The sequence below is a fragment of the Actinoplanes xinjiangensis genome (genome assembly GCF_003148685.1).
In the GTDB taxonomy this organism is placed as follows: Bacteria; Actinomycetota; Actinomycetes; order Mycobacteriales; family Micromonosporaceae; genus Actinoplanes; species Actinoplanes xinjiangensis.
In genome coordinates, this window is the sequence record NZ_QGGR01000002.1 from 633,716 (window position 1) to 749,058 (window position 115,343).

Annotated in this window: 98 protein-coding genes, 6 tRNA genes and 1 pseudogene (2 of these 105 running past the window's edge); 44 read left to right on the plus strand and 61 right to left on the minus strand. The window is 71.0% G+C overall.

Annotation, left to right across the window (positions count from 1 at the left end):
* The 5 genes from BC793_RS06240 to BC793_RS06260 form a co-directional block, all read right to left on the minus strand.
* On the minus strand, positions 1–589 hold the 5' portion of the coding sequence (locus tag BC793_RS06240; RefSeq protein WP_239169664.1) for a hypothetical protein. It extends 1,322 nt beyond the left edge of the window; 589 of the gene's 1,911 nt are visible here — the first part of the coding sequence; it begins with the start codon at positions 587–589; its stop codon lies off the left edge, out of view.
* 43 nt (positions 590–632) lie between these two features.
* Positions 633–1,727, minus strand: a complete 1,095-nt coding sequence (locus BC793_RS06245; protein ID WP_109590067.1) for a glycosyltransferase family 4 protein — start codon at positions 1,725–1,727, stop codon at positions 633–635.
* Positions 1,724–2,593 carry a glycosyltransferase family 2 protein gene (locus BC793_RS06250; RefSeq protein WP_109590069.1) on the minus strand — a complete coding sequence of 290 codons (870 nt, stop codon included), beginning with the start codon at positions 2,591–2,593 and terminating at the stop codon, positions 1,724–1,726. Before BC793_RS06250 ends, BC793_RS06245 begins: the two co-directional genes overlap by 4 nt.
* Positions 2,594–2,684: 91 nt before the next feature.
* Entirely contained in the window at positions 2,685–3,362 is a 678-nt protein-coding gene (locus BC793_RS06255; protein WP_239169665.1) for an L-type lectin-domain containing protein, read from the minus strand.
* Between the two features lie 356 nt (positions 3,363–3,718).
* Positions 3,719–6,037 (minus strand): GcvT family protein, encoded by a 2,319-nt coding sequence (locus tag BC793_RS06260; protein ID WP_109590071.1) that lies wholly within the window; start codon positions 6,035–6,037, stop codon positions 3,719–3,721.
* Positions 6,038–6,111: 74 nt separating this feature from the next.
* Here BC793_RS06260 and BC793_RS06265 point away from each other — a divergent pair, with 74 nt between their 5' ends.
* From BC793_RS06265 to BC793_RS06285, 5 genes are all read left to right on the plus strand, one after another.
* The gene (locus BC793_RS06265) at positions 6,112–6,879 is read left to right on the plus strand and encodes a glycerophosphodiester phosphodiesterase family protein (protein ID WP_109590073.1); all 768 of its coding nucleotides are present in this window, start codon (positions 6,112–6,114) and stop codon (positions 6,877–6,879) included.
* A 258-nt stretch (positions 6,880–7,137) separates the two neighbouring features.
* Positions 7,138–8,613: a hypothetical protein gene (locus tag BC793_RS52755; RefSeq protein ID WP_170167202.1), complete on the plus strand. Its 1,476-nt coding sequence runs from the start codon at positions 7,138–7,140 to the stop codon at positions 8,611–8,613.
* Positions 8,614–8,913: 300 nt separating this feature from the next.
* On the plus strand, positions 8,914–9,741 hold the full coding sequence (locus BC793_RS06275) for a siderophore-interacting protein (protein WP_109590075.1): 828 nt from the start codon (positions 8,914–8,916) through the stop codon (positions 9,739–9,741).
* Between the two features lie 47 nt (positions 9,742–9,788).
* Positions 9,789–10,970, plus strand: a complete 1,182-nt coding sequence (locus BC793_RS06280) for a CynX/NimT family MFS transporter (protein WP_109590078.1) — start codon at positions 9,789–9,791, stop codon at positions 10,968–10,970.
* Positions 10,971–11,314: 344 nt separating this feature from the next.
* Positions 11,315–12,775 carry a glycosyltransferase family 39 protein gene (locus BC793_RS06285; protein WP_109590080.1) on the plus strand — a complete coding sequence of 487 codons (1,461 nt, stop codon included), beginning with the start codon at positions 11,315–11,317 and terminating at the stop codon, positions 12,773–12,775.
* Here the strand turns inward: BC793_RS06285 and BC793_RS06290 are convergent.
* Positions 12,766–13,422: a 4'-phosphopantetheinyl transferase family protein gene (locus tag BC793_RS06290; RefSeq protein ID WP_109590410.1), complete on the minus strand. Its 657-nt coding sequence runs from the start codon at positions 13,420–13,422 to the stop codon at positions 12,766–12,768. The two genes, BC793_RS06285 and BC793_RS06290, sit on opposite strands and share 10 nt — an antisense overlap.
* Positions 13,423–13,545: 123 nt before the next feature.
* Between BC793_RS06290 and BC793_RS06295 the strand changes: the two genes are divergently transcribed.
* From BC793_RS06295 to BC793_RS06315, 5 genes are all read left to right on the plus strand, one after another.
* Positions 13,546–14,016 (plus strand): SRPBCC family protein, encoded by a 471-nt coding sequence (locus tag BC793_RS06295; RefSeq protein WP_109590082.1) that lies wholly within the window; start codon positions 13,546–13,548, stop codon positions 14,014–14,016.
* 57 nt (positions 14,017–14,073) lie between these two features.
* Positions 14,074–16,512: a glycogen/starch/alpha-glucan phosphorylase gene (locus BC793_RS06300; protein WP_109590084.1), complete on the plus strand. Its 2,439-nt coding sequence runs from the start codon at positions 14,074–14,076 to the stop codon at positions 16,510–16,512.
* Positions 16,513–16,607: 95 nt separating this feature from the next.
* Positions 16,608–17,231, plus strand: a complete 624-nt coding sequence (locus tag BC793_RS06305; protein WP_346265285.1) for an AAA family ATPase — start codon at positions 16,608–16,610, stop codon at positions 17,229–17,231.
* 114 nt (positions 17,232–17,345) lie between these two features.
* A complete protein-coding gene (locus BC793_RS06310; protein WP_109590088.1) occupies positions 17,346–17,846 on the plus strand; it encodes a SigE family RNA polymerase sigma factor in 501 nt (166 codons plus the stop codon).
* Entirely contained in the window at positions 17,843–18,673 is an 831-nt protein-coding gene (locus BC793_RS06315) for a hypothetical protein (protein WP_109590090.1), read from the plus strand. Before BC793_RS06310 ends, BC793_RS06315 begins: the two co-directional genes overlap by 4 nt.
* Positions 18,674–18,760: 87 nt before the next feature.
* Here BC793_RS06315 and BC793_RS06320 read toward each other — a convergent pair whose 3' ends face one another.
* The 4 genes from BC793_RS06320 to BC793_RS06335 all read right to left on the minus strand — a co-directional run bounded on the left by BC793_RS06320 (position 18,761) and on the right by BC793_RS06335 (position 23,801).
* A complete protein-coding gene (locus tag BC793_RS06320; protein WP_158319203.1) occupies positions 18,761–20,332 on the minus strand; it encodes an RICIN domain-containing protein in 1,572 nt (523 codons plus the stop codon).
* Positions 20,308–20,973 (minus strand): prepilin-type N-terminal cleavage/methylation domain-containing protein, encoded by a 666-nt coding sequence (locus tag BC793_RS06325; RefSeq protein ID WP_109590094.1) that lies wholly within the window; start codon positions 20,971–20,973, stop codon positions 20,308–20,310. Before BC793_RS06325 ends, BC793_RS06320 begins: the two co-directional genes overlap by 25 nt.
* A 17-nt stretch (positions 20,974–20,990) precedes the next feature.
* Positions 20,991–22,727 carry a putative Ig domain-containing protein gene (locus BC793_RS06330; RefSeq protein WP_109590096.1) on the minus strand — a complete coding sequence of 579 codons (1,737 nt, stop codon included), beginning with the start codon at positions 22,725–22,727 and terminating at the stop codon, positions 20,991–20,993.
* Positions 22,728–22,802: 75 nt separating this feature from the next.
* Positions 22,803–23,801 (minus strand): polyprenyl synthetase family protein, encoded by a 999-nt coding sequence (locus BC793_RS06335; RefSeq protein ID WP_109590097.1) that lies wholly within the window; start codon positions 23,799–23,801, stop codon positions 22,803–22,805.
* A 65-nt stretch (positions 23,802–23,866) separates the two neighbouring features.
* Between BC793_RS06335 and BC793_RS06340 the strand changes: the two genes are divergently transcribed.
* The 3 genes from BC793_RS06340 (at position 23,867) to BC793_RS06350 (ending at position 27,098) form a co-directional block, all read left to right on the plus strand.
* Positions 23,867–25,033 carry an acyl-CoA dehydrogenase family protein gene (locus BC793_RS06340; RefSeq protein WP_109590100.1) on the plus strand — a complete coding sequence of 389 codons (1,167 nt, stop codon included), beginning with the start codon at positions 23,867–23,869 and terminating at the stop codon, positions 25,031–25,033.
* Between the two features lie 89 nt (positions 25,034–25,122).
* Positions 25,123–26,367, plus strand: a complete 1,245-nt coding sequence (locus tag BC793_RS06345) for a VWA domain-containing protein (protein WP_109590102.1) — start codon at positions 25,123–25,125, stop codon at positions 26,365–26,367.
* A gap of 2 nt (positions 26,368–26,369) precedes the next feature.
* On the plus strand, positions 26,370–27,098 hold the full coding sequence (locus BC793_RS06350) for a heme exporter protein CcmD (RefSeq protein ID WP_239169666.1): 729 nt from the start codon (positions 26,370–26,372) through the stop codon (positions 27,096–27,098).
* An 83-nt stretch (positions 27,099–27,181) separates the two neighbouring features.
* On the opposite strand, the gene BC793_RS06355 is transcribed toward BC793_RS06350, so the two are convergent.
* From BC793_RS06355 to BC793_RS06370, 4 genes are all read right to left on the minus strand, one after another.
* A complete protein-coding gene (locus BC793_RS06355) occupies positions 27,182–28,003 on the minus strand; it encodes a hypothetical protein (protein WP_109590106.1) in 822 nt (273 codons plus the stop codon).
* Positions 28,003–28,314: a PadR family transcriptional regulator gene (locus tag BC793_RS06360; protein WP_203896015.1), complete on the minus strand. Its 312-nt coding sequence runs from the start codon at positions 28,312–28,314 to the stop codon at positions 28,003–28,005. The genes BC793_RS06355 and BC793_RS06360 overlap by 1 nt, the downstream gene beginning before the upstream one ends.
* A gap of 65 nt (positions 28,315–28,379) precedes the next feature.
* Positions 28,380–29,768, minus strand: coding sequence for an Nramp family divalent metal transporter (locus BC793_RS06365; RefSeq protein WP_146246195.1), 1,389 nt, complete (start codon positions 29,766–29,768; stop codon positions 28,380–28,382).
* Positions 29,743–30,588: a shikimate dehydrogenase gene (locus BC793_RS06370; RefSeq protein WP_109590110.1), complete on the minus strand. Its 846-nt coding sequence runs from the start codon at positions 30,586–30,588 to the stop codon at positions 29,743–29,745. Before BC793_RS06370 ends, BC793_RS06365 begins: the two co-directional genes overlap by 26 nt.
* Positions 30,589–30,694: 106 nt before the next feature.
* Here BC793_RS06370 and BC793_RS06375 point away from each other — a divergent pair, with 106 nt between their 5' ends.
* Positions 30,695–31,330, plus strand: coding sequence for a TetR/AcrR family transcriptional regulator (locus tag BC793_RS06375; RefSeq protein ID WP_239169667.1), 636 nt, complete (start codon positions 30,695–30,697; stop codon positions 31,328–31,330).
* A gap of 6 nt (positions 31,331–31,336) precedes the next feature.
* Complete coding sequence (locus BC793_RS06380) at positions 31,337–33,175, plus strand: bifunctional sugar phosphate isomerase/epimerase/4-hydroxyphenylpyruvate dioxygenase family protein (protein ID WP_109590114.1); 1,839 nt, start codon at positions 31,337–31,339, stop codon at positions 33,173–33,175.
* Positions 33,176–33,523: 348 nt separating this feature from the next.
* Here BC793_RS06380 and BC793_RS06385 read toward each other — a convergent pair whose 3' ends face one another.
* Genes BC793_RS06385 through BC793_RS06405 form a run of 5 tightly spaced genes read right to left on the minus strand, consistent with a single transcriptional unit; the run spans position 33,524 to position 38,356 of the window.
* Positions 33,524–34,609 (minus strand): VWA domain-containing protein, encoded by a 1,086-nt coding sequence (locus BC793_RS06385; RefSeq protein ID WP_109590116.1) that lies wholly within the window; start codon positions 34,607–34,609, stop codon positions 33,524–33,526.
* Positions 34,609–35,580, minus strand: coding sequence for a VWA domain-containing protein (locus BC793_RS06390; protein WP_109590118.1), 972 nt, complete (start codon positions 35,578–35,580; stop codon positions 34,609–34,611). Before BC793_RS06390 ends, BC793_RS06385 begins: the two co-directional genes overlap by 1 nt.
* Positions 35,577–36,461 (minus strand): DUF58 domain-containing protein, encoded by an 885-nt coding sequence (locus tag BC793_RS06395; protein ID WP_109590120.1) that lies wholly within the window; start codon positions 36,459–36,461, stop codon positions 35,577–35,579. Before BC793_RS06395 ends, BC793_RS06390 begins: the two co-directional genes overlap by 4 nt.
* Entirely contained in the window at positions 36,462–37,454 is a 993-nt protein-coding gene (locus BC793_RS06400) for an AAA family ATPase (protein WP_109590122.1), read from the minus strand.
* Between the two features lie 20 nt (positions 37,455–37,474).
* The gene (locus BC793_RS06405; RefSeq protein WP_239169668.1) at positions 37,475–38,356 is read right to left on the minus strand and encodes a S1C family serine protease; all 882 of its coding nucleotides are present in this window, start codon (positions 38,354–38,356) and stop codon (positions 37,475–37,477) included.
* Between the two features lie 169 nt (positions 38,357–38,525).
* Here BC793_RS06405 and BC793_RS06410 point away from each other — a divergent pair, with 169 nt between their 5' ends.
* The gene (locus BC793_RS06410) at positions 38,526–38,897 is read left to right on the plus strand and encodes a hypothetical protein (RefSeq protein ID WP_109590126.1); all 372 of its coding nucleotides are present in this window, start codon (positions 38,526–38,528) and stop codon (positions 38,895–38,897) included.
* 61 nt (positions 38,898–38,958) lie between these two features.
* Here the strand turns inward: BC793_RS06410 and BC793_RS06415 are convergent, their stop codons facing one another.
* Positions 38,959–39,561 carry a carbonic anhydrase gene (locus BC793_RS06415; RefSeq protein ID WP_249037375.1) on the minus strand — a complete coding sequence of 201 codons (603 nt, stop codon included), beginning with the start codon at positions 39,559–39,561 and terminating at the stop codon, positions 38,959–38,961.
* Positions 39,562–39,802: 241 nt separating this feature from the next.
* Between BC793_RS06415 and BC793_RS06420 the strand changes: the two genes are divergently transcribed.
* Positions 39,803–41,671, plus strand: coding sequence for an acyl-CoA dehydrogenase family protein (locus BC793_RS06420; RefSeq protein WP_109590129.1), 1,869 nt, complete (start codon positions 39,803–39,805; stop codon positions 41,669–41,671).
* Between the two features lie 48 nt (positions 41,672–41,719).
* On the opposite strand, the gene BC793_RS06425 is transcribed toward BC793_RS06420, so the two are convergent.
* Complete coding sequence (locus tag BC793_RS06425; RefSeq protein ID WP_109590131.1) at positions 41,720–43,324, minus strand: chitinase; 1,605 nt, start codon at positions 43,322–43,324, stop codon at positions 41,720–41,722.
* Positions 43,325–43,503: 179 nt separating this feature from the next.
* Here BC793_RS06425 and BC793_RS06430 point away from each other — a divergent pair, with 179 nt between their 5' ends.
* Entirely contained in the window at positions 43,504–46,533 is a 3,030-nt protein-coding gene (locus BC793_RS06430; RefSeq protein WP_109590133.1) for an EAL domain-containing protein, read from the plus strand.
* 54 nt (positions 46,534–46,587) lie between these two features.
* Here BC793_RS06430 and BC793_RS06435 read toward each other — a convergent pair whose 3' ends face one another.
* Positions 46,588–47,940, minus strand: coding sequence for an FAD-dependent oxidoreductase (locus tag BC793_RS06435; protein ID WP_203896016.1), 1,353 nt, complete (start codon positions 47,938–47,940; stop codon positions 46,588–46,590).
* 294 nt (positions 47,941–48,234) lie between these two features.
* On the opposite strand from BC793_RS06435, the gene BC793_RS06440 reads away from it, so the two are divergent.
* From BC793_RS06440 to BC793_RS06465, 6 genes are all read left to right on the plus strand, one after another.
* Positions 48,235–48,636: a YbaB/EbfC family nucleoid-associated protein gene (locus BC793_RS06440; RefSeq protein WP_109590135.1), complete on the plus strand. Its 402-nt coding sequence runs from the start codon at positions 48,235–48,237 to the stop codon at positions 48,634–48,636.
* Positions 48,629–48,940: a type VII secretion target gene (locus tag BC793_RS06445; protein ID WP_109590137.1), complete on the plus strand. Its 312-nt coding sequence runs from the start codon at positions 48,629–48,631 to the stop codon at positions 48,938–48,940. The genes BC793_RS06440 and BC793_RS06445 overlap by 8 nt, the downstream gene beginning before the upstream one ends.
* An 11-nt stretch (positions 48,941–48,951) precedes the next feature.
* Positions 48,952–49,644, plus strand: a complete 693-nt coding sequence (locus tag BC793_RS06450; protein ID WP_109590139.1) for a WXG100 family type VII secretion target — start codon at positions 48,952–48,954, stop codon at positions 49,642–49,644.
* A gap of 312 nt (positions 49,645–49,956) precedes the next feature.
* A complete protein-coding gene (locus BC793_RS06455) occupies positions 49,957–50,355 on the plus strand; it encodes a CdiA C-terminal domain-containing protein (RefSeq protein WP_109590416.1) in 399 nt (132 codons plus the stop codon).
* A gap of 3 nt (positions 50,356–50,358) precedes the next feature.
* A complete protein-coding gene (locus BC793_RS06460; RefSeq protein ID WP_109590141.1) occupies positions 50,359–50,808 on the plus strand; it encodes a SitI3 family protein in 450 nt (149 codons plus the stop codon).
* Between the two features lie 173 nt (positions 50,809–50,981).
* A complete protein-coding gene (locus BC793_RS06465) occupies positions 50,982–51,539 on the plus strand; it encodes a phospholipase (protein WP_109590143.1) in 558 nt (185 codons plus the stop codon).
* A 61-nt stretch (positions 51,540–51,600) separates the two neighbouring features.
* Here the strand turns inward: BC793_RS06465 and ppk2 are convergent, their stop codons facing one another.
* From ppk2 to BC793_RS06490, 6 genes are all read right to left on the minus strand, one after another.
* Positions 51,601–52,377, minus strand: coding sequence for a polyphosphate kinase 2 (gene ppk2, locus BC793_RS06470; protein ID WP_239169669.1), 777 nt, complete (start codon positions 52,375–52,377; stop codon positions 51,601–51,603).
* A 164-nt stretch (positions 52,378–52,541) separates the two neighbouring features.
* The gene (locus tag BC793_RS52220) at positions 52,542–52,670 is read right to left on the minus strand and encodes a hypothetical protein (protein ID WP_275416076.1); all 129 of its coding nucleotides are present in this window, start codon (positions 52,668–52,670) and stop codon (positions 52,542–52,544) included.
* 87 nt (positions 52,671–52,757) lie between these two features.
* Positions 52,758–52,832: transfer RNA gene (locus BC793_RS06475), tRNA-Val, on the minus strand.
* Positions 52,833–52,845: 13 nt separating this feature from the next.
* Positions 52,846–52,916, minus strand: a tRNA-Cys gene (locus tag BC793_RS06480).
* A 38-nt stretch (positions 52,917–52,954) separates the two neighbouring features.
* Positions 52,955–53,027, minus strand: a tRNA-Gly gene (locus tag BC793_RS06485).
* Between the two features lie 114 nt (positions 53,028–53,141).
* On the minus strand, positions 53,142–53,330 hold the full coding sequence (locus tag BC793_RS06490; protein WP_109590418.1) for a hypothetical protein: 189 nt from the start codon (positions 53,328–53,330) through the stop codon (positions 53,142–53,144).
* Positions 53,331–53,676: 346 nt separating this feature from the next.
* Here BC793_RS06490 and BC793_RS06495 point away from each other — a divergent pair, with 346 nt between their 5' ends.
* The 3 genes and pseudogenes from BC793_RS06495 to BC793_RS06505 form a co-directional block, all read left to right on the plus strand.
* A complete protein-coding gene (locus tag BC793_RS06495; protein ID WP_146246196.1) occupies positions 53,677–54,240 on the plus strand; it encodes a hypothetical protein in 564 nt (187 codons plus the stop codon).
* A 91-nt stretch (positions 54,241–54,331) separates the two neighbouring features.
* Entirely contained in the window at positions 54,332–56,623 is a 2,292-nt protein-coding gene (locus BC793_RS06500) for a putative bifunctional diguanylate cyclase/phosphodiesterase (RefSeq protein ID WP_109590149.1), read from the plus strand.
* A gap of 48 nt (positions 56,624–56,671) precedes the next feature.
* Positions 56,672–59,557: pseudogene (locus BC793_RS06505) on the plus strand (AfsR/SARP family transcriptional regulator); the annotation flags it as partial.
* Positions 59,558–59,598: 41 nt separating this feature from the next.
* Here the strand turns inward: BC793_RS06505 and BC793_RS51115 are convergent.
* The 12 genes from BC793_RS51115 to BC793_RS06565 form a co-directional block, all read right to left on the minus strand.
* Positions 59,599–60,747, minus strand: coding sequence for a dipeptidase (locus BC793_RS51115; RefSeq protein WP_109590153.1), 1,149 nt, complete (start codon positions 60,745–60,747; stop codon positions 59,599–59,601).
* Between the two features lie 190 nt (positions 60,748–60,937).
* Positions 60,938–62,116 carry an oxygenase MpaB family protein gene (locus BC793_RS06515; RefSeq protein ID WP_109590155.1) on the minus strand — a complete coding sequence of 393 codons (1,179 nt, stop codon included), beginning with the start codon at positions 62,114–62,116 and terminating at the stop codon, positions 60,938–60,940.
* A 94-nt stretch (positions 62,117–62,210) separates the two neighbouring features.
* Positions 62,211–63,941: a hypothetical protein gene (locus BC793_RS06520; protein WP_109590157.1), complete on the minus strand. Its 1,731-nt coding sequence runs from the start codon at positions 63,939–63,941 to the stop codon at positions 62,211–62,213.
* A 24-nt stretch (positions 63,942–63,965) separates the two neighbouring features.
* Entirely contained in the window at positions 63,966–65,603 is a 1,638-nt protein-coding gene (locus BC793_RS06525) for a carbohydrate-binding domain-containing protein (RefSeq protein ID WP_109590159.1), read from the minus strand.
* 60 nt (positions 65,604–65,663) lie between these two features.
* Positions 65,664–66,398, minus strand: a complete 735-nt coding sequence (locus BC793_RS06530; RefSeq protein ID WP_109590161.1) for a polyphosphate polymerase domain-containing protein — start codon at positions 66,396–66,398, stop codon at positions 65,664–65,666.
* Complete coding sequence (locus BC793_RS06535) at positions 66,395–66,931, minus strand: DUF4956 domain-containing protein (protein ID WP_239169670.1); 537 nt, start codon at positions 66,929–66,931, stop codon at positions 66,395–66,397. The genes BC793_RS06530 and BC793_RS06535 overlap by 4 nt, the downstream gene beginning before the upstream one ends.
* Positions 66,932–67,312: 381 nt before the next feature.
* Positions 67,313–67,387, minus strand: a tRNA-Val gene (locus tag BC793_RS06540).
* A gap of 14 nt (positions 67,388–67,401) precedes the next feature.
* A tRNA-Cys gene (locus BC793_RS06545) sits at positions 67,402–67,472 on the minus strand.
* Positions 67,473–67,498: 26 nt separating this feature from the next.
* Positions 67,499–67,571 (minus strand) — tRNA-Gly (locus BC793_RS06550).
* Positions 67,572–67,685: 114 nt separating this feature from the next.
* The gene (locus BC793_RS06555; protein ID WP_109590165.1) at positions 67,686–68,414 is read right to left on the minus strand and encodes an FAD:protein FMN transferase; all 729 of its coding nucleotides are present in this window, start codon (positions 68,412–68,414) and stop codon (positions 67,686–67,688) included.
* A 32-nt stretch (positions 68,415–68,446) separates the two neighbouring features.
* Positions 68,447–68,962 (minus strand): FMN-binding protein, encoded by a 516-nt coding sequence (locus tag BC793_RS06560; protein WP_109590167.1) that lies wholly within the window; start codon positions 68,960–68,962, stop codon positions 68,447–68,449.
* 25 nt (positions 68,963–68,987) lie between these two features.
* The gene (locus tag BC793_RS06565) at positions 68,988–70,598 is read right to left on the minus strand and encodes a ferredoxin reductase family protein (RefSeq protein ID WP_109590169.1); all 1,611 of its coding nucleotides are present in this window, start codon (positions 70,596–70,598) and stop codon (positions 68,988–68,990) included.
* A gap of 155 nt (positions 70,599–70,753) precedes the next feature.
* Between BC793_RS06565 and cbiE the strand changes: the two genes are divergently transcribed.
* The 6 genes from cbiE to BC793_RS06595 all read left to right on the plus strand — a co-directional run bounded on the left by cbiE (position 70,754) and on the right by BC793_RS06595 (position 76,122).
* A complete protein-coding gene (gene cbiE / locus BC793_RS06570) occupies positions 70,754–71,959 on the plus strand; it encodes a precorrin-6y C5,15-methyltransferase (decarboxylating) subunit CbiE (RefSeq protein WP_109590171.1) in 1,206 nt (401 codons plus the stop codon).
* Positions 71,956–72,735 carry a precorrin-4 C(11)-methyltransferase gene (gene cobM / locus BC793_RS06575; RefSeq protein ID WP_109590419.1) on the plus strand — a complete coding sequence of 260 codons (780 nt, stop codon included), beginning with the start codon at positions 71,956–71,958 and terminating at the stop codon, positions 72,733–72,735. The genes cbiE and cobM overlap by 4 nt, the downstream gene beginning before the upstream one ends.
* Before the next feature lie 2 nt (positions 72,736–72,737).
* On the plus strand, positions 72,738–73,478 hold the full coding sequence (locus BC793_RS06580; RefSeq protein ID WP_203896017.1) for a cobalt-precorrin-6A reductase: 741 nt from the start codon (positions 72,738–72,740) through the stop codon (positions 73,476–73,478).
* A gap of 53 nt (positions 73,479–73,531) precedes the next feature.
* Positions 73,532–74,173 (plus strand): hypothetical protein, encoded by a 642-nt coding sequence (locus BC793_RS06585; RefSeq protein ID WP_109590175.1) that lies wholly within the window; start codon positions 73,532–73,534, stop codon positions 74,171–74,173.
* Complete coding sequence (locus tag BC793_RS06590) at positions 74,170–75,066, plus strand: hypothetical protein (protein ID WP_109590177.1); 897 nt, start codon at positions 74,170–74,172, stop codon at positions 75,064–75,066. The genes BC793_RS06585 and BC793_RS06590 overlap by 4 nt, the downstream gene beginning before the upstream one ends.
* A gap of 318 nt (positions 75,067–75,384) precedes the next feature.
* The gene (locus BC793_RS06595) at positions 75,385–76,122 is read left to right on the plus strand and encodes an SDR family oxidoreductase (protein WP_109590179.1); all 738 of its coding nucleotides are present in this window, start codon (positions 75,385–75,387) and stop codon (positions 76,120–76,122) included.
* A gap of 45 nt (positions 76,123–76,167) precedes the next feature.
* On the opposite strand, the gene BC793_RS06600 is transcribed toward BC793_RS06595, so the two are convergent.
* The gene (locus tag BC793_RS06600; protein WP_109590421.1) at positions 76,168–76,812 is read right to left on the minus strand and encodes a SemiSWEET transporter; all 645 of its coding nucleotides are present in this window, start codon (positions 76,810–76,812) and stop codon (positions 76,168–76,170) included.
* 121 nt (positions 76,813–76,933) lie between these two features.
* Between BC793_RS06600 and BC793_RS06605 the strand changes: the two genes are divergently transcribed.
* The gene (locus BC793_RS06605) at positions 76,934–78,088 is read left to right on the plus strand and encodes a hypothetical protein (RefSeq protein WP_109590181.1); all 1,155 of its coding nucleotides are present in this window, start codon (positions 76,934–76,936) and stop codon (positions 78,086–78,088) included.
* Positions 78,089–78,154: 66 nt separating this feature from the next.
* On the opposite strand, the gene BC793_RS06610 is transcribed toward BC793_RS06605, so the two are convergent.
* The 10 genes from BC793_RS06610 to BC793_RS06655 all read right to left on the minus strand — a co-directional run bounded on the left by BC793_RS06610 (position 78,155) and on the right by BC793_RS06655 (position 92,688).
* The gene (locus BC793_RS06610; protein ID WP_109590183.1) at positions 78,155–78,604 is read right to left on the minus strand and encodes a YdeI/OmpD-associated family protein; all 450 of its coding nucleotides are present in this window, start codon (positions 78,602–78,604) and stop codon (positions 78,155–78,157) included.
* Between the two features lie 32 nt (positions 78,605–78,636).
* Complete coding sequence (locus tag BC793_RS06615) at positions 78,637–80,976, minus strand: GNAT family N-acetyltransferase (RefSeq protein WP_109590185.1); 2,340 nt, start codon at positions 80,974–80,976, stop codon at positions 78,637–78,639.
* On the minus strand, positions 80,973–83,174 hold the full coding sequence (locus BC793_RS06620; protein WP_109590187.1) for a GNAT family N-acetyltransferase: 2,202 nt from the start codon (positions 83,172–83,174) through the stop codon (positions 80,973–80,975). Before BC793_RS06620 ends, BC793_RS06615 begins: the two co-directional genes overlap by 4 nt.
* Positions 83,171–84,451, minus strand: coding sequence for a lysine N(6)-hydroxylase/L-ornithine N(5)-oxygenase family protein (locus tag BC793_RS06625; protein ID WP_109590189.1), 1,281 nt, complete (start codon positions 84,449–84,451; stop codon positions 83,171–83,173). The genes BC793_RS06620 and BC793_RS06625 overlap by 4 nt, the downstream gene beginning before the upstream one ends.
* A complete protein-coding gene (locus tag BC793_RS06630) occupies positions 84,451–85,917 on the minus strand; it encodes a pyridoxal phosphate-dependent decarboxylase family protein (protein WP_203896018.1) in 1,467 nt (488 codons plus the stop codon). Before BC793_RS06630 ends, BC793_RS06625 begins: the two co-directional genes overlap by 1 nt.
* Positions 85,918–86,153: 236 nt before the next feature.
* Positions 86,154–87,785 carry a beta-1,3-glucanase family protein gene (locus BC793_RS06635; protein ID WP_109590191.1) on the minus strand — a complete coding sequence of 544 codons (1,632 nt, stop codon included), beginning with the start codon at positions 87,783–87,785 and terminating at the stop codon, positions 86,154–86,156.
* A 259-nt stretch (positions 87,786–88,044) separates the two neighbouring features.
* Entirely contained in the window at positions 88,045–89,568 is a 1,524-nt protein-coding gene (arfA, locus tag BC793_RS06640) for an arabinosylfuranosidase ArfA (RefSeq protein WP_109590193.1), read from the minus strand.
* Between the two features lie 41 nt (positions 89,569–89,609).
* Positions 89,610–90,455, minus strand: a complete 846-nt coding sequence (locus BC793_RS06645) for a carbohydrate ABC transporter permease (protein ID WP_109590195.1) — start codon at positions 90,453–90,455, stop codon at positions 89,610–89,612.
* Complete coding sequence (locus BC793_RS06650) at positions 90,452–91,390, minus strand: carbohydrate ABC transporter permease (RefSeq protein WP_109590196.1); 939 nt, start codon at positions 91,388–91,390, stop codon at positions 90,452–90,454. Before BC793_RS06650 ends, BC793_RS06645 begins: the two co-directional genes overlap by 4 nt.
* Entirely contained in the window at positions 91,390–92,688 is a 1,299-nt protein-coding gene (locus BC793_RS06655) for an ABC transporter substrate-binding protein (protein ID WP_158319205.1), read from the minus strand. Before BC793_RS06655 ends, BC793_RS06650 begins: the two co-directional genes overlap by 1 nt.
* Before the next feature lie 303 nt (positions 92,689–92,991).
* Between BC793_RS06655 and BC793_RS06660 the strand changes: the two genes are divergently transcribed.
* A complete protein-coding gene (locus BC793_RS06660; protein ID WP_109590200.1) occupies positions 92,992–94,026 on the plus strand; it encodes a LacI family DNA-binding transcriptional regulator in 1,035 nt (344 codons plus the stop codon).
* Here BC793_RS06660 and BC793_RS52760 read toward each other — a convergent pair.
* From BC793_RS52760 to BC793_RS06690, 7 genes are read right to left on the minus strand one after another with little or no spacing between them, the layout of a single operon-like run.
* The gene (locus BC793_RS52760; RefSeq protein WP_428839517.1) at positions 94,010–94,102 is read right to left on the minus strand and encodes an MFS transporter small subunit; all 93 of its coding nucleotides are present in this window, start codon (positions 94,100–94,102) and stop codon (positions 94,010–94,012) included. The two genes, BC793_RS06660 and BC793_RS52760, sit on opposite strands and share 17 nt — an antisense overlap.
* Entirely contained in the window at positions 94,099–95,490 is a 1,392-nt protein-coding gene (locus tag BC793_RS06665; protein WP_109590425.1) for an OFA family MFS transporter, read from the minus strand. The genes BC793_RS52760 and BC793_RS06665 overlap by 4 nt, the downstream gene beginning before the upstream one ends.
* A gap of 42 nt (positions 95,491–95,532) precedes the next feature.
* The gene (locus tag BC793_RS06670) at positions 95,533–96,699 is read right to left on the minus strand and encodes a WD40 repeat domain-containing protein (protein WP_146246197.1); all 1,167 of its coding nucleotides are present in this window, start codon (positions 96,697–96,699) and stop codon (positions 95,533–95,535) included.
* Positions 96,700–96,702: 3 nt separating this feature from the next.
* The gene (locus BC793_RS06675) at positions 96,703–97,212 is read right to left on the minus strand and encodes a sigma factor-like helix-turn-helix DNA-binding protein (protein WP_109590204.1); all 510 of its coding nucleotides are present in this window, start codon (positions 97,210–97,212) and stop codon (positions 96,703–96,705) included.
* A 37-nt stretch (positions 97,213–97,249) separates the two neighbouring features.
* Positions 97,250–98,209, minus strand: coding sequence for a non-homologous end-joining DNA ligase (gene ligD / locus BC793_RS06680; protein WP_109590206.1), 960 nt, complete (start codon positions 98,207–98,209; stop codon positions 97,250–97,252).
* A gap of 9 nt (positions 98,210–98,218) precedes the next feature.
* Positions 98,219–99,931 (minus strand): acyl-CoA dehydrogenase, encoded by a 1,713-nt coding sequence (locus tag BC793_RS06685; RefSeq protein WP_203896020.1) that lies wholly within the window; start codon positions 99,929–99,931, stop codon positions 98,219–98,221.
* A 43-nt stretch (positions 99,932–99,974) separates the two neighbouring features.
* Entirely contained in the window at positions 99,975–101,804 is a 1,830-nt protein-coding gene (locus tag BC793_RS06690; protein ID WP_109590208.1) for a sensor domain-containing diguanylate cyclase, read from the minus strand.
* 193 nt (positions 101,805–101,997) lie between these two features.
* On the opposite strand from BC793_RS06690, the gene BC793_RS06695 reads away from it, so the two are divergent.
* From BC793_RS06695 to BC793_RS06705, 3 genes are all read left to right on the plus strand, one after another.
* A complete protein-coding gene (locus tag BC793_RS06695; protein ID WP_109590210.1) occupies positions 101,998–103,728 on the plus strand; it encodes an alpha/beta hydrolase in 1,731 nt (576 codons plus the stop codon).
* 113 nt (positions 103,729–103,841) lie between these two features.
* Entirely contained in the window at positions 103,842–104,027 is a 186-nt protein-coding gene (locus BC793_RS06700; protein ID WP_109590212.1) for a hypothetical protein, read from the plus strand.
* Between the two features lie 18 nt (positions 104,028–104,045).
* Complete coding sequence (locus tag BC793_RS06705) at positions 104,046–105,083, plus strand: WD40/YVTN/BNR-like repeat-containing protein (RefSeq protein WP_109590214.1); 1,038 nt, start codon at positions 104,046–104,048, stop codon at positions 105,081–105,083.
* Here BC793_RS06705 and BC793_RS06710 read toward each other — a convergent pair.
* Together BC793_RS06710 and BC793_RS06715 are read right to left on the minus strand one after the other, a co-directional pair.
* Complete coding sequence (locus BC793_RS06710) at positions 105,073–105,711, minus strand: response regulator (protein ID WP_109590216.1); 639 nt, start codon at positions 105,709–105,711, stop codon at positions 105,073–105,075. The genes BC793_RS06705 and BC793_RS06710 overlap by 11 nt on opposite strands.
* On the minus strand, positions 105,663–106,949 hold the full coding sequence (locus BC793_RS06715) for a sensor histidine kinase (RefSeq protein WP_109590218.1): 1,287 nt from the start codon (positions 106,947–106,949) through the stop codon (positions 105,663–105,665). The genes BC793_RS06710 and BC793_RS06715 overlap by 49 nt, the downstream gene beginning before the upstream one ends.
* 108 nt (positions 106,950–107,057) lie before the next feature.
* On the opposite strand from BC793_RS06715, the gene BC793_RS06720 reads away from it, so the two are divergent.
* The 6 genes from BC793_RS06720 to BC793_RS06745 all read left to right on the plus strand — a co-directional run bounded on the left by BC793_RS06720 (position 107,058) and on the right by BC793_RS06745 (position 113,853).
* On the plus strand, positions 107,058–108,095 hold the full coding sequence (locus BC793_RS06720; RefSeq protein ID WP_109590220.1) for a fatty acid desaturase family protein: 1,038 nt from the start codon (positions 107,058–107,060) through the stop codon (positions 108,093–108,095).
* Positions 108,096–108,247: 152 nt separating this feature from the next.
* On the plus strand, positions 108,248–109,117 hold the full coding sequence (locus BC793_RS06725; RefSeq protein WP_109590222.1) for a CDP-alcohol phosphatidyltransferase family protein: 870 nt from the start codon (positions 108,248–108,250) through the stop codon (positions 109,115–109,117).
* Between the two features lie 105 nt (positions 109,118–109,222).
* Positions 109,223–109,657, plus strand: coding sequence for a peptidase associated/transthyretin-like domain-containing protein (locus BC793_RS06730; RefSeq protein ID WP_109590224.1), 435 nt, complete (start codon positions 109,223–109,225; stop codon positions 109,655–109,657).
* Positions 109,658–109,681: 24 nt separating this feature from the next.
* Positions 109,682–111,280 carry a phospholipid carrier-dependent glycosyltransferase gene (locus BC793_RS06735; protein ID WP_109590226.1) on the plus strand — a complete coding sequence of 533 codons (1,599 nt, stop codon included), beginning with the start codon at positions 109,682–109,684 and terminating at the stop codon, positions 111,278–111,280.
* Positions 111,281–111,319: 39 nt separating this feature from the next.
* Positions 111,320–112,960, plus strand: coding sequence for a GMC oxidoreductase (locus BC793_RS06740; protein WP_109590228.1), 1,641 nt, complete (start codon positions 111,320–111,322; stop codon positions 112,958–112,960).
* 170 nt (positions 112,961–113,130) lie between these two features.
* Complete coding sequence (locus BC793_RS06745; RefSeq protein ID WP_109590230.1) at positions 113,131–113,853, plus strand: SDR family NAD(P)-dependent oxidoreductase; 723 nt, start codon at positions 113,131–113,133, stop codon at positions 113,851–113,853.
* Between the two features lie 781 nt (positions 113,854–114,634).
* Here BC793_RS06745 and BC793_RS06750 read toward each other — a convergent pair.
* On the minus strand, positions 114,635–115,343 hold the 3' portion of the coding sequence (locus BC793_RS06750; RefSeq protein ID WP_109590232.1) for a deoxyguanosinetriphosphate triphosphohydrolase family protein. Its footprint extends 758 nt past the window's final position; only the last 709 of its 1,467 coding nucleotides appear in the window; its start codon lies beyond the right edge, outside the window; its stop codon occupies positions 114,635–114,637.

The following is a 115,343-nucleotide window of genomic DNA, read 5'->3' on the forward strand; positions in this document are numbered from 1 at the left end:
CGATCCGCGGGTCCGGCCACAGTTGACCGGCCAGCACCGCGACGCCGAGGGTGAGCAGCACGTGCGCCAGGATCAGCACGAACAGGGCGGCGTGCCAGACGGTGACCCCGGTGAGGGTGGCCAGGGACGCGACGGTGGCGTGCAGGCCCGGATAGTCACCGATCACCCGGACGATCGGGTTCTGCTGGAAGAGCAGGCCGTCGAGGACGATGTCGTGGCTCTGTCCCCAGTGGGCGTACTCGTCGTGGTAGAGCGGACCGGCCGGGTTGCGCAGCAGTTTCGGCAGGTAGGTGAAGCAGGCGTAGCCGATCAGGACGGCGAGGCGCAGCCGGGCGCTCGATCCGCGGCGGATCGCCCAGTACGCCGCGGGCAGGCTGAACACCAGCATGCCCGCCCAGAACCAGGCGAACGAGCCGTCCTGTCCCCATTCGGCCCGCCGGTAGGCGGTCACCAGAGCCGCGGCCCCGGCCGCCCCGGTGATCGTGAGCGTGATCCCGGCGGCGGCCGGTCCGGTCCAGGCGCGCGGCGCCGGTACCGGATCCCGGCCGTCCCGTCGGTCGATGGTGGGGCTGGCCGTGGCCGCGCTCATCGCACCGCCTCCGCTTCGCTTGCTGCTTCGCTCGCAAGCTCGCTCATCGGCTGACGGCCCCCACGGGGGCGATCCGGCGGGCCACCGCGGCGTAGATGTTCCGCGTCGCACCGACCACGTCCGGCCAGGTCGGCAGGATGGCCGGCCGGGTACGCCCGGCGGTCGCGGCGGTTCGGAGCGCGGCGGCCAGGGCGTCCTCGTCGTCCGGGTCGGCGAACCGCAGCCACGCGCTGTCCCCGGCCAGTCCGGCGACCTCGCGGTGCGCGGGGATCGGGCTGGCCACGGTGGGCAGGCCGGCGGCGAGCGCGTCGGCGACCGCCATGCCGAAGGCCTCGTGGGTGGAGGCGGAGACCGCCGCCGAGGCCTGTGCCAGGCAGGAGTCGAAGGCGGCGTCGTCGAGGCGGCCGTGGAAGACCACCCGCCCGGCCAGTCCGAGCCCGGCCGCGAGCTGGCGCAGCCGGTCTCCGGCGGGGCCGGTGCCGACCACGTCGAGGCGGTGCTCCGGATCGAGCCGGGTCATCGCCCGGATCACCCGGTCGACCCGTTTGTACTGTTCCAGCCGGCCGACGCAGAGGATCCGCCGGGTCCGGGGCGCGGCCGGGCCGCGGGCCGGGCGCGGGTCGGTGCCGTTCGGGATGACCACGGCCCGGGTGCCGACGACCGGGAAGTCGCGGAGCACCAGCTCCCGTTCGGCCGAGGTGACGCAGACGACGGCGGAGGCCCGGTTCATGATCGTACGGCCGATCGGCCGGTAGAGCGGGTGCAGTGCCGCCCGGAACCGGGTGTGACCGGTGCCGTGGTAGTGCGGTGTGAACACCAGCGGGGCCTGGTTGCCGAGGGCGGCGCAGAGCGCGGCGAGAGCGTGGTAGCTGTGCGCGTGCAGGACGTCGTACTCGCCGGCGTGGGCGCGCAGCCAGCGCCACAGGGGCACGGACAGGCGGTAGTCGCCGGCCGGGACGGTGAGGGGGAAACGGCGGACGAGCACGCCGTCGACGGTCTCCACGGACCGGACGGCGTGCTGGGTGATCACCTCTACCTCGTCGCCGGCCGCGACCAGGCCGGCGCAGAGCCGTTTCACATGGGTCTCCACCCCGCCGATGTCCGGGTGGTAGGCGTTCGCGACGATGCCGATCCTCATCGGACCTGCCGTTCGGCGACCTGCTTGGCGCGGGCTCGGCGGGGCCATTCGCGGGCGATGGTACGCAGCACGCGCATGCCGTCGGTGAGGGCGTTGAGGTTGCTGACCCCGTGGATGCGGTTGTGCTCGAAGCTGGCGACCTCGGTGATCTTCAGGTCGGCCCGGGCCGCGCGCAGGTTGAGCAGGGTCTCGATCTCGAAGCCGTCGCCCCACAGCCGGCCGTCCGTGTTGTCCGGGGCCGGGGACGTGCTGTCCAGGTCGAAGACGTCCAGGCAGTGCGCCCAGAACGCGTTGTAGCCGTAGCAGAGGTCGCTGTAGCGGGTCCGGAACATGACGTTCACCAGCATGCTCAGGCACTTGTTACCGGCCCGCCGGAGCCGGGTGATGTCGGCGCTGCCGCCGGTCGGCCGGAAGCGGGAGCCCTTGGCGAAGTCGGCGCCCTCGCGCAGCGCCTCGACGAAGCGCGGGATCTCCAGCGGGTCGGTCGAGCCGTCGGCGTCGATCATCACGATGATGTCGCCGGTGGCGGCGGCGAACCCGCAGGCCAGAGCGTTGCCCTTGCCCTTGCGGTTCTGCCGGACGACGCGGATGTCGGGCCGCAGCCGCCGGGCCACCGACACCGTGTCGTCGATGGACCCGCCGTCCACCAGGACGATCTCGTCGACCTGGGGAAGCCGGGCGAAGACGTGCGGGATGTTCTGGGCCTCGTTGAGCGCCGGCACGATGACGCTGATCCGGGGCTCGGGTGCGGTGCCGGCGTCCGGGTCCTGCGGGAGCTCGGGAATCGCCGGGACGGTGGCCTGGATGGTCTGGATGTCGATGACGGCGTTCGTCTCGTCGGGAAGCACACGGTCGACCGTGGGCATAACTCTCTCCGATCGGGGAGGGTGGAGTCGGCCCGGTCCGGGCCGGAGCATGGGAAGGAGCCGGGACGTGTGTCCCGGCCGGGAAGGGCGCTCACGCCTGCGGCGCGCCGACCGTCCACTCGTAGACGTCCTGGCGGGCGGTGAGGCTGCCGGTGGCACCGGTGAAGCCGACCCATCCACTTGCCACACCGGCCCGGCGGGCGAGGTCCACCGGCTGGTCGAGCAGCAGTTCCTCGGTGGCGCCGGCGGTGAGGGCACGCACGTGGACGGTCAGCCGCCGGTCTCCGCCGTCGTACCTGATCCGGGCCTTGAACGGCTTGCCGTAGAGGGGGATCGAGGACTCGGCCGCCGACTCGTACCGGTCGGGGTTGCCGTTGATCGAGACGCCGAGATGGTTCCTGCTCGGGTCCGGGGAGTTCTGGTAGATGTCGAACTCCACGGCCACGCTGCGGTGGATCCCCCGGTAGCCGAGGCCACCGCCCCATCCGCCGAGCGCGCGGGGCCCCTCGCCCTGCGCCACGAAGGCGATCCCGTCCGCACCGCGTCTGCCGCTGCGCAGGTGCGCCGTGAACGTGGTCTCGAACGAGCGGGTGAGGTCGACCATCTCGGTGCTCCAGGCCGATCCGGCCTGCCGGTAGCCCCCGTCGGTCAGGCGGATGACGCGTTCGTCGTCACCCGCCCGCCACATCAGCGAGGCGGTCCCGTTCAGTGACAGCGGGGGCGTGTACGTCGGGTCGACATCGGCCGCGAGTGCTCCTCCCGAGTTCACCGCGGCCACTATCGAGAGCAGGGCGGAAGCCCAGAGACCGCCCCGTGCGACCCTGGACGAACGAGAAAAGCGCACGACATACTCCACTTCAAACGGATTTGCCCGACTTAGACCTGGCCTAAGCTAGGGCAGTCCGCGAAGCCGTGTGAGCGAGTCCCGTTATTTACTCCGGACGGTTTCGTTTCGCGACGATCAAGGGGCGGCACGCCTCGTGAACCGGCCGGTCAGCCCGGCCGAGAACCCACGATCGTGTGAACGGCGGTAAGCACCCCACGCCTGTCCTGATCGACTCGATGCTAGTCATATCGGGGCCAATCCCGACGGAGAATGCCCAGATACCCCAGACTTCGCGCAGGTCAGCGCCGCAGGCGCTCGTTCTGGGGATCGAAGAGCGGCTCCGCCGCCACGGTGGCGAGCAGCAGGCGGCCGAAATAGCCGATCTCCACCTGCGTGCCGGGCACGGCCAGGGCCGAGGGCAACCAGGCGTACGCGATCGGGGCGCCCACCGACCAGCCGTACGCCGCACCGGTCACGTGCCCCACCGGGAACCCGCCCGCGTACACCGGTTCCCGCCCGAGCGGCACGTCTCCGGTGTCGGCCAGCAGCAGACAGGTCAGCCGCCGATCCGGCACCCGGTCGCCGGCCGGCCGCAGCCCCGCCTGATCCGGACCGTCCTCGGTGGTCATGTCCCGCCCCCAGGTGCGATACCCCTTCTCCAGGCGCAGGCTGTCGAACGCCAGCCGGCCGGCCGCGATCAGGCCGTGCTCCCGGCCGGCCTCCCACAGCGTGTCCCACAGACGCAGGCCGTACTGCGCCTCGGTGTAGATCTCCCAGCCCAGCTCACCGACGCCGGACAGGCGCAGCAGAAGGACCGGAACCGTGCCGAGGTACCCCTCCCGCGCCCGGTAGTACCGGAACCCCTCGGCCGACACGTCCACATCAGTGAGCGGGGCGACCAGTTCCCGGGCCGCCGGTCCCCACAGGCCGACCCCGCACGTGCCGCCGGTGACGTCGCGCACCGAGACACCGGGCGGGGCGTGCCGGCGCAGCCAGTCGACGTCGAGCGGACCGTTCCCGCCGACCCGGAACCGGTCCTCGCCGAGCCGGGCCACCGTGACGTCGCCACGGATGCCGCCCGCCGGGTCCAGCAGACAGGTGTAGACGACCGTACCGACCGGACGGTCCACGTCGGCCGCCGTCAGACCGGACAGAAAGGAGGGCGGGCCGGTCACGTTGATCCTGGTCAGCGGGGTCATGTCGTAGAGCGCGACGCGGCGGCGGGTCAGCCGGGCCTCCGTCTCGGCGATCGGCGACCAGTGCCGGGCCGACCACTCGTCCCGCGGGCGTGGTGCCTCCGGGGGCGGGTTGGTCGCGTACCAGAGCGGGCGTTCCCACCCGGCGGCCTCGCCGAAGACCGCGCCCAGCTCGGCCTGCCGGGGGTGGAAGGGGCTGACCCGGACGTTGCGCACCGGCGGCGGGTCGGCCGGGTGCCGGATGCCGTCGGTCTCGGCGAAGGTGCGGATCGCCCGCCGGCGCACGTAGTCCGGGGCCAGCTGGGCCGCGTCGAACCGGTTCAGGTCGCACTCGTGCAGGTCGATCGCGGGCCGGCCGTCGGCCATCCACTCGGCCACCGCCTTCGCCGCTCCGGCCGAATGGGTCACCCGCACCGCCTCCGCCACCCAGAACCCGCGCAGCGAGGCGGCCTCGCCCAGCAGCGGGAAACCGTCGGCGGTGACCGAGAGGACACCGTTGAACGCGTCCTCCAGGGTGGCGCCGCGCAGCGCCGGGATCAGCTCACCGGCCGCCGCCCAGGACTGCCTGAACGTGTCCGGGGTGAACGGCAGCTTCGACGGGTGCGCGTCGCCGGGCAGGTCGGCGAGGTCCACCGGCATCGGCTCGTGCCGGTGCGAGCCGACGCCGAACCGGTCACCGTAGGCGCGGAAGTACAGATCGCGGTCCTGGTGACGCAGGATCGGCAGATCGTCGGAGGCACCGGCCGCGGTGGTCCGTACGTACTGGTGGGCCATCGGCAGCAGCGGGATCGGCACCCCGGCCATCGCCCCGATCGCCGGCCCCCAGAGCCCGGCGCAGCTGACCACCAGGTCCGCCGGGAACTCCTCGTCGGCGGTCGCGACACCGGTCACCCGGCCGGATCGTGAGGTGACCCGGGTGACCGCCCGGTTGCCGAGGAACCGGGCGCCGAGGGACGTCGCCCGGGCGGCCTGGACCTCGGCCGCCCGCACCGGCGGGACCAGTCCGTCGGACGGCACATGGAGCCCGCCGACGATTATTGATTTGTCCAATAATGGGAAGAGGGTTGCGCAGGCGGCCGGATCCAGGACGGATGACGGGACTCCCCAGGACTGCCCGAACCCGAAACGGCGGTGCAACTCGGCGAGCCGGGCCGGCGTCGTCGCGACCTCGAGACTGCCGACCGGGGCGAAGCAGCCGAGCCCGGCGTATTTCTCGACGGTGTAGCGGGCGAGCCGCGACATGGTCCGCGACGGTTCGGTCTGGAAGACCAGCCCCGGCGCGTGCGAGCTGGAACCGCCGGTCTCGAAGAGCGGCCCCTGATCCAGGACGGTGACGTCGGTCCAGCCGCGGCCGGTCAGCTCGTCGGCGAGCGCGCAACCGACGATCCCCGCGCCGATGATGACAACCGTGGGTCCGGACATCGCGCCCCCTCCTCGCCGCCACCGCCATTCGACCTCTTTTGGCCCACGTCAACAAGCCCCGGCATACTGCCCCGGTGGATCACCCGTTCCTGGACACCCCGGGACCGCTCGCCTTCGCGCACCGCGGCGGTGCCGCCGAGGGCGACGAGAACACCGCCGGGGCCTTCCAGCGGGCCGTCGACATGGGTTACCGGTATGTGGAGACCGACGTGCACGCCACCGCGGACGGGGTCCCTGTCGTCATCCACGACGAACGGCTCGACCGGCTGGCCGGGTTGCAGGGCCGGGTCGCCGATCTGACCTGGGCCGACCTGGCATCGGTGCGGGTCGGGGGCGCCGCCGCGGTGCCCCGCCTCGACGAGGTCCTGGACGCCTGGCCGCAGATCCGGTTCAACGTGGACGTGAAGGCCGACGGGGTGGTCGCGCCGGCCGTGGCCGCGGTCCGCGCCACCGGCGCCGAGGAGCGGGTGCTGCTCGCCTCGTTCAGCGACGACCGGCTCGCCCGGGTCCGTGCGCTCGCCGGCCCACGGGTCGCCACCTCGCTCGGCATGCGGGCGACCGCCCGGCTGCGGATCGCCTCGGCCGTCGGCGTACGTCTGCGGCCGCCCGGATCCGCGGTCGCCGCCCAGATCCCGGTCCGCCACGGCCGGGTCACCGTGCTCACTCCGCGATTTCTCACCTATCTGCACCGGCTCGGATTGCAGGCCCATGTGTGGACGATCGACGATCCGGAAGAAATGAATCGGCTCCTCGACATGGGTGTCGACGGCATCATGACGGACCGTATCGAAGTGTTGCGCGACGTCTATAGGGCGCGCGGTTTCTGGCCCGCTGACGGATAGTGCCTGCTCTCGGTGCAAGGAGTTACCTTCCCTGGTCAGGGACTTTTTTCTACGATCAGTTGAACTCCGGACATCATCCGTTCGGAGGATGCTTGGGGTTCGACGCCGGTTCCACATATTTTCTTTAGGGCCACCATAAGAAATCTTCGACGCGGGTTCCGGAATTGCTTTCTGTGAGACGCGCCCTTAACGTCTGGTCGGTCGGCGCCGGGAACCGGCGCCTTCATTGACCGGGAATCGGGAAAAGAAGGTCTCGTCATGCGAAGCTCGGGGCAACGACGTACCCGGCTGTTGGCCGGTGGCGCAGTGATCATCGCGATCGGCGGGGTGATCGGTTTCACCCAGTTCGCCAACGCTGCCGACACCGACACCAGCACCAAAGCCGGTGAGAGCGGGGCCGGAAAGGTCGTCGGCAACAACCTGACGATCCTCACCGACACCTGCGTGGACAGCGGACTCCAGCCCCACGACGGCTTCCAGCGCGGCGAACGATGCGTCTCCACCGAGTTCGGTGAGGTCGGCGCGGCCGCCAACAACCCCACTCTGCTGATCACCGAGGCGCCTGACGAGGTCACCGTCGGCACGCCCTTCCAGCTGCGGATCAGCACCCGCAACCTGATCCGGGACCGGTTCCTCGCGGCCGGTCAGGGCGGGTATTACGTGGAGAGCAGCGTCCTCCAGAACGGCCTGGTCCGCGGCCACTTCCACACCGCCTGCCGGATCCTGAACAACAACGGCGAGGCGCCCGAGTCCGCACCCGTGCCGGCGTTCTTCGTCGCCACCGAGGACAGTCGCGGTGGCGCCGAGCCCGACACCGTCACCATCCAGGTGCCGGGACTCCCGCAGGAGGGCGAGTTCCAGTGCTCGTCGTGGGCCGGTGACGGCTCGCACCGGATCCCGATGATGGAGCGCGCCAACCAGACGCCGGCCCTCGACTCCGTCCGGGTCACCGCCCGCGCCGCGAACAACGGCGGCGACGACGGCGGCGACCAGGGCGGCGACAACGGCGGCGGCGACCAGGGCGGCGACGGCAACGGCGGGAACGACAACGGCGGCAACCAGGGCGGCGACCAGGGCGGCGGCGACAACAACGGCGGCGGCGACCAGGGCGGCGACAACGGCGGCGGTAACGACAACGGCGGCGACCAGGGCGGGAACGACAACGGCGGGAACGACGGTGGCAACGACAACGGTGAAGTGACCCCGACGACGCCGCCCGCGACCACGCCGACCACGAAGCCGGCGATCGCCAAGCCGAACAGCACCGTGGTGACCGCCACGCCGCGTACCACCACCACCACGACGAACAACAACGACGACGAGGAAGCCGGAACCTCGGGCGGGACCACGAAGGCGACTCCGAAGCCGAGCCGGACCCCGACCACCCCGAAGTCCGAATCTGCGGAATCTGAAAACTCTGAAGAATCCTCGCAGTCCGAGGAGACCACTCAGAAGCCGGTGACGACCAAGAAGACCACCCAGGCGGCCGAGCCGGAGTACGACGCCCAGCCCGAGCCCACCGACGGTCCGGGTCTCGCCGCCGACCCCGGCGACGGCGCACCGGACAACCCGGAGAGCACCGGTGACACGGTCGCCGAACCGCCCGCGCAGAGCGGCTCGTTCAACCTGATCAGCAGCAACCTCGCCTGGATCGGCGGTGGCGCGGTGATGGTCCTGATCGGCCTGATCATCGCGGCCTTCCTGCGGACCCGGCCGCGCAACACCTGGCGCTGATCGAGCACCTCGCACGGCATGACGGCGGGCTGGACCTCAGGGTCCGGCCCGCCGTTCGCGCATCCCGGCCCGTACCCGGACGGCCCTCACGAACGCCGGTGAGCAGGGGTGCGGATGCGCTTCGACCTGCGTATCCACCGAACCGCTGCGGAAGATCAGCCGCCGGGTGGGAAATTTCGGCAAAGCGGAGGCGGGACGGTTGCCCGGCCAGAATAAGGGTAGCCTTACCTGCTGAGATCACTATTCCGGCGGCAATCACCACTCCGGCAGCATTCGTTCCCCCGCAGTGAGGTGCACTCCATGGCGAACAGACCCGCTCGACCGGCCCACGAGGGTGTGGTCACCCGCGTGGAGCAACTGACCCCGCACATGGTGCGGGTCGTGGTCGGCGGTGACGCCCTGACCCGGATCGAGGCCGGGCAGTTCACCGACCACTACATCAAGGTGCTCTTCCCCCAGCCCGGTGTCACCTATCCCGAGCCGTTCGACATGGGCGTCATCCGTGAGACGGTGCCGCGGGCCTCGTGGCCGGCCGTCCGGACCTACACGGTGCGCAAGTGGCTGCCCGAGGCCGGCGAGATGTGGGTCGACTTCGTGGTGCACGGCGACGAGGGCGTCGCCGGCCCGTGGGCGGCCGCGGCGCGACCGGGCGACGTGTTCCGGTTCATGGGGCCGGGCGGCGGCTACGCACCCGACGCCACCGCCGACTGGCATCTGCTCGTCGGCGACGAGAGCGCGCTGCCGGCGATCAGCGCGGCCCTGGAGCACATGCCCGAGGGTGCCCGGGTCCGGGCGTTCCTGGAGGTCTCCGGCCCGGACGAGGAGCAGAAGATCGAGACCCGGGCCGACGCCGAGATCACCTGGTTGCACCGGGGCACCGGCGAGTCGCTCGTCGACGCGGTCCGCGGCCTGGAGTTCCCGGCCGGACAGGTGCAGGCGTTCGTGCACGGCGAGGCCAACTTCGTCCGCGACCTGCGCCGGTTCCTCCGTGTCGAACTGGCCATCCCGATGAATCAGCTGTCCATCTCCGGCTACTGGCGGCGCGGCCTCAACGAGGACGGCTGGCAGGCCGGCAAACGGGAGTGGAACGAGCAGATCGAGCGCGAGCAGGAACCCGCCGCGGCGTGACCGGCCGGTAAGGGGTGTAATGCCGGTCACCCGATACCCTGGGTGACGTGGTGATCAAGGAGAAGACCCGGGCCCGCGGGCTGTTCGCACTGACGGCCCTGCTTCTCGCCGCGGTCAACCTGCGGCTCGCGGTCACCAGCATCGGCCCGGTTCTCACCGAGATCCGGGCCGGGCTCGGCATGAGCGCCACGGTCGCCGGGCTGCTCACGTCCGTACCGATGCTGTGTTTCGCCTCGATCGGTCTCGCCGCGCCCCGCCTCGCCCAGCGCTTCGGCCCCGCGCGTGTCGTCCTCGGCGGTCTGCTGCTGCTGGCGGTGGGCCTGACGATCCGGCCGTTCACCGGCGGCCCGGCGCTGTTCCTGCTGTTCAGTGCGGTCGCGCTGGCCGGGATCGCGTTGGTCAACGTGCTGCTGCCGTCGATCGTCAAGGATTGGTTCCCGGACCGGGTGGGCACCGTCACCGGTCTCTACTCGGTGGCGCTCAACATCGGCGCCACCACGGCCGCCGCCGCGACCGTGCCGGTCACCGGCGCCTTCGGCGACGACTGGCGGCTGGGGCTCGCCTGCTGGTCCCTCGCCGCGCTGTTCGCCCTTCCCCCGTGGTTGCTGATGGCCCGCTCGCGCGAGGTCACCGCCGGTGCCACCGCCGACGGATCCGCTCCGGTACGGGTGAGCCGCCACCCAGTCGCGTGGGCCCTCGCGGTGTACTTCGGCATGCAGTCCACCTCCGCCTACGTGATCATCGGCTGGCTCCCGGAGATCTACCGCGACGCCGGCCTCTCCCCCGCCCTGGCCGGTGTCCTGTTCGCGGTCACGTCCCTGCTCGGCGTACCCCTGTCGTTCCTGCTGTCGGCGTACGCCGGCCGCCTCCGTTCGCAGAGCGGCATCGCCCTCGTCCTCGGCCTCTTCGGCATCGCCGGCTGGACCGGTCTGTGGGTCTCCCCGGCCGCCGCCCCCTGGGTGTGGGCCGTCCTGCTCGGCGTCGTCAACGCCGCCTTCCCGCTGGTCCTCACGATGATCGCGCTCCGCGGCCGGACCCCGGCCACGGTCGTTCAGCTGTCGGCGTTCGCGCAGAGCATCGGCTACCTCTTCGCCATCCCCGGCCCGATCCTGGTCGGCGTCCTCCATGACGCCTCCGGCGGCTGGCGGTTGCCGCTGGCCCTGATGGCGGCCCTGATGGTCCCCCAGATCATCGCCGGCATGGCCGCCGGCCGGAACCGCCAGATCTGACCGGCGCCCGGCAGGCCAACCGGGATGACCCGCCCGCGACGGCGGGACTTTCGGCCCGGGTCCGGCGGCGGGTTCCGTGCGCCAATGGTGGCATGACCACCACGACCGTTTCGGAACAGCCACGCCGGGTCGAGCCGGACCGCCGTTATCCGACACCCACGGGGGAGCCGTGCCCGTATGCGCTGCGTAGGGACGGCACCGTGGAGGGTGACGGGGCGTGCCGGGGGTGTGGCACGTGCCTTCTGGGGGCGGGCTGGTCGAGTTGACATTGGCGGCCGGTGGACGGCTACCCGTACGGTGGAGAAGTGGTCGATGCTCTCAGTAACATCGAAGACACGCAGCGTATGAATTCGGGCCGTTGGCCGTTCGCCTGGTGGCCCGCCGGGCTGATCGCGTCCGCCGCGACGCTCCTGCTTCTGGTGACCGCGAACGACTACGGCTATCACCGCGACGAACTGTATTTCCGGCTCCTCGGCGAGCACCCGCAATGGGGTTATGCCGACCAGCCGCCGTTCACCCCGATGCTGGTCCGGTTCGGGATCGAGATGTTCGGCGACACCCTGTGGGCGGTCCGGGTGCCGTCCGCCGTGCTGCTCGGGCTCACCGCGCTGGTGCTCGCCGCGATCGCCCGCGAGACCGGCGGCGGTACGGTCGCCCAGGCGCTGGCCGCGGCCGGCGTGTTCGCGGTGTTCCCGCTGTCGTCGGCGCACATCACCTCCACCTCCACACCGGACCTCCTGGTCTGGACGGGCGTGCTCTTCTTCGTCGTCCGGGCGCTGCTGTGGGGGCGGCCGGGGGCGTGGATCGGCGCCGGGATCGTGGCCGGGCTCGGCCTGTGGAACAAACATCTGATCCTGTTGCTGCTGCTCTGTCTCGCGGTGGCGCTGGCGCTGGCCGGGCCACGCGAGGTGCTGCGGTCACGGCATCTGTGGCTCGGCGTGGCCGCGGCCGCGGTGATCGGCGCGCCGAACCTGCTCTACCAGGTGATGCACGGGTTCCCGCAGGCGGAGATGGCGGCGGCGATCGCGGAGAACAGGGGCGGCGAGTCCCGGGCGGCCCTGCTCCCGCTCCAGTTCGCCCTGCCGCCGCTGCCTCCGGTGTGGATCGCCGGCCTCCTCGTACTGGTCCGCGACTCCCGGCTGCGGCGGTTGCGGGCGCTGGCGGTGGCGTACCCGCTGATGCTCGTCGTGGTCCTGGTGACGGCCGGGCAGCCGTACTACACGGCCGGGTTGCTGCTCGGGCTCCATGCGATCGGTGCGGTCGCGGTGGAGCGCTGGCTGACCGGCCGGCGCGGCCGCCAGATCCTCGCCGGGAGCACGGTGGTGGTCACGGCAGCGGCCGCCGTGGTGCTGTCGCTGCCGGTGATTCCGGAGAAGGATCTGGCCGGGTCGCTGCCGGCCGAGGTGAACGAGACGATCGCCGAGCAGATCGGCTGGCGGGAGTACGTGTGGCAGATCGGCACCGTCTGGGCCGGGCTGTCCGAGGCCGACCGGGACCGGACCGTGCTGTTCACCGGCAACTACGGCGAGGCCGGCGCGCTCGACCGGTACGGGCCGGCGCTGCGGCTGCCGGCGGTCTACAGCGGGCACAACGCGCTGCACGAGTTCGGGCCGCCGCCGGACTCGAAGAGGATCGTGATCGCGGTGCTGGACACGCCGCCCGAGGCACTCGGCACCTGCACCCCGAAGGCGATCCTGCGTAATTCGCCCGGCGTCGAGAACGAGGAGGTCGGCACCCGGGTCCACGTGTGCCGGATGGACCGGCCGTGGTCCCTGGCCTGGCCGGAACTACAGCACTACGACTGAGCCGCCGGCGGATCGGTGACCGTCACCGCGGCCAGCACGAGACCGCCGGCCACCAGCCAGCGGCCGTGCAGGGCCGGCCAGGGCGACTCGATGTGGATCCGCGCCGCGAAGGTGCCCCGCACCCGGTCGACGGTGAGACTCGCGTCGTCGAAGCCCAGCCAGCGGCGGGTCACCGGATACCACGCCTTGTAGACGGCCTCCTTGGCGGAGAACAGCAGCCGGTCCCAGTGCACCGCCGGGTCCTGTGCGGCGAGGTCGGCCAGGTGCTCCCGGTCGCCGGGTGTGGTCACCGCCGGAAGCACCCGGGACGGCAGCGGGGCGTGCGGCTCGGCGTCGATGCCCAGGCTCACCACGTCCGTCACACGGGCGACGGCGGCGGCCCGGTAACCGGCACAGTGGGTGATGCTGCCGGCCACCCCGGCCGGCCAGACCGGCTCGCGACGCGGCCCGGAGCGGATCGGCGCCGGGCCGAACCCGAGCCGCGCCAGGGCCTCGCGGGCGCAGCGGCGGGCCGTCACGAACTCCCGCCGGCGGCCGTCGACCGCGGTCGCGACCAGGTCCTCCTCACCGGGGAAGCACGGCTCGCCCGGATCGTCGGCGAACGCCTCGGCGGTGACCACGGATGACGGCAGCAGGTCCTGAAGCACACGGCAGTGTCCCACCCCCTCGTGCGGCCGCGGCAGGGACCGGCGGCCCAGCCCGATCCCGGCCTGGTCCAGCAGCGCCCCCGCCGGCGTACGGAACGCGCCGGTGTCCTGCCAGAATGACGCATGCCGATCGACCGGTTCAGTGTGACGTTCACCGTGGCGGCGCCGCCCGCCGACGTGTTCGCGCACCTCGCCGACCCGCAGAGTTATGTCGGCCTGTCCCCGCTCGTGGTGCTGGTCCGTGACGTCCGGCCGGTGCGGGACGACCGGGACCGGCCGGCCGTCGCGTATGTGGCGGTGGAACGGTTCCGGTGGGGCCCGCTGCGGTGGGACAACCCGATCCGGGTGACGATGACGGCACTCGAGGGCCGGGTGATCAGCTCGGTGGTGAGCCCGGGGGCGGTGCGCCTGGACTCCACGGTGGACCTGGCGGCCGACGGTACGGGTACCCGGGTGACCGAGACGATCGAGGTGCGCTCGCCCGGACCGTTGCGCCGTTTCGTGACGGGTAAGGCCCGTTCGGTGCAGTCCGCGCGGCGCTCGGAGCTGACCAGGCGGATGGGGCCGATCCGACACCCGCGGCAAACGGGATGATCCGGCCGATAGCGCGAAGAGGGGTGTTCCGAAACCTCCGGAAGGCACAATGGCGGCATGGATCTTCGACAGGGCATCGGTCTACGTAAACTGGGCAGAACCACCGATGAGTTCCAGCAGGACCTGTTGAGCAACCTCTACTACCGGCGCGGGACGACCGTGGAGTCGGCGAGCGCGCGGGACGCGTACGAGGCACTCTCCCAGACCGTGCGCGACCACCTCGCGCAGCGGCGGGCCCGGACCGCCGCCGCGCAGTTCGCCAGCAACCCCCGCTGGGTGTATTACCTCTCCGCGGAATACCTGTTGGGTGCGCAGCTCGAGCAGAACCTGCTCTACTCCGGCACCGGTGAGCCGGCCGCGGAGGCGGTCAAGGCTCTCGGTTTCAGCCTGGAGGACCTGGAGGACCTGGACGTCGAGCCGGGTCTGGGCAACGGCGGCCTGGGCCGGCTCGCGGCCTGCCTGGTCGACTCGCTGGCCACCCGGGACATCCCGGCCGTCGGGTACGGGATCCGCTACGACCTAGGCATCTTCCGCCAGATCATCACCGAGAACGGGCAGACCGAGCTGCCCGACGACTGGGCGTTCCAGGGCAACCCGTGGGAGTTCCCGGCGCCCGACGACCGGCAGACGGTCGGTTTCTACGGCCACACCGAGCCGATCGCCGGCTCGACCACCCGCAAGACCTGGGTGCCGGGTGAGATCGTGCTCGGCGAGCCCAGCCACATGCTGGTCCCCGGGTACGGCACCGAGACGGTCAACATCGTCCGGCTGTGGAGTGCCAAGGCCAGCGAGGCGTCGTTCGACCTGAGCCGTTTCTCCGCCGGGCAGTATGCCGAGGCGGTGCAGGAGGCGGTCCGGGCCGAGAACATCAGCAAGGTCCTCTACCCCGACGACAGCACCGAGCTGGGCCGTGAGCTGCGGCTCAAGCAGCAGTATTTCCTGGTCTCCTGCTCCCTGCGGGACATCGTGCGCCGGTTCCGGCTGCGTAACGAGGGCTGGGACACCTTCGCCGACAAGACGGTGATCCAGCTCAACGACACCCACCCGACGATCGCGATCCCCGAGCTGATGCGGCTGCTGGTCGACGAGTACGAGGTGGAGTGGGAGAAGGCCTGGGAGATCACCCGCAGCACGTTCGCCTACACCTGTCACACCCTGCTGCCGGAGGCCCTGGAGACCTGGCCGGTCCGGATGTTCGAGAAGCTCCTCCCCCGGCACCTGGAGATCATCTACCTGATCAACATGCTGTTCCTGCGCGAGGTCGAGGCCCGTTTCCCCGGCGACCACGACCGCCTGCGCCGGATGTCGATCATTCAGGAGGGCCCGGAGCGCCGGGTCCGGATGGCGCACCTCGCGGTGGTCGGCACCGAGGCCGTGAACGGCGTCGCCGAGCTGCATTCGAAACTGCTGCGCGAGACCGTGCTGGACGACTTCGCCGCCCTGTGGCCGGCCAAGTTCCAGAACGTCACGAACGGCGTCTCGCCCCGCCGTTTCGTCAAACTCGCCAACCCGCGCCTGTCCGACCTGATCACCGAGGGCCTCGGCGACGAGACCTGGCTGCGTGACCTGGACAGACTCGCCGGCCTGGAACCGCTCGCCGACGACAGCTCGTTCCGGGAGCGCTGGCAGGCGATCAAACGGGCCAACAAGGTCGACCTGGCCGCCGGCGACCCCGACTCGCTCACCGACGTGATGATCAAACGGTTCCACGAGTACAAGCGGCAGCAGCTCAAGGTGCTCCACGTCATCACGCTCTACCAGCGGATCCGGCAGAACCCGGCGGCCGACTGGGTGCCGCGGACGGTGCTGTTCGCCGGCAAGGCCGCACCCGCCTACCACGCGGCGAAGGACATCATCCGGCTCATCGCCACGATCGCGGCCCGCATCGAGGCGGATCCGGTCGTGTCGCCGCACCTGAAGGTGGTCTTCCCCTCGAACTACAACGTCACCCTCGCCGAGCGGATCATCCCGGCCGCCGACCTGTCCGAGCAGATCTCGCTCGCCGGCAAGGAGGCGTCCGGCACCGGCAACATGAAGCTGGCCCTCAACGGTGCCGTCACCATCGGCACCCTCGACGGCGCCAACATCGAGATCCGCGCCCGGGTCGGTGAGGACAACTTCTTCCTCTTCGGGATGGACGCCTACGAGGCCGCCCAGGCGCGGATCAACGGCTACCACCCGCGGCACTTCTACGAGCGTGACGAGGAGTTGCGCGCCGCCCTCGACACCCTCACCTCGGGCATCTTCGGCGAGGTCGGCCGCCGGGTGGCCGCGAGCCTCCTCGACTGGGACGAGTACCTGACGCTCGCCGACTTCCGTTCGTACCTGGAATCCCAGGAACAGGTGGAGAAGACCTGGCGCGATCCGACCCGCTGGACGAGGATGTCCATTCTCAACACCGCACACAGCGGCTTCTTCAGCTCCGACCGTACGGTCGCCGACTACGCGGCCCGGATCTGGCGGGTCGCCCCGGTGCCGGTCATCGGGGAGGACTGACCCTGTTCATCAGAGCGATCCGGCTCGACGGCACACCGCGTACCGGATACCCGTTCGACCTCCCGGCCGTCCGTGCTCTCGCGGACGGCCGGGAGCTGTCTTTCCCCACCCCCGTCACGCTGTTCTCCGGTGACAACGGCAGCGGCAAGTCCACCCTGATCGAGGCGATCGCGGTGGCGGCCGGCTTCAACCCGGAGGGCGGCACCACGTCGTTCAACTTCGCCACCCGGGCCACCGAGTCGACCCTCGGCGGCAGTCTCACCCTGATCCGTACGGCCGGGCGTAAACCCCGTACCGGGTTCTTCCTGCGTGCCGAGTCCTACTACAACGTGGCGACCGAGATCGAGCGGCTCGGTGTCACCGGCTCCTACGGCGGCGTCTCCCCGCACCAGCGGTCGCACGGCGAGTCGTTCCTCGACCTGGCCGCGCACCGCTTCGGCCCGGGCGGCCTCTACCTCCTCGACGAGCCGGAGGCGGCCCTGTCGGTGAACGGCTGCCTGGCCCTGCTGCTGCGGATCGCCGACCTGGTGGCCACCGGCAGCCAGTTCCTGATCGCCACGCACTCGCCGATCCTGCTGGCCGCCCCGGACGCCACCATCCTGGAGATCACGCCGGAGGGCCCGATCCGCACGGTCCCCTACGACCAGGCCGAGCCGGTGGCCATGACCCGCGCCTTCCTCGCCGACCCGGGCCGCTTCCTCGACCGGCTGTCCCGCTGACACCCCACGGCCGGTGGCACTGATATCCGCGTCTCACCGGCCGAACAGCCCTTGCCCCGGACCCGGCCTGATCTCTACGGTCGTTCGGTCCGAGGGATCGAGGGGGTGTGCCGGGTGCGCGACGACGCTTTCCACGCGTATTTCGAGCGGCATCATGCCTCCCTGTCGCGTCTGGCGTACCTGATGACCGGCGAGTCCGGGATCGCCGACGACCTGGCGGCCGACGCGCTGACCGAGGTGTGGCGACACTGGGACCGGGTGACCGCGGCCGACGACCCGGTCGCCTATGGTCACGGCATCGTGATGAACCTGGCCCGCAACTGGGTGCGCCGCCGCGGCCGGGAGCGGCTGCTGTCATTCGAGTCCTTGCGCCGCGACCGTGACACCGACGTGCCGGCCGTCCTCGACGTCCGCGGCGCGCTGCGCCGGCTGCCGCATCGCCGGCGCGCCTGCGTGGTCCTGCGTTACGCCTTCGACCTGCCGGAACGCGAGGTCGCGGCGATTCTCGGCATCTCCGTCGGCGCGGTCAAGAGTTCGACGTCCCGCGGCGCGAAGCAGCTTGCCGGACTATTGGGAGAGCACGTCCGCATCGACGGCTGGGAGGCGGCACGATGAAGTTCTCCGAAGACCAGCTGCGGGCGGCACTGCGGGCCGAGGCGGCCACGCACCGCCCCGACCGCGACGCCATGCTGGATCGCATCACCACGTCCGCGATGCGGGACACCGGCCACGGCCGCCGCAGGCTGAGCCTGCGCGGCCGGACGGGCGCCGTCGTGGCCGCCGCCGTGGCGATCTTCGGTGGTGGTGGCGTCGGCACCTGGGCGCTCACCGGGGCCGATGACCGCGACCCGGTGAACCCGGCCCTCCCGGTGGCGACGGCGACGGCCACGCCGCGTCCCGACGGCACGAGCCCGGCCGGCGGTACGCCGCCGGCCGCCACGACGAAGCCGGTCCCGTCGCGCGGTACCGCCTCGGCACGGCCCGGCACATCGGCGCCCGCGACGCCGTCGTCCACCCCCACGAGTCAGCGGCCCGCCGGGACCGGGGTCAGCCAGGGCCCGCTGTGGTCCGACGGCTCGGTCGACCCGGACAGCGGCGACACGAGCGGCGCGAGCGTCGTCACGCTGAAGACGACCGAGGCGCTGACCGCCCTGGACGTGGTGATCCGGGTCGCCCGGACCGACGGACTGGCCTCCCGGGGCGGCACGAAGCAGACTCCCGGAGCCAGCGTCACCGCCACCGTCACCGAGGAGCCGGGCGCCTATCTCTACCGGTTCACGCTCTCCTCGGCCGACACCCTGGGCCCCGGCACCTACACGTTCACGGCCAGGTACACATACCCGTCGGGCGGCCGCGACGCCGGCGGCGACACCTATCGGGCCGCCGCCACGACGGCAGGCGGAGGCCTGGCCGTCCAAGGCGACTTCGCACCCACGAGCTGACCTTCGCGGTACGCCCATCACGCGTCAGTGCCGTCTCCCGCGGTGGAAGACGGCACTGACGTCAGAACCGGATGTGGTGGACCCGGATCACTGCTCGATGATGTCGGTGATCGGGCTGGAGTTGCTGATGTTCGGCGGGGCGTTCCACTTCTGCAGCTCGGAGCTGCTGCAGGTGGCGACCTTCACCTTGCTGGTCCCGTCCCCGTGCAGATCGACGCCCTTGACACCGCCCTTGAGCTCGGTCGGCTGCAGGCAGAGACCCTCGTTGTCCTCGATGCGGTAGCTGGTGGTGTAGCTCTTGGTGGCGCGGCGCACGTTCCAGATCAGCTCGGAGGGGATCCCGGTCAGGGAGGTGGTGTTCGCCTGCGGGCATCCGGTCTTCGTCACCGTCACCCAGCTGCTGGAGTTGGCCACCAGCGGTGACCTCAGGCAGTGCCGGGCACCGCCGGTGATGATGTAGATGACGCCCTTCTTCTCGGTCGCCGGAAGGACCGGGACCGGGTGCAGCCAGGTCTGGTTCCAGTCGACGACACCGTTGGGGTCCTGCTTGCAGAACCACGCGATCATGTACGTCGAGGTCGTGCTCCGGTTGGTGACGTCCAGACAACGGCTGAACTGGGCGTAGTTGACCAGCTGGTATGTCTCCTCACCGGCCATGCCGGCGCCGACCCCGGCGTCGAACCGCCACACGTTCACGGCCGCGTTGGAGCTGCAGGCGCCCAGCTGGACGTTGGAGTCGACCTTGTTCGCCGTGGTCAGGCTGGCGCAGAAGTTCTCCACGGCCCGGTCGGCGCTCGTCGACTTGAGGAAGCTGCTGTTGTCGAGGCTCCACTGGTAGAGCGGGTTGATGGCGCCGCTCGGGCAATGCTGGAAGCCCAGCTGCTTACCCACGGCGTGAGCCGTCGCCGCGAATACGCACATGCCGTTCGGGTAGGCGGTCGAGGCGGAGTTGACCAGCTTGATGTAGAGCTCTTTGGTGTACTCGAACTGTTGGGTGGTGGCGCCGTTGCAGGTCCGCATCTTGAGCGGCGCGCCCGGGGCCGGGTAGTTCGTCACGGCGTCCATGCAGAGGAAGCCGGTCGTGGAGGAGTCGATCCGGATCACACCACCGGTGCTCTGCAGATTCCGGTTGTCGAGCTTGAAGGTGTACGTGGCGTCCAGGGCACGGGAGATGTAGTACGGCTCGCTCGGGTCAGTGCCCGCGGGGGCCATGTTGAGGGTGCCCAGGCCCTCCGAGTACAGGTCCGCTCTCTTCGGGGCCACTTTCAGCGGGCAGTTGAGCGCACTGCCGTCCTCCGCGAAGTACTTGATGGTGACCTTGTAGGGGAGCTTCTCCCCGCCCACGCCGGCGTCGCCCTCGATGGGGACACGACAATCGGGAAGGTTCTCCAGCAGGCCGGTCTTCTCGTCGGCCTCGCCATAGGAGGCGGCCGCCACCTGGGCCATCACGACGTCCAGGCCGATCCGGGCCCCGGCGAGAGCGACGGCGCGGTCCTTCACCACCCGTGAGCTCTGAACCTGGTGGACCACCACCGGCAGCAGGGCCACCGACAGGGTCAGCCCGATGGTGACCGCCAGCATCGCCATGGTCAGCGATCCACGGTCGTCGTCGATACCACGTCGCTTCATCATGGTCACGGCCTCGCTGCTTGGCTGCATCGCTTCTCCGTCGTCGCGCTGGCGATGGTGTCGCTGGTGATGTTCTGGGAGGTGAAGGACATGTCGACCGACTGGTCCACGGTGCCGCTGGTCGCCTTGAAGCGCAGCTGGACCATCGAGTACTTGTTGTTGGGCGCGGAGACCACCCCGTTGGGCAGCGCCGCGCTGGTGGGACCCGGCTGGTAGACGGTGAACGGTCGCGCGCCGTTGTCGAGGAAGACATCGCTCGCGAGGGTGGTCGGTGTACCGGCCGTCAGGGTGGGCAGATCCCACATCGCCAGCCGCAGCATGTTGTTCTTGAAATCGAACTGGAGTTGCCGGCATCGCGGCGGGCCGTCGGTTCCGTTGTCCAGCTGCTTCCCGGGGATCGCGAACTCCACGTACCAGCGGGTGCCGTCCAGCCCGATCGCCGGGGCGGAGACGTGGGTCGCGTACCGCAGTTCGCGGTCGAGCCGGCCGAGACTGATGTCCAACTGGTCGGCGGCGACCGAGATCTGCTCGGTCCGCTTGACGTCGGCGAACATCCGGACGAGCGAGGTGGTGACCACGGCCATCACCACGGACATGACGGCCATCGCGGCCACGATCTCCGTCAACGAGTAACCCTCGTCGCCGATCGGCCGGCGTGTCCACTGCCGCATTCGGGTCTCCTCCCCGCTCAACTGACTGTCCAGACGAAGTTGAAGAGGGCTTCCGCCGCGACCGGGGCCACGCTGGTCGCCGTCAACGTGACGAGGTAGGCGCCGGGAACGGTCGGTGTGCCGGTGAAGGTCTTCGTGCCCCTGTTCCACGTCACGCCTGGGGGCAGTGTCAACACGCTGACCACGTCGACCTGGGTGGCGACGGCGCCGATCTGGGTGGCGTTGGTGGCGACCGTCAGATTGACCGGCTGGTTGCGGGGCGTGGTCACGTTGCCCGTCGGCGAGGTGAATTTCAGACCGCCGACCGAGGTGACCTCCAGGACGAAGGTGCCGGTGACCGTCACGCCCTGCCCGTCCTTGACGGTGACGACCGGGAGGTACCGGCCCGGTGTGAGCACGGGGAGCCCGGTGATCACGCCGGTGGCCGGGTTGATCTGGAGCTCCGCCGGAAGACCCGTGGCGCTGTAGGTGTACTTCCCGTCCCCGCCCGTGGCGGCCATCGGGATGTTGACCGTCGAGAGAACCGGGACCTGCTTGTCCGTGACGGGGGTGAGAGCCAGCTGCGGGTAGCCGACGGTGTGGGTGAAGGTCAGGGACGCCTTCACGTCGTTGAAGTCGACCACCGTGACGGTGGTGGTGTAGGTCTTCCGCGCGGTGCCGGTGATCGAGCCGTCGGCGTTCAGCGTCAGGTCCGCGGGCAGCGCCGGTTCGGCGGTGAGCGTGAACGGCCCCACCCCACCGGTCAGCAGTTTCAGGTTCACCGCGTCGCCGGCGTTGCTCTTCGGCGCCGTGGCGAGGGTGAGGGTGGGCGGCTCGACCACCTTCCACGTCAACGTGGTGTCCTGGTCGGCCCGGGGGGACACCGAACCGGCGGGCGCCTCGTTCTCGACCACCCTGATGAAGGTGCCCGTGGTGGCGTACGACCAGGTGCCGACCTTCGTCGGAGTCCCGGTGACGTTGCCGGTCAGCTCGTCGATCTTGAGACCGTCGGGCAGGTTGGCCGCACTCCAGTGGTTGGGCAGGTTCCCGCCGCGCGCGTTCATCTTGACGTTGATGCCGCCGAGACCCCGGTAGAAGGTGCGCATGTACGGCGGCCAGATGTCCGGCCAGCCGCGCTTGGAACTGAACGCGGCGTCGTCCGGCTTGCGGGAGATCAGGGTCGAGGCGATGTGACCGCAGATGTTCGCGGTGCAGCCCTTGTTCTGCCAGTCGATCAGCACGACCACCCGGAAGTACTGCAGGATCGTGGTCTCGTCCGTCGGCCGCTTCGGGTCGCCGACCTCGAGCGGCCGGACGCAGTTGTCGTTGAGGACCACGTAGACCTCGCACGGGCCGACGAAGACGGTCTGCCCGAAGGTGGTGCCGCTGACGCCCGACGTCTTGCGTGCGGTCGGCAGGGCCGCGTTCTCGCCGCTGGTCGTGCCGGCGATGCCCTCGGCCTTCATGTTGTCGAAGTACGGCTTCAGCTTGTCCTTGAAGGGGCCGACGGCGGCGTCCGAGAACTGCTGGTCGACCTTCTGCTGGCCACGGCCGTCGAGCAGCGCGGCCTCCTCGAGGGCGCGGATCTGCTCCAGTACGTTGCTCGCGAGCACCGCGGCGTTGCGCTGATCACGCTGCTGAGCGACGGCTACCGAACTGTTCACGAAGAACGTGCCCAGCCCGGTCATGGTGACGCTGAGCACCGTCAGCGCCACCAGCATCTCGACGAGGGTGAAGCCCTCATCGCCATGACGGCGGCCATGTTCGCTGCGCATCTCGCTCCCCCGCTGGTCGAAGGCATGGATCTGCCTACGGCCACCATCGGCAGCGCGCCGTGGGAGTGGAGACTTTCAGCCGGTGCGGTCGGCGATGTATTCGCAGAGCTGCTCCAGCGCCCGCCGGGCCGGGCCGGCGGGCAGGGTGCCCGCGCTGCGGCGGGCCACCTCCGCGTAGCCGTGCACGGTCTCGCGCGCCTGCTTCAGCGCCGCCGACTCACGCAGCAGGCCGAGCGCCTCGGCATGCTCCTCATCGTCGGTGAGGGGGCCCTTCGAGAGGAGTTCGCGCAATCGGGGGCCGCCGGTGGCCGGGTCGGACAGGACATACAGCACCGGCAGGGTGGGCACGCCCTCGCGCAGGTCGGTGCCGGGCGTCTTGCCGGACTGGGCGGTCTCCGAGGCGATGTCGAGCAGGTCGTCGGAGAGCTGGAAGGCGATGCCGATCGCCGTGCCGTACTCGGCGAGGGTCCGCACGTGGTGCCCAGGCAGGCCGGAGAAGAGGCCACCGAACCGGGCCGAGGTGGCGATCAGTGAGGCGGTCTTGTCCTCGACGACCTGGAGGTGGTGCCGGATCGGGTCGCCGCCGCGCGGGCCGACGGTCTCGGCGAGCTGCCCGCGGACCAGCTGGGCGAGCGTGCTCGCCTGCAACCGGACCGCCTCCTCGCCCAGGCTCGCGGCCATCTCCGCGGCCCGGGCCAGCAGGAAGTCGCCCACGTAGACGGCGATCCGGTTGCTCCACCGGGAGTTCGCGCTGGCCGCACCGCGCCGCAGCGGCGCCTCGTCCATCACGTCGTCGTGGTAGAGGGTGGCCAGGTGGGTGAGTTCCATCAGCACGGCGGCGGTCAGCAGCTCGGGCCGGGACGGATCACCGAGCTGCGCGCAGAGCGAGACGGTCAGCGGGCGGAACCGTTTGCCGCCGGCCCGTACCAGATGCGCGGCGGCCTCGTCGATCAGCGGGTCCGGGCTGGTCACCGCGACCAACAGCTCGGTCTCCACACCGGTGAGGAATGCCGCGACCCGGTCGCGGACGTCCGGATCGACGAGGTCGCTGAGTCCAGGTATCGAGGCCGCCATGATCAAGAGGCTAGAACACCCCTCTGAGAGAACGCTGACGAGCCCGGCGGTGCAGAATCGATCCCATGACCATCACCGACCCGCTCGATCTGCTGGACATCGACAGCCTGCTCAGTGACGAGGAACGGCAGATCCGCGAGACGGTGGCGCGGTTCGTGACCGAGCACGTGCGCCCGCACGTGGCGGACTGGTTCGAGGCCGGCACGTTCCCCCGCGAGCTCGCTCCCGAGCTGGGCAGGCTCGGTGTCCTGGGAATGCACCTGGACGGCTACGGGTGTGCCGGGACGAGCGCGGTCGCCTACGGTCTGGCCTGCCTGGAGTTGGAGGCCGGTGACTCGGGGCTGCGCAGTTTCGTGTCGGTGCAGGGCTCGCTCGCCATGTTCTCCATCTGGAAATACGGGTCGGAGGAGCAGAAACTCGAGTGGCTGCCCCGGATGGCCGCCGGTGAGGCGATCGGGTGTTTCGGTCTCACCGAGCCCGACTTCGGCAGCGATCCGGCGAACATGCGCACCCGGGCGGTCCGTGACGGCGACGACTGGATCCTCAACGGCTCCAAGATGTGGATCACCAACGGCAGCGTCGCCGACGTGGCGACCGTCTGGGCGCGTACCGAAGAGGGGGTCCGGGGTTTCCTCGTCCCGAAGGACACGCCCGGCTTCACCACCCGGACGATCAAGAAGAAGCTGTCGCTGCGTGCCTCGATCACCGGTGAGCTGTCGCTGGACGACGTGCGGCTGCCCGCCTCGGCGCAGCTGCCGGAGGCGCGGGGTCTCGGAGCGCCGCTGAGCTGTCTGGGTGAGGCCCGGTTCGGCATCGTCTTCGGCTCGGCGGGGGCGGCCCTCGACTGCGTGCGCACCGCCATCGACTACGCCAAGGCGCGCGTCCAGTTCGGCCGGCCGATCGCCGCCTTCCAGCTCACCCAGGAGAAACTGGCCGACATGGCGGTCGACCTGAACACCGCCGCCCTGCTCGCCCTGCACCTGGGCCGGCTCAAGGACGCCGGCACGATCAGGCCGCACCAGATCAGCGTCGGCAAGCTCAACAACGTGCGCAAGGCGCTGGCCATCGCCCGCGAGTGCCGCACCATCCTCGGCGGCAGCGGCATCACGCTGGAGTACTCCCCGCTGCGGCACGCCAACAACCTCGAATCGGTCCTCACCTACGAGGGCACCTCCGAGATCCACACCCTGGTGATCGGCGAGGCGCTGACCGGCCACGCCGCCTATCGCTGATCGTCACCGGCCGGCACCCTCTCCCCCCTCGGGCCGCGAGGGGGTGCCGTCTGACCCGTACCGGTGACGGGTGTTTATGATCTTGCCGCGTGATCCACAGAAAACTGTCCATTGTGGCAGCGATAGGATTGATCGCGGTCGCCGTCCTCGGCGCCTCCCCCGCCCACGCCGAACCGGAGACCACCGCCGAACCGCCGGTGGTGGAGCTGGTCCTCGACGTCAGCGGCTCGATGAAGGCCGCCGACATCGACGGCGAGACCCGGATGACGGTCGCCAAACGCGCCTTCAACGAGGTCGTCGACGCCCTGCCGGAGACCACCCAGCTCGGGATCCGGGTGCTCGGCGCGACCTACGGCGGTGAGAACAAGAAGCAGGGTTGCCGGGACACCCAGCAGATCGTGAAGGTCGGCCCGGTCAACCGGGTCGCCGCCAAGAACGCCATCGCCACCCTCAGACCGACCGGCTTCACCCCGATCGGCCTGGCCCTGCGTGAGGCGGCGAAGGACCTGAACGGCGCCGGCGCGGCCCGCCGGATCGTCCTGATCACCGACGGCGAGGACACCTGCACCCCGCCCGACCCGTGCGACGTGGCCCGCGAGCTGGCCGCCCAGGGCACCGACCTGGTCGTCGACACGCTCGGTCTCGCCCCCGACGAGAAGACCCGCAAGCAGCTGGTCTGCATCTCCCAGGCGACCGGCGGTACGTACGCCGCGGCGCAGAGCGAGGAGGAGCTGACCGAACGGATCAAGCAGCTCGTCGACCGGGCCGCGCTGCCGCCGCCGGTCACCCCGGCCGTGGTCGAGGGGGCGAAGGACTGCGCCACCGCGCCGCTGCTGGCCGCCGGCGTCTACACCGACCGGGAGCTGATCGGCGAGCACCGGTTCTACCGGGTCTCGGTCAACGACGGCGACGAACTGCGGGCCTCGGTCAGCATCGCCCTGGACCGGCCGCTGAACCGGGACTACGGCGTGCTGATCAAGGCGGCCACCGTGGACGGTCGTGAGCTGGTCCGCGGCTTGGACGCGGGCAGCGGCCGCGCCGACGTGATCTCGGCGGGCCTGCGCTGGTCCGGCGACGAGGAACCGGCGCTCGCCGAGATCTCCGACATCTGCCTGATCGTGAGCAACTCGTTCGCGTCGGCCACCGCGGCCGGCGCCCCCGGCATGCCGGTCGAGCTGAGCATCGGCCTGGTCGCCGCCTCGCAGGCGCCGGACGCCCCGGGACTGGGCCGCGGCCTGCTGCTGCTGTTCGTCCTGATGATCGCCGGCCTGGTAGCCGGAGTACTGGCCGGCTGGCTGACCCGCTGGTGGGTCGCCAAGTGGAAGGAGAACTGATCATGCAGCTCGTTCTTGCGGCTCTCCTTCTCGCCGATCCGTCCGCCGGCCCGGCCCCGCTGGTCAGCACCGCCGGCACGTCGTACCTGACCGCGGTGTCGATCGCCGCGGAACAGCCGGTGAAGGTCTCCGCGGTCACCGGTGACCACCTCTACTGGCAGTTCCCGGCCACCGCGGGCCGGCGGCCGGAACTCGCCATCGACGTCAAGCTGCCCACCGAGGGCCGGACCGGTGACCACGCGTGGACCGTCGAGGTGTTCGACGGGCTGCGCCGCCGGCAGGCCTGCGTGGGCGGCGAGCAGAGCCCGGTCGCCGAGACCTCGGCCACGTCGATGACGCTCGGCTGCCGGCTGCGGCAGGTTCGCTCGTGGGCCGAACCGTGGGACGGCGACCCGCTGCCCGGCACCTACTATGTGCGGCTGTCCAGCACCGAGCTGCCGGAGAAGGACCTTGGCCTCCCCGTCGAGGTGAGCCTGAAGCTGACCGCGCCGACCGGTGACACCGGCGCCGACCAGGGTTCGCTGGCCGCTCCGCTGGTCCCGGACAACCGGCCCGGCGAGGTTCTCACCACCCGCCCCCCGGCCCCGGTCGAGAAGGAGGACGACTCGACGTTCTCCTTCGACTGGCTGCCGGACTTCTCGTCCCGCTGGGTGTGGACGGCGAGCGGTGGCGTACTGGCCGCTCTCGCCGGCCTGGTCGGCTTCTCCTGGACCCGCCGGCGTCGCGTGTGAACCCGGGCCGGCCCGCACCGCTGTCCCGCGCCGGCTCTCACCACCGTTCCGCGCCGGCTCTCACCGCCGTCCCGCGCCGGCTCTCACCGCCGTCCCGCGCCGGACGAGACAGCGGTGCGGGCCGGCCGGCCGGTCGTCGCCCGGAGGCAGAAGGCCATCAGGAACGAGAGGCAGAAGGTGTAGAGCGCCGGATACCAGACCAGGGCATCGAACAGGACCCCGACGAACTCGGCGCCGCCCTCCTCGCTCCAGCCGCGGTACGGCAGCATGCTCACCCAGTAGGCCAGCCACGGGTTGCCCGCCGGCTCGGCACCACTGAGCAGCACCAGCATCGTCGAGGCGAGCGGCGGCACCGTGAGGCTCCCGAGCACCGCGGCGGTCAGTGCGGCCGGGCGCCGGTTGCGGCGTACCAGGACGACCACCGATACGGCCAGTGCGGCGGCGGCCGCGACGAACGCCGCCGTGCCGGCCACCTCCGCCACGCGCTCGGTCGACCCGCCGAGCAACTGGACCAGGTGCGGCAGGGTGAACAGCCCGAGGACGACGCCGACGACAACCGCCGCCGAGCGGAATCCGCCGTCTCGGGTGGCGCACAGCAGGCCGGCGGCCAGCCCGACGAGGACGATGGCCGACGGCACCGCACTGAACCCCAGCAGCGGCACCGCCACACACGTCAGTACGGTGACGGCCGTGACCGTGAGCCCCCGGGGCGTACGCCGGAGCGCGGCGGGCATGTCGACCGTCATCAGTCTCTCCACTCGATCGGTCAGCGCGGCCCATGCCACGTCGGCGAGATCGCGCACCGGAGTGCCCGACTGTTCCAGCAGAGCGGCGATCTCCTCGCCGTAGCGCTCCCGCACCTCCCGCGGGTACAGCGCGAGCACGGCCGCGTGCAGCCGGCGCATCAGGTCACCGCCAGACGACGCAGGCCCACGGTGGCCACCGCCCGGGCACGCTCGAGTTCGGCCTGCAGTGTTCGCCTGCCCACGGCGGTGAGGCGATAGGGCTTACGCCGGTCCTCCGGTGCCAGGGCCTCGATGAGCCCGCGCTCCTCCAGGCGCCTGATCGCCCCATACAACGTGCCGGGCCCGGGGCGGCTGCCGGTGAGCACGCCGATGTCCTCCTGGACGGCATAGCCGTGCTTCGGGCCGTCCGCCAGGCTGATCAGGACGAGCAGCCCGGGTTCGGAGAACCTGCCCAGTTCGGAAAGACTCACGGGATCCACCTCCTACTACGCACGACGTAGTATCGCCGGACGTAGTAGGAGGGTCAAGTCGCCGGTCAGAGCTTGTCGAGCTGGGTGACCACCATCGCGATCGCGAAGAAGCCGTAGAAGCCGATCGCCACGAGCAGGCCGCCCAGACGCCAGCCGCGGACCCGGATCGGCGCCGGCAGGTCCCGGGTGTTGAGCCGGACCAGCAGGATCGAGTAGAGCAGCGTCACCACCGAGGCCGCGCAGGTGGAGACGATCAGCAGACCGAGCGGCTGGGTGAAGCCGGCCAGCAGGATGATCGAACCGAGGACGATCTCGGTCCACACCACGAGCAGGTAGATGCGCGGCTCGGTCCAGCGGGTGGACCCCTCCAGGTAGTTGCGGTGCAGGAAGTCCGACGCGACCCGGCCGATGATGTCGAGCAGGCCCATCGCCGCCGCCCACAGCGACACCGCCGCCACCGCCAGGAAGAGCAGCTTCAGCCAGGTGCCGACCTCGGCCTGGAAGATGTCGCCCTGGATCCGCAGGAACGACGGGTCCGACTTGAGGTCGCCGCGCCCGAACAGCGTCTCGTAGGCGAGCAGGCTCATCACGCCGATCGTGACGAAACAGACCGCCACGAACGTGACCAGGTGCTCGACGTTGGCCCGCTTCCACCACAGGGCCCAGCGGCTCATCGACGCCTCGTCCAGGGGGAACTGGTAGCGGTCGCCGGTGCCGGCCGCCTCCTCCTGGCCGGTGATCGGGGAGACCAGCCGGGGTACGTGCGCGCCCATGCCGTACCGCTTGTCGCGGATCCAGTTGCTCAGCACCAGGTTGTGCACACCGCCGGCACCGGCCGCGCCGATCGCGCTGAGCAGCATGGTGAACGTGATGCCGTCCGGGATCTGCCCGAACCCGGTGACCGTGGCCTTCGCGCCCTCGCCCCAGGTGCTCAGCGAGATGACGAAGACGACCACGACGGCGAGGAAGAACAGCGTCAGGACGACCTTGGCGGTCTCCACCCGCTCGACCGTCTTGTAGATCACCTTGGAGAAGGTCAGCAGCACCCCGACCAGGGCCAGGCCGATCACCGTGATCCAGACCGGATCGCCGCCGTTGAACAGGTAGGTGAGCAGGGTCGAGCCGCTGGTCGCCCAGCCGGGCCAGACGTACTGGAAGGCGCCGGCCAGGCAGATGATGATGCCCCAGCCCTTCCACCAGCGGGAGAAACCGGCCACCACGGTCTGACCGGTGGCCAGCGTGTATCGCTCGATCTCCATGTTGATGACGAACTGCACGGCCAGCGTGGTGAAGGCCAGCCAGAGCAGGCCGAGGCCGCCGATGGCGGTCAGGTACGGCCAGAGGATGATCTCGCCGGCCGCCATGCCGATGCCGACGGCCACGACGCCGGGCCCGACCATCCGGCGCAGTGCGAGGGGTTCGGGAAGTTCACGAGTGGTGGTCTCGGTCAACATAACCGCGCTCCAGAAGATGGGAGAGGTGAAGCAACATCCGCGCGATATCGGGGGTACGCCCGGTGAACAGCTCGAACGCGGCGGCGGCCTGATAGGCACACATCGCCGCGCCGCCGACCGCCCGCAGTCCGGCGGCCCGGGCCGCGCGCAGCAGCTCGGTCTCGACCGGCAGGTAGACGATGTCGGCGACCCACAGGCCACGGTGGAGCGACTCTGCGGGCAGCGGGATCCCCGGGTGGTGGTGCATGCCGACCGGACTGGTGTTGACCAGCCCGTCGGCGTCCTTGAGGAGGTCCGGATCGGCCTGGTCCCGGTGGCTCGCGCCCAGCCGGTCGGCGAGCTCCTCGCCGCGGGAGCGATCCGGGTCCACGATGGTCAGCCGCTCGACTCCCAGACCGCGCAGGGCGTGGCCACAGGCGGCCCCGGCGCCACCCGCACCCAGTTGCACGACGTGGCCGGTGGCCGCGCCGGAGAGCTGACTGCGGAAGGACTCGGCGAACCCGTACGCATCGGTGTTGTGCCCCTGCCGTCGCCCGTTCTTGAAGACGACGGTGTTGACGGCGCCGATGTCACGGGCGATCGGGGACAGCTCGTCGAGGTGCCTGATCACCTGCTGTTTGAAGGGGTGGGTGATGTTGAGCCCGGCGAAGCCGGCGCGTGCGGCCTCGTCGAGGTGCCGTTCGAGGTCCACGGGACTCTCGGTGTCGAACAGCGTGTAGGTGAGCCCGAGGTGGTGGTGGCTCCCCTCGGCCTCGTGCAACGCGGGTGACAGCGACGCGCCGATCCCGGTTCCGATCAACCCGCATCGGCAGGCCGCCATCTCGATCTCCGTTTCTAATGTACGAACTGGTACGTTAGTTATCGGGTGTGACAGCCGACACTGTCAAGCCCCACGGCAGACTGGGTTCATGACGCAGGAGAGAACAGTGCGGGCAGAGACGGGTGAACGGCGGCGCGACGCCGGACGCACCCGCACCGAACTGCTCGACGTGGCCACCGAGGAGTTCGCCGAGCGCGGTTACAGCGGGGCCAGAGTGGACGAGATCGCCGCCCGGACCAGGACCACGAAGCGGATGATCTACTACTACTTCGGCGGCAAGGAGCAGCTCTACCTGGCCGTTCTGGAACGGGCGTACGCGGAGATCCGGGCCGCCGAGCGCAGCGTCGACGTCGACCACCTCGACCCGGTCGCCGCCGTCCGCAGGCTCGCCGGGGTCACCTTCGACCACCACGAGGCGCACCCCGCGTTCATCAAGCTCGTCGGCGTCGAGAACGCCCAGCACGCCAAGCACATGACCCACGTGGCACGGCTCGTCGACCTGAACAGTTCGGCCGTCGACCTGCTCCACCGCGTGCTGGACCGAGGGCGTGCCGAGGGCGCCTTCCGCGACGACGTCGACGCCCTCGACGTCCACATGATGATCAGCTCGTTCTGTTTCTTCCGCGTCGCCAACCGCCACACGTGGGGCGCGCTCTTCGACCGGGACCTGCTCGACCCGGACCGCAGGGAGCACTACCGCACCATGCTCGGCGATCTGGTGACCGGCTATCTACGAAAGTGAGCCGCCATGCGCCGGTCGATCGCCACCGTCTGCCTCTCCGGAACCCTTGACGACAAGCTGACGGCAGCGGCCGCCGCCGGATTCGACGGCATCGAACTGTTCGAGAACGATCTCCTGGTGTCGCCCATGACGCCCGCCGAGGTGCGTGACCGCTGCGCCGGCCTGGGCCTGGGCATCGACCTGTACCAGCCGTTCCGCGACCTCGACTCGGTGACCGGGGACCGGTTCGCGAGAAGTCTGGACCGCGCCGAGCGCAAGTTCGACGTGATGGCCGCCCTCGGCGTGGACACCGTCCTGGTCTGCTCGTCGGTCGCGGCCGACGCCGTGGACGACGACGATCGCGCGGCGGAACAACTGTCGGCGCTGGCCGAGCGCGCCGGCCGGCGGGGGATGCGGATCGCCTACGAGGCACTGGCGTGGGGCCGGCACGTGTCCACGTGGGACCGTTCGTGGCGGATCGTGCAGCGCGCCGACCACCCCGCGCTCGGGCTCTGCCTCGACTCGTTCCACGTGCTGTCCCGCGAGGTCAGTCCGGACGGGATCGCCGGCATCACCCCCGGCAAGATCTTCTTCCTGCAACTCGCGGACGCGCCGCACCTGAGCATGGACGTGCTCCAGTGGAGCCGCCACCATCGTCTCTTCCCCGGCCAGGGCGCCTTCGACCTGCCCCGCTTCGTGGAGCTGGTCCTCGCCGCCGGCTACGACGGGCCGCTGTCGCTGGAGGTCTTCAACGACGTGTTCCGGCAGTCCGACCCGGGCCGTACCGCGATCGACGCCATGCGCTCGCTGATCGCCCTGGAGGACGGCCTCACCACCCGGCACCGCCCGGACGCGCCACGGCTCACCGCCGGGATCCGCCGCCTCCCCGACCCGCCCGAGCTGACCGGTCACGCCTTCACCGAGTTCGCCGTCGACGGCCGCTCCGGCCCGGAACTGCGGTCCGCCCTGCGCGGCCTCGGGTTCGCCCACACCGGCCAGCACCGCACCAAACCCGTCGAGTTGTGGGAACAGGGCGCCGCCCGGATCGTCCTGAACAGCGCCGTCACCCACCCCGGACCGGCCGCGATCAGCGCCTTCGCCGTCGCCTCCGCCGATCCGGGCCGATCGCTGGCCCGCGCCGGGGCCCTGCTGGCGCCCGCCCACCCGAACGTCCGCGAACCCGGCGAAGCCGAACTGGCCGCGATCACCGCCCCCGACGGCACCAGTGTGTTCGTCACCCACCCCGGCGACGACTGGCGCGCCGACTTCCTGCCCACCGGCGCCGAACCCGGACCGGGCGCCGGCCTGCTGGCGGTCGATCATCTCGGACTGGCCCAGCCGTTCGACCACTTCGACGAGGCCGGGCTCTTCTACCACTCGGTGCTCGGCCTGGACCATCTCGCCACCGAGGAGTACGCCGCCCCGTACGGCCTGATGCGCTCCCGCGCCGTCGCGAACCCGTCCCGTACCGTCCGGGTGGCCCTGACGGTGGCCCTGCTGCGCCGCGGCGACTGGGCCCCCGCGGTCGCCGACCCGCAGCACGTCGCCTTCACCACGGCCGACATCATCGCCACCGCCGCCGCCCTCGACCTGCCGGCCCTCCCGGTGCCCGACAACTACTACGACGACCTGATCGCCCGCTTCGACCTCGAAGCCGGATTCGTCGCCACCCTGGCCCGGCACGGCATCCTCTACGACCGCGACCCGGCCGGCCACGAACTGCTGCACCTCTACACGCCGGTCTTCGGCGGCCGCGTCTTCTTCGAGATCGTCGAACGCCGGCCCGGCTACGACCGCTTCGGCGAGCCCAACGCCCCGGTCCGCATGGCGGCCCAACGTCACCGCCGCCTCACGGCCACCCCATGACCCCCATCCGGTACGCCGTGCGCCGCCCCCGACCGCACCAGCGCGTCCCGCGGCTACCCCGCGACGCAGGCGCCCCGTCCCGGCCCAACGCGCCCGCCGGGCCGAAGCGCCCCCACCCCGGCTGGCCCCCACCGCTGCCTCACGACGCCCGAGACAGCGGTGACAACCAGCCACCCAACCCCGGGGTGCGGGGCGCGCGGTAGGAGGCCGGCCATCGGGACTGTCGCGTGGCCCGCCGCCTCAGCCCGGCGGCCGCGCTGTGGCCGTGCCGGCCGCCTGCGTCGCGGGGTAGCCACAGCAGGCCCCGTTGCGGTCGGGGGCCGCCCACGGCGTACCGGATGAGGGGTTCTATCCGCGACGGATCGCCGGGCCGCGATTCCACCAGAGGGACAGGCCGACCGCCGCGCTGACCAGCAGGGTGCCGAGCAGCAGGAACCAGACGCTGATCTCGACGTTCTGCCTGGTGAGGCCGAATTCGCGGGGCAGGTCGCCGAGGACGTCGGTGAGCTGCTCGGCGTCCTGGGCCTTGAAGTAGCGTCCGCCGGTCAGGTCGGCGACCTCGGTCAGCGCCTCCTCGTCGATCTCGCGGTTGCCGCCACCGCGGCCGCTGCCGCCGCCACCGAACCCGCCGCCGCCGAAGCCCCCGCCGCCGAACGCCGAGTCGCCGCTGACCTGGTCGGCGGTGCAGACCATCTGCTGTGGTTCGGTGGTGCCGAACCCGATCGTGTAGACGCGCAGGCGCCGGGCCGCGGCCTGTCCGGCGGCGGTGACCGGGTCGACACCGGTGGTGTTGGAGCCGTCGGTGAGGACCACGATGGTGTCCGGCTCGTAGTCGACCGTCGCGCCGTCCGGCACGGTGCCGTTGAGTTCGACGCCGGTCGCGGCCACGTCGGGGTTGATCTCGGCGATCGCGTCGATCGAGGTGAGGATGGCCTGGCCGATCGCGGTGCCGCGGGCGGTCTTGAGGTTGTCGATCGCCTCGAGCAGCGGATCCTTGTCGGTGGTCGGCGGGACCAGCAGGCCGGCGATGCCGGAGAAGGCGACCAGGCCGATCTTCGTGTCGCCCTCCTGCGCCTCGACGAACCCACGGGCCGCGTCGACGGCGACGGCCAGCCGGTTCGGGGCGATGTCGGTGTTGCACATCGATCCGGACACGTCGATGGCCAGCAGGATGGTGGTGTCGTTGGACGGGACCGCGACCGACGCCTGCGGCCGGGCGATACCGCCGGCCAGCGCGATCAGGCCGGCCAGGAACAGGTAGACGGGGATGCGGCGGCGCCAGGCGGTACGGCCGGGAAGTGCGGCCCGGATCAGGGCGACGCTGGACACGGTGATCGCGGTCCGTTTGCGGCGGCGGTTGAACCACCATCGGGCGAGCAGCAGCAGCGGCACGGCGAGTACCGCGGCCAGAGCCCAGGGCCAGCTCAGCGACATCAGACGATCCTTCCGTGCCAGCGGATGCCCAGCAGCCCGCCGAGCGTCAGGAGCAGCAGGGCGGCCGCCGCGAACGGGGCGGTCAGCTCGATCGGCTCCTTCTCCGTGGTCAGGCGCAGGTCGATGGACCGGGTGCTGTCGGCGAGCGCGGCCGCGTCGCCGGCCTGCTGGTACGCCCCACCGGTCACCTGCGCGACCGTGGTCAGCAGCGTCTCGTCCAGGGCGGTGCCCAGCTGGAAGCCGTCCACCTCGACGGTCGCGCCCCGGGCGGTGCCGACGCCGACGGTCTGGATCCGCACGCCGGCGGCCGCGGCCAGTTCGGCGGCGGCCTGTACGTCGGGTCCGCCGGTCTCCTCGCCGTCGGAGAACACGACGATCGTGGCCGACGGCCAGTAGCCGAGGTCCGGCGTGGTCGGCGCCGCCCCCTCCGCCGACGGGAGGCTGACCGGTTTGCCGGTGATCGTGCCGAGCGCGACGAGGATGGCCTGCCCGAGCGAGGTGCCGCCGCCCGGCGAGACCCGGCCGATCGCGGCGAGCGCGGCCGCGTGGTCGTCGGTGGGCGCCTGGGTGAGCAGCGCCTGGTTCCCGAAGACGAGCACGCCGACGTCGACGGTGTCCGGCTGGTCCTCGACGAACGCCTTCGCGGCCTCCTGCGCGGCACCGAGCCGGCTGGGCGCGACGTCGGCGGCGGACATGCTGTTGGAGACGTCGAAGGCGAGCAGGACGGTGCCGGCGACCCGGGGCACGGTGACCTCCGCCTGCGGGCGGGCCAGGCCGATGAGCATGACCGGAAGGGCGGTCAGGATCAGCGCGTACGGCAGATGCCGCCGGATCCCGCTGCTGTTGAGGGTGGCGAAGCCCGCCTTCCTGAGGGCGTCCGCGCGTCTTCTCTGCATCGTCACGTATCCGGCGACGGCGGCGACGCTGAGCAGGACGGCCACCCCGATCACGGCCGGATGGAGGAAGGTCACCGGCGTCTCCGTCCGGAGCGGCGGACCATGTCGACCAGGGTGGTCATCATGTCCTGGTCGGTGGTGATCCGGTGGGCGTCGACCCCGGCTTTGCGCATCCCGGCGGCCAGTTCGTCCTCGCGGGCGCCGACCTGTTCGGTGAGGCGGGCCCGCAGCAGCGGGTCGCTGGTGTCGACGAGCAGCTGCTCACCGGTCTCGGCGTCCTCGACGAGGATCAGGCCGAGGTCGGGGAGTTCGAGTTCGGCGGGGTCGACGACACGGATGACGACCACCTCGTGGCGGTGGGTGAGCTGGGCGAGGGGCCGGTCCCAGCCGGGGTCGCCGATGAAGTCGGACATCACGAAGACGAGGCTGCGCCGTTGGGCGGTGGTCGCGGCGGCCAACCGCAGCATCCCGGTCAGGTCGGTCGTCTGATCCGATTTCCTCGTGACGTCGGCGGTGGTCTCGCGGGCGATCCGCAGGACCTGGTCCCGGCCGGTCCGCGGCGGGATGATCCTGTGGGACCGGTTGTCGAACAGGATCGCCCCGACCCGGTTCCCGCCCTGGGAGATCAGCCTGGCGATGCTGACCGCCAGGGTCGCCGCGGTCGACTCCTTGCCGGCGCCCCCGCCGAAGCGCATCGACGCCGACCGGTCGATCACCATCCAGGCCGTCATCTCCCGGTCCTCGGTGTACTGCCGGACGAACGGCTCGTCGAGGCGTGCCGTGACGTTCCAGTCGATGTGCCGGACGTCGTCCTCCGGCGTATACGCCCGCAGGTCGGTGAAGTCGAGCCCGGCGCCGTGCCACACGGTCCGGTAGGAGCCCTGAAGGCGCCCGTCGAGGCGGCGCCCGAGTTTCCACTCCAGGCGCCGCAGCAGCCGGTCCGGGGCGGTGGTCATCTAGCGGCCCCGGCCGGCGGGCTCCGGGAACGACAGGTTCGCCATGATCTTCGAGATGATCAGATCGGCGGTGACCTCGTCGGAGAGCGCCTCGTAGGAGAGCACGAGCCGGTGCCGCAGTACGTCGAGGGCCAGGTCGCCGAGGTCCTCGGGCACCACGTACTCGCGGCCGCGGATGTACGCCAGCGCCCGCCCGGCCAGCACCAGGCTGATCGACGATCGTGGGCTGGCGCCGAAGGTGACGTAACGGGCCATGTCGGTGAGGCCGGCCCGGCCCGGGTCGCGGGTGGCGTGCGCGAGGTTCACCGCGTACTCGATCAGGGACGGGTCGACGTAGACCTTGTCGACCTCCTCCTGGAGCCCGGTGAGGACGACCGGGTCGATGATCTTCTGGATCACGGCGGCCCGGCCGAGAGCCCGCTCGACGACCACGAACTCCTCGGTCACGCTCGGATAGCCGACCACGACCTTCATCATGAACCGGTCGACCTGCGCCTCGGGCAGCGGATAGACGCCCTCGTTCTCGATCGGGTTCTGGGTGGCCATGACCAGGAACGGGTTCGGCAGCTTGTGGGTCTCGCGGCCGATGGTGACCTGCCGCTCCTGCATCGTCTCCAGCAGCGCGCTCTGCACCTTGGCGGGCGCCCGGTTGATTTCGTCGGCCAGCAGCAGGTTGGTGAAGACCGGGCCGAGCTGCACCTGGAACTCGCCGCTCTTCTGGTTGTAGACACGGGTGCCGACGATGTCCGCGGGCACCAGATCGGGGGTGAACTGCACCCGGTGGAAGTCACCGCCGATCGCCTCGGCCAGCGACTTGACGGCCAGCGTCTTGGCCAGGCCGGGGACGCCCTCGACCAGGATGTGCCCGCGGGCCAGCAGTGCCACGATGAGCCGTTCGAGCAGGTTGTCCTGGCCGACGATGGTCTTCTTGACCTCGTACAGGACCTTCTCGATCGGGCCGGCGGCGGCGGGCGGGGCGTCGGTCCAGCTCATTTTTTCCGTCGCTTTCGTTGTCAGAGGGGAGGCGACTGGCCGTCGCCCTCGCCGGTGCCGCCGAGGGCCGCGCCGATCGGGACGGCGAAGCCGATGCCGATGAAGGTCCCGGCGCCGCTCGGGTTGGCCAGCGCGATGACGATGCCGACCACCTGCCCGCGGTCGTTGATCAGTGGACCGCCCGAGTTGCCCGGGTTGACGGCCGCGTCGAACTGGATGAGGCCCTCGATGTCGGACTCGCCCCCGTCGCGGTTGAGCACACGATCGAGGCCGGAGACGACGCCGCTGCTGGTGCTGAAGGTCAGGCCGAGCGGGTTGCCGATCGCCACCACGTCGTCGCCGATCCCGCTGCCGCCGCCGAGCACCGCCGGGACCAGGGTCTCCGGCAGCTTGTCGGGGGTGAGGGTGGCGATGTCCCGCGCCGGGTCCTCGCTCGCCGGCTGGGCGGCCGCCCTGGTGCCGTCGGCGTAGGTCAGCTCGATGCTCTCGGCGCCGTCGACCACGTGCAGCGCGGTCAGGATCGTCCCGTCGGCGTTGGCGATCACCCCGGTGCCGGTGCCGGCCTCCAGGCGGTTCTGCGAGTCGTGCCCGGTGGTCCGGATCAGCACCACCGACGGGGTGAGCGCCCGGTAGATCTCGGCCACCGTGAGGGGTGCCGCCGACGCCGACGGCGAGGCCGCGGGGCGGGCCGCGGCCGGCGCCTGCCCATTACCCCCGCCGCGGACGGCCACGAGCACCGTGATCGCCACGGCCCAGGCCACGATCGCCCCGATGAGCACCCGGCGGCGCAGCTCAGGAGTGTTCCATCGGCTCTTCGGCTCCTCCGGAACGGGCTCCGGCGCGGCGGGCCCGTCCGGGCGGAGCACCGTCATCACGATGCGACCGCCTGACTCTGCATCCATCGACCCTAGAAGCGTTTCCTAGGAATTCGCCATGAGAGTTCTGATGGTTTCCGGTACGCGAATTCCACCACAGGTTCCTGAACCTGGCATATCGCCGCCTTGTCGGCACTCCGGTGGAATGCAAGGGTATCGAAGAAGTCCGATGTTAACGGGGATATGGAGGCACCACATGGCACGCGCCCGCAATCTCGCCGTGGCCGCTGCGGCCGGCATGACGATCTCGGCCGGCCTGCTCGCGTCACCGGCACAGGCCGCGACCGACTCGTTCACCCTCTGCGCCTACCCGCTGAACTGCTCGGCGGCGTCGGTGAGCGGCTCGGTGAACTGGGACACCAACGTCCTGTCCGCCACGGCGGTCAACAACTCGTACAGCTCGGTCACCGTGACCGTCACGAGGGCGAGCACCACCACGCGGGTCACCGTGCTGCGCGGCGGCCGGTCGGCCTTCACCGGGACGATCGCGGCGACCGACCCGAGCGTGCAGGTCCGGCTCTGCCCGGCGGCCACCACGTGCACGTCGGTCACGCTGACCCGCCACTAGAGCAACGCATGCGGGGGCGGCACCCTCACGGTGCCGCCCCCGAGGTGTGCGTGGTGAGCGATCAGCCCAGCAGGGTGACCTTGGCCGAGTCCAGGTCGTAACGGGCGCCGACGACCTTCATGTGCCCGGCCTCGACCTTCTCACGGAGGATGGCGCTCTGCGCCAGAAGAGCGGCGGCCTGGGCCTTCACGTTCGCCTGGACACCCTTCTCGACGGCGTCCGGGTCGTTGGCGTACGGCCCGACGACCGGAGTGAGCGCGTCGACGATCGTCTGGATGTGACCGGGCGCCGAACCGCCGGAGCGCACGCAGCCCTGGGTGGCCGCGACCGCGCCGCACCGCTCGTGGCCGAGCACCATGACCAGCGGCGGCACGAACTCCTCGGCCGCGTACTCCATGCTGCCCAGCAGGAGCGAGTCCACCACGTTGCCGGCGACCCGGTTCACGAACAGGTCACCGAGGCCCTGGTCGAACAGCAGCTCGGGAGCGACCCGCGAGTCCGCGCAGCTCAGGATGATCGCGACCGGGTGCTGGCCCTTCGCGATGGCCCCGATCCGCTCGCGGCTCAGGTGCGGGTGCTTGGCCTTGCCGGAGATGAAGCGCTTGTTGCCGGCCATCAGGTTCGCGAGGACCTTCTCCGGGGACATGCCCGGTTCCGTGGCCATCGCGGCCGAGGATGCGAGACCGCCCAGGGCGATCGATCCGGCAACGGCACCGCTCGCACCGAGGAAGTGGCGGCGGTGGAGCTTCGACTGCAGCAATGGACTCTCCTGAACATTCGTCGGCGGTTACGCCCCGACTGTTCGGCCCGCGCGGGCCGCGCCGAAGGGGTGCAACCGAATGCCTACCGACCGCTACCACTCGGTAACGCGAGTGCGTAGCGTGGCCCTCAGGAGGGGGTGTGCGATGAGCACGAACGTCTCGGAGAAACAGGCACGGCAGACGGCTGAGGCCGCCCGCGAGTCCGAGTGGCGACAGCCCAGCTTCGGCAAGGAACTCTTCCTGGGCCGCTTCCGTCTCGACCTGATCCACCCACGGCCGGCACCCACGCCACGGCCGGAGTTCCTCGACCGCCTGGCGGAGTACCTGCGCTCCGAGGTGGACGGTGCCCGCATCGAGCGGGAGGCGCGCATCCCCGACGAGGTCTTCCACGGTCTCGCGGCTCTCGGCGCGTTCGGGATGAAGATCGACCGGGAGTACGGCGGTCTCGGACTGTCCCACCTGCACTACTGCCAGGCGCTGACGATGACCGGCTCGGTGAACGCGGCGGTCGGGGCGCTGCTCTCCGCGCACCAGTCGATCGGCGTACCGCAGCCGCTGAAGATGTTCGGCACACCCGAGCAGAAGAAGGCGTTCCTGCCCCGGCTGGCGGCCGGTGAGGTGTCCGCGTTCCTGCTCACCGAGCCGGACGTCGGTTCCGACCCGGCCCGGCTCGGCACGGTGGCCGAGCCGGTCGAGGGCGGCTTCCGGCTCAACGGCGTGAAGCTGTGGGCCACCAACGGCACGGTAGCCACCCTGCTCGTGGTGATGGCCCGCGTCCCGGAGAAGGGCATCACCGCGTTCGTGGTCGAGGGCGATTCGCCGGGCATCACGGTGGAGCGGCGCAACGCCTTCCTCGGCCTGCGCGGCCTGGAGAACAGCGTGACTCGCTTCCACGACGTGTTCGTGCCCGAGGCGAACGTGATCGGTGGGCTCGGCCGGGGCCTGCGGATCGCGCTGACCACACTGAACACCGGCCGGCTGTCCCTGCCGGCGATGTGTGTGGGCGCCGGTAAACGGGCGCTGGCGATCGCCCGTGAGTGGTCGGCGGACCGGGTGCAGTGGGGCCGGCCGGTCGGCTCGCACGAGGCGGTGGCCAAGAAGATCGCGTTCATCGCGGCGTCCACCTACGCCATGGAGTCCATGCTGGACCTGTGCTGCCTGATCGCCGACGACCAGCGCAACGACATCCGGATCGAGGCGGCGCTGGTCAAGCTGTTCGCCAGTGAGATCGCCTGGCAGGTCGCCGACGAGCTGGTCCAGATCCGCGGCGGCCGGGGCTACGAGACGGCCGAGTCGCTGACCGCCCGTGGCGAGCGGCCCTCGGAGACCGAGCAGATTCTGCGGGACCTGCGGATCAACCGGATCTTCGAGGGCTCGACCGAGATCATGCACCTGCTGATCGCCCGGGAGGCGGTGGACGCGCACCTCTCGGTGGCGGGCGACATCATCGACCCGGAGGCGGATCTGGGCCGCAAGGCACGCGCCGGGGCGCGGGCCGGGGCGTTCTACGCGCGGTGGCTGCCCACCCTCGCGGTGGGCCAGGGTCAGAATCCCTCGGCGTACGGCGAGTTCGGCCCCCTGGCGGCCCATCTGCGGTACGTGGAGCGCACGTCCCGCAAGCTGGCCCGGTCGACGTTCTGGGGGATGTCCCGCTGGCAGGGACGGCTGGAACGCAAGCAGGCGTTCCTGGGCCGGATAGTGGACATCGGCGCCGAACTGTTCGCCATGTCGGCGGTCTGCGTGCGGGCCCGGGCCGAGCGCGACGACCGCCCCGAGGGCCGTGAGCTGGCCGACCTGTTCTGCCGGCAGGCCCGGCTCCGGGTCGAGGCGAGGTTCGCCGCCCTGTGGGACAACACCGACCGCCTGGACGTGACGGCCGCCGAGCGGGTGCTGGCCGGCCGCTACACCTTCCTGGAGGAGGGTGTGATCGCCCCCGCGTCGGACGCGCCCTGGGTGGCCCCGTGGTCGCCGGGCGCGAGCACCGTCGAGGACGTGCGCCGGCGCCTGCGATGAGCGACGTCCCCGGGCCCGCGCGGGCCCGGGGACGTGTTCGTCCTCGTCTCAGCTGGTGACCGGCTCACCCGGCACGACGAACAGCGGCTTCCACGGGTCGTCCGGACTGATCGGGTACTCGGTCGACGGGGCGTCGCCGGTGCTGGTCCAGCGGGCCTCGTACGGCAGCCCCTCGAAGAGCACCTTCTGCCCGCGGGAGTAGACCGTCTCCGGGTTCCACTGGTCGGTCACCCCGGTGACCGTCGGGCTCGGTGACGGCGCCACGTCGGTCGAGGTCACCGGGCCGATCACCGACCACGGGGTGGGTGTGGCCGAGTCGCCGCCGGCTGACGGGTCGGTGCCCTGGTTGGCCCACTTGGCCTCGTAGACGACACCGTGCCAGACGACCTTGTAGCCGCGCACGTACTGGGCGGTGAGCCGCCACACCGGGTACGGGCTCTTCGCCGGGTCGTCGGTGACCGACGACTGCTCCGGGATGGTCACCGCGTCCCGCCCGGAGTCGCCCACGATGGCGCCCGGCAGGTCGGCGAAGACCTTGGAGAACGCCAGCTTCTCCTGGGAGACGCCGCTGCACGTGTTGGAGTGGACGACCACGTTGGTGAAGGTGCCGGTGCACGGGGCGTCCCGGTTCAGCGACCACATCGACACCCGGCCGAGGCCGTTGTCGACGGCGAAGGCGGCCAGCCCCTGCGCGTCGGCGACGGTGAACCGCTCGGCGTCGATGTCGTTCTGCCCGATCATCGGGGTGGCCCCGATCCGCGACCACACCTCGGGCCCGGTCAGCTGCACACCGAGCCGCAGGTAGAGGTCGGACAGCTGCTTGTGGGTGGCCTCCAGCGCGCTCTCGCCGAGCTCCAGCATGTCCGGGCTGGAACCGCCGGTGCCGTAGTCCATGATCATGACGTTGACGCCGCGCAGCGCGACCCCACCCTCCAGGGTGGTCCGTACCGCGGCGATGCCGTCGACGGTGAGACCGGTCGGGGCGACCGGCAGGGTCATCCACACGTCCAGGTTCTCGCCGGCCGCCTTCCGCTCGGCCTGCAGCGTCTTCAACGCGAGGGCGCGGCGCTGCAGGGAGGCCTGGTCGGCGACGGCGGTGCCCTCGATGTCCAGGTCCAGGGTGTCGAGCTGGTAGCGGCGCACCAGTTGCCGGTAGGCGTCGGTCAGCCGCGCCTGGTCGGTGCAGGCCACCGCCAGCTCGGTGTTGGTCAGGCCGCCGACGCTGAGCATGACGTCGCCGCCCGCCGCCCGCAGCTGTTCGATCCGGCGGTCCAGCTCCAGCGACGCGGCCGCCTCGTCCGGCGTGTAGGCGCCGCCCCAGCTGGGCGCGCACCCGTCCTCGGGGTCGGCGACCACGAACGCGAGGGCCACGTCGTTGGCCGGGTTCACCGCCGGGTCCTGGAACTCGAACGTCGGGGTGAGCGTGACGTCGACGTACGGCACCGCCCATGATTTGACGGCCGGGCCGGCGTTGTCCCGGTAGTGCACCACCGCGGCCGCACCACCGGCGCCGAGCCCGGCCACCACCAGGATCAGGAAACCGAGCCGCAGCCAGGACAGCTTCTGCGCCGGCGCGTCGGGTTCCTGCCAGTCCGGGTCGGCGAGCGGGTCGTCCGGTTCCGGCCGCGCCAACTGCGGGGTGGCGGTCTGCATGGTGGGCCTCTCGATCGCGGGTCTTCGTCGGCCTCTCGAATCGGCAGGTGCCGGCCCCGCTGAAGGCAACCGGCCGGAAACCTTCAAGCGACCCGGCTGACCGGCCGATGGTGCCGGTCGACGGGCACCGGCGGAACGCGCCGGGACCGGCGTCCCATCCCCAGTGAGAGGCCATCCCCATGCAGCGCACCCCGGTGGACCAACACCGGCCCGACACCCCTCGGCAGTGGGGCGCGGACCGGCGGTCGGCGCCCCACCCGCTGACTCCGCCGCCCGTCTCCGAAGGCCGGATCGCCCGCGGCCGGCTCGCGATCGTCCTGACCATCGCGGTCTGGGCCTGCTACATCGCCTACACGGTGTTCGAGCAGTTCGTCGTCGGCAAGGCGAGCGAGCCGAAACTCGTCGTCGAGGCGATCGTCTACATGCTGGTGGTCACCGCGCTGATGGGGTCGGCGATGGCCTACCTGATCACCCGGATCGGCTTCTTCTACCGCAGCCGGGCGCACCACCGGGTGCCGCGGATCGTGCTCGACCCGTTCCTGGCCGGCCCGACCCCGACGGTGACCGTTCTGGTGCCCTCCTATCAGGAGGACGAGCGGGTCATCCGGACCACGCTGCTGTCGGCGGCGCTCCAGGAGTACCCGGGTCTGCGGGTGACGCTGCTCATCGACGACCCGCAGCAGCCGAAGACGCGGGCCGCGCGTGACCTGCTGCTCGCCGCCCGCGCCCTGCCCGGCGCGATCGAATCCGAACTGGCCGTGCCGTTCAGCCGCGCGCAGAACGCCTACGACCGGTTCGAGACGGGGCTCGACAGCCGGGACACCCGCGTCACGACCGTCGACGACATGCGGGACCTCGCGGCCGAGTACCAGTCCGCGGTCGGCTGGCTGTACGGCCTGGGTCACCGGCAGGAGGTGGTCGACCACACCGACACCTTCTTCGTCGAGCACATCGTCAACCGGCTCGCCGGTGACCTCGGCACGATCGCCGAGGCTCTGGAGCGCGGCGCCGCCGAGGAGGCGGTCCTGCCGGTCGAGCGGATGATCCAGCTCTACCGCCGGCTGATGGCGATCTTCGACGCGACGGTGACGAGCTTCGAGCGCAAGCGGTACGTGTCGCTGTCGCCGGAGCCGAACAAGGCGATGAACCTGAACAGCTACATCGGCCTGATGGGTGGCAGCTACCAGGAGGTCAGCACCCCGATGGGGATCGCCCTGGTCTCCGCCGGGGCCGGCCGCGCCGAACTCACCATCCCGAACCCGGACTACGTGCTCACCCTGGACGCCGACAGCGTGCTGCTGCCGGAGTACGCGCTGCGGCTGGTGCACCTGATGGAGCAGGGCGCGTACGCCCAGTGCGCGGTGTCGCAGACGCCGTACAGCGCGTTCCCCGGCGCGGCGACCCGGCTGGAGCGGATCTCCGGGGCCACCACCGACATCCAGCACATCGTGCACCAGGGCATGACCCACTACGGTGCGACGTTCTGGGTCGGCGCGAACGCGGTGCTGCGCAAGAAGGCGCTCGACGACATCTGCGAGGCCGCCTACGAGGGCGACTGGGAGATCAAGCGGTACATCCAGGACCGTACGGTCATCGAGGACACCGAGTCGACGATCGACCTCGGGGTGCGCGGCTGGACGCTGTACAACTACCCGGAGCGGATGGCCTACAGCGCCACCCCGCCGGACTTCGGCTCGCTCGCCATCCAGCGGCAGCGCTGGGCCAACGGCGGCCTGCTCATCCTGTCCCGGCTCAAGGACCAGTTCCGGGCCAAGGCGGCACGCGGGCAGAAGAACCGCTTCGGTGAGCTGTTCCTCCGGGTGAACTACATGGCCTCCATCTTCTGGAGCTCCATCTGCCTGGTGATCATGCTGGCGTACCCGTTCAACGCCGACCTGCTCAACCCGGTGCTGCTGCTGGTGTCGGTGCCGTACTTCATGATGATGGCCGCCGACCTGAAGTACGTCGGCTACAAGCGCATGGACATCCTGCGCATCTACGGTTTCAACCTGATCCTGCTGCCGGTCAACCTCTCCGGCAGTTTCGCCTCGATCCTGCAGCTGCTGACCGGCGAGAAGAGCCAGTTCAAACGTACGCCGAAGGTCCGCAACCGGACGACGGCGGCGACCACCTACCTGCTCGCCCCGATCGCCCTGATCGCGCTCTGCGCCTACACCGTGGTCCGCGACGTCCAGCTGGGACAGTGGGCGAACCTGGTCTTCGCCGTGATCAACCTGGTCCTCGCCTCGTACGCGATGATCGCCTTCGTCGGCGTCGGCAACACCGTGGTCGACCTGCTCACCCACCTGAAGGGCTGGCTGTACCGCCCGGTGCAGCCGAAGAGGGCCCGCTCGGCCGCCCCGTCGGCGAAACCGGCCGCGGCCGGGCACGCCGAGAACCGTGCGATGGCCGGCGCGATCGGCGACTGGGCGTCGGTGCTGCACTACGGCGCCGAGGGCAACTCGCCCGGCATGGTCGCGGTCCGGTCGTCGCAGGCCGCCGCCGCCAGCCGCCGCGGTGCCCGGGCCCCGCAGGTGTCCAGCTCGTTCGAGGAGTACACCTTCTTCACCGTCTTCCAGCCGATCTTCGAGCTGGAGTCCGGCGAGGTGGCCGGCTACGAGGCGCTGACCCGGTTCGCCGACGGCAGCAGCCCCGACCAGGGTCTGGCCGACGCCCGGGCGCAGGGCCGGCACATCGACCTGGACGCCGCGCTGGTCCGGGCCGCGATGGCCTCGGCCGCCTCACTGCCGGAGGGCACCTGGCTGTCGGTCAACGTCTCGGCCGGGCTGCTGCGCCGGCCCCGGGAGCTGGAGCAACTGGTCGCCGAGAGCGACCGGCCGATCGTCCTGGAGATCGACGGCGCCGACCCGGACGACCTCACCGATCTGCCGGCCGGGGTGCGCATCGCGGTCGACGACGCCGGCGCCGGCTACGACAGCCTGGCCCGGATGGAGTCGCTGAAGCCGGCGTTCCTCAAACTGGGCCGCCAGTCGCTGACCGGGGTGGAGACCGAGGGTGCCCGGCGTGCGTCGATCCGGTCGCTCGTCGAGTTCGCCCGGGAGAACGGCTGCACCGTGATCGCCGAGGGCATCGAGTCGGCGCCTCAGCGGGACGCGCTGGCCGCCTGCGGCGTACCGCTGGGTCAGGGTTTCTATCTCGGCAAACCGGTGCCGCTGGAACGTGCCCTGGCCGACGCCGCCGGCCGCTGACCGCACAGAAGGGCCGCCCCCGTGGGGAGCGGCCCTTCTTCGTGTCGCGGGATCTCAGCCGCGGGAGATGGTGGTCATCTCGTCGCGGTCGACGACCTTGATCCGCTTGCGGCCGTGCGGCTCGCCGAGCGCGATCTCGTGGGCGTCCAGCAGCTGCCAGCCGGCCCAGGTGGTGATGGGCAGGCCGCGCTGCTCCAGGTAGGCGATCGGGGCGGCCGGGTCACCGTCGGGCGCGACCGGCAGCCGGCCCGCCGCCTCGTCCGCCAGGAGGCTGGCGACCGTCTCGCCGGAGCAGCCCTTGGTGTGACCGATCAGGCCGACCGGGCCACGCTTGATCCAGCCCGCCACGTAGGTGCCCGGCACGTGCTCACCGTCCAGGTCGATGACCCGGCCGGCGGCGTGCGGGATGGTGCCGGTACGGGTGTCGAACGGCAGGTCCGGCAGGGCACTGCTGAGGTAGCCGACGGCCCGGTAGACGGCCTGGACCGGCCAGTCGGTGAACTCGCCGGTGCCACGGACCCAGCCGTCGCCGGTCAGCTCCTGGGTCTCGGTGCGCAGGCCGACGACGCGGCCGTCCTCACCGAGCACCTCGACCGGCGCCTGGAGGAAGTACAGGTGCAGGCGGCGCGGCCGGTCCCGGGGGTCGCGGACCGCCCAGTTCTGCAGGATGTCGACGCACATCTTGATGTGCCGGGTCTGGCGCATCGCCTCCAGGCTGGCCTCGTCGAACTCGATGCCCTCCGGGTGGACGATCACCTCGACGTTCGGCGAGTGGTCCAGCTCCCGCAGCTCCTGCGGGGTGAACTTGACCTGCCCCGGGCCGCGGCGGGAGAACAGGTGCACGTCGGTGACCGGGCTCGCCTTCAGCGCCTGGTACACGTTGTCCGGGATCTCGGTGACCAGCAGCTCGTCGGCGGTCTTGGCGAGGATCCTGGCCACGTCGATGGCCACGTTGCCGGCGCCGATGACGGCGACCTCCCTGGCCTCCAGCGGCCACTCGCGCGGCACGTCCGGGTGGCCGTTGAACCAGGAGGCGAAGTCGGCGCCGCCGAAGCTGCCCTGGAGGTCGATGCCCGGGATGTCCAGCGAGCGGTCCTTCTCGGCACCGGTGGAGATCACCGTGGCATCGTAGAAGCGGTTCAGCTCCTCCGGCTTCACGTCGACGCCGTAGGAGACGTTGCCGACGAAGCGGATCCGCGGGTTGTCCAGGATCCGGAAGAGGGCGTTGACGATCTCCTTGATCCGGGGGTGGTCCGGCGCCACGCCGTACCGGATCAGGCCGTAAGGGGTGGGCAGCTTGTCGAAGATGTCGACGGTGACCGTCTCCGATGCCTTGATCAGATGGTCGGCGGCGTAGATACCGGCCGGACCGGCTCCGATGACGGCAACTCGCAGGGGGCGGTTCATGGTCGCTTCCTAACTCGCGCGCTTCGATTCCGTCAGGCAAGATCGACGGCAGGCCAGAGCGACTGTAAAACCTCAACCTAGGTTCAGATCAAAGCGACCCCGATCCACAAACCCCCCAAACCGGACTTAGGGCACCCTTACGCAAGTCGCTGAGCAGGGAAAACAGCAATTTCTGTGTGACCGGTCTCCCCCACACCGACCGTCCCGCCCTACAGGAACGAGGCCCCCCGGGGCATCGACGCCCCTTGTTAGACTTCGACACTTCCGCCGGAGTTCGGCGACCACGGGGGGACGATGGACGAGCTGCTGGACCCCGACGCCTCACAGGCCTACCTCCGCGGCTGGCAGGAGCGCATCGCCCGCAACGCCGCGAACGCCCGCGACGCCGCCGACCGGATCGCCGCCGTCCGCGCCACCGCCGGCGACGGCAACGGCCTCACCGAGGTGACCGTCGACTCCACCGGCACACTCCTCGACATCCGCTTCACCGACCGCATCCACCGCGTCCCACCCGACGCCGTCGCCCGCGCGGTCCTCGCCGCGTCCGCCGCCGCCCGGCGGACCGCCGCCGAACAGTCCCGCGCCGTCGTCACCGAGACGCTCGGCCCCGACTCACCGGCGGCCCGGGCCATCACCGCCCAGATCGACGCCCGTGCGGCCACCGACCACGGACGACGGGAGGGTCACCGTGCCTGACGGGTTCTCCGCGGACACGGAGCAGATCCGCGAGCATGCGGCGAAGATCGCCGAGGTCCGCGACAGGTTCGCCGCGGTCACGGCCGCGAGCGCGGCCATCACCCGCGACGACGCCGCCTACGGCCTGCTGTGCGGGTGGATGTCCGGGATCCTGGAGGAGCGGCACGAGGCCCAGAAGACCATTCTCTCGTACGTCGAGGAGAACCTCCGCCTGGCGCAGGAGGCTCTGATCCGTACCGGTCAGGACTATGCCGCCACCGACACGGCCGCCGCGGACCGTATCCGCCGTGCCGGGAACCTCTGAGGGGCCCGCCGATGACCCTCGTCGCCGCCACCACGTCCACCACCACGGGCACCACCGGGTTGTCCCTGGCGGAGAGCTTCCAGGGCGCCCGGGAAGCCGTGGAGAGCGGCAGCTGGGCGGACCGGGCCCTGGCCGGCGGCGCGTTCGCCGCCGAGACCGTCGCCACGGTGATCGACCCGTTCAGTGCCCTGCTCGCCAACGGCCTCGGCTGGGCGATGGAACACTTCGCGCCGCTCCGGGAGATCCTCGACAGACTCGCCGGTCTCCCCGACCTGGTCGCCGCCCACGCCGCCACCTGGCAGAACATGGCAGGCGAACTCCACTCGATGGCCGCCGACCTGCAGGGCTGCCTGTCCACCGGCCTCCCCGACTGGCAGGGCACCGCCGCCACCACCTACCAGAACCTGATGGCGAACAACGTCGACGTCCTCGACGGGCTGGGCGTCCTGGCCACCACCATGTCATCGGCCACCCGGGCCGCCGGCAACCTGGTCACGTTCACCCGGGACCTGGTCCGCGACCTGATCGCCGACCTGGTCGCCCGCGTGATCGTCTGGGCCGGCGAGGCCCTCCTGATCGTCACCATCCCGGTGGTGGCCGCCCAGATCGCCTCGGCGGTCGTCAAGTGGGCCGGCCGGATCGCCTCGTACACGAGCGCCCTCGTCACCAGCCTCACCAACCTGACCCGCCTCCTCAACGGCTGAGCCCCGCCGATGACCCCGAGACCCCGCGGCACCGGCGGCGGCGACACCCCGGACGGCCCCGGAAGCGGCCCACGCCCCCACGGCGGCGCCCCTTCGGGAGGCGGCGGCGTCCGCTCGAACGAGGCCGCCGCCATGGCCACCGCCCACCAGGGCCGAGCCGGTAACGGGCCGGCCGCCACCCCCTTCGACGTCGCGCGCGGTCAGCCCGACCACCTGCACACCCGGATGACCGGCACCCCCGGCGGCACGCCCACCGGCCCTCTCACCGAGGTCAGGGCAGGGCCTGACGTCACCGTCCGGCGCTCCGACGAAATGGAGAACTCGGCGGCCGCGCTTCTGGCGGATTCGGGATATCGCATTCACCAGAACCCCACGCGTGGGGAGGTCGCGCAGGCACGGGCCAACACCGGGGACACCGGCCTACCCACGAAGAACCCGGACTACCTGATCGAGGGACGCGTGTTCGACTGCTACTCGCCGACGGAGCCGGAGAAGTCGCTACGAGGCATCTGGACCGAGACCAAGAACAAGGTCGTGAAGGAGCAGACTCAACGTGTCGTGGTGAACCTGGAGGATTGGCGAGGCGACGTGCGAGACCTCCAGCGACAGTTCGACGGCTGGCCCATCAACGGACTCAAAGAGGTCAAGGTCATCACGCCACACGGCGAGATCGTGCAGATCGACCTTCCCTCACCGAGCGATCGAGAGTGAACCATGTCGCTTGACTACACCCTCACCCTGGCGAGCGGCGCGACCGCTGCGCAAATCGCTGCGCGCATGCCGCCGGAACAGCCGGAGTGGACGCCGGGCACCGGTTCCGTGCTGACGGCAGACCTCTATCAGACCCTTGGCATCGACATCTCGCTGTGGGCTGATCGCCACGGCTACGTCGACGCCATGTCGGATGAAGGCCTGTTCGAATGGGAGCCGGACCCCCTCGTCACGGTGATCTTCAATCTCGATGGACCGATCGATCGCGAGCAGGCGGCAGCGAACATGATCAAAATCGTCCACGGATTGCTGGAGTCCGGACCGGAGGATGCGACGCTCGTCATCAACGGCGATCTCCTGCTGGTCGCCCGATTCGACGGAAAGATCGCGAAGCACAACCGCGAGCGCTGGTGGTCGGCATATCCGGCCGCCGACAGGGTCATCCCCGGCTAGCCGCAAGATCATCGGACGGCGTCTGTTTGCGCGGGGGACGGGAAACGGCCATGTGGTGCTGGGCTTGTGCCCGGCTGGAGGTTCCAGACTTAGTGATCGTTCGGGTTACCGATCGGTAGCCCGGGCGCCCACCGGCAGCCCGTCCCCGGGGCGGGCCGTTCGAAGGAGCCCCGATGTCCGCGACACCACCGGTTGCGACTACCGCCGCTCACCACTCCCCCGTCCGCATCCGACCGTTCCGGGTCATTCTGGCCGCGGTTCTCTCGCTCGCCCTCGTCGTCGTCGGGGCGGGACCCGCCCACGCCGTGACCGCCGCCGAGAAGATCACGGTGCTCACCTCGTTCACCCAGACGTCCGCCGCCTCCTACCACGCCTGGAACACGGCCCGGAAGAATCCGGGTGACTGGTCGGCCTACGGGTTCGACTGGGGCACCGATTTCTGTTCGGCGAGCCCGGACAGGCCTCTCGGTTTCGATTTCACCCTGTCCTGTCACCGTCATGACTTCGGCTACCGCAACTACAAGGCGGCGGGCGCGTTCACCGACGCCAACAAGCGCCTCGTCGACACGGCTTTCCACGCCGACCTGAAACGCAAGTGCGCCGGCTACTCGACGGTGGTCCGCCCGGCCTGCCTCAGCCTGGCGTGGACGTATTACCAGGCGGTCACGATATTCGGTTCGCTGGCTTCGGTGGACGAGTCCGACGTGGCGGCGGCCGCCGAGCTGATCTGACCCGCGCCACGGAACGGACGGCGGCCGCCCGCGGGGAGACGGCCGCCGTCCGCCCGTACCGTCAGAGCTCTCCGAACGGGGTGGGGATGCGGCGCGGACGCGATTCCGGATCGCGGTAGCCCTTCGGGCTCTGCCGTTTCGGCAGGGTGATGGTGCGGGGTTTGAGCGGCTCGTACGGAACCTGGCTCAACAGGTGCGTGATGATGTTGAGCCGGGCGCGCTTCTTGTCGTCGGCGCCGGCGACGAACCAGGGTGCCCACGCGGTGTCGGTGGCGGCGAGCATCGCGTCGCGCGCCCGCGAGTAGTCGTGCCACCGGCTGTACGACTTGAGGTCCATGTCGGTGAGTTTCCAGACCTTGCGCGGATCGTCGATCCGGCTCTGCAGGCGCCGGGTCTGCTCGTCGGGGCTGACCTCCAGCCAGTATTTGAGCAGCAGGATCCCCGAGTCGGTCATCGCCTTCTCCCAGGCGGGAACGGTCTCCAGGAACCGCTCGGTCTCCTCCGGCCGGCAGAAACCCATCACATGCTCCACGCCGGCCCGGTTGTACCAGGACCGGTCGAAGATCACGACTTCACCGGCGGCCGGATAGTGCGCCATGTACCGCTGGGCGTACATCTGGCTCTTCTCCCGCTCGGTGGGCGTGGGCAGAGCCACGACCCGGAACACGCGCGGGCTGACCCGCTCGGTGATCCGTTTGATCGTGCCGCCCTTGCCGGCGGTGTCCCGGCCCTCGAAGACGACGCAGATCTTGGCGCCGGTGGCCCGGACCCACTCCTGCATCGCCACCAGCTCACCGTGCAGACGCCGCATCTCCTCCTCGTACACCTGCCGTTTCATCCGTGTCACGCCTTCGCCCTTCGGCGATTTCGGTTTCTTGGACATGGCATCGTCTCCGCGTCCTGGCCTCGGGCGGTGCCGGCGTACGGCATCCGCGCGACCCGGCTCCAGAGGCGGCCGGGCCCGCATCGCCGCAGTCTGGCCCCGCCACCACCCGCCGCACCTCACCCCCGGAAGATGACCCTCTGTCGGTCGGTGACGCCGGCGTTGCGGTCGTCCATCCAGGACGCGCTGGACGACTCGGAGTACTTCGTGCTTCTCGCCTCGCCGGAGGCGGCCGGATCGCCACCCACGGCTCACACGATGACTCTGCCGGGGAGCCCGGGCCGGGAACAGAAGAACCGCCTGTCGGATTCGACAGGCGGTTCGCGTGTACCTACTGGTGGGCGATACTGGGATCGAACCAGTGACCTCTTCCGTGTCAAGGAAGCGCGCTCCCGCTGCGCCAATCGCCCGCACAACAATGCGAGGTGGAGACGGGATTTGAACCCGTGTACACGGCTTTGCAGGCCGTTGCCTCGCCTCTCGGCCACTCCACCGTGGCGGCCGATGCAAGGATCAGCAACAGCCTTCTCCGAGCGGACGACGGGATTCGAACCCGCGACCCTCACCTTGGCAAGGTGATGCGCTACCAGCTGCGCTACGTCCGCTTGTCCCCCCAGGTTTCCCTGGCGACGGAAGAAACCTTAGCCGAGGCCGGGGCCGGATGCCAAAGCGCCCCCCGGTTTATACGCCGCGCCGCAGGTCAGAGCCCCTCCAGCAGATCACCGCGTCTCGTCCAGCAGCCGCCGCACCGCGGCGATCAGCTCGGACTGGAACGCGACGACGCTGCCGTCGACGACGCCGACCCGGTAGTCCGTTCCGGTCTCCGGGTCGTTCGCGCGCATCCCGTCGCGGACGCCGGCACTGCCGTCGGTGTGACCGGCGTGGTACGCCGCTAATGCTTCTTCCATGGGGGCCTCCTCGAACACGCGCGACAATCTCGCACGTCAGCCACATGCCGCAATACCGGCCGCCGGGCGGATCAGATCCACCCGACCCGGCAGGGGGACGTCAGCCGGACGTCAGTGCGCGACAGCCGGTGGGAGCAGCCTTCCTCCCCTGGGAGGACAACGGGGGAATCCGGTGCGGGGCCGGGGCGGACCTGCGGCACTACCGGCCGTGACCTGGACCGGGTGGTGGCCACGATCAGTTCCTTCCTCACCACACCGCGTTGACAGGGGCTTCCTGCCCGGCGCACAGAGTCCGCACATGCCGGCTCCGCACGATGGTCTTCGCCGACCTCCCGAGGAGCAACCGATGACAGTGAACGACCAGCTGACCTCCGACGCGCCGCGCGACCCGTGGGCCGCCGGAGCCGACGAACCCACCACGGCCACCGAGATCATCACCGCCGCCGACCGGCCGGACAAGTCCGCCGAAACGGTGGCCCCGATGATCGAGGGCCCGGTGGCCGGGACGACAGTGGCCGGGACGACAACCAGCGGGGCGCCGGGCGGTCCGCTTCCGCCGGCCGGGCCGCCGACGGCCGTGTGGGAGGCCCCGCCGCCCGCGGCGAGCAGGCCCGGGCGCAGCCCGAAAGTCGTCCTGATCGCCGCCGTCCTGGTGACCGCGATCGCCAGCTCCGGCATCACCGCGGGCGTCATGTCGGCGATCGGCGGCGGCACCCCCGCCGTCGCCACCCAGGACGGTTCCACCGGGCGGCAGGGCGGTCCCGGCGGCTTCGGTGGTGGGCCCCGCGGGGGCATGCCGGGCGACCAGGATTCGGGTACCACCCAGCAGGATTCAGGGACCACTCAGCAGGATCCCGGCACCACCCCAGAGCAGGACACGACCACCCAGGAAGGCACCACCGGCACCTGACGACCGTGGTGACGGCCCGGCTCGATACGTGAGCCGGGTCATCCACGCCGGTCTTGGGTAAAGCGCCCGCCGGCCCCGCCGATAGAAAGGCATGACCCACGTCCAGGCCACCGGCCATGCGCCCGTCACTCGGGCCGTTCTCGAGTTCCGGCTGCACCTGGGGGTCGGACTGACATTGCTAGCCGTCCTGCTCGCCGGCCCGGAGCAGCTGTCCTCCCCGATCATGGCCCTGCTCCTGGCGCAGGGGCTGGTCGCGATCCATCGGGGACCACGCCTGAACCGGCCGGACGACCTGACGCCGTGGCGGCACGTCCGCAACGCCTCCTGGTTCTTCGTCGTCAGCAGCCTGGTGCGGGTGGTCCGTGAGGTGGGCGGGCTGCCGGACTCGCTGGAGCTGCTGCCGGACCTGCTCACCGTACCGGCGTATCTGCTGGTCGGGCTCTGCTTCATGATCATGCTGCGGCAGCGGCGGGCCGACGACGACGACTCCGCGCGGGTCGACGCGCTGCTGCTGGGGCTCAGTACGGCGTTCCTCACCTGGACGTTCCTGATCGCCCCCCACCTGGCCGACGGGCTGAGCGGCTCCCGGCTGGTCAACGCGATGTTCCCGGTCTTCGACGTGACGATCCTGGTGCTGGCCGCCCGGCTGATGCTGTCGCGCGGCGTACGGCAGCCGGCGCTGTGGATGATGGTGCTCGCCTGCGGGGCCCTGTTCACCGGAGACCTGCTCTACTGCCTGCGGGAGGCGCTCGGGGTCGGCGGCATCCCGCAGCGGCTGGTCGACACGTCGCTGATGCTGATGTTCGTCCTGCTCACCGCGGCGGCGCTGCACCCGTCGATGCGCACGCTGACCGAGCCGCAGCAGGGTGTGACCCGTGACTTGAGCCGTGGCCGGATCGCGCTGATCGGGGCGATGGTGATCTTCCCGGTCGGGCTGACCGTGCTGATGCCGCCGGTCAGCATGGTGAGCAACCTGATCCGGGCGGCCCTGTGCCTGGCGGTGGTGCTGACGGTGCTGCTGCGGGTGATCCGCTCGAACAACTCACGGGCCCGTGCCGAGCGGATCAGCCGCCGGCGGGTCACCCACGACACGCTCACCGAGCTGCCCACCCGGGAGTTGCTCACCGAGACGGTGACGCTGTGGGCGGACCGGGCCGCCGCGGAACGGCTGGAGATCAGCCTGCTCTTCCTCGACCTCGACCGGTTCAAGATGATCAATGACAACTGGGGGCACCGGGTCGGTGACGAGCTGCTGCGGGCGGTCGCCGACCGGCTCACCCAGCAGGTACGCGCGGAGGACGTGGTCAGCCGCATCGGCGGCGACGAGTTCGTGGTGGCCCTGGCCGGGCCGCCCAGCGAACGGCTCGGCGAGCAACTGGCCGAGCGGCTGATCGCGGAGTTCAACAGGCCGTTCTCGCTGTCCATCGGTGACGTGGTGACGTCGGTGTCGATCGGCGTGGCGAAGTCCGCCGGTGACGTGCACGCACTGGACCTGATCCGGGACGCGGACACGTCGATGTACAAGGCGAAGAGCAACGGCCGCAACATGTACGCGCTCTTCGACGCCTCGATGCGGAATCAGGTGCAGGACCGGGTCCGGCTGGAGCAGGCGCTGCGCGGTGCGGTCGGGCGCGGGGAACTGGCCGCGCACTTCCAGCCGATCATCGACCTGGCCTCCGGGGAACTGGACGGTTTCGAGGCGCTGATGCGGTGGCACTCGCCGGAGCTCGGCCACGTGTCGCCGGTGCAGTTCATCCCGATCGCCGAGGAGACCGGGATGATCGAGGAGATGGGGTCGTGGCTGCTGCGCGAGTCGGTCCGGCAGCTGGCCGAGTGGACCGCCCGGCGCGGCCCGGACGCCCGGCCGCTGCACGTGTCGGTGAACGTCGCGGTGCGCCAGCTGCGTGACGGCTCGCTGGTACGCCTGGTCGACGACGCGCTGCGGGACCACGGGCTCGCCCCGTCCGCCCTGTGGCTGGAGATCACCGAGTCGGGGGTGATGGAGGACCTCGAGACGGCGCTGCTCACCCTGGACGCGCTGCGGGCGATGGGTGTCACCCTGTGCGTCGACGACTTCGGCACCGGCTACTCGTCGCTGAGCTACCTGCACCGGCTCCCGGTCGGCATCGTCAAGATCGACCGGTCGTTCATCTCGGGCGTCGGCGAGAACGGTGCCAAGGAGCCGATCGTGCGGGCGGTCCTCGCGATGACCCGGGCCATGGGGCACCGGGTGGTGGCCGAGGGCGTGGAGACCGAGGCCCAGCGTGACTGGCTGCGTGACCAGGGCTGTGACCTGGTGCAGGGCTGGCTCTACAGCAAGGCCGACCTGCCCGCCAACCTCACCGCGTGGATCGACCGGGCGCCCGCCCTGTCCGAGGCCTGAGCTGGACATGGACGGTGACGACTCGCACCCCTAGGCTGGGCCGGCGCGATGTCGTGTCCGAAGGGGAGAGTGGTGCGGTTCCGGCTTCTGGGTCCGGTCGAGGCGGCCGAGGAGGAGCGGGTCGTCGCGCTGGGCGCTCTCAAGCAGCGGCACCTGCTGGCCGCCCTGCTGTTCGACGGCGGGCACCCGGTCACCTTCGAGACCCTGATCGACCGTCTCTGGGGCGACGAGCCGCCCGCCGACGCGCGCGGCGCCCTGTACGGCTACGTGGCCCGGCTGCGCCGTGTGGTCAAGGACAGCACCGGCGTCACGCTGGTCCGCTGGTCGGGTGGCTACACACTCCAGGTCCCGGCGGGCTCGGTCGACCTGTTCCGGTTCCGGCAGCTGCTGGAGGCGGCCCGGACCGCGGGCCCCGACGAGCGGCTCGCCGTGCTGGAGGAGGCGCTCGGGCTGTGGCGTGGCGACGCGCTGGCCGGCCTGCCCGGCGAGTGGGCGCAGCGCACCCGGGAGAGCCTGGATCAGCATCGGCTGGGTGCGCTGGCGGACTGGGCGCTGACCGCGATCGCCCGGGGGCGGCATGCCGAGGCCGCCGACCGGCTGGCCGTCGCGCTGGCCCGGGACCCGCTGTGCGAGCCGTTGATCGCGGCGATGATGCGCGCGCTGCACGCCTCCGGCCGTACCGTCGAGGCTCTTGAGCTTTTCGCCCGTTCCCGCAATCGGATCATCGATGACCTGGGCACCGAGCCGGGTCCGCTGTTGCGCGAGGCGCACACCGGCGTGCTGCGCGCACCGGTCGCGGCGGTGCGGGAGGCGCGGCCGTTCCTGTTGCCGCCGGACCTGCCGGACTACACCGGGTTCGACCGTCCGGTCGCGGCGACCGTCGACGTCCTGCGCACGCCCGGCGCCAGCCCGGTGGTGGTCGTCTCGGGGCCGGGCGGGGCCGGGAAGACCGCGTTCGCGGTGCACGTGGCGCACGCCGTCCGCGACCACTATCCGGACGGGCTGCTCTTCCTCAACGTGGGCGGCGCCGACCCGCTGGAGCCGGCCGAGGCGCTGAGCCGCCTGCTGCGCATGCTCGGTGTCACCGACGCGGACGCCCAGGGCAATTCCGACCTGCGCGAACGCGAGACGCGCTACCGTGCCGAGCTGGCCGGGCGCCGGGTGCTGGTGGTCGTCGACGACGCCGTCGGTGCCCGGCAGATCCACCCGTTCCGGCCCGGTGACACCGGTTCGGCACTGCTCGTGACCAGCCGGAACCGGCTGGTCACGGTGCCCGCCACGAGCCGGGTCGAGCTGGGCATGATGACCGCCGCCGAGGCGCGGGCCCTGGTCACCCGGGTGATCGGAGCGGACCGCGCCGAGGCCGATCCACACCAGACCGAACGCCTGATCGGCCTGTGCGCGCGGCTGCCGCTCGCGGTCCGGGTCGCGGCGGCCCGGCTGGCGGCCCGCCCGCACTGGTCGGTGCGGCAACTCGCCGACCGGCTCGACGACGAGCGGCGACGGCTCGACGAACTGGCCGTCGACGACCTGGAGGTGCGGGCCGGCCTGGCCGTCGGCCACCGTGGACTGAGCCCGCCGGCACAGCTCGCGTTCCAGGCGCTGGGCTGTCTCGATCCGCCGGTGCTGACCGCGGTCACGGTGGCCGCGCTGCTGGACATCGGGCTGGACGAGGCCGACGACCTGGTCGAGGAGATCACCGACGCGCGGCTGCTGGACGTGGTCGGCTCGGACGGGCCGTTCACCCGGTACCGGATGCACGACCTGGTCCGGATCTACGCCGGTGAGCTGGCCCGGGCCGGCCCTCTGCGGGAGACCGTGACCGGTGCGGTCGCCGCGCTGCTGCGGCTGGTGGAACATCTGGCGCAGCAGCTGCCGGTGGCCACCCCGCGGCTCTACCATCCCGAGCTGCCGGAGCCGTCCGCGCACTGGGCGGCCACGATCGGCCGCATCGACCTGCCGCGGTGGTTCGACGCCGAGGAACCGGCACTGATCGCCGCGGTCGAGCGGGCCGCCTCCCTGGATCTGGTGGCGGCCGCCTGCGGCCTCGCCGACGCACTGGTGTTCGCGTCGTTCGCGGCCCGCAACAACTTCGACGGCTGGGAACGCACGCACACCGCGGCGGGCGCGGCGGCCCGCCGGGCCGGTGACCGGCTGGCCGAGGCGGCGATGGAGTGCGGCATCGGCCAGTTGCGGTACGCCCAGGACCGGTTCCCCGAGTCGCGCGCGCACTTCTCCCGTGCCGCCGAACTGTTCGAGGCGGCCGGCCACGACCGTGGGCAGGCGGTGGCCCTGAACGGGCTCGGCACGGTCGGCCGGGAGCTGGGCGAACACGCGATCGCCCTGCCGCAGATCAACCGGGCGCTGGCGATGCTGGACCGGCTCGGTGACGACGCCGGGGTGGCGCACGCCCACTACAGCCTCGGGTTCGCGCACCGGGAACTCGGCGACGACGAGATCGCGCTGGAGCATCTGGCGTCCGCGCTGACCCGCTACCGCAGGCTCGGCCACCGGCGGGGCGAGCTGATCGCGATCCGCGGGATGGGCCTGGTGCACCGGGCGCGCGGCGAACTCGGCCCCGCGGAGGAGTTCTGCTCGGCCGCGCACACCATCGCCACCGGTATCGGGGACACGCATCTGGCCGCGTACACCGCTCAGGCGCTGGCCAAGGTCTGGATCCGGCAGGGCGACCCGGACCGGGGCCTGGAACCGCTGCGGGTCGCGCTGGCCGCCACCACCGTGCGGCGCGACGGGCACGGGACGGCGCTGGTCACCCGAACCCTCGGTGAGCTGCACCTGGCCGCCGGCCGGTTGCCCGAGGCGGCCGAGTCGCTGGAGTCGGCGGCGCAGCAGTGGCGCGACATCGGCATGGAGCTCAGCCGGGCCCGCACGCTGCGTGATCTGGGCGCCGTCCGCTGCGCGGCCGGCGATCACGAGGCCGCACATCCGCTCTGGGCCGCGGCGGGAGACGTCTTTCAGAACCTGGGGGTACGGGAGAACGACGAGCTGACCGCCTGGCGTGCCCGGTTCGGCTGCATCTGCCCGTCCTCGCAGCTGCGCAGCACCCGCAGCACGTTGCCACCGGCCAGCGCCGCCAGGTCCGCGTCCGACCAGCGCCGCGCCGCGAGCTCCCCGAACAGCCGCGGATAACCGGACACGTCGTCGAGCCCCGGCAGGGTGTCGGCGCAGCCGTCGAAGTCCCCGCCGAGCCCGACGTGATCGATCCCGGCCACCTCGCGGACGTGTTCGACGTGGTCGGCGACCTGCTCCACGGTCACCGGCGGGGGCGGGCCCTGCGGGTCGCGGGTCCACGCCCAGCGTTCCGCCGACAGGAACGCCGGCACGAACGTCACCATGCACACCCCGCCGTTGCCGGGCAGCCGCGCGAGCACGTCGTCGGGCACGTTGCGCGGGTGCCCGCAGAGCGCCCGCGCCGACGAGTGGCTGAAGATCACCGGCCGGGTGGTGACGGCCAGGGCGTCGGACATGGTGGTGTCGGCGACGTGTGACAGGTCGACGAGCATGCCGATCCGGTTCATCTCGGCGATCACCTCACGGCCGAAGTCGTTGAGGCCGCCGAGCCGGGGCGTGTCGGTGGCGCTGTCCGCCCACGGGACGTTGCGGTTGTGGGTCAGGGTCAGATACCGGACGCCCAGCTCACCGAGCATCCGCAGGACCGCCAGGGAGTCGCAGATACTGTGCCCGCCCTCGGCCCCGAGCAGCCCGGCGATCCGCCCGGCCCGGAATGCCGCCTCCAGCCCGTCCGCCGTGGTCACCAGTTCCAGCCGGCCCGGAAAGCGCCGGTGCAGCGCGTACACCAGGTCGATCTGCTGGAGGGTGCGGACCACGGCCGCCGCCGGGGGCAGGTCACCCGGGACGTAGACGGACCAGAACTGCGCGCCGACCCGCCCCGCCGCCAGCCGTGGCAGGTCGGTACGGGTCAGCGGCTGCCGCTGGTCGAGCGCGAACTTCTCCAGTTCGTCCGGCGACACCGCACCGCCGTGCAGGGTCCGCAGCGCGTCCGCGAGATCGTTGTGCCCGTCGACGAGCGGATGCTCAGCGAGCAACCGGGCGATCCGGTCCCCGGCGGTCTCGTCACGCGCGGACTCGTCGATCGGCCACATGGGTCACCCTGATCCGTGAAAATGCAGAGCGCGGAAGGTGCGAGATCCCCCCTTGCATGCTGATCCCGCACCGTCCGCGCTCGTCAGGCGAGGAACGTCGAACTGGGCGCCCGCCAGCGCGTCTCGTCGTCCCGTCCGGCGCCGGGGCCAGCCTGCCAGCCCCGCCTGGCGTCTTTCTGGCACGTTTCTGTCAGGCCGGTCCCCCGCTCGGGGCCGGTCCGAGGTCGTCGCCCCAGCGGGCGAACTGGGCGCGGGCCTGCCGTTCGGAGCGGGCCAGCAGCCGGGCACGGCCGCCGGGAAGGCGCCCGAGGAGGTGGCTGACCAGTAGGTTCGCGGCCACCCGGGTGAGGCCGTACCACGGTGGGCGGTAGGGCAGTCCCAGGTCACGCATGGCGGCCGGGCCGAGCAGCCAGCAGCTCACCGACAGGGCCCGCTCCCGTTCGTACCACCGGCGCCAGCCGGTGGTCACGTCGTCGGTCATGGTGATCAGGGCACGGGCCAGGGCGGTGCTGTTGCCGTCCGGCGGCGGATCGTTGGCCAGGAAGTGGTAGAGCAGGCGACGGCCCCGGCGCTCGGTGTGCGGCAGCCACTGGTCGTCGACGCCCATCAGCCAGCCGACGTAACTCCACAGGTGCATGACGGCGCGGGCGTCGGCGCGGGACACCCGGACCCCGAGCAGGCGCAGGTGCAGCAGGAAGCTGGTGCTGAAGACGCCCAGGGTGCTGGCCTGGTCGTACTGGTTGATCGGCACGCCGCGCAGCTCCCGGTCCCAGTCCGGGCCGGCTTCCAGGCGGGCGTTGACCAGGGCGTGCATGACCCGGACGTGCAGGGTCGCCCGGAATCCCGCCCCGCCGGGCGCCATCCCGCCGGGCGCGGTGACCGCACGCCACCAGTGCGAGGTCTCCCGGATGCGCCGCAGCGTCTCGCCACCGGCCAGCCGGCCGGTGCGGACCAGCGGTTCGAGGGCCGCCGCGGTCCGGTAGCCGCCGAGCAGCGAGCCGTACGCGAGAACGAGCCCCGCATCCATCCCGAAGGCCCGGCACGCCTCCGCGCCGCGGGCCAGCAGCTCGTCGTCGACCCAGTCGGGCCGCCGCGCCACGGCGTCGTAGAACGCCCGCACCGCCTCGGGCGCGTCCGCCGACGGCCCGGCGGCGAGAACCCGGTGCAGTTCCGCCGGCCGGACCGCCCGGATCAGCCCGGCGGCGAGCTCGTCACGCCGGAGCAGACCGGCCTTCAAGGCTTCGATCTCGTCGTCGGTCGGGGCCGCGCCGGGACCGGCGACCAGTCGCAGGGGCCGGGCGGCCCGTTCGGCCCACGACCGGTCCATCCCGAACCGGCGGGGCACCCGCAGATCGGCGTGCGTCGTCATCTCTCGACGATAGAGCCCGTCACCGGCCGGAACCGGGCCCCGGCGCATCGATCCGACGGCCCGCCCGCCGGTCCTCGATCCGGCAGCACGCCCGTCAGGGCCCGGCTGATCGATCCGACGAACCGCCCGCCGCTCCCCGATCCGGCAGCACCTCCGTCAGGGCCCGCCGGAACCGCTCGTCCGCCTCGACCTTGAGGCTCGGGATCAGACCGGAGCCGGGGCGGCCCGGGTCGTCGCGCATCCGCTGGAGGGCGGGCCGGTGCGGTTCCATCAAGTCACCGGTCCCGGCCAGCCAGGTGAGGGCCAGAATGCCGCCGGCCAGCGGGTTCACCCGGTCCAGCAGGTCCGCGGCCACCCACGGGCCGCGGTCGCCGCAACGCCAGGCGAGCCGGGCCGCGTAGGCCGCGGCCGGGCGGTCGCCGGTCCGGCCGGTCATCCGGTCGCGCAGGGCGGGCGGCCAGTCCAGGGTGGCCAGGTGCTTCTGTGCCACCGGGTGACCTATTTCGGACACCAGTGCCGCGGCGGCCTCATCGACCGCGAGGCCGCACCGCAGCAGCGCGGCGGCCGCGTGACCACGGCGTACCGGATCATGGTCGTGATCCTGAAGCTCCGCGAGCAGCAGATCACCGGCGGCCGCGGCGGCCGGTCCCAGGCCGGCGAGAATCTCCAGGACCGCCCGCTGAGCCCTGCCTGTGGCATGCAGCGCCACCAGGGCCGGAAGCAACGGCGCCGCGGCGGCGCCCCACCCCCGGAGGGCGTTCAGGATCGCGCCGGCCCGCTCATCGTGCAGGTGTACGGCCAGCTTCCCCGCGATCTCCGGAGCACACCAGGCCGCATCCGCCACGATCAGCTGCACCGATCCGTGGCCATGGGGCGCGGCCAGGAAATCCCGCAGTGGCGCCACCGCCTCGGGTGATCTGAACCGGACCATCGTTTCCAGGGCACTGCCCCGAGCCAGGTCCACCAGGCGTTCCGGGGCGGTCCCGGTCACCCCGGACAGCGGCTCCCGGAAGAACCGCCCGATCGCGCCGAGATGATCCCGCGCCGCCTCGCCCGACATCCGCAGCGCGCTCATCGCCGCCTGCCGCACCTGCACGGCGCCGTCGGTGAGACACCCGGCCAGCACGGGGACGAGGCGCGCCGGAGCGGCCCGCCAGGTCTCCATGAGCCGCCGGCACTGCCCGACGGCACCCCAGCGGGCGAGCACGTCCCCGGCGCCGATCGCCTCGGCGAACATCGGGATCTGCCCGGGCCGCCCGTCCATCGCCCGACGGATCACACCGCGCACGTCCGGCCCGAGAACCCGGACGACCTCGTCTCCGGGCGGCAACGGCCGCGCCAGGAACTCCCGGAGGACGTCCTCGCACGCGGGGCCCCCGCCGAGCCGCGCCGCGCACACCGCCGCCGCGAGCCGCAACGCCGGATCCCGGGAGCTCAGGAACGCCTCGTCCAGGCGCCCGGTGATCGGCCCGGCCGGCGGGAAGATCTCCTGGGCGAACACCTGGTAGAGAGCGAGCACCGCGGTGTCGTCCAGGTGCCGGACCGCCGCCCGGCCGACATCACCGACCCAGGACCGGACGTCACCGCCGTCGATCCTCTCGAACGGCAGCACGTCCGTCTCGATCCACCGCAGCACCTCGGTGGCGGCCCGCAACGCGCCGGTACGCGTCGGGGTGTCCCCGGCGGCGCACAGCTCACCGAGGCGGGCCAGTCGGGGCCACGAGTGACGGTCCAGCACGAAACGGCGCGGGAACAGCACGGACCGGGCGTGCTCGGGGAGGTGAGCACGCCCGGCCCGGCACAGGTCACGGACGGGATCGGTCATCAGGACAGGACGATCCCACACCGGTCAGCGGGTGCCGGCGACCACCGTGCTCACCTGGGTGCCGGAGAGGGTGCCGCCGATGTGGAGGCCGCCGCCCACGGAGGTGCCGGACACCGTTCCGCCGGTACGGACGGCGTAGGTCGTACCCCTGGTGATCTGGTGGGAGCTGAAGACGACGCCACGGAACGCCTTGGTGGGCTGGTAGGACGCGATCTGCGTGCCCGAGGTGGTGGCCAGGTGGACCACGGTCCCGGCCGCCTGGTTGGCGCTGAAGGTGATCGACACCCAGCCCTGACCGGAACTCGGCAGGGTGCTGGTGGTGGCGCTGATGCCGGACGAGATCAGCGTACCGCCGGTGATGGTGAGGGCGCCGTTGGCGTCGAGGCCGCCCTCGCCGCCGCCGCGGGTCGCCGAACCGGTGACCGCCACCGTGCCGCCGCTGATCGTCAGGGCGCCGTTGGAGTCCAGGCCGTCGGTGCCGCCGCTCGCGACGACGGTGCCACCGGTGACGCTGATCAGGGCGTTCGGGGAGTTCTGCATCTCGCCGTAGGCGGGGTCGGAGGCGTTGAACGCGTCGTCGGTGGCGGTCGCCGAGATACTGCCGCCGGTCACGTGGACCTTGAGTCCCTCCACCCCCTCGTACGACTTCGTGACGGTGACCGTGCCGCCGGCCACCCGCACGTCGGTCTCGGCGTGCACACCGTCGTCGCCGCTGGAGACCGTCGTCGTGCCGCCGTCGACGGTCAGGCCGGCATCGGAGTGCAGGCCGTCGTCGGTGGCGGTGACGTTCACCGTCCCGTCGCTGATCACCGTGAGCACGCCGGCCTTGATGCCCTTGCCGCCGGCGGTCGCGGTGATCGACCCGCCGGTGACGATGGCGTCGGTCTGTCCGGTGATCCCGTCGTCGGTCGCCTTGACGTTCACGGTGCCGCCGGTGACCGCCACGTACCCGCGGGTGGCGTCCTCCTCGTTGTCGGACTTCAGGCCGTCGCCGCCGGCGGTCGCGGTGATCGAACCGCCGCTGACGATCACGTAGTCCTGACCGCGGAGGGCGTCGTCCGGCGCCGTGGCGGTGATCGTGCCGCCGGCGATGACCAGGCCGTCCTTGACGTTGATGGCGTCGTTGGCGTTGCCGGTGACGACCAGCGCCCCGGTACCGGCGATGGTCAGGTCGGCGGCCGAGGCGATCGCGCCGTCCACCGAGGCGGTGCCGTCGGTGAGCCGGTTGGTGGTGCCGGCCTGGAGATGGACCAGCACCTCGTCGGCGGCGACCACGTTGATCGCGCCGGTGCCGCCGGTGACCGTGACGCCGTTGAGGATCAGCCGGACGATGCCGGTCCCGGTGCTGTCGACGACGATCTGGCCGGCGGTGAGCGACCCGCTGAACCGGTAGGTCCCGGCCGCGTGGACGGTCACCGTGCTGCCCGAGACGGTGACGTTCGCACTGGTGGTGGTCGCACTCGATCCGGTCAGGGTGACCGCGGCGACGTCCGCCTCGTTCCAGGTCAGGTCGGCCGCGCTGAGGTGACTGGCCTGGTTGGCGGCGAGCGCGGCGGCACCGGCCGGTCCGGCGGCCAGCGCAGGGGACGCGGGAGCCACCCAGACCGCGAGAGCGGTGGCGGTCAGCGCCGTGGGGACGGCGAGACGGGAGATTCTGGACATGGGGGATCCTTATGGTGAGGAGGATGACTGCCTTCAGCGGGCCGATGCGGCTCCGCTTCTTCAGCGGGGCGGGTGCCGGCGTAGTAGGCGGCGCCAGGGCACGTCCGGCAGGTCCGGGCGTAGTGCGGCGAGCCCGGTGGCGTATTTCGAGATGCCTACCGGCCGGTGCCCGCAGGCCCAGAGCAGCCGGTCGTTGGGTGAGACGGACGACGCGGTCTTGGTCTCGATGACCGCGACACCGGGCAGCAGCAGCTCCCGGCCGTCCACATCGGTCCAGGTCAGGCCGATGTCGACGGTCATCCGTGAATCGTCGGCGGGCTGGTGGAAGGTGGTGCGCCGATAGTGTGTCGTCAGCGTCGGCCGCAGGACGAACCGGTCGTCGCCGAGGATGTCGTCGACGAACCAGCGGCCCGGTCCGACGTCGTCGTGGTGGCCGGAGTCGTAGGGCAGGCGGTCCTTCACGGTCCCGCCCCGGTGGCCTTCGGTCTTCACCTCCAGCCAGCACAGCGCCGAGTCCAGGTAGGTGCGGGTGCGCACCTTGAACCGCCGCCGCCGGCGATACGCGGTGAGCCGGAAGCTGACCAGGTCCGGAGTGTCGAAGTAGACCGATCGGTAGCGGAACGTCCGTTCGCCGTCGATCTCCAGGACCCGGGTGGCCGGGTCGAGCCGGGCCAGCACCTCGCCGGCCGCCGCGATCGGCAGCACGTACTTGCGGTCGGTCCGGGTCTGCAACGCCGCCTTCTCGGTCAGCTCGGCCAGGGAGACCGGGTCGAGATGGGCGGTGGTCACGGTCATCGGGCCGCTCCCACGAGCGCCTTCTTGCCCGGGGCGTACGAGTACCGCACCTCCACCACGGTGGTCTCGTTGACGAGATCCACCCGTTCGACGGTGGCCGCGTGCACCCGCGCACCGAGGATCCGTTCCAGCTGCGCGACCAGGGCGACGTGGTCGGTGACGGCGTTGTCGAGCACCAGTACCTGACGCCGGTAGGAGCGGAACAGGCGTGGGTGGTCGCCGAGGTACATGACCAGGAGGATCAGCACCATGAGCGTCGGGGTGAGCCAGACCGGACCACCGCTGAGCGGCCCGAGGATGCCGAGGGCGAGGGCCGAGAAGTAGTAGGCCACCTCGTGCTGGTCCAGTTCGGTGGACCGGAGCCGGATGATCGACAGCACCCCGAACAGGCCGAGCCCGAGGCCGGCACCGACCGAGCTGGAGCTGAGCGACCCCGCGACCGCGAGCACACCGACGTTGACGCCGAGGAACGCCACGACCAGATCCCGCCGCCGGTGCCGTGGAAAATACAGCCCGAAGACGAGAACACTCACAGCGGCAAGATCTAGCGCGAAGAGCGCAAGCCGGGGCATAGTGGCACGACCTCTCAGTGCGCCCGGCCGGGACGTCAGCCCCCTGAACGCCGTCCGGCCGGCAGGTTATATATCGATGAACTTCGATTCGACCCTAGCCGCGAACCGGTCGAACCTCATCGAACACCACCTCGGAATAGCCTCAAAGGGTGCTGTGACCCGCCTGTGCCTCCAGCGGGGCGCAACGGTCACCACCCCGGACCGCGCTCGCCCAACACCGCAACCACGGCGGCTACACCGTCGACCTCGACGCGAGGGTGTGTTCCCGGTCGGACGAGGACCGGAAAACAGAAAACCCGCTACCGGATGATCGGTAACGGGTTACGTGAACTGCCAAACAGCTGGTGGGCGATACTGGGATCGAACCAGTGACCTCTTCCGTGTCAAGGAAGCGCGCTCCCGCTGCGCCAATCGCCCGCACCACAAAAGCGAGGTGGAGACGGGATTTGAACCCGTGTACACGGCTTTGCAGGCCGTTGCCTCGCCTCTCGGCCACTCCACCGAGCTGACCTCGAAAAGGCCTCTCCGAGCGGACGACGGGATTCGAACCCGCGACCCTCACCTTGGCAAGGTGATGCGCTACCAGCTGCGCTACGTCCGCTTGTCCCCCCAGGTTTCCCTGGCGACAACGGAACTTTATCTGGTCTCCCGACCACACACCAAACCGGGGGTCCTCCTGCGTGTCGCCCACGATGTGATCCGGTGGTCCGGGGCGTCAGCCGGCGACGGGCAGGCCGGGAGAGGTGAAGGCGCGCCCGTCGTCGGTGACGGCGGCGGACTCGTAGCCCTCGGCGGCGCGCTTGGCCAGCCAGGTGAGGCCTGGCTCGCCCATGGCCAGGGCCGCGGTCGCCCAGGCGTCGGCGACGGCCAGATCGGGGCCGACGACGGTGACCGATCGCAGACCGGTCGCCGGGGCGCCGGAGACCGGATTCCACACGTGGGCGCCCCGCTCGTACGTCCCGGAGGTCGCGACCGCACCGTCGGTGATGTTGAGCACCCAGGCCAGTTTGTCGGCCTCCCAGGGGTGGCGGACACCGACCCGCCACGGCCGGCCGCCGGGGCCGCTGCCGCGCATCCGGATGTCGCCGCCCGCGCCGATGTAGTGCCGGTGCGAGCCGGCGGCGGCGAGGCGCCGGGACGCCACCTCGACGGACCAGCCCTTGACGTAGCCGGACGGGTCCAGCTGCCCGCCCGCGTAGGCGTCGAAGTAGCCGCCGGTGTCGCGCCACAGGTCGGCACAGCGGTCCAGGACCAGGCGCAGGTCGGCGGAGCAGTCCTCCAGCCGCAGGTCACCGCGGCGGAAGCGGCACACCTCGCTGTCGTCTTTGTAGGTGCTGAAGCGGGCGTCGACCTCGTGCAGCCAGGCGCACGTCTCGTCGGCCAGCGACCGGAGCCGGGACTCGGGCAGGTCGTCCGCCAACTCGATGCTGACGACCGTACCCATGACCTCTTCGACGTGCCGCACGAACCTGGACCCTACGCGCCTGCCTTGTCCAGTGCCGCCTGGAGGGACGACTTGTAGGCCCCGGTGGTGAGGGTGGCGCCGGAGACGGCGTCGACGTCGGCGCTCTGCGCCTTGAGCGCGGAGGCGTTCAGGCTCTTCACGGCGTTCGGGTTGATCGTGCCGCTGAAGCCCTCGGTCGGGTACGTCGCGTTCGCGCTGGTGACCTTGCCACCGGCGACCTTGATGGTGACCTGGACCGTGCCGTACGTGTGCTGCACGGCCTTGCCCTTGAAGGTGCCGGCCTTGAGCCCGTCCTCCTCGGCGTCGTCCCCGGCCGGGGCGGTGGTCTTCTTGCCGGAGGGCTTCTTCGCCGATCCCGGGGCGGTGGTCTCCTCTGCTCCGGCCGCGTCGATCTCCGGCTCCTCGGCGGCGCTGTCGGCCTGGGCGGACGACACCGGGACGGCCGCGGGTTGCACGCTCAGGCGGACCCCGAGGATCAGGGCCGCACCGGTGAGGGTGCCTACGGCTGCTGCGGTACTGCGTCGCATCGCGGAAACTCCCAGTCAGTAGGGGTCAGAACTCGAACGGGTCGAGGTGGAGCTGGCTGTCGGGAACATCGAGCTGCTTGAGTGTGTCGACGGCGGCGTTCACCAGTCCGGGCGGACCGCACAGGTAGACGTCGCGCCGGTTCACGTCGGGAACGAGGCCGCGCAGCCCGTCCGGGGTGAACAGCCGGCGCGGGCCGGGGTCGTTGCGGCCGCCGACGATGTAGCGCACCCAGGCGTCCCGCTCCTCGGCCAGTTCCTCCAGCTCGGAGCGGAACACCAGCTCGTCCGGGCGGCTGGCCCGGTAGATCACGATGGTGTCGGCCGGCATGTCCTCGAGCAGGGCACGGATCGGCGCGATGCCGCTGCCGCCGGCGATCAGAAGAGCACGGCGACGGGTACGGCGTTCGGCGGTGAACGTCCCGAACGGCCCCTCCGCCCAGATCGGCGTGCCGGGGCGCATGGTGGCCAGCTTGCGGGTGTGGCCGCCGGCGATGGTGACGGTGAGCCGCAGCCACTGCGGGTTCGGGGCCGCCGACAGCGAGAACGGGTGCGACTGCCACCAGCCGTTCGCGGTCAGGAACCGCCAGCGCATGAACTGGCCCGCCTGTACCGGGAGCCTGTCGAGCCGCTTGCCCTCGATGTAGATGGAGAACGTGTTGGCGCCCTCGCCGACGACCTCGGCCACGGTGAAGCGGTGCCGGGCGTTGAGCCACAGCGGCTCGACGATGCGGCCCCAGAACAGGGCGGCGATGGTGATGCAGCCGAGCGCCGGCCAGAACACCGAGGCGAACTTGCCGCTCATGTCGGCGCCGGCGGCGATCTGGTGGCCGTAGCCGAGCAGCAGCACGCCGTAGCTGGTCAGGTGGATCAGGTGCCAGAGCTCGTAGTTGAGCACGTTGCGGACGGCCCGGATGGAGATCAGCGCGATGAACACCAGCAGGCCGGTGGCGATGGTGGCGCTGATCATCTCGGGGAACGTGGTGATCACGGTCCAGCCCTGCTCGACCACACCGGTGCCGGCGGTGAGCGCGTAACCGTACACGATGAACACGATGTGCGCGACCACGAAGGTCAGCAGCGAGGTTCCCAGCCAGCGGTGCCAGCGCAGCAGGTCGCGGGAGCCGACCCACTCCTCGAGCCAGGAGACCCGGCTCATCATCAGCAGCTGGATGAAGAGCAGGTAGCCGCCGATCAGGCCGGTCACCCGCCCGCCGGCGATCATCATGGTGGCGGTGTCGCTGATCGCTCCCGGCCGGGTGTTGAACAGCCACAGCGCGACGCTGGTGGCGAGCCCGGAGAAGAACAGCAGGACGGTGAGGAGCCGGTTGCCGCTGGTGGACTCGCCGGGCGGCCGCTCGTCGACGACCGGGACACCGGTGCCGGCCTTCCAGCCGGTCGGGTCGGTGAGCGACGGCTCGGTGATGTCGCCGCGGCGGTAGTTGTCCGGCTGGGCGTAGGGCTGGCCGTACTGCGGCTGGTCGTACTGGGGCTGGGCGTACTGCTGCTGCCCCTGGGCTTCCGGCCACGGCGGCATGGAAGGGTTGTCCCAGCCGGGACGAGTATCGGCCCGCAGCCCGGAGAAGTACCCGTCATCATCGGGAAGTTCGCGTTGATCCCGGAAAGCCGGAATTGTCAACGTCCTCACCTGCTCAGCAGTCGTCTCACGGCGCCTGCCACCCCATGCGGCCGACGTGACGACCCGTGCGCGGAAAGGCCGTCATGGTTGGGTACGCGCATCACGGCGAGTTGGCTCAACGAGATCGGAAAAATCCCAGAGGTTAGGTTCTCCGCATGAGTTCCGTACACCCGGTCACCGTGGTCGGCATCGGCGCCGGCGGCTGGCCGGACCTCTCCGGTACGGCACAGGACGCGCTGACCGCCGCGGAGGTGGTGTTCGGCGGATCCCGGCAGCTGGATCTGCTGCCCGCCACCGTCGCCGCACGCCGCGTCCCGTGGCCGTCTCCGCTGCTCCCCTCCCTGCCCGGCCTGCTCGAACCGGAACGCCACCGCCGGGTGTGCGTACTGGCCAGCGGTGATCCGATGTTCCACGGGATCGGCACCACCCTGGCCCGCGTTCTGGGGCCCTCGTCGATCACGGTCGTCCCGCATCCGTCGTCGGTGTCGCTGGCCGCCGCCCACCTCGGCTGGGATCTCGCCCGAACCGACGTGGTGAGCCTGGTCACGGCCCCGGTCGAGACCCTCCACCGGCTGATCAATCCCGGTCGTCGGATTCTCGTCCTGTCCGCGGGCGCGCACACCCCGGCGGCGGTGGCGGCACTGCTCGTCCGGCGCGGCCACGGCGCGGCGGCCCTGACCGTCCTGGAACAGCTGGGCGGCGACGGGCAGCGCGTGGTCACCGGCACCGCGGACTCGTGGACCCTCCCGGAAGGCGACCCGCTCAACATCGTCGCGATCGAGTGCGGTGCCGGGCCCGCCGTCCCGGTCACGACCGGTCTGTCCGATGACGCCTATCAGGGCGACGGGCAGCTGACCAAACGCGAGGTACGGGCGGTCACCCTGGCCGCACTCGCCCCCGCCCCCGGCGAACTGCTGTGGGACGTAGGAGCCGGATCCGGCAGCATCGGCATCGAGTGGATGCGCAGCCACCCGGCCTGCCGGGCGATCGCGATCGAGTCGTCGGCCGACCGGATCGCCACGATCACCGCGAACGCGGCTGCTCTCGGCGTACCCGGCCTGCGGGTGGTGCACGGCCGCGCCCCCGGCGCCCTCGACGGGCTCCCCCCACCGGACACCATCTTCATCGGAGGCGGATTGACCCGCGACGGAGTCCTGGACCGCTGCCTCGCCGCACTGCGCCCCGGCGGGCGGCTCGTCGCCAACGCGGTCACGGTCGAATCGGAGGCGGTCGTCGCCGCCGCCTACGCCAAACTCGGCGGCGAACTGACCCGGATCACCGTGCAACGCGGCTCCCCGGTCGGCGGCTTCACCGGGTGGCGCTCGTCCATGCCCGTGACGATCTGGGCGGTGAACCCGTGACCGTGCACTTCATCGGCGCCGGCCCGGGCGCCGCCGACCTGATCACGTTGCGCGGCCACCGGCTGATCGCGGCCGCCCCGGTCTGCCTCTACGCCGGCAGCCTCGTCCCGGCCGGACTCCTGGACGCCTGCCCGCCCGGCGCCCGCAAGGTCGACACCGCCAACCTGACCCTCGACGAGATCATCGCCGAGATGGTCGCCGCCCACACGGCCGGTGTGGACGTCGCCCGGCTGCACTCCGGCGACCCGTCGGTGTTCAGCGCCGTCGCCGAACAGATGCGGCGCCTCGACGCGGCCGGCGTCCCCTACGACGTCACGCCCGGCGTACCCGCGTTCGCCGCGGCCGCCGCCGCACTCGCGCGGGAACTCACCGTCCCCGAGGTGGCGCAGACGGTCATCCTCACCCGTACCGCCGAACGGGCCACCGCCATGCCACCCGGCGAAGACCTGGCCACCCTCGGCGCCAGCCGCGCCACCATGATCCTGCACCTCGCCGTCCAGCGGATCGACGCCGTCGTCGCCGAACTGACCGGCAACTACGGCGCGGACTGCCCGGTCGCGGTGGTGGCGCGGGCCTCCCGGCCCGACGAGCTCATCCTGCGCGGCACGCTCGCCGACATCGTGGGCAAGGTCAAGGACGCGGGGGTACGCCGTACCGCGGTGATCGTGGTCGGCGCGGCCCTGACGGCCGGCCAGTTCCCGGACAGCCACCTCTACTCGGCGGACCGCTGCCGGTCCGGCGACGACGACCACCACCCGGGACCGGCGGTGCCGTGAGCGTGCCGGACCCGGTAGGGAGGGTGCTGCTGCTCGGGGGGACCACCGAGGCACGGCGGCTCGCCGGGATGATCGCCGGTGAGGTCGACGTCGTCACGTCACTGGCCGGGCGGACCACCGATCCCCTGCGGCCCGCCGGGGAGACACGGATCGGCGGGTTCGGCGGGGTGGACGGGCTGGCCCGGTACCTGCGGGACGAACGGGTCGGCGCGGTCGTCGACGCGACCCATCCGTTCGCGGCGGCGATCAGCGGGAACGCGGCGGCGGCGTGTGCGGCTTGCGGCGTACCCCTGCTGATCCTGCGAAGGCCCGGCTGGACCGCCGGGCCGGGCGACGAGTGGCATCGCGTCGCGTCGCTGCCGGAGGCGGCCGGTTTGCTGCCGCGCCTCGGCCGGCGGGTGTTCCTGACCACCGGACGGCAGGGCATCGCCCATTTCGCCGGGCTCGACGGGTGCTGGTTCCTGGCCCGCTCGGTCGAACCGCCCACCGGCACCGTGCCGCGCCACCTGGAGGTGCTGCTCGACCGGGGGCCGTTCACCGTCGCGGGCGAGCGGGAACTGATCACCCGGCACCGCGTCGACGTACTCGTCACCAAGGACAGCGGCGGCTCCGACGCGAAGCTCGTCGCCGCCCGTGAACTGGGCGTTCCGGTCGTCATGGTGGACCGCCCGGCGGCACCCGGCGCCGTCACGGTGTCCACAGCGGACGCCGCAGCGTCGTGGTTACGAACGCTGCGCCGCTGAAACACGACAGTCCGGGAGCTGCGTGACGCGCGCCGCAGTGCGACGCTCGACTCATGTCCGCACGCCCGCTGCCCGCCGAACTCGCGGCCGTGCGCGCACTCGTCGCGGACGGGCTCGCCGAGATCGGCGACGCGGGTGACACCGGGCAGGTCTGGCTCCGCTCGGCGACGGCCCGCCTGACCGCTTTCGACCAGGTGGTCACCGAGGCCGCCGGCGTGCTCGCCGCACCGACCCGGCTGATCCTGGTGACGCTCGCGACGTTCCTGGTGGTGGCGGGTTCGGCGGCGCTCGCCGGTGCGCTGGGCCTCGGCTCCGGCGGGACCCTCGCCCTCTCCGGGACCACGCTCCTGATCATGTTCGCGACCATCCCGTGGGCCGGTCGTCACGTCTACACCCTGACCGGCCGCCGCCGCCTCGCCCGGGCCGCCGCCCACCTGTCCCCGCGGCCGGTCCGGGCGACATCACCGGAAGCCGGCCTGGCCGGGGTGCCCGATCGGCTGCTGCAGGCCCGGGTCCGGCTCGTCTCGGCCGCGCTGCGGCAGGCCGGGGCCGGCAACTGGAGTGCGCCGGAACTGCGCCGCGCCATCCGCACCGATCCGGTGGTCCGCCGTCTGGCCCACGCCGACCAGTTGCTGTGCCAGGCCGTCGACTGTGTCGAACGCCACCTCGGCGACCTCCGGAAGGACCCGCCGTGATGCGTTCGCTGGTGCGCGAGGACCCGTTCTCCGGGGAGAACCGGCCCCGCGCGGCGGCCATCGACCGCGATCTGCACGCCGTGATCACCGACGCGCAGAGCCGGGACTGGTCGGCGGACCGTCCGGACCGGGTCATCTTCGCCCGGCTGGGCCAGGCCCGTCGCCGGGTTCGAGCGGCGGCCGGCCGCGGTGGAGCGGATCGCCGCCCCGCCGACCCGTTCGCCGTCCTGCTCGGCGCCGTCACCGGCCTCCTGACGGCGACGGTCCTGCTGCTCACCGGTATCCCGGCGAAAATGCTCCCTCCCGGCGATCTCCCCCCACACGCCCTACCGTCCGGCAATGCACCCGCGCCCGCGCCACCGGCCGGCAATACACCCAGCCCTGCGCAACCAGCCGACAATGCACCCAGCCCTGCGCCACCAGCTGGCAATGCCCCCAGCCCAGCGCAACCGGCCGACAATGCACCCAGCCCTGCGCAACCGGCCGGCAATGCCCCCAGCCCTGCGCAACCGGCCGGTGACGTGCCCGCGAACGCCATGCCGGCCGGTGACGTGCCCGCGCCGGCCGACGTCTTCCCGGTGACGCTGCCCGCCGACGCCGTCCCGGTGATCGCGCCACTGCCGCTGGCCCTGACCGCGGTGGCCGCCCTGTGGACAGCCCTGCTTGCCGTCGCCCTGCTGCGGCATCTGCGCCGCCGGTGGGACCGCGCCACCGTCGACGGTCCGGCGCCGATCGACGACCACTACCGGTATGTCGCGTTCCGCCGCCGGATCGAAGCGTGCGCCGCCGCGGCCCGCCACCACCGTTCGCACCGGCGCCGGGCTGCCGCGATCGATCTGGAGTACGCCCTCGACTGGCTGGCCGCCGCCCAGAGCGAACTCCCCCGCCACTGACGCTGTCACATCCGCCCCGCCCGTCTCGTCCCTGTCCCGGACAAACACCCGGCTGGTCCCCACCGCTGCCTCAACCACGCCGAAACAGCGGTGGGAACCAGCCACCAACCACCGGCTGGACGTCACCGCTGCCTCAACCACGCCGAGACAACGGTGAGAACCAGCCACCAACCACCGGCTGGACACCACCGCTGCCTCAACCACGCCGAAACAGCGGTGAGAACCAGCCACCAACTACCGGCTGGACGTCACCGCTGTCTCGAGCACGCTGAGACAGCGGTGGGAACCAGCCGGATCTGACCTCGCGAGGAGTAGGACATGCGGATCGTTGTGGTGGGCGGCACCGGGCAGACCGGGCGGCTGTTGGTGGAGGCTTTGCGGGCGCGCGGCCACGAGGCGGTGCCGGCTTCCCCGTCGACCGGGGTGAACGCGTTCACCGGGGACGGTCTGGAACAGGTCCTGACCGGAACTGACATCGTGATCGACGTCACCAATCCGCCATCGGCGGGTGCGGCCGAGGCGACCGAGTTCTTCCGGGCGACCTCGGAGAACCTGACCACCGCCGGAGCCAAGGCGGGGGTCCGGCATCATGTGGTGCTGTCGGTCATCGGCCTGGAGCCGGCCTCGGATCTGGCGTACTACCGGGCGAAACTGGCCCAGGAGGCGGCGGTTCGGTCGGGCGGGGTGCCGTACACGATCGTGCGGGCCGCCCAGTTCTTCGAGTTCCTGGACGTCATCATGCAGGCCAACACGCGGGGCGACGAGATCACCCTGGCTCCGGTCCGGGTGCAGCCGATCGCGCTGTCCGATCTGGTCACCCACCTGGCCGGGATCGCCGAATCGGCCCCGGCCGACGGCACCGTCGAGGTGGCCGGGCCGGAGGCACTGGCCCTGGACGAGATCGGCCGCCGGCTGGCCGCCCCCGGCCAGCGGGTGACGAGCGACGGTCGCCCGTTCTTCGGCGCCGACATCCCGGTCGACGCCCTCGTCGCGGGCCCGTCGGCCTTCCTGGCCCCGACCACTCTGGACACATGGCTGGCCGGCCAGCGCCGCTGAGAACGACCGCGGCCGGACCGCCCACGAACACCGGCCCGGTTGGGCCTAGGCGGTCGCGGGGACCAGGGCGCTGCGGCGGGCGAACAGCACCGAGCAGACGATGAGCGAGCTGGTCAGCCCGACCAGGGCGGAAGCCCACACGGCGGGCTGGCCGACGCCGATGCCGTAGGCCAGCCACGATCCGCAGGCGGCGGCGGCCAGCGTCCAGCGCAGCGGGGAGAGCCCGGAGATGTCCTGGTGGCGGTCGCGGAGGAGGGCGAGCGGCTGGGGTACCGCGGAGACGAACGACACCGCGGCCAGCGCCGTTCCCAGCATGGCGGCCGCCCGCGGCCCGGTGACCTGGGGCAGTGCCGCGGAGGCGGCGGTGCACAGCACCACGAGGAGCACCCCGGCGGCCGCACCCGCGCTGGCCAGCAGTGCCCGGCCGGAACGGGCGTCGGGCCGGGCGGCGAGCAGCGCGATCAGGATGGCGAGCCCGGTGGAGGCGCTGACCGTGTTCGTCACGACCTGGAAGCGGTCGCCGATCAGCAGGCCGTAGGTGACCCAGCCGAGCGGCATGGCGACGCTCAGCATGCAGGCGGTGGCGGACAGGCCGTTGGTGCGGCGGCGCACGCACGAGCGGTAGACCTGCGGCCAGGCGATCGACATGGACAGGGCGGCACCGAGAAGGCCGAAGACGTGGGTAAGCATCGCGGATCCGTTCGGGCGGTCCCGGCCGTCGCTGACGACCCGCACCCGTCTCACTACCGATCGCACCGAACCGGCACCCCGGGGGTGCCGGGGACCACCCCCCATTTGGCACAGTGGACAGATGCTGACCGACGTGGACCTCCCCGCGCCCGGACTGCTCTGGATCCGCTGGGCGACGTTGAGCACCACCCATGTCGCCCTCGGCCGCACCGGCTCCTGGTCGATCGACGACCACGGGGCGCGCCGGGATCGGCAGGACGGGGGCTGGGCCCGGTTCGCCCTGCTTGACGGTCGTCGCGCGGTGCTCTACGGCGATCATCACGAGCACAGTGCGGCCATGCGCGACGATCCGCCAGCCGATCCGCTGACCGGCGCCCCCGACTGGCTCCCGTGGGACACGCTGGCTCCCCTCGCCGAGCGGGACCGGCTGGGTTTCGTCATCTGGCACGAGAGCGGCCGCTGGTCGCGGGTGCGTTACCGGGACGGCCGGCCCGACGGCATGACGGATCTGGCCGGGCCGCTGCTGACCGGGGAGCGCACGCTCGGCGCGCTGAGCCGGTTCGGTCCCCGCCCGGCGGCTGAGCGGCTGGTCGTCGCCGCGGTGCGGGCCGAGGTGTCCCCGGCGCACCTCACCGATCTGCTGGTCGACGGGGTGCCGGATCTGGCGGCGGCGATGGCCACGGCGGCCCGGGGCGGTCTGGTGCCGGGCAGCGCCGCGCCGCGGATCGCGCCCGGCCGGCGGCCGCCGATGCGCCGGGTCCGCCGGCTCAGCCACGGCGAGCACGACCGGCTGGTCTGGTCGGCGATGCGGGATGCGGCCGAGGTGTCCCGGCCGGCACCGCCCACCACCGCCGAGCTGGACACGCTCGTCGGCTGGCTGCAGGACCGGGCGCCGCACGCCGACGGGCGGTGCTCGCTGCTGGCGTATGCGGACGCCACGAGTTTCAGCGTGCAGTCCGGGGAGCGCCCGCCGGCCGAGCGACCGGACGAGGAGCGTTACGCCACCTTCCGGCGGCTCACCGAGCTGGTCCGGGCACTGCGCCGGGCCGAGTCCGATCCGCGGTACGGCCGGTGGCTGTTCCTGCGGGTGGAGACGAGCGCGTCCGCCGTGCACGTGGAGCGGCGCTACGACTCCTGGCCGCCCTGGTGGCACGACGACGGCGTCTCCGGCCCGTGGCGGACGAACCTTCAGGAGGAGATGGACGCCCGCCAGCCCCGGTATCGCCCGTCGTGGGTGCGGCTCCTCGACCCGGAGACCGCCTTCCGCCCGCTGTGACGTCCGGCCGGTTCAGCGTGCCTTGCCGGCCGCGGCAGGCCGAGTGACGCGGCCGGTCCGGCCGGTTCAGCGTGCCTTGCCGGCCCGCAGCAGGGCGAGTGACGCGGCCAGTCGCCGGGCGCGGGTCTCGGCCGTCTTCGCCGAGGTCAGCTGCCCGGCATGCCATTTCTGGTTGCTGACCGAGATCGACTCCCAGAAGGCCCTGGTGTCCGGTTCGGCGGCCAGCGCCGCCGCAAGGTCGTCCGGCACCTCGACGGTACGGGGAGCGGCGTCCAGCTCGATGTCGAGGTCATAGACCTGCCCACCGTCGAGCCCGCCGGCGGCTCGCCGCTCGGCGCTGACACCGAGCCAGTACTCGCCGCCCATCCGGGCGATGGAGGACCGGAACTCGAAGTCGCCGGCCCGCACGACCACCTTGGGCCGCCCGCCACCGCCGAGCCCGGCCACGAACTCGTCGGGAATACGGAACCCGGTGGTGTTCCCCCCGGTCTTCTCCAGCTCACCCCGGTACTTCATGCCCGAGACGATAGCCAACCGGGGACCTCGGATCAGCTTCCGGCTTCGAAACGGTCCCGGTCGAGGAAGGTGAGCCGGGCCCTCTTGTGCCCGAGGTCGATCTCCGGGCCGAGGTCGAACCCCTCCCGTTGCAGGCGGGCGATCATCCGTTCGTTGCGGATGTCCGGTTCGGCGATGATCCGCCGGCGGGACGGGTCGGCGAACAGGTGCCGCAGCAGCGCCGGGAAGACCGCACTGGTCAGGTGCGGCAGTTCCCGCCCCTCGGCGTCGAGGAGCAGGTGCAGCCCGAAGTCCCCGGGCCGTACGTCGTAGCACTCCCCCACCGGGTCCTGTGACGGCTCGTAGGTCTGGAACACCCCGATCGGCCCGTCGTCGAGCGACAGCAGGTACGCGTGGTGGCTGTCGAGGCCGTCGACGAACCCGTAGATCTCCTCGACGTCCTGGACGGTGTGCTGTCCCATGCCCCAGAACCGGTTGCGCTCCCTGATCACCCAGGCGTGCACGATCGGCGCGTGGGCCGCCGGGTCGAGCGGGATCATGGTCAGCTCGCCGAGCCCGGGCAGTTTCTCCGAGAAGACGATCACGGGTTCCTCCGTCAGTAGTTCCCAGTCGGTGACGAGCGGGACGAGTTCACCGGACGCCCAGAGCGGCAGCTGGTCCAGGAAGTGCGGGGACGACGGGTCGTCCGAGGCGCCGAACGGGACGATCCACCGGCTGCGCCGCCGGTCGGTGAGGTCCCAGACGTAGCGGGCGACCGGTCCGCGCCAGCACAGGTCGCTGACGCCGGGCACGCTGGACGTGTTGAGCACGCACCCGGCGGACCCGCCGAGCCGGATCTGCGGCACGACGGCGTCCAGGCCGGGCAGCTGGAGCGGGTACAGCAGGTGCCGGTCGCCCCAGGGGGTGTCCGGGAGCGGGTCCGGTACCGCCGGATCGACGCCGAGCCCGGCGAGCACCCCGTCCAGGGCGATGCCGACGCGGGCGCGCGGGTCGGTCCAGGGGGCGAAGAGCGGGTCGTGCCCGGACGGTGCGAAGAGCGGCCGCAGGGCGGGCAGGTCACACACCGCACGGGCCACGGCGGCCTGCCGGGCCATCCGGTGCCCCGCGTCGGCCGAGTCGGCCGGGAGGGCGGTGTCCATGTGGATCGACTCGTGCGGCACCCCGAGGGCGAGCAGTTCCCGGATCCGGCGGGCGCGGGCCGGGGGCGCGAAGTCCACTCCGTACGGTGCGGTGTCCGGCCGCCGGTCGTTGGCGTTGACCGCCGACGTGACGGGGGCGCGGAACATCGGCGCCCACTCCGGCTTCCAGGCGTACCGCGGTTCCCAGGCGGGCACCGGGACGAGGCGGTTGCGGTCGTCGCGCTGCGGCACCCGGCCGACGGTCAGTTGCAGGGCCCGGCCGGTGGAGTCGGCGGTGAGGACGCTGTTCACCGGTTCCACCCAGCGGGACAGGGCGTCGGCGACGTCGTCCACCGTGGAGGCGTGCAGCAGCGGCAGCAGGGCGTCGAAACCCAGATCAGAAGCGGACCGCGCGGGGGTACGAAGACTCAGGTTCCCATCGATGACCGGTCCACGGGCCGTCTCGATGACATCGACCACGACCGGTTCCTCGTCGCGTACGAGAATCGTCTCCTGATGGGTGACCACCGGCTCCCAGCCGTTCGCGCCGCGGGCCTGGAGCCCGGTGCCGGCCGGGCGCAGTTCCTCGATGTAGAGGTCCTGGTAGTCGGCCATCGCGTTGGTGATCGCCCACGCCACCGACCCGGCGTGGCCGAAGTGCTGCACGCCGGGGACGCCGGGGAAGGTGAGCCCGGCCACGTCGAACGCCGGGCAGGCGAGGCGGATCTGCTGGTAGACGCCGGGCAGTTCGAGCAGCCGGTGCGGGTCACCGGCGATCTCGCCGGGCACGGTCCAGGCGTTGCTGCCGGAGCCGCCGGGCCCCTCGATCGCGAACCAGCCGAGCGCGTCGGCACCGAGGGTCCGTTCGACGTGCGCCCGCCACAGCTTGTTGCCGAACGTGCCGAACAGGATGTGCTGCACCTGGAAGACGCCGAGCGACGACCACGGATGCCACTCGATGCCACCGGCGCGGACCCCGTCGGCATACGTTTCCAGCCACTGCCGGGTCGAGACGTCGAGTTCGGCGAAGGAACGCCGCGCGGTGTCGTCGAGCCGGACCCGGCGGGCGAAACGGTCCCAGCCCAGCTCGGAGACTCCGGCGACGGAGGCGAGACGGCCCTCCGATCGCAGCCGTTCCACCGTGATCTGCCGGCCCCGGTCGGTCGCGGTCACCCGCCCCTGGAGCCAGGCCAGGTCGAGGACCGACCCGGCTCGCAGGTGCGGGATGCCGTGTTCGTCGCGGTAGAGCTTCATGCCGCGATCGGGTTCTCCAGTTCGCCCGCGAAGATCAGCGAGCCGGCCTGATCGGTGAGGTCCACCATCTGGAGCGTGTTGCGCAGTTGCAGCCGGTTCAGGCAGGAGTGCCGGAAGGTCGGCCGCAGCAGGTCGAGCCGCCCGGCCAGGTGCGGGTGGTCCTTGGCGTGCTCGCGGACGCAGTCGCCGGCGAGCGCCCAGAACTCGGCGGCGCTCAGGATCCCGTCGGTGTCGAGGATCCCGGCCAGGTGGCGCAGGAAGCCGTCGAACACGTCGGTGAAGAGAGCCAGTTCCTTGATCTCGTCGGTGACGTCGATGCGGATCCGCTCGACCTCGGGCGGCAGCGGCTGGTCGTTCATGACCGCCACCTCCTCGCCGATGTCCTTCATGAACACCCGGGTCGGTACGTGGTTCTCCAGCACGAGGATCAGGTTCTCGCCGTGCGGCATGAACGCGAGGTCGTGCTGGAGCAGGCAGTGCACGATCGGCCGCAGGTAGGCGCGCAGGTAGCTCGCCACCCACGTGGCGGCCGGCACGCCGGACTCCCGGATCAGGGCGGCGGTCAGGGAGTTCCCGTCCCGGTCGCGGTGCAGGAGGCTGGCCATCGTGGCGAGCCGCTCGTTCGCGGTGATGCGCGTGACCGGGCTCTCGCGCCACAGGGCGGCGAGCATCTTGGTGTACGCGCTGGGCGTCCCGGTCCGGTGGTAGGCGTCGCCGGTGTACCCGATCGCCGCCAGCTCCCGCAGGACCCCGAAACCGCAGGCGCGCAGTTCCTCGTCACCCTCCACGACCGACGCGACCCAGTCGTTGATCGGCGGGGTGGCCCGCATGTACTTCGGGGACAGCCCGCGCAGGAAGCCCATGTTCTGCACGGCGATCGCGGTCTTCACGTAGTGGCGTTCGGGCCGGTCGACGTTGAAGAACGTCCGGATCGACTGCTGTGCCCGGTAGCGGTCGGGACCGGCGTCGAGCGGGACGATCGCCCGGCGGGCCACGTCCGGCGCGAACGTGACGGTGACCTTGTGCTCCCACTGCCACGGGTGCACCGGCAGGTACCGGTAGTCGGCCGGGTCCAGTCCGTGTCCCCGCAGCTGCCGCTCGAACCGGTCCAGGAGCGGGCCCAGCTCGTCGGCGTAGTGCGCGCGCTCGTCGCCGTCGTACACGAAGACGCTCTCGTCCCGGCGGATGGCCACCCACCGCAACCGGACCGCCTGCCCGGCCTCCGGCGCATAGGCCTCGTGGTCGGCGAGACCGTAACCGATCCGCCCGTTGTTGGCCACGAACCCGGGGTGGCCCTCGGTCATCGCCGCCTCGATGGTCTGGAAGCTCGCGTGCACCAGGTCCTCGGCGGTCTCCCGGCGGTGCGCGTACTTCCAGGCGGTCCCGGCCAGCGTCGCCGAGATCTCCTCCAGGTAGGTGCCGAGCAGTTTCTCCGGAATGCCGAGCGTCTCGCGCAGGCCGGCGATGAAGTCGAGCGCGTCCAGCGGCCCGTCGAGCGACTCCGGGTCGATCACCCAGTGCTCCAGCGGGTGGCGCTTCGCGGTGAAGGTGTTCGCGCCGACCTCGAACCGGTCGCCGCCGAGCGGGACGGGCGTGATCAGGCGCTCGTGGCTGAACTCGGCGATCGCCTTCGCGATCAGCCGGCGGTGGGCGAACGCGATGGCCTCCGGCCGCAGGTGCGGGACGCTCATCGTGTACGCCGCCCGCGTGCAGAAACTCAGCCGGGCGACCTTGTCGTGCAGGGGGACGTGCCGTTCCTCGACGAACCCGACCTCGGCGTTCTTGCGCGCGATGGCCTCGTTGCGTACGTCCGGCTCGACGACGACCCGTTCGATACGGGAGTCGGCGAAGCAGAAGTCCATGACCGCCCGCATCACCGCGGAGGTGACACCCGACCGGGGCCTGCCGGTCGGTGGCGCGACCAGCACGTGCATGCCGATGTCACCGGCCGGCACGTCGTAGTGCCGCGCCAGCTCGCTGTGCGCCGGATCGTAGGTCTCGGCGAGGAACAGCGGGCTCTCGTCGTCGTCGAGTCCGAGCCACGCGTGGTGGTGCGGGTCGTCGGCGATCTTCTGGTACTCCTCGCGGACCCGTTCCGGGGTGGCACCCTGCAGCCCCCAGTAGTGCGACCGCGGATGCGTCACCCAGGCATGCAGAAGGTCGAGGTCACGATCGAGGTCGAGGGGTACGAGTCTCACTGGTTCACCAACTGTCGGGGGATGTCGGCGGTGGGGGCGCCGAACTGCTGGAACGCGATCGACTCCTCGACCCGGTAGATCTCCCGGCCGGTGATCGCCCGCAGGATCACGCTGTTGCGGTACGGGCCCATGCCGAGGTCGGGGTCGGTGACGCTGTGCGTGTGCTCGGCGGCGTTCTGCACGAACACCTCGTCACCGGCGGAGTCCACGGCGTAGTCGACGGTCACGTCGAAGCGGCCGCGGGCGTCCCAGTTGATCCGGTCGCGGACCGGGTCCAGGAAGGAGGGCACGCGCGGGGCGTACCCGGTGGCGAGGACCAGGCCCTGGGTGGTCGCGGTGAACGAGCGGCCCTGCTGCTGATGTTCCAGGGCCAGGGTCCAGCGCTCCCCGTCCCAGATGACGCCGTCCAGTGCGGTGCCGGTGAGCAGGGTGGTCGGCACCGGGCCGGTCAGGCTCTTGGCGTAGAGCGTCTCGTAGATGGCGTCGACCAGGTCACCGCTGATGCCCTTGTAGAGGTTGCGCTGCTCGCGGCCGAGCCGGTCCCGCACGTCCATCGGCAGTGCCTGGTGGTAGCGGATGTAGTCGGGCGAGGTCATCTCGAGGGTCAGCTTCGTGTACTCCATCGGGAAGTACCGCGGTGACCGGGTGATCCAGCTCAGGTGGTAGCCGTACGTCTCGATCTCGTTGAGCAGGTCGAGGTAGATCTCGGCGGCACTCTGCCCGCTGCCGATGATCGTGATCGAGTCGAGGCCCTGAAGCTTCGCCTTGTTGGGCAGGTAGTCGGCGCTGTGCACGTACGGTCCCTGGTCGACGGCGGCCGGGATCCGCGGCGCGGTGCCGATGCCGAGGACCAGCTTGCGGGCCCGGTAGGTCTCGCCGTTCGTGTGCACGAGGTACGCCTCGCCGTCGTGGGTGACCGTGTCGACCCGGGTGTTCCACCGGATCGACGTCAGCTGCCGGGCCGCCCACCTGCAGTACTCGTTGTACTCGGCGCGCAGCGGGAAGAAGCTCTCCCGGATGTAGAACGGGTAGAGCCGGCCCACCTGCTTGAGGTAGTTGAGGAACGAGAACCGGTTGGTCGGATCGGCCATGGTGACCAGGTCGGCGAGGAACGGGACCTGGATCGTGACGCCGTCCAGCATCAGGCCGGGGTGCCAGTCGAACTCGGCCCGCTGCTCCAGGAAGATCCCGTCGACGTCGGCCAGGTCCTCGGTCAGCGCGGCCAGGCCGAGGTTGAAGGGGCCGACTCCGATCGCTGCGAAGTCGTAGGTGTGCATCAGGCCATCACCGCCGTCGCCTCGTCGCGCTCGCCGGTCATCTCGCGGCCGATCCCGCGGATCAGGTCCAGCACGTCGCGCAGGTTGCCCATCGTCGTGTTCGGGTTGAGCAGCGTGAACTTGAGCCAGTAGTGGCCGCCGATGGTGGTGCCGGCGACGATCGCCCGGCCGCCGTAGAAGAGCCGCTGCCGCAGCTTCGGCATCAGCTCGTCGCACTCGGCGACGCCCATGCCGGCCGGCCGGTAGCGGAACAGCACCGTGCTCAGGGTCGGTGCGGCCACCGCCTCGAAGTCCGCGTCGTCGCCGATCATCAGGTAGGCGTCGTGCGCCCGGTCGACGACCGCGTCGAACATGTCGCCGATCTGCTCGGCGCCCATGGTCCGCAGCGTCATCCACAGCTTCAGCGCGTCGAAGCGGCGGGTGGTCTGCAGGCTCTTGTCGACCTGGTTCGGCACGGCGGCGGCCCGCGGGTTCAGGTAGTCGGCGTGCACCGCGATCCGGCGCATCGTCTCGCCCCGGCGCACCACGATCGCGCTGGAGCTGACCGGCTGGAAGTAGCTCTTGTGGAAGTCCACGGTGACCGAGTCGGCGCGCTCGATGCCGTCCAGCAGGTGCCGGCGGCGGGTGGAGACGAGCAGGCCACAGCCGTACGCGGCGTCGACGTGGAACCAGATGCCCTGGCTCTCGCAGATCGCGGCGATCTCGGCGACCGGGTCGAGGCGGCCCAGGTCGGTGGTGCCGGCGGTGGCGACCACGGCCATCGGGATGCCGCCGTCGCGGCGTACGTCCTCGATCGCGGCGGCCAGCGCGGTGGTGTCCATCCGCCCGGTGCCGTCGGTGGCGACGCCGACCACGGCGTCGGCGGCCATACCGAGGATGCCGGCGGACTTGCTGACGCTGAAGTGGCTCTCGGTGGTCGCGAAGATCCGCAGCTTCTCCAGGCTCGCCGAGCGGGGCAGCCCTTCCAGGGTCTCCTCCCGGGCCAGCAGCAGGGCCTGGAGGTTGGACTGGGTGCCGCCGCTGGTGAAGATGCCGTCGGCGCCCGGGCCGAACCCGATCCGCCCGGCCGTCCAGTCGATCAGGCGGCGCTCGATGAGCGTGCCGGCGGTGCTCTGGTCCCAGGTGTCCACAGACGAGTTGACCGCCGAGATCAGCACTTCGGCACTGAGCGCGGGGATGGCGACCGGGCAGTTCAGGTGAGCGACGTAGGTCGGCTCGTGGAACCAGACGGCGTTGTCCAGGTAGAGCCGGGCGACTTCGTGCAGTGCCGCGCCGGTGTCACCGAGGGGCCGGTCCAGATCGACCGCGTCGACCTGTTCCTGCAACTCGCCGACGGCTGCGCCGGAGTACGGCTGCCGCACTGCCTTCACCCTGTCGGCGAGCAGCGCCGACGCGTGCCACACACCGGACGTGTAACTGTCCAACGTGGAGCCGGAGAACAGATGCGGGGACTCGGACCGCTCCAACGGGGGCCTCCAATAAGGTAAACCTTACCTAACCTGAGGGGAGGCTAACCGGCCGGACACGGGAAGGAAACTTGGACTCGGCACCGCGGGGGCGCCGCGTCCGGTCCACCGCCCTCCGGAAGCGGCGCCACCAGCGCATGTGCACCCCTCGAACACCTCGATGAATGTCTAGTGACGAGTGCCACATGACGCACGAAGCCCACCCTTTACAGGATGGGCTTCGTCGATGAAGAAGATCAGAAAGCCGTCAGCGTGATCCCGGCCGCGCGGGGATCTCCGTCGTGCACCAGCGACTCCTGGTTCTGCACGTCGTCGAAGGCGAAGGCGTACGCCTTGCCGTCGGCCATGTTCGCGTGGACGGCCTTCGCGTAGGGGTTGGCCGGGCCGCCGGTGTAGAAGTCGGCCGCGGTCCCGCCGGGCTGGGTGTCGATCCGGCCCAGCGTGGTCCGCCACAGCGCCGCGCACAGCGTCCGGGCGATCGGGCCGACCACCTGGTCGTTGGGGGCACCGAGGGCACCGTCACAGCCCCAGACGTTCGCGGTCGACGGTTTCGTGAAGGACGCCACGGTCCGGCCGCTCGTGTCGGTGAAGTTCATGACGTTCCCGGCGGTCCGGCCGGTGTACCGGACCTCCGGACGATCCCCGAACGGCACGACGGTCAGATTCTTCGAGGTGTACGCGTTCCAGGCGCTCGTGATGTACGAGTCGAGGTAGGTGGCGCTCATCAGCCCGGCGTCGGCGGCCTTGCCCGGGGCCAGGACCCGCAGCACCGTGCCGTCGGCGCCGGTGACCACGCTCTTGGCGAAGTCGGGGTTCGCCCGCACCGCGTCGATGACCTTCTGCCGGCCGTTCGCGACCAGTTCGCCGGTCTTCGCGGTGACGCCGTTGCCACCGGTGACCGAGACGCCGTGCGGGACGGCGAACATGTCCACCTGCGAGCTGTTCAGGAACAGGCCCGAGCCGTTCAGGGTGAACTCGCTCCAGTCGAAGAGGATGTCCCGGTTCGGGTCGCCGCCCGCCCACGGAGCCGGCTGGACCAGCCCGTCGGCGGTGATCCGGAAGTCCAGCTTCTTACCGAACGAGAAGTAGATCCGGCCGGAGATGTTCTTCAGCACCTTGATCGTGGTGCTCTGCCCGTTCGCCGGGCCGGGGATCGAGACGTCCGGCGCGGGCACCGGCACCGGCCCGCCTCCGGTCCACGGCGTGAACCCACCGCTCGCGTTGACGGACCCCAGCTTGCCCGTCTCCAGGTTGACGCCCAGCACGTAGAGGAACACCGGATCGGTACGACCGGTCCGGTTCGTCACCGTGACCGGGAGCGTGGGGCCGGCCGGCGGGACGGTCGCGGCCGGAGTCGTGGCCGCCGGGGCCGTCGTGGCCGGAGTGGTCGGCGCCTTCGTCGGCGGGACGGTCGTCGGGGCCACGGTCGGCACGGTCGTCGTGGGCCTGGTCGCCGGCGGCGTCGTGGTCGCCGGCCCGCTACCGCACGGCGCACCGTTCAGCTTGCAGTTGACCGGCTGCGGGCCGGTACCGACGAATCCGAACGTCACGCTCGCACCCACCGGAATCGCACCGTTCCAGGCACGGTTGGTGAATGTGCGGTGACTGCCGGAAACCGTCATGTCGGTTTCCCAGAAACTGCCGACCGAACCGCCGGCGGGCAGATCGAATTCGACTTTCCAGGACGTCAGCGCGGACGTTCCGCCGTTGGTGATGGTCACCTCGTCCTGCCAGCCGCTGCCCCAGTCGGACACGGTACGCAGCGAGGCGGTGGCCGAGGCGGCCGAGGCGGGCAGGGCGATCCAGGCGGTGGTGAGCGCGGCGACCGTTGCCACAGCGGCGAGAATGAGGCTCCGTTTACGGCGCATGGGGGTGCGACCTCCGAGAGGGTACGGGCAGGGGCGGACGCCATTGTCACCCACGAGAAACCGCTCTCCCAGAGCCTTTAAAGCTCCTTTAAGGTCAAAATCCCCGACGTTTTCCGGCCACCCCCGATAACACAAATCCCCCGCCGTGGTCCCGCTCACCCCAAGCTGGCTCCCACCGCTGTCTCGGCGGGCTTGAGACAGCGGTGGGAACCAGCCGGGATTTCGGCGGGCTTGGGAGAGGGCTGCGGACCAGCCGGGGTCAGCGGGTGAAGCGGATCGCGCTCCAGGAGACGTGCGGGAGGGTGATGGTGGCGGTGGGGCCGTCGAGGGCGATGGCACCACCGGGCACCTCGGCGGTCGGGCGAAGGCTCACCCGCTCCGGGTCGTCCCTGGTGTTGGCGGCGTACACGTCGTCGTCGGTCAGGGTCCACGACTCGGCGACGGTCAGCCCGGTGCCGAAGGCGGACAGGTCGACGGTGAACTCGACCGGGTTCTCGACGTCCCGGTTGACGGCGAAGACGGTCACGTCACCGGTGGCCGAATCGTGGGTGGCGACCGCATCGACCAGCGGGGCCGCGCCGTACTTCGCCGTGTCGTACGACGGGGCGTCGATGTGCAGGCGCAGCACGTCCCCCTTGGCCAGGGCCGCGGTCTTGGCGAACGGGTGGAAGATGGTCTGCTTCCAGGCCGGGCCGCCGGGCTCGGTCATGATCGGGGCGATCACGTTGACCAGCTGCGCCTGGCAGGCGGCGGTGACCCGGTCGCTGTGCCGCAGCAGCGAGATCAACAGGTTGCCGACCACGACCGCGTCGGCCACGTTGTACTGATCCTCGATGACCGGCGGGGCGACCTTCCACTCCTCGGGCAGCGGCGCGTTCTGGAAGCGGGACAGATACCAGACGTTCCACTCGTCGAACGACAGGTTGATCTTCTTGGTGCTCTTCAGCCGGGCACCGACCGCGTCCGCGGTGGCCACGATGCTGTTCACGAAGAAGTCCATGTCGACCGCGGACGCCAGGAACGAGCCCAGATCGCCGTCGTGCTCCTCGTAGTAGGCGTGGCAGGACACGTAGTCGACCACGTCGTACGCGTGCTCCAGCACCGTCGACTCCCAGGTACCGAAGGTCGGCATGGAGGAGGACGAACTGCCGCAGGCGACCAGTTCGAGGTCCGGTTCGGCCGAGCGCAGCGCCCGCGCCGTGCTGGCCGCCAGCAGCCCGTACTCCTCGGGGGTCTTGTGCCCGGTCTGCCAGGGACCGTCCAGTTCGTTGCCCAGGCACCAGACCTTGATGCCGTACGGCTTCTCCGCGCCGTTGGCCCGCCGCAGCTCGGAGAGGGCCGTGCCCTCCGGGTGGTTGAGGTACTCGTGGACGTCGAGCGCCTCCTGCACGCCGCGGGTGCCGAGGTTGACCGCGTACATGATCTCGACGTCGGCCTTCTCCGCCCACTTGGCGAATTCGTCGATGCCGACCTCGTTGGTCTCGATGCTGCGCCAGGCCAGGTCACGCCGGCGGGGCCGCTGCTCGCGCGGGCCGACGCCGTCCTCCCACCGATAGCCGGAGACGAAGTTGCCACCCGGGTACCGGACCATGGTGACGCCCAGTTCACGGGCGAGCGCCAGCACGTCGGTACGGAAGCCGTCCTCATCGGCGAGAGGGTGGCCCGGCTCGTAGATGCCGGTGTAGACGCAGCGGCCCATGTGCTCGACGAACGAGCCGAAGGTGCGGCGGCTGACGGGCGCCACGACGGCAGCCGGATTCAATGCGACACGCGCACGGAGCATGGTTGTTCCCTTTACCGAGAAAGATTGAGGAGACGCCGCGGTTACTTGACGGAGCCGATGGTCAGGCCGCCACGCCAGTACCGCTGGAGCATCAGGAAGGCCACGATCAGGGGGACGATGGCCACGAGAGCGCCGGTCACGATCACGTTGAAGGTGGCCGCCCCGCCGTTGCCCATGATCGCGGACATGTACCAGGCCCGGAGACCGACCGTGAGCGGGTAGAGCTGGTCGTCGCTGAGCATCACGAGCGGCAGGAAGAAGTTGTTCCAGGACGCGACCATGCTGAACAGCAGCACGGTGACCAGGGCCGGCTTCATCGCCGGCAGGGCCACGCTGGTGAAGACGCGGAACTCGCCGGCGCCGTCGATCCGGGCCGCCTCGAGCATCTCGTCCGGGATCGAGTCGTGCACGTAGACCCGCAGCAGGTAGACGCCGAACGGGTTGAGCAGCGACGGCAGGATCACCGCCCAGATCGTGTCGACCATGTTCGCCTGCGACATCAGCAGGTAGGTGGGCAGCACGAGCGCCGTGGCCGGCACCATGATCAGGCCCAGCAGCAGCGCGAACAGGGCGTTGCGGCCGGGGAAGCGCAGCTTGGCGAACGCGTACCCGGCCAGCGCCGAGATCACCGTCGCACCGACGCCGCTGACCACCGCGTAGAACGCCGAGTTGCGCATCCAGGTGACGAACACCCCGCCGTCCTGTTCGAACAGCAGCGTCAGGTTGTCGATCAGGTGGAAGTCGGAGAACCACAGCGAGGCGGACTGGAAGAGACCGTCGTTGTTCTTGGTCGCCGCCACCAGCAGCCACCAGAACGGGAGCAGGAAGTAGATCGCCAGCAGGCCCATCACGATGTGGGCGGCGACGCTGCCTTTCCGGGTGTTCATCGCAGCGCGCTCCTCTTCCGGGTGGCGAACAGGAAGATGTACGACCCGATGAAGACCACCGCGCCGAGCAGGAACGAGATCGCCGCCGAGTAGTTGTACTGCTGGAACGAGAACGCCTGCTGGTAGGCGTACACGTTGGGGGTGTAGTGCTGGGTGATCGCGCCCGGATTGAGCGGCTGGAGGATCAGCGGCTCGGTGAAGAACTGGAGGGTGCCCATGATCGTGAAGAGAGTGGCCAGGACCAGTGCCGAGGAGATCATCGGCGTCTTGATCCGCAGCGCGATCTGCACCTCGGTCGCACCGTCGATGCGGGCCGACTCGTACGTCTCCCGGGGCAGACCCTGCAGTGCCGCGTACAGCACGATCATGTTGTAGCCGGCCCACTGCCAGGTGACGATGTTGCCCAGCGAGGCCAGCACCGTGTCCGCGGCGACGAAGTCGATGCCCAGCGCCGCGAAGGGGCCAATGCTGTCGCTGTAGAGGAAGCCCCACATCAGGGTGCCGATGACCACCGGTACGGCGTACGGGACGAACGCGGCGAGCCGGAAGAAGCGGGAGAACCGGGACGTGGCCGCGTCGATCAGCAGTGCCGCGAGCAGCGCCACCCCGATCATCACCGGCGTCTGGATCAGCCCGAAGACCAGGACCCGGACCACGCCCTCACGGACCAGCGGGTCGTCGATCGCCTGCTTGTAGTTGTCGAAGAGCGCGAAGACCTCGCCCTCGATCAGGGTCGACCGGTAGAGGCTGATCTTGAAGGCGTACGCCATCGGCAGCAGCAGGAACGCGACCAGCAGCACCGCGAACGGCAGGACGAACAGCCAGCCGGTGGCGGCCTCCAGGAAGCGGGACCGCCGTTTGCTGTCGCCCCGGAGGGGCGAGGGGCCCGCGGCCGCCGGAGCGACGGCCGCGGACTCGGTACGAACCTCGGTCATTACTGAACCTTGAAGCCCTGCTGGGTGGCGTAGGTCTTGATGTTCTCCTGCGCCGTGTCCAGTGCCGCCGTCCAGGACGTCTTCTGCTCGATCGCCTGGTTGAGGCCGGTGGTCAGCTGGTTGAAGTTGTAGCTGTTGAACGGGCTCCAGGCGAACGGGCCGACGGCGTTGTACGCCGGGACGAAGACCTCGTTGACCTTCTGGCCGCCGAAGAAGTCGTACTCCTTGTTCTTGAAGGTGTCCGACTCCAGGACCGGGGTGGCGGTCGGGAAGAGGAACGCCTTGTCGATGCCGATCTTCCAGGCGTCGGTGTTCTTGGCGCCGAAGATCTCCATCGCCACCTTGGCCGCCAGGTCCGGGTACTTGGCCTGGTCGGTCACCGCGAACGAGGAACCGCCCCAGTCGCCCTGCTTGTTCTCACCGGCGACCCACTGCGGCAGCGGCGCGACCTTCCACTTGCCGGCGGACGCGGCGGCGTTGGCCTGGATGTAACCGGGACCCCAGCCGGCCGCGAGGTAGGTGGCGTACTTCTCCGAGCCGAGGCCGTTGTAGAAGTCGGTGGTGTGGAAGGCGGTGGTGTCGGCCAGGCCCGCACCGACCATGCCCTCCCAGTACTGGATCACCTTCTTGGCCTCGGCGCTGTTCACGTTCACGCCGATGCTCGTCGGGTTGGCCAGGTCATAGGCGTACGGCTGCGCGCCGGCCTGCCAGAACAGGCCGCTCAGGAAGCCGCCGTCGTTGGCGCCGAAGTCGGTGATGAAGCTCTTGCCACCGGACGCGGTCTTCAGCTTCTCGGCCTGCGCCTTGTACTCGTCCCAGGTGGCCGGGACGGTCAGGCTGTACTTCTTGAAGATGTCCTCGCGGTACATCATCGCCATCGGGCCGGCGTCCACCGGGATCGCGTAGACCTGGTCACCGGAGCTGACCTGCTTCCACGCCCAGTCGACGTAGTCGCCCTTGACGTTGTTGGCGCCGTACTTGCCCAGGTCGACCAGGTGCTTGGTGAGGGCGAAGGTGGGGATCTCCTGCAACTCGAGCATCGCCACGTCGGGGGCGCCCTTGCCGGCCTTGAGGGCGGTCTGGAGCTTGGTGTACTGGTCCTGGCCGGTGCCCGCGTTCGTCCACTCGATCTGCACGTCGGTGTGGGTCGCGTTGTACTGGTCGACGACGGCCTTGAACTCGGGGTACCAGGCCCACACCTTGATGGTGACCGGGCCGGTCGGCTTCTCGGCGGGCTTGTCGTCCCCGCCGCTGCTGCAACCGGTCAGCGCGAGGGCCGTGGCCGCGACCGCCGCCACAACTGATCGCCGACTGACTCTCCGTGCACTAAAGTTGCCGATGTTCACTGGGTCCTCACAGACGAGTAGATGCGTATCCAGTTGATCAGTTCTGAGACCCGCGAGGGCTCAGAGAGCCGACCTCCGGTGCTGGCACATCGGGGGTCGGCCATCAGGCCGGACTTCACACGGCCAAACAGTCTCACTGCTGGTCGAGCGATGTTGCTACGCTTTTGCAGCGCTGCAAAGCAAAGCATGCACGGCACCCCGAACGACGGCAAGGGGTAACCTGCCGGAAACTTGGGGCGGTCAGAGGGGGCAAGAATGCGTCGAGAAGTCACTCTGCGTGACGTCGCGGAGTTGGCCGGCGTCTCCAGCCGAACCGTCTCCAATGTGGTGAACGGATACGCCAACGTCACAGACCACACGAGAGAGCGCGTTCAACGCGCGGTGGAACAACTCGGGTACCGCCCGAACGTCCTGGCGCGGAATCTCGCCCAGGGCCGGTCCGGCCAGATCGCGGTCGTCGTGCCGTATCTGGACACCCCGTACTTCTCCGAGTTGTTGCAGAGTGTGATCCGGGCGGCGCGGGTGCGCGGCTATAACGTTTTGATCGACCAGACCGACGGCGACCCCGAGCACGAGCGCGCGTTCATCGCGCACGGCTCACGACGGCTGCTCTTCGACGGCGTCATCTTCAGCCCGCTCGGCCTCGACCAGCAGGCCCTCGCCGACCGCGACCCGACCCTCCCGCTGGTGATCCTCGGCGAGCGGTCCAGCGACGGCAGCTTCGACCACATCGGCATAGACGACGTGGCCGCCTCCCGCCAGGCCACCGAGCACCTGCTCGACCTGGGCCGGCAGCGGATCGCGGCGATCGGTGATCAGCCCTACGCCACCGGTGAGGCGGCGCAGCGCCGTACCCGGGGCTTCCGGGAGGCCCACGCGGCCCGCGGGCTCACCCCGCGCGAAGACCTGATCATCAGCACGCCCCGGTTCAACCGGCCGGACGGCGCCCGTGCGATGGCCCACCTGCTCGACCTGCCGGAGCCGCCGGACGCCGTCTTCTGCTACTCCGACCTGGTCGCGCTGGGCGCCATCCGGACGCTGGTGTCGCGCGGGCTACGGGTCCCCGAGGACGTCGCGGTGATCGGTTACGACGACATCGAGGACGGGCGCTTCTCCAACCCGACGGTCACCACGATCTCCCCGGACAAGGAGGCCATCGCGACCACCGCGGTGGAGAGGTTGCTGCTGCGCATCGGCAGCAGCACCCCGCCGGAGGGCCTGGAGGTACGGGCACCGCACCGCCTGATCATCCGGGAGAGCACGGCCGGCCGGGCTACTGGAACAATTTAGCCGCGGTGATCAGGGTCTGGACGACCCCGTAGCCGAGGAGTACGACCACCAGGCCCCAGGACAGGACGAGCCTCATCGGGCCACCTCCTCCCGGTCGGCGACGGCCGGTTCGTGGTGATGCTCGGGGACCGGGCGGATCAGCAGGTTCGCGACGAAGCCGACCGCCAGGACACCGACCATGGTGAACAGCGCCGGCCGGTAGGCGTCCGCGGTCAGCGTGCCCGGCCTGCCCTGCGCGTCCAGGAAGCCGTTGATGATCAGCGGGCCGACCACCCCGGCGGCCGACCACGCGGTCAGCAGCCGGCCGTGGATCGCGCCCACCTGGTACGTCCCGAACAGGTCCCGCAGGTAGGCCGGCACGGTCGCGAACCCGCCGCCGTAGAACGACAGGATCACCCCGGCCAGCAGCACGAACAGCGCGGTCGCGAGGTGACCGGCGATGGCCAGCGCCGCGTACAGGATCATGCCGCCGCCCAGGTAGACCATGTAGACGGGCCGGCGCCCGATCACGTCCGAGGTCGACGACCAGGCGAACCGGCCGGCCATGTTGAACAGCGACAGCAGACCGACGAACCCGGCCGCGGCCGACACCGCGACCGTGGACACCCCGTCGGTACCCCGGAAGAAGTCCTGGATCATCGGGCTGGCCTGCTCCAGGATGCCGATGCCGGCCGTCACGTTGCAGAACAGCACGATCCAGAGCAGCCAGAACGAGCGGGTCCGGATGGCGTTCGCGGCGGAGACGTCGGCGGTGGTGACGAGCGGCTTCTCCCGTACGGTCGCCGGGTCCCACCCGGCCGGCCGCCAGCCCTCCCGCGGCACCCGGATGTTGAACACGCCGAACATCATGATCACGAAGTAGGCGATGCCGAGGGTGAGGAACAGGGCGGTCAGCGCATCCCCGTCGGCGACCGAGGTGGCCACCGACGGGTCGTAGCCCGGGTCGTAGAGCGACATCAGCTGCCGCGACGCCGGCCCGGCGATCATCGCTCCCCCGCCGAACCCCATGATCGCCAGCCCGGTGGCCAGGCCCGGCCGGTCCGGGAACCACTTGATCAGCGTGGACACCGGCGAGATGTAACCGATGCCCAGGCCGATCCCGCCGAGCACGCCATACCCCAGGTAGAGCAGCCAGAGCTGACCCGTCGCGATGCCGAGCGCCCCGACCAGGAAGCCGGTGGCCCAGAACGAGGCGGACACGAACATCGCCCGGCGTGGCCCGTTCCGCTCCACCCAGGTGCCGCCGACCGCGGCCGAGAGACCCAGCATGACGATCGCGATGCTGAACACGATGCCGATCGCCGTCTGGCTGGTGCCGAAGTGCTGGACCAGGGAGTTCTTGTAGACGCTTGTGGCGTAGGCCTGGCCGATGCACAGGTGCACGGCCAGCGCCGCGGGCGGGATGAGCCAGCGACTGTATCCCTCGGGGGCGATGGAGTGCTCACGGTCGAGCGCGGAGAGCAGGGCCATCGCCCGACTCTACATCTATATGAATCGATAAAACGGTCAGTCGCGGGTCAGGCTGAAGGCGTCCACACCGCTGACACCGGCGGCCCCGACCGGATAGATCGCCCCCCGCAGGGTGTGGTCGTCCTCCCAGGCCACCGAGATCGCCGGGGACGTCTTGGCCCGGTCCACCAGCAGATCCTCGGAACCGATCAGCTCCCGCCGGTCGGCCACCCGGATCAGGACGGCCCGGGTCTGCGGGCCGGTCGCCCCGCTGTGCTCGTAGACGACGCCGAGCGTGGCGCCGTCCGGGGAGAGGCGCATATCGGTCACGGCGACGCAGCCCGCCCCGGTCAGCGGCAGCTCGGCCACCAGCCGGCCGGTGGCGACGTCGTAGACCCGGGGCACACACTCGTCCGTCATCCGGGACACCACCAGCCTGCCACCGGAGAGGTCGGCGAACCGCAGCGACCCGAAGACCTCGCCGAGGCCGGCCGACGCCTTCCGGACGACGGTCCGCTCCGTACCGGTCTCCAGGTCGTGCGAGACCAGACCGGCCGGCCGCCAGAGGTACGCCGTGGTCGCGGTCGCGGTCAGCAGCATCACCGGCTCATCGTGCCGGCGGACGTCGCGCTGGAGGCGCACCGCGCCGTCGCGCCCGGTGACGACCAGGCGGTACTCCAGGCCGCTCACGTCCGGCCCGTCGGTACGCCTCGTCCCGGGCTCGGTGTCGTGTGAGCCGAACGCCACGCGGGACCCGTCCGGCAGTACCACGAGGCGTTCCCAGTTGCGGGAGCCGACGACCCGGTGCGTGACCAGGGTCCAGTCCGGGCGGAGTTCACCGACCCGTGACCCGATGCCGAGTTCGACGGCCTGGCCCTCGGTCCGGTAGGTGCCCGCCGCGTCCCGCAGGATCAGGTGCTGGGCCGGTTCCCGGGCGGGCGGCGCCGGATTCGACGGCGCGCTCGGGCCCACGCTCGGGACCGCCGCCGCCGGCGGGTCGGTGGCGGCCGGTGGAAGTGCGGGTGCGGCCTGCTGCCGCTGGGACGCCACGCCCACGCCGGCCCCGGCCAGAACGGCCACCACCGCGGCGGCGGAGAGGACCGCCTGACGGTTACGGCGCCGCCGGGCCCGGCGATGGACGTCGGCGAGGTCGCCCGGATATCCCCGTGCGGCGTTCGCCGCCGTCCGGACCGCCTCGGCCACGTCCTCTGAGATCCTCGCCATGAGTCAGTCCTCGCTGTTCAGCTCGTGCCGGAGAACGGCCAGCCCGCGGGCGAGACGGCTCTTCACGGTGCCCTCGCCGATCCGCAGCGCGGTTGCCGTCTCGGCGGTGGAGAGGTCGAGCAGCACCCGGCAGGTGATCACGGCCCGCTGCGGCTCGGGCAGTCTGGCCAGGGCGTCCCGGGCGACCGCGACCTCCGGCGGCCGCAGGTGCGGATGTGCGGAGTCGTCGGCCGGCGGTCGTTCCCGGCGCACCTTGCGCCACCAGGAGGTGGCCCAGTTGAGACCGACCCGGAAGACCCAGCCCGCCCGATTGTCCAGCCGGCTGACCGTGGGCCAGCGCGCATAGGCACGGGCCATCGCCTCGGCGACGGCCTCGGCCGCCAGGTCGTCACGGCGCAGGGTGACCGCGAGCGCGCGGTAGAGCCGGTCGACGTTCGCCCGGTAGAAGGCTTCGAAGCCGTCCTGTTCCGGAGCCGCCGGGCCCGCGCCGATCATCACTGTCGAGACCACCATGCCCGATACACGCCGGTGGCCGCCGATCGGTTCCCGTCTACTCGGGAGATTTCTCGTCGGGGGTGATCAGGCCGGCCTTCTCGTCACGGTCGGCCCACTCCAGCAGGGTCTCCAGGGAGTACGCCTCGTCGTCGATGGCGGCGTGCAGATCACCGAGCCGGGCGAAGCGCCCGGGGACCGTACGGATGGTGAAGTCCCTGGGGTCGAGGTCGGGGATCTCGTCCCAGCCGACCGGGGTGGAGACGGTGGCCGCAGGGACGCCGCGCACCGAGTAGGCGCTCGCGATGGTGTGGTCGCGGGCGTTCTGGTTGTAGTCGATGAACACCGCGCGCGGGTCGCGGTCGCGGCGCCACCAGGTGGTCGTCACGTCGTCGGGGGCACGCCGCTCCACCTCGCGGGCGAAGGCGAGCGCGGCCCGGCGCACCTCGGAGAAGCCCCAGTCCGGCCGGATCCGCACGTACACGTGCAGGCCCTTGCCGCCGGAGGTCTTCGGGTAGCCGGTGATGCCGAGTTCACCGAGGACCTCCCGGACGACCGGGGCGATCCGCTGGACCGTGCCGAACGGGCAGTCCGGCATCGGGTCCAGGTCGATGCGCCACTCGTCGGGGCGCTCGGTGTCGGCCCGCCGGGAGTTCCACGGATGGAACTCCACGGTGGACATCTGCACCGCCCAGATCACGTCGGCCGGTTTCGTCACGCACAGCTCGTCGGCATGCCGGTGGTAGCGCGGGAACGTGACCCGCACCGTCTCCAGCCAGGGCGGAGCGCCGTTGGGCACCCGTTTCTGATGCACCTTCTCGCCGGCCAGGCCGTCCGGGAACCGGTGCAGCATGCAGGGTCGCTCGCGCAGCGCGCGGACGATCCCGTCGCTCACCGCCAGGTAGTACTCGACCAGGTCGAGCTTCGTGGCGCCGAGCTCCGGGAAGTAGACGCGGTCCGGGTTGGAGACCCGGACCTCGTAGTCGCCGACCTCGATGATCGTGGCTTTACCCGCCATGCGTCGAACCTAGCCCAACCAGGCGTCGTCCATGTCCCGAAGCAGGGTGTCGCCCGAGTCGAGCAGGTCCAGCATGGGGCCGATCCGGGGCAGCTCGTGCGTGACGAAATACCGCGCGGCCAGGCGTTTGCCCTCGTAGAAGTCGCCCTCCCGGCCCTCCGCGGCGAGCAGCTGCTCCAGCCAGAGCCAGGCGATCACCAGATGACCGGCGGCGTCCAGGTAGGCCGTGGCGTTGACCAGCGCCTTCGACGGGTCGGCCCAGAGGGTGGCGGTGGTCGCGGCGAGCCGATCGGCGGCTTTGGTGACGGAGGCGCCCAGCTCGGGAGTCCGCGCGGCGGTGGCCCGGATCCGGTCGAGGAGCAGCGCCAGACCGGCGCCACCGTGCTGGGTCACCTTGCGGCCGAGCAGGTCGAGGGCCTGGATGCCGTCGGTGCCCTCGTGGATCGAGTTGAGCCGGTTGTCGCGGTAGAACTGCTCGACCGGGTATTCGCGGGTGTAGCCGTAACCGCCGTGCACCTGGATGGCGTGATCGTCGGCGAGACGGCACCACTGCGACGGCCAAGCCTTCACGATCGGCGTCAGCGTGTCCAGCAGCAGGTCGTTCTCCGGTGACGGCTCGTCCAGCAGCTTCGCCGCATAGAGCACCAGAGCGAGGCCTCCCTCGACGTACGACTTGGAGGCGAGCAGCATCCGCCGGACGTCCGTGTGCGCGACGATCGGGACCGGGGGCGCCGTGGGGTCCTTGTCGCCGATCGGCCGGCCCTGCTGCCGCTCCCGGGCGTAGGCCAGGGCGTGCAGGTAACCGGTGTAGCCGAGGGCGACCGCGCCGGAGCCGACGCCGATCCGCGCCTCGTTCATCATGTGGAACATGTACTGGAGGCCGCGGCCCTCCTCACCGACCAGGTGGCCGACCGCGTCCTCGAAGGCGAGCACCGTGTTGGTGGTGCCCCGGTAGCCCATCTTGTGGTTGAGCCCGGCCAGCACGACGCCGTTGCGCTCGCCGGTGTCCAGGTCCTTCTTCGGGACGATGAACAGCGACAGGCCCTTGACCCCGGCCGGCGCCCCGGCGACCCGGGCCAGCACGAGGTGGATGATGTTCTCGCTCAGCTCGTGGTCGCCGCCGGAGATCCACATCTTGCCGCCGTCGACCCGGTAGGTGCCGTCGTCCTGCCGGACCGCCCTGGTCGCCACGTCACTCAGCGACGACCCGGCCTGCGGCTCGGAGAGGCACATGGTGCCGGTGAACCGGCCCTCCAGCATCGGGTGGACGTAGCGGCGGATCTGCTCCTCGGTGCCGTGCGTCAGGAGCAGGTGGGCGTTGCCGGAGGTGAGCATCGCGTACGCCGAGGTGCCGGTGTTGGCGGCCTGGAACCAGAGGAAGCAGGCCCGCTGCACCACGTGCGGCAGTTGCAGGCCACCGTGCTCGGCGGGAAAACCGGCGGCGATCAGGCCCGACTCGGCGAAGACCTTCAGCGCCCGGGCCACCTCCGGAATGATCGTGACCGTCTCACCGTCGAAGGTCGGCTCGTTGAGGTCGCCGGTGCGGTTGTGCGGAGCGAAGTCACGCTCGGCGATCTGCTGGGAGACGTCGAGGAAGGCGTCGAACGTCTCCCGGGAGTGCTCGGCGAACCGCTCCCGGGAGGTCAGGGCCTCGGCGTCGAGCCATTCGTAGAGCAGGAAGTCGAGATCCCGCCGGGAGAACACCTTGGACACCGCGGCCACCACCGTTTCGGTCGGAACTTAATGCACCCAGTGTGCACCAAGTTTAGTCCGCCGCACGGTGCCGGCCCACCCTGATCGTCACCCCGGCCGGAATCCGGCTGGAGTGCTTGATCTCGTACATGGCGTGGTCGGCGGCGCGCAGAGCCTCGTCCGGGTCGGTCGCGGCCGGGGCCAGGTGCACCCCGACACTCGCGCCGATACCGATCTCGTGCCCGTCGATCCGGAACGGCAGCTCCAGGACGTACCGTACGCGGCCGGCCATCGAGATCGCGTCGTCGGGCGTGACCACACCGGGCATCAGGATGACGAACTCGTCGCCACCGACCCGGGACAGCACGTCGTCGGAGCGTACGCAGGCACTGAGCCGGTCGGCCACCTGGCGCAGCAGCTCGTCGCCGATCTCGTGCCCGTGCCGGTCGTTGACCGGCTTGAACCCGTTCAGGTCGACGAAGAGCACGGCCACCGCGTCGGCTCGCAGCGTCGAGTTGAGCTTGTCGTGCATCCGGCGCCGGTTGGGCAGCCCGGTCAGCGGGTCGTGCTGTGCCTCGTGCTCCAGTCGCTCCTGGAAGGCCCGGTTCTCCGAGATGTCCCGGGCGTTGATGACCACGCCGTTCAGCGACGGGTTGTCCATCTGGTTGGAGGCGGTGAAGTCGAACCAGCGGAACTCGCCGTCGGCGGTCCGGACCCGGCACTGCAGGCGCAGCACCCCGGCCGGGTCGGAGAGCAGCATGCCCAGCTTCTCCCGCATCTGCGGCTGGTCCTCGTGGTGCACCACGTCGAAGACACTGTGCCCGGCGAGCGAGCCGGCCTTGAAGCCGAGCACCGAGGTGGTGCTCGGGCTGCTGAAGATGATCCGGCCACCGGCGTCGAGCACCGACACCAGGTCCGGGGCGTGCTGGAAGAGCGCCTGGAAACGCTCGTCGGCGCGGCGCCGGGTGATCTGGGTCCGGTAGCCGAGCAGGGTGATGCCGACCACACCGATCACGAGCATCGCCAGCAGCGTGAGGTTCAGCGTCTGACTGCGGTTGTAGACGGCGCCGTCGAAGGACGCCTTCGTCTGGGTACGGACGTAGTACCAGCCGCTGTGATCGATGTCGATCACCACCGCGATCATCTTCTCGTCGTCCTGGAGGTACTCGACGAACGACGAGGTCCCGCTCCGGTTCCCGAGGATCTCGGAATTGACCGTGGTGCCGAGCACCTCGTCCAGGCTGGCCGCGCCGATCCGGCCGGCGGCGTCGACGATCGTCGTGCGGTGGTAGTCGCTCTTCAGCTCCCGCATGTAGCCCTGGAGGGAGGTCGTCGCGATGTGGTTCAGCCCGATCAGGTAACCCGCCCGCACACCGTTGCGCGTGAACGGCACCGCCACCGCGGCCACATAGGACGCGGGCTGGGCGGGGTCGCCACCGGTCACCGGCATGACGTTCGAGAAGCCGTAGTCGTCGGTCCTGGTCTCGGTGCCGGCGGCCTTCTCGAGCTGCACCCACATCCGTTCCCAGCCGGCGTCATCGGTCGCCGGCCGCGCGGAGTCCCCGCTCACCAGCACGACGTTCCGGTTCGGATCGGTGATCATCAACCCGTACTGGAAGGTGTTGGTCTTCTTCGCCGCGGCCGTGAGCGCCGCCTTCGCCTGAGCGGCCGTGGCGCCGGTGCCGGCGGCGAGCAGAGCGCCGATCTTGCCCAGCTCGACCGTCGAGTAGTACTGGAGCTGACCGGTGAGCTCGGCGTTGTTGTCGCCCAGAGCCCTGGTGTCGTCCAAGTGGACCTTCTCCACCGCCTGAACGGTCGAACGGTTCACCAGAATGCCGGCGACACCGGCCCCGGCCAGCAGTAAAACGCTGACCAGCACCGCGATCCAGTTACGCAGCCGCATCGAGTTCCTCCTCACCGCAAGTCATCGGCAGACGAGGCCCGAAGTGAAAGAACCCGGGGGAATAAACCAGGGAATACCCCGAGGGAAATGAGGCGGCGCTCGACGGGATCGACCACGATGATGGAGAGGCAACGCATCGGGTCGATGTCGTGACACCCGGTGCGGGACCCGGCCCGACGAAACGGAGCACCGGATGCTCGAACAGGTGGTTGTGTCCCCGCCCGGGTGGCAGAAGGCGCTGCTCTCCCGGATTCCCTCGCCCCGCCGGCCGATCGAGGACACCCCGCTCGCGCCGGCGCCACCGGCCCGGCGCCGGATCGTCCGCTCCAGCCTCAGCGTCACCGGCGCCGGTCTCGCCGCCGTCTTCTACTGCCTCTCCTTCACCCCGTCACTGCTGCCACGGGCGTGGTTCCTCCAGGGCGTGGTCGCCGGGATCACCGCCGCCATGGGGTATGCGCTGGGCGCCGCGGGCGGAGCGGTGGCCCGCCGCCTGCACGGACCGTTCCGCGCCCGGACCACACTGATCGCCTGGGCGACCCTGGCCGCGGTGGTGCCGGTGCTGATGGTGATCTTCCTCTGGCTCGGCACCCGCTGGCAGCGCGACCTGCGGGTCCGGCTCGGCATGGCCCCCGTCCCGGAGTACGACATCGCCCGGACCGTCTGGGCCAGCCTGCTCACCTTCGGCCTGCTGCTGCTGATCGCCCGGATGCTGCGCCTGGCCACGTACGGCTGCGCCCTGCTGTTCCGGCGCGTCGTCCCGCAACGCGCCGCCTACTGCGCCGGCACCCTCGTGGTGGCCGTCCTCGCCTACTCCGCGTTCGACGGCCTGCTGATCGCCAACCTGTTCGCCACCGCCGACCGTCTGGCCGCCGTGGAGAACAACGGCACCGGCAACGGTGTCACCGTTCCGGCGTCCACGCTGCGCTCCGGCGGTCCGCAGTCGCTCGTCCCCTGGGACACGCTGGGCCGCCAGGGCCGGGCGTTCGTGGCCGGGACACCCCGCGTCGACGAACTGACCACGTTCGCCGGGCGGCCCGCGATCGAGCCGATCCGGGTCTACGCCGGCCTCACCTCCGCCGACACGCTGCGCGACCGGGCCGAGCTGGTGGTACGGGAGATGGACCGGACCGGCGCGTTCGACCGGGCGGTGGTCGCCGTCATCACCCCGACCGGCACCGGCTGGATCGACAACCGGGTGCCCCGGTCCCTGGAGTTCATGTATGCCGGGGACACCGCGCTGGTGTCCATGCAGTATTCGTACCTGCCGAGCTTCTTCGCCTTCATGGGTGACCGGTCCGAGGTGGTGAACGCGGCCGACGCCCTGATCGGCGCGGTGCGCGCGCGGTGGGCGGCACTACCGGCCGCGACCCGGCCACGGCTGCTGCTGTTCGGCGAGAGCCTCGGGACGTACGGCATGGAGATGACCTTCGGCACGCCGGAACGCCTGGTCGACGGGGCGGACGGGGCGCTGCTGCTGGGACCGACCTTCGCCAACCCGACACATCGGGTGCTCACCGAGGACCGGGCCGACGACAGTCCGATCTGGGACCCCACCTATACCCGGCTGCCGGTGGAGTTCGCCGACGACGCGGCCGAGCTGCGTAACCTGTCCGGCCCTCCGCCGAAGGTGGTCTATCTGCAGAACGCGACCGACCCGGTGGTCTGGTGGAGCTGGGACCTGTTGTGGAAGAAACCACAGTGGCTGGTCGGGGAACGGGCACCGGACGTCACCCCGGACATGCACTGGTACCCGGGGATCACGTTCTGGCAGATCTCCTGTGACCTGGTCTTCTCCAACAAGGTGCCGACCGGGCACGGGCACTCGTACCGGTGGGAGACGGTCGACGGGTGGGCGGCCCTCGCCGCGCCACCGGGCTGGACGACGGCGGACAGCATCCGGCTGCGGGTCCTGTTGGGCGGCTGATGACCCGCTTCACGGCTCGTACCCGATTGTTCGGCTGACCCGGAACGAGTGATGACCGTCGAAGCCCCTGCTCCGTTGAGAATCGAGGGTGGGCAGCGGAGAGGGGGCCGGTGATGGGCGATGCGCTGAGCGGATTCCAGCGCCTGCCGGGACGACAGCCCCGGCCGGTGACGAACGGACTGGTGGCCATGATCGCCGCCGCGCTGGTCCTGGGAGGCGGCCTGCTGGCCGGGCGCCTGCTGACGGACGAGGCGCCACCGCCGGCCCCGGCCCCGAGCCCGTCGAGATCCGCCGCCTGACGCGGTAGGTTCCCGGACATGACGTCGCATCGAAAACTGTCCATCGCAGTGCTCGCCCTCGTCGTGGTCGGCGGTACCGGATTCACCTCGGGCCCCGGACTGTCCTGGCAGCTCACCGACACCGGCTCGACCGCACGGTTCCGCGGGCTCGCGCCGGTGAACGCGAAGGTCGCGTGGGCGGCCGGCTCGGCCGGCACGGTGCTGCGGACCGTCGACGGCGGGCGCACCTGGGCCTCGGTCGGCCCACCCGAGGCGGCCGCGCTCCAGTTCCGCGACATCGAGGCCTTCGACTCCCGGCACGCGGTGGCCCTCACCATCGGCAACGGCCCGGACTCCCGCGTCTATGCGACCTCGGACGGCGGTGCCTCCTGGACCGAGACGTTCCGCAACGACGAGCCGACCGCCTTCTACGACTGCATGACCTTCCTCGACCGGCGGCACGGGCTGGCCCTGTCCGACCCGGTCGACGGGCGGTTCCGGATCCTCGCCACCCGCGACGGCGGCCGCACCTGGCAGACCCGCCCCACCGACGGCATGCCGGCCGCGCTGCCCGGCGAGTTCGCCTTCGCGGCCAGCGGCACCTGCCTCGTCTCGGCCGGCCGGCACGCCTGGTTCGCCACCGGCGGCGAAGCCCCGTCCCGGGTGTTCGCCTCGAAGGACGGCGGGTGGACCTGGTCGGTGACCGATTCCCCGGTGCCGGGCGGTCCCAGCGCCGGCATCTACTCGCTGGCGTTCCGCGGCCCGGGACAGGGCATCGCGGTCGGCGGCGACTACAACACCGAGACGTCCGCACCGGACGGTGCGGCGGTCACCCGGGACGGCGGCCGGCACTGGACCGTCGCGAAGAAGGTGCCGGGCGAGTACCGCTCCGGGGTGGCGTGGTGGCGTGGGCGTACCGCGCTGGCGGTCGGGCCGACCGGCAGCGACGTCTCCTGGAACGGCGGCGTCACCTGGCGGCGCTTCGACACCGGCAGCTTCGACGCGGTGGCCTGCACCCCGGACGGATCCTGCTGGGCGTCCGGCCGGGACGGGCGGATCGCCAGACTCAAGCGTTGAGATAGGTCAGCACGGCCAGGACCCGGCGGTGGTCGTCGTCCGAGGGCGGCAGGCCCAGCTTCGTGAAGATGCTGCTGATGTGCTTGCTGACCGCCTTCTCGCCGACGAACAGCTTGGCGGCGATCGCCCCGTTCGACCGGCCCTCGGCCATCAGCTCGAGCACGTCCCGTTCCCGGGTGGTCAGCCCGGACAGCGGCGAGGAGTGGCGGGCGAGCAGCTGCGAGACGACCTCCGGGTCCATCGCAGTGCCGCCGCCCGCCACCCGGCGCACCGAGTCGACGAACTGGGCCACGTTCGCCACCCGGTCCTTCAGCAGATAGCCGACGCCGCCCGCACGGTCGGTCAGCAGCTCCCGCGCATACAGCGGCTCGACGTGCTGGGACAGCACCAGGACCGGCATCCCGGGGATCTTCTGCCGGGCCTCGATCGCCGCCTGCAGGCCCTCGTCGGTGAAGGTGGGCGGCAGCCGCACGTCCACCACGGCCACGTCCGGCCGGTGCTCCAGCAGGGCGGGCAGCAGCGACGGTCCGTTGTCGACCGCCGCCACCACCGTGAATTCGAACGCCTCGAGAAGCCGGGTCAGCCCGTCCCGGAGGAGGGCAAGGTCTTCGGCGAGGACAACACGCACGGCAGCTCCATGGTCACGACGGTCGGTCCACCCGGCGGGCTGGACAGGCTCATCGTGCCATCGAAGGCGGCGAGACGGCGTTCGATGCCGTCCAGCCCGGTGCCGCGGGACGGGTCGGCACCACCGCGGCCGTCGTCGCTGATCCGCATGACCAGCGTCTCCCCGGTGTGCCACAGCTCCACCGCACCGTTGCCGGCGGCGCTGTGCCGGATCGCGTTGGCCAGCGCCTCGGCCACCGCGAAGTAGGCGGCCGACTCGACCGGCGTGTCCAGCCGGCCCGGCAGCTCGGTGGTCACCGTCACCGGCATCGGCAGGGCCATCGCCAGCGCCCGGACGGCACCCTCCAGGCCACGCTCGGCGAGCACCGGCGGGTGGATGCCGCGGACCAGGTGGCGCAGCTCGACCAGCGCGGCCGTACTGCTCTCCCGGGCCTCGGCGAGCAGTTTGCGGGCGGTGGCCGGGTCGGCGTCGACGATCTCCTCGGCCAGCCCGATCGTCATGCCGAGGGCGACCAGCCGGGCCTGGGCGCCGTCGTGCAGGTCACGCTCGATCCGGCGCAGCTCGGCGGCCTGGGCGTCGACGGTGTCGGCCCGGGTCGCGGTGAGCCGGCTGACCCGCATGCGCAGCTCGGCGGCCCGGGTGGGAGCCAGGAACAGCCGGTTGAAGAGGGCGTCGAAGCGGCGCAGGTACGGCGCGGCGGCGATCCCGATCGACAGGATCAGCGCACCCTGCGGCAGCGACAGGAAACCCTCGCCGATGGTCTCGATCGGCCAGAACATCCCGTAGCCGTACGAGTCGGTGCCGAGCCAGATCCAGAGCGGGATCAGCAGGATGCCCTCGATCCCGTACGCCGGCAGGGCCAGCGACAGCACACCCAGCACCAGGCCGGCCAGCGCGCCGGGCAGCAGCCACGCGACGTCCCGCCAGGTCGCCGGGTCGGTGACCAGCCACTGGTAGTAACGCAGGCTGCCGAACACCACCCCGTCCGGGCGGGGACGGTACGGCCGGACGATGGTCACGCCCCGCCCGGCGGCGAGGCGGCGGGCCACGTCGGCCCGTGCCCGGATCAGCAGGGTCATCAGGGGAAACAGCAGCAGTCCGATGCCGAGCACCGGGGTGAGCACCAGTCCGACCACGAAGAACGCGAACAACGGAATGTTCACGACGGCGAGGGGGACGGCGAGCAGCCCGCCGGCGACGGCACGGGCACCGTCACGGATCCAGTCACGCGAGTCCATGCCCTCATCCTGGTCACCGGGCGCCAGGTTGTCGGTAGGGCCAGCACTACCGGGCTTCGGTGGCCTGGCACTCCTGACCGCCGGCCACCGGACCGGTTCGCTGTAACCATGACGACGACCGCAGCAGAGACGCGAACCGCCGGAAGCGACTTCGCCGAGCTCAACCGCCGGATCAACGCGGCCGGCCTCCTGCGCCGGCGGCCCGCCTACTACGCCGTACGCCTGAGCCTGGTGTCCCTCGCCCTGATCGGTGGGTGGACCGCCTTCGTCCTGGTCGGCTCCTCGTGGTGGACGCTCGCCGTGGCGGTGTTCCTGGCCGTCGTGTTCACCCAGGTGGCGCTGGTGGCACACGACCTCGCGCACCGGCAGGTGTTCCGCACCAACCGGCCGAGCGCGCGGGCCGGCCGGATCGCCGGGAACCTGGCGATCGGCATGTCGTACGGCTACTGGATGGACAAGCACACCAAGCACCACGCCAACCCCAACCACGACGACCTGGACCCGGACGTCGGCCCGGACGTGCTGGTCTGGTCCCGGGAGCAGGCGCGCGGCAAGGGCTTCACGGTCCGGCACCAGGCGTGGCTGTTCTTCCCGCTGCTCACTCTTCTGGGGGTCTCCCTCAAGCGGGACAGTGTGCGGGCGCTGGCCGGCGGCACGATCAAACGGCGCGGCCTGGAGACCGTGCTGCTGGCGATCCACTTCATCGGGTACGCCGCCGCGCTGCTCCTGGTCCTGTCGCCGGTGCAGGCGCTCGCCTTCCTGCTGGTGCACCAGGCACTGTTCGGCGTCTACCTGGGCCTGACCTTCGCCCCGAACCACAAGGGCATGCCGCACCCCGACGGCACCGAGGACTTCCTGCGCAAACAGGTCCTGACCTCGCGTAACGTGCGGGGCGGGCGGTTCGTGGACGCGGCGCTAGGCGGGCTGAATTATCAGATCGAGCACCACCTGTTCCCGGCCATGCCGACCCCGAACCTGCGCCTGGCCCAGCCGATCGTGCGGGACTACTGCGCCGAGATCGGGGTGTCCTACGAGGTGACCGGGCTGATCGAGTCGTACCGGCAGGCGCTGCGGCATCTGCACGACGTCGGTGCGGATCTGCGCGCCCGGCGAGGTTCCGGTGCCGGCCTCCCGGACCGGGCGTAGAGTCGCCTTACCGCAGGAAGCGGTACGGTGTTGTGACAATCGAGCGAAATCCGACTACGGGCCGCCTTGATCGGCATTACCCCAGGTAGTAACCCTGGTTCACCGGCGGGCCACATAGCGTTTTCAGAGGATTAAGGTTTAAAGTGCCGCGCGTGAAGGTGACCTTGCAGGAGATCCGGGAACGGACCTACAAGCCGGTCGACGCGTGGTGGACCGTGCTTCTGGTCGACCCGCTGGCGTCTCGACTGGTGCGTCTGGTTGCGCCGTACCGATGGATCACGCCCAATGTTCTGACTCTCATCGCGTCGATCTTCGGATTCGGCGCGGCCGCCTGTTTCGCCACCGGGGAGCGGTGGGCCCTCGTCGCCGGTGGCGTCCTGTTCCACATCAGCTTCGTGGTCGACTGCATGGACGGCAAGATCGCGCGGCTGAACGGGACGGGCACGATGTTCGGGCAGTGGCTCGACTTCGTCCTGGACCGGGTCCGGGTCTTCTTCATCGCGCTGGCCCTGTTCGGTGGCCAGTACGCGCGGACCGGTGAGGTGTCGTACCTCTGGCTGATGGCCGTGGCGATCTTCCTGGACCTGTTCCGGTACCTGAACAGCGCCCAGATGGGCAAGGTCCGCCGCAGCATGAAGGACCAGGTCAACGCGTTCCGCCGGCCGGCCGCGGTGGAGGCCGACGCCGCCGCCGAGATGGCCGAGCCGTCCGACGAGATGTCCGAGCCGTCGCCGGCCGGTGGTGGCTCGCTGAAGAGCCGGATCGGCGAGACGCTGCGCCGCAACCGGATCCGCACCCACCTGTTCAGCGGCATCGAGTACGAGATGTCGGTCTTCATCATCGCCCCCATCACCGGGCTGATCTTCCCGATCACCGTCGCGGCCGGGGCCGGGCTGCTCGCCTTCGAGGCGTTCCTGATCTACAAGCTGTACCGGGCCTGCCAGCAGTTCCCCGGGAAACTGGCGGCCGCCAGGGCCGCCTACGACGAGAACGAGACAGAACGCGTCTCCTCCTCCGTCTGAGGTCACCGATCCTTGCGCACCCCCGGCGTCCCGGCGCCGGGGGTGCTCCGTTTCTGCCACCGGCGAACCTCTCAGCGGCCACCGATCGCGGGCGAAGAGACGGCCATGACAGAGCCCACCCCCGGCGTTCCCCTCACGGTCAAACTGCGGCTGGTGAGCGCCAACTCGGGCCGGCCGCGGACCGGCTGCACGGTCAGTCTCTGGCACTGCGGCGGACACGGGACGGCCGGCCGGCAGGCCGCCGACCCGGCCGGCTGGGTGTCGTTCGGCAGCGCGTTCCCCGAGGCGCGGGCCGGGCACTGGCCGCACGTGCACTTCGCGGTCCACTCCGGCGACGCCGGCGGGGTGCTGCACACCGCCCAGCTCGCCCTACCGGGTGACGCGTGCGCCCAGGCGTACTGCGCGGCACAGCGGCGGCGACTCGACGGGATGAGCATCGGCCGGGACGGCTGCTTCACCGGAGGGTGGACGCTGGAGATACCTTCGGTGACCGGCGACGCGGCCCGCGGGCTGGTGGCCACCCGCACAGTGGGCGTGTGACCCGGGCCCGGATAGATTGGCCCGATGCCACGACGCCGTCTGCTCTACGTCCTGGCAGTGGTGGCCATGCTGGGGCAGATGGCGTTCGCCATGGTCACCACCGCGATGCAGCAGTCGCCGACCATCGACGAACCGGTCTACGTGGCCACCGCCGAGGTCTACCGGCAGCAGCACAGTCTGCGCTACAACCCGGAGCACCCGCCGCTCGGCAAGCTGATCATCGCGGCCGGGACGGCGTTCGCCGGCGCCGAGTTGGACCCGGCGTACCCCGGCAACCAGACCCTGCTCGGGCGGCACCTGCTCTACGAGTCCGGTAACAACCCGTTCCACCTGATGCTGCTGGCCCGGCTGCCGGTCATCCTGCTCACCCTGGTCTTCGGACTGGTGGTGCTCCTCTTCGCCCGCGACCTGGCCGGGCCGTGGGGCGGGCTGATCGCCCTCACCCTGTACAGCTTCTCCCCCGACGTGATCGCGCACGGGTCGCTCGCCACCCTGGACGTGCCGGCCGCCGGGATGCTGCTCACCGCCTTCTGGGCGGCCTGGCGCGCACGGACCCGCCCCGCGGTCTGGGTTCCGGTGGCCGGGGCGGCGCTCGGGGCGGCCCTCGCCACCCGGATGAGCGTGCTTCCGGCCGTACCGCTGCTGGTCCTGCTCGCCGGATGGTCCACCTGGCAGGCCCGGACCGATGACCTGAGGCGCCGCCTGCTGATCGCCGCCGGAGCGACGCTGGGCGCCGGTGTGATCGCGGTGGCGGTGGTGTGGTTCGTCTATCTCGTGGTGGATCCGCGGCTGCGCTGGACCACCCCACCGAACCTGCCGGACGTGCGCGGGCTGAAGCGCCTGGCGGTGGACCTGCTGCCGTTCCCGCAGGCCTACACCGACGGCATGCTGGTCCAGTTCAAGTTCGAGAACCGGCTGTTCAACGGGTTCCTGCTGGGCGAGTCCTACAAGGGGTCGCCGTGGTATTACATGCCGGTCGCGATCCTGATCAAGACGCCGCTCGGGATGCTGGCGCTGTGGGCCGGCGGGCTCTTCACCATGCTGATGGTGCCGCGACTGCGGGCGGCGCTGCTCTACCTGGTGCCGGTCTCGGTGGTGCTGCTCCTGCTCACGATGATGGGGGCCCGCAACTACGGCACCCGGTACGCGATCCACCTCCCGCTCTTCCTGGCCGTCGCGGCCGGCGCCGTCGCGCTGATCCGGTTCCCCCCGTCGAGGATCGCCGCCGGGCTGCTCGCGCTCTGGGTCGCCGTCGGTTCGGCCCTGACGTTCCCGTTCTATCTGCCCTACTCCAACGAGGCCTTCGGCGGGACCGCGAAGACCCACCTCAACCTGCACGACGCGAACGTGGACTGGGGGCAGGACCTGGCCCGGCTCGGGCAGTACCTGCGGACCGAACATCCGGGCGAGCCGGTGTGGCTGGTGTACAAGGGGGCCGGGGTGCCCTCCTACTACGGGATCGCGGCGCGGGATCCGTACTCGGTGCCGCTCGGCGAGATCCGCGGTCTGCTCGTCGTCTCGGACTCCCGGGTGGCGCTCGCGGGACCGCGGCTGAAGCAGATGATCGCCACATCTCAGGAGATAGGCCACGTAGGCCATTCGATCAGGATCTATCGCCGCTGACCCTTGAAGGTTACCGACGGGTAATGCTTAGGTGACACGATGACGCACTTCGACATCGTGATCGTGGGCAGCGGCTTCGGTGGCAGCGTCAGCGCTCTGCGGCTGGCGGAGAAGGGATACCGGGTCGGCGTGCTCGAAGCCGGCCGCCGGTTCACCCCCGACACCCTGCCCAAGACCTCCTGGGATCTGCGCAACTTCCTCTGGGCACCCCGGCTCGGGATGCGCGGCATGCAGCGGATCACCCTGCTCAAGGACATCATGGTGCTGTCCGCGGCCGGGGTCGGCGGCGGCTCGCTCGTCTACGCCAACACGCTCTACGTCCCGCCCGCGCCGTTCTTCGCCGACCCGCACTGGTCCGGCATCACCGACTGGTCCGCTGAACTGGCGCCCTTCTACAACCAGGCCTCCCGGATGCTCGGCGTCGTCGAACAGCCGACCATGACCTCGTCGGACGTCGTCATCAAACAGGTCGCCGACGACATGGGGGTCGGGCACACGTTCCGGCGTACCCCGGTCGGGGTGTTCTTCGGTGAGCCCGGCAAGACCGTGCCCGACCCGTACTTCGGCGGCGCCGGCCCCGACCGCACCGGCTGCGTCGAATGCGGCAACTGCATGATCGGGTGCCGGGTGGGCGCCAAGAACCGGCTCGACGTCAACTACCTCTACCTCGCCGAACGCGCCGGGGTCACGGTCCACCCGGACACCGAGGTCACCGCGGTGCGCCCGGCCGGTGAAGGCTGGCGGATCGAGACGCGCCGCGGTGTCTTCACCGCCGGGCAGGTCATCCTCTCCGCCGGTGCACTCGGCACCCAGCGGCTCCTGCACGCCATGAAGGACCGCGGAGTGCTGCCCGCCCTCTCCGGCCGGCTCGGACAGCTCACCCGCACCAACTCGGAGGCACTGCTCGGCGCCGCCACCAAGGACGTGCCCGACCAGCCGTTCTCCCAGGGCATCGCGATCACCTCGTCGTTCCACCCGGACGCCGACACCCACATCGAGCCGGTCCGCTACGGGCCGCGCAGCAACGCCATGGGCCTGCTGTCCACCATCCTCGTCGACGGCGGCGGACGGGTACCGCGGCCGCTGCGGTTCCTCTGGCAGGCCCTCCGGCATCCGGTCGTCCTCGGGCACTCGCTGTCGGTGCGCCGGTGGAGCGAACGGACCATCATCGCCCTCGTCATGCAGTCGGTGGACAACTCGCTCACGGTCCGGCGCACCCGGACCGGGCGTCTCACCACCACCCTCGGACACGGGAAGGCCAACCCCACCTGGATCCCGGTCGGGCACGAGGCCGTCCGCCGGATCGCCGACCGGATCGGCGGATATCCCGGCGGCACCGTCGGCGACATCTTCAACATCCCCCTGACCGCGCACATCCTCGGCGGCGCCACCATCGGGGACTCACCGTCGACCGGGGTCGTCGACGCCTACCACCGGGTCTACGGATACCCCGGCCTGCACGTCGTCGACGGCTCGGCGGTCCCGGCGAACCTCGGCGTCAACCCGTCCCTGACGATCACCGCCCTCGCCGAACGGGCCATCGCCCTCTGGCCCAACAAGGGCGAACCCGACCTCCGCCCGGCCGTCGGTGACGCTTACCAGCGGCTCACGCCGATCGCGCCGCACTCCCCCGCCGTCCCGGCCCACGCCCCGGCCGCGCTGCGCCTGCGCCCCGCCTGACCCCCGCCCACACCCGAGACCCCTTCCCCCGGCCCACCCGAGACCTGCCTTCCCCCGGCCCACCCGAGACCCCCCTTCCCGCGGCCCACGCGAGACGCCCGCAGATCTCTCCCCGCTCGCCCACGCGAGACCCCCGCAGATCTCTCCCGGCCCGCCTAGCATCGACGGGTATGACGCTTTCACTCAGCGGGAAGACCGCCCTCGTCACCGGCGGCTCGCGCGGCATCGGCCGGGCCGTCGTCGAGCGCCTGACCGCCGACGGCGCCCGGGTCGTGTTCACCTACCACTCGGCGGAGGCCGAGGCCGCGTCGCTCACCGCCGCGACCGGCGCGGAGGCGGTCCGCTGCGATCAGGCCGACCTCGGCACCCTGCCGGCGATCTTCGAACCGGTCCGTGACGGCTTGGACATCCTGGTCAACAACGCTGGGATCGCCTTCGCCAGAACGCTCGCCGAGATCACCTTCGAAGACTTCGACCGGGTGCTCACCATCAACACGAAATTCCCGGCATTCGCCATGCAGGCAGCGATTCCGCTGTTACGTGACGGCGGCCGGATCATCAACCTCTCCAGCATCAACACCGCCCTACCGGCTCCCGGCGGCGCCCTCTACAGCGCGAGCAAGGCCGCCCTCGAACAGATCACCAAGGTCGCCGCCCGCGAACTCGGCCCCCGCCGCATCACGGTCAACACCGTCTCGCCCGGCGCCACCGACACCGACATGCTGCGCTCCGTCAACACCCCCGAAGGCCTGGAACGGGCCGCCGGCATGACCGCCCTCCAGCGCCTCGGCACCCCACCGGACATCGCCGCCGTCATCGCCTTCCTCGCCGGCCCCGACTCCGCCTGGATGACCGGCCAGAACCTCCACGCGGGCGGCGGCTTCCTGATCTGACCCGGCCCGGCCTCGGCGGCGGCTTCGCGGTCCATACACCCGCCTCTGGTACGCCGCACGCGCCCCCAACCGCAGCCACACGTCACGTGGCTCCCACGCGACGTGGCTGCCCACTCCAGCCCTCCACCGCGCCCGCCGGGCATATCCGGTGGCAACCGGCTGGTCCCCACCGCTGCCTCAAGCCCTCCGAAACAGCGGCCACAACCAGCCAGCCCACCCCGGCTGGCCCTCACCGCTGCCTCAAGACACCCGAAACAGCGGCCACAACCATCCAGCCCACCCCGGCTGGCCCTCACCGCTGCCTCAAGACGTCTGAAACAACGGTGACAGCCAGCCGGCGCACTTCGGCTGGTCCCCACCGCTGTCTTAAGCCCTCCGAAACAGCGGTGACAGCCAGCCGGCACACCCCGGCTGGCCCCCACCGCTGCTTCAAGACACCCGAAACAGCGGTGGCGGCCAGCTGGCGGGCTTCGGCTGGTTGGCGCCGCTGGTTCGGGGGGTCTGGGACGGCGTTGAGGGCCAGCTGGCCAAGATCGACGGGTAGGGGTGGGCCGGTGACCGTCGCATACGGCCGGCGGTCGCGGTGGAGGCCTGGAGTGGGCAGCCTGTCGCGCCGGACCTGACGAGACCGGGTCGATTCGGTGGGGGCTGGATGGCTCGTACAAGGAAGGCGTGGTCAGCAGGAGGGAATGCGCAGCCGGGGGAAGTATCGGCCGGAGCGGACCGGATCCGGGAAGTGAGCGCGTCCCGGACCGGCTGCGGTGGGCGGGGGCCCGGCGGGTCAGAGGACGAAGGCGTCGGTCCAGAGTTGGCGGGAGCGGCCCGACAGTGCCTCCATCAAGCCGACGGCCTGGCTGTCGGTGAGGCCGGCGACGAAATCGACGACGGCGCGGCCGCGGGCCCGGGAGAGGCGGTCGGGGGTGCCGGGCGGGAGTTCGTTCTCGGCGAGTTCGACCAGGTCGCGGAGGCGGCGTGGGAGGCGCTGGGCCTCGTCGGGGTCGGTGAGCCAGGAGATCAGGGCTTCGACCAGGGACGCCAGGAGGCGGGCCTGCCCACGCTGGTGGAGGGCGAGGTCGGGGCGTTCGAGGACGAACCGGTTCTGCACGAACTTGAGGATCTGCACCTCGTGCCACTGGGCGCGGGACAGCTGGGCGTGGCTGCTGCGGACGGCGGGCTGGCCGACGAGTTCGACGGCGTCGACGAGGCGGCGGGTCCAGTTGGCGGAGAAGGCGGCGACCCGGGCCTCCGCTTCGAGGGAACCGTCGAAGGGGCGGGCGAGGAGGCCGTCGACGAGTTCGGCGCGGACGAGTTCGACGGCGTCGGCGAAGGCCTCGTCGTCGGCGATCCAGCTCTCCTTGCGGCGCAGGGTGCGGCGCAGGGACTCGATGGCGCCGCCGGCGCGGTTGAGGTCGGACTCGCTGCGCCAGCGCTGCCACGCCATCAGTTCGGTGGCGACCAGGCCCTGCTGGAGGACACCGACCCGGTGCACG

What these genes read in the sequence shown, in the direction of transcription:
- BC793_RS06705 (WP_109590214.1), top strand. Translation starts at nt 104,046, where the DNA reads ATGACGTCGCATCGAAAACTGTCCATCGCAGTGCTCGCCCTCGTCGTG.
- BC793_RS06460 (WP_109590141.1), top strand. Translation starts at nt 50,359, where the DNA reads ATGTCGCTTGACTACACCCTCACCCTGGCGAGCGGCGCGACCGCTGCG.
- BC793_RS06245 (WP_109590067.1), bottom strand. Translation starts at nt 1,727, where the DNA reads ATGAGGATCGGCATCGTCGCGAACGCCTACCACCCGGACATCGGCGGG.
- BC793_RS06455 (WP_109590416.1), top strand. Translation starts at nt 49,957, where the DNA reads ATGGAGAACTCGGCGGCCGCGCTTCTGGCGGATTCGGGATATCGCATT.
- BC793_RS06440 (WP_109590135.1), top strand. Translation starts at nt 48,235, where the DNA reads ATGGACGAGCTGCTGGACCCCGACGCCTCACAGGCCTACCTCCGCGGC.
- BC793_RS06740 (WP_109590228.1), top strand. Translation starts at nt 111,320, where the DNA reads ATGACGCACTTCGACATCGTGATCGTGGGCAGCGGCTTCGGTGGCAGC.
- BC793_RS06520 (WP_109590157.1), bottom strand. Translation starts at nt 63,941, where the DNA reads ATGACCGATCCCGTCCGTGACCTGTGCCGGGCCGGGCGTGCTCACCTC.
- BC793_RS06625 (WP_109590189.1), bottom strand. Translation starts at nt 84,451, where the DNA reads ATGCACACCTACGACTTCGCAGCGATCGGAGTCGGCCCCTTCAACCTC.
- BC793_RS06425 (WP_109590131.1), bottom strand. Translation starts at nt 43,324, where the DNA reads ATGCAGACCGCCACCCCGCAGTTGGCGCGGCCGGAACCGGACGACCCG.
- BC793_RS52760 (WP_428839517.1), bottom strand. Translation starts at nt 94,102, where the DNA reads ATGAGGCTCGTCCTGTCCTGGGGCCTGGTGGTCGTACTCCTCGGCTAC.
- BC793_RS06420 (WP_109590129.1), top strand. Translation starts at nt 39,803, where the DNA reads ATGAGCACGAACGTCTCGGAGAAACAGGCACGGCAGACGGCTGAGGCC.
- arfA (WP_109590193.1), bottom strand. Translation starts at nt 89,568, where the DNA reads ATGCTCCGTGCGCGTGTCGCATTGAATCCGGCTGCCGTCGTGGCGCCC.
- BC793_RS06275 (WP_109590075.1), top strand. Translation starts at nt 8,914, where the DNA reads ATGGCGAACAGACCCGCTCGACCGGCCCACGAGGGTGTGGTCACCCGC.
- BC793_RS06730 (WP_109590224.1), top strand. Translation starts at nt 109,223, where the DNA reads ATGACAGAGCCCACCCCCGGCGTTCCCCTCACGGTCAAACTGCGGCTG.
- BC793_RS06515 (WP_109590155.1), bottom strand. Translation starts at nt 62,116, where the DNA reads ATGACGACGCACGCCGATCTGCGGGTGCCCCGCCGGTTCGGGATGGAC.
- BC793_RS06395 (WP_109590120.1), bottom strand. Translation starts at nt 36,461, where the DNA reads ATGACCACCGCCCCGGACCGGCTGCTGCGGCGCCTGGAGTGGAAACTC.
- BC793_RS06635 (WP_109590191.1), bottom strand. Translation starts at nt 87,785, where the DNA reads ATGCGCCGTAAACGGAGCCTCATTCTCGCCGCTGTGGCAACGGTCGCC.
- BC793_RS06330 (WP_109590096.1), bottom strand. Translation starts at nt 22,727, where the DNA reads ATGCGCAGCGAACATGGCCGCCGTCATGGCGATGAGGGCTTCACCCTC.
- BC793_RS06645 (WP_109590195.1), bottom strand. Translation starts at nt 90,455, where the DNA reads ATGAACACCCGGAAAGGCAGCGTCGCCGCCCACATCGTGATGGGCCTG.
- ligD (WP_109590206.1), bottom strand. Translation starts at nt 98,209, where the DNA reads ATGGCGGGTAAAGCCACGATCATCGAGGTCGGCGACTACGAGGTCCGG.
- BC793_RS06405 (WP_239169668.1), bottom strand. Translation starts at nt 38,356, where the DNA reads ATGGATGCAGAGTCAGGCGGTCGCATCGTGATGACGGTGCTCCGCCCG.
- BC793_RS06285 (WP_109590080.1), top strand. Translation starts at nt 11,315, where the DNA reads ATGAATTCGGGCCGTTGGCCGTTCGCCTGGTGGCCCGCCGGGCTGATC.
- BC793_RS06400 (WP_109590122.1), bottom strand. Translation starts at nt 37,454, where the DNA reads ATGAGCTGGACCGACGCCCCGCCCGCCGCCGCCGGCCCGATCGAGAAG.
- BC793_RS06745 (WP_109590230.1), top strand. Translation starts at nt 113,131, where the DNA reads ATGACGCTTTCACTCAGCGGGAAGACCGCCCTCGTCACCGGCGGCTCG.
- BC793_RS06340 (WP_109590100.1), top strand. Translation starts at nt 23,867, where the DNA reads ATGACCATCACCGACCCGCTCGATCTGCTGGACATCGACAGCCTGCTC.
- BC793_RS06450 (WP_109590139.1), top strand. Translation starts at nt 48,952, where the DNA reads ATGACCCTCGTCGCCGCCACCACGTCCACCACCACGGGCACCACCGGG.
- BC793_RS06585 (WP_109590175.1), top strand. Translation starts at nt 73,532, where the DNA reads ATGTCCGCACGCCCGCTGCCCGCCGAACTCGCGGCCGTGCGCGCACTC.
- BC793_RS06660 (WP_109590200.1), top strand. Translation starts at nt 92,992, where the DNA reads ATGCGTCGAGAAGTCACTCTGCGTGACGTCGCGGAGTTGGCCGGCGTC.
- BC793_RS06410 (WP_109590126.1), top strand. Translation starts at nt 38,526, where the DNA reads ATGGCACGCGCCCGCAATCTCGCCGTGGCCGCTGCGGCCGGCATGACG.
- BC793_RS06670 (WP_146246197.1), bottom strand. Translation starts at nt 96,699, where the DNA reads ATGGCGAGGATCTCAGAGGACGTGGCCGAGGCGGTCCGGACGGCGGCG.
- BC793_RS06380 (WP_109590114.1), top strand. Translation starts at nt 31,337, where the DNA reads ATGCGCCGGTCGATCGCCACCGTCTGCCTCTCCGGAACCCTTGACGAC.
- BC793_RS06700 (WP_109590212.1), top strand. Translation starts at nt 103,842, where the DNA reads ATGGGCGATGCGCTGAGCGGATTCCAGCGCCTGCCGGGACGACAGCCC.
- BC793_RS06490 (WP_109590418.1), bottom strand. Translation starts at nt 53,330, where the DNA reads ATGGAAGAAGCATTAGCGGCGTACCACGCCGGTCACACCGACGGCAGT.
- BC793_RS06525 (WP_109590159.1), bottom strand. Translation starts at nt 65,603, where the DNA reads ATGTCCAGAATCTCCCGTCTCGCCGTCCCCACGGCGCTGACCGCCACC.
- BC793_RS06735 (WP_109590226.1), top strand. Translation starts at nt 109,682, where the DNA reads ATGCCACGACGCCGTCTGCTCTACGTCCTGGCAGTGGTGGCCATGCTG.
- BC793_RS06500 (WP_109590149.1), top strand. Translation starts at nt 54,332, where the DNA reads ATGACCCACGTCCAGGCCACCGGCCATGCGCCCGTCACTCGGGCCGTT.
- BC793_RS06435 (WP_203896016.1), bottom strand. Translation starts at nt 47,940, where the DNA reads ATGAACCGCCCCCTGCGAGTTGCCGTCATCGGAGCCGGTCCGGCCGGT.
- BC793_RS06300 (WP_109590084.1), top strand. Translation starts at nt 14,074, where the DNA reads ATGGATCTTCGACAGGGCATCGGTCTACGTAAACTGGGCAGAACCACC.
- BC793_RS51115 (WP_109590153.1), bottom strand. Translation starts at nt 60,747, where the DNA reads ATGTGGCCGATCGACGAGTCCGCGCGTGACGAGACCGCCGGGGACCGG.
- BC793_RS06315 (WP_109590090.1), top strand. Translation starts at nt 17,843, where the DNA reads ATGAAGTTCTCCGAAGACCAGCTGCGGGCGGCACTGCGGGCCGAGGCG.
- ppk2 (WP_239169669.1), bottom strand. Translation starts at nt 52,377, where the DNA reads ATGAAACGGCAGGTGTACGAGGAGGAGATGCGGCGTCTGCACGGTGAG.
- BC793_RS06650 (WP_109590196.1), bottom strand. Translation starts at nt 91,390, where the DNA reads ATGACCGAGGTTCGTACCGAGTCCGCGGCCGTCGCTCCGGCGGCCGCG.
- BC793_RS06560 (WP_109590167.1), bottom strand. Translation starts at nt 68,962, where the DNA reads ATGCGACGCAGTACCGCAGCAGCCGTAGGCACCCTCACCGGTGCGGCC.
- BC793_RS06555 (WP_109590165.1), bottom strand. Translation starts at nt 68,414, where the DNA reads ATGGGTACGGTCGTCAGCATCGAGTTGGCGGACGACCTGCCCGAGTCC.
- BC793_RS06365 (WP_146246195.1), bottom strand. Translation starts at nt 29,768, where the DNA reads ATGTTGACCGAGACCACCACTCGTGAACTTCCCGAACCCCTCGCACTG.
- BC793_RS06715 (WP_109590218.1), bottom strand. Translation starts at nt 106,949, where the DNA reads ATGGACTCGCGTGACTGGATCCGTGACGGTGCCCGTGCCGTCGCCGGC.
- BC793_RS06415 (WP_249037375.1), bottom strand. Translation starts at nt 39,561, where the DNA reads ATGGCCACGGAACCGGGCATGTCCCCGGAGAAGGTCCTCGCGAACCTG.
- BC793_RS06385 (WP_109590116.1), bottom strand. Translation starts at nt 34,609, where the DNA reads ATGTCGCTGAGCTGGCCCTGGGCTCTGGCCGCGGTACTCGCCGTGCCG.
- BC793_RS06320 (WP_158319203.1), bottom strand. Translation starts at nt 20,332, where the DNA reads ATGCAGCCAAGCAGCGAGGCCGTGACCATGATGAAGCGACGTGGTATC.
- BC793_RS06250 (WP_109590069.1), bottom strand. Translation starts at nt 2,593, where the DNA reads ATGCCCACGGTCGACCGTGTGCTTCCCGACGAGACGAACGCCGTCATC.
- BC793_RS06335 (WP_109590097.1), bottom strand. Translation starts at nt 23,801, where the DNA reads ATGGCGGCCTCGATACCTGGACTCAGCGACCTCGTCGATCCGGACGTC.
- BC793_RS06595 (WP_109590179.1), top strand. Translation starts at nt 75,385, where the DNA reads ATGCGGATCGTTGTGGTGGGCGGCACCGGGCAGACCGGGCGGCTGTTG.
- BC793_RS06695 (WP_109590210.1), top strand. Translation starts at nt 101,998, where the DNA reads ATGCTCGAACAGGTGGTTGTGTCCCCGCCCGGGTGGCAGAAGGCGCTG.
- BC793_RS06720 (WP_109590220.1), top strand. Translation starts at nt 107,058, where the DNA reads ATGACGACGACCGCAGCAGAGACGCGAACCGCCGGAAGCGACTTCGCC.
- BC793_RS06355 (WP_109590106.1), bottom strand. Translation starts at nt 28,003, where the DNA reads ATGCGCCGGCTGCACGCGGCCGTGCTCGCGCTGTACCCGCGGGAGGTG.
- BC793_RS06260 (WP_109590071.1), bottom strand. Translation starts at nt 6,037, where the DNA reads ATGTCCGGACCCACGGTTGTCATCATCGGCGCGGGGATCGTCGGTTGC.
- BC793_RS06530 (WP_109590161.1), bottom strand. Translation starts at nt 66,398, where the DNA reads ATGACCGTGACCACCGCCCATCTCGACCCGGTCTCCCTGGCCGAGCTG.
- BC793_RS52755 (WP_170167202.1), top strand. Translation starts at nt 7,138, where the DNA reads ATGCGAAGCTCGGGGCAACGACGTACCCGGCTGTTGGCCGGTGGCGCA.
- BC793_RS06675 (WP_109590204.1), bottom strand. Translation starts at nt 97,212, where the DNA reads ATGGTGGTCTCGACAGTGATGATCGGCGCGGGCCCGGCGGCTCCGGAA.
- BC793_RS06350 (WP_239169666.1), top strand. Translation starts at nt 26,370, where the DNA reads ATGCAGCTCGTTCTTGCGGCTCTCCTTCTCGCCGATCCGTCCGCCGGC.
- BC793_RS06495 (WP_146246196.1), top strand. Translation starts at nt 53,677, where the DNA reads ATGACAGTGAACGACCAGCTGACCTCCGACGCGCCGCGCGACCCGTGG.
- BC793_RS06605 (WP_109590181.1), top strand. Translation starts at nt 76,934, where the DNA reads ATGCTGACCGACGTGGACCTCCCCGCGCCCGGACTGCTCTGGATCCGC.
- BC793_RS06295 (WP_109590082.1), top strand. Translation starts at nt 13,546, where the DNA reads ATGCCGATCGACCGGTTCAGTGTGACGTTCACCGTGGCGGCGCCGCCC.
- BC793_RS06610 (WP_109590183.1), bottom strand. Translation starts at nt 78,604, where the DNA reads ATGAAGTACCGGGGTGAGCTGGAGAAGACCGGGGGGAACACCACCGGG.
- BC793_RS06370 (WP_109590110.1), bottom strand. Translation starts at nt 30,588, where the DNA reads ATGGCGGCCTGCCGATGCGGGTTGATCGGAACCGGGATCGGCGCGTCG.
- BC793_RS06430 (WP_109590133.1), top strand. Translation starts at nt 43,504, where the DNA reads ATGCAGCGCACCCCGGTGGACCAACACCGGCCCGACACCCCTCGGCAG.
- BC793_RS06600 (WP_109590421.1), bottom strand. Translation starts at nt 76,812, where the DNA reads ATGCTTACCCACGTCTTCGGCCTTCTCGGTGCCGCCCTGTCCATGTCG.
- BC793_RS06615 (WP_109590185.1), bottom strand. Translation starts at nt 80,976, where the DNA reads ATGAAGCTCTACCGCGACGAACACGGCATCCCGCACCTGCGAGCCGGG.
- BC793_RS06690 (WP_109590208.1), bottom strand. Translation starts at nt 101,804, where the DNA reads ATGCGGCTGCGTAACTGGATCGCGGTGCTGGTCAGCGTTTTACTGCTG.
- cbiE (WP_109590171.1), top strand. Translation starts at nt 70,754, where the DNA reads ATGAGTTCCGTACACCCGGTCACCGTGGTCGGCATCGGCGCCGGCGGC.
- BC793_RS06325 (WP_109590094.1), bottom strand. Translation starts at nt 20,973, where the DNA reads ATGCGGCAGTGGACACGCCGGCCGATCGGCGACGAGGGTTACTCGTTG.
- BC793_RS06465 (WP_109590143.1), top strand. Translation starts at nt 50,982, where the DNA reads ATGTCCGCGACACCACCGGTTGCGACTACCGCCGCTCACCACTCCCCC.